Annotated in this window: 112 protein-coding genes, 1 tRNA gene and 1 pseudogene (2 of these 114 only partly in view); 56 read left to right on the forward strand and 58 right to left on the reverse strand. The window is 54.9% G+C overall.

What is annotated here, in order from left to right; translation table 11 throughout:
* On the reverse strand, positions 1-192 hold the 5' portion of the coding sequence (locus ABJL60_RS05665; RefSeq protein WP_348285984.1) for an ATP-binding protein. Its footprint begins 891 nt before the window's first position; the window shows 192 of its 1,083 coding nt (coding positions 1-192); it begins with the start codon at positions 190-192; its stop codon lies beyond the left edge, outside the window.
* A complete protein-coding gene (gene dusB / locus ABJL60_RS05670) occupies positions 189-1,160 on the reverse strand; it encodes a tRNA dihydrouridine synthase DusB (RefSeq protein WP_348375259.1) in 972 nt (323 codons plus the stop codon). The genes ABJL60_RS05665 and dusB overlap by 4 nt, the downstream gene beginning before the upstream one ends.
* Before the next feature lie 178 nt (positions 1,161-1,338).
* Here dusB and ispD point away from each other — a divergent pair, with 178 nt between their 5' ends.
* From ispD to ABJL60_RS05695, 5 genes are all read left to right on the forward strand, one after another.
* Complete coding sequence (gene ispD, locus ABJL60_RS05675) at positions 1,339-1,992, forward strand: 2-C-methyl-D-erythritol 4-phosphate cytidylyltransferase (protein WP_348375261.1); 654 nt, start codon at positions 1,339-1,341, stop codon at positions 1,990-1,992.
* The gene (gene ispF, locus ABJL60_RS05680; protein WP_348285981.1) at positions 1,982-2,473 is read left to right on the forward strand and encodes a 2-C-methyl-D-erythritol 2,4-cyclodiphosphate synthase; all 492 of its coding nucleotides are present in this window, start codon (positions 1,982-1,984) and stop codon (positions 2,471-2,473) included. The genes ispD and ispF overlap by 11 nt, the downstream gene beginning before the upstream one ends.
* Positions 2,470-2,967, forward strand: coding sequence for a phosphatidylglycerophosphatase A (locus ABJL60_RS05685; protein ID WP_348375382.1), 498 nt, complete (start codon positions 2,470-2,472; stop codon positions 2,965-2,967). Before ispF ends, ABJL60_RS05685 begins: the two co-directional genes overlap by 4 nt.
* Entirely contained in the window at positions 2,964-3,437 is a 474-nt protein-coding gene (locus ABJL60_RS05690) for a CinA family protein (RefSeq protein WP_348375263.1), read from the forward strand. The genes ABJL60_RS05685 and ABJL60_RS05690 overlap by 4 nt, the downstream gene beginning before the upstream one ends.
* A 177-nt stretch (positions 3,438-3,614) precedes the next feature.
* Positions 3,615-4,796 (forward strand): ammonium transporter, encoded by a 1,182-nt coding sequence (locus ABJL60_RS05695; protein ID WP_348285979.1) that lies wholly within the window; start codon positions 3,615-3,617, stop codon positions 4,794-4,796.
* Between the two features lie 60 nt (positions 4,797-4,856).
* On the opposite strand, the gene ABJL60_RS05700 is transcribed toward ABJL60_RS05695, so the two are convergent.
* Positions 4,857-6,155 (reverse strand): MmgE/PrpD family protein, encoded by a 1,299-nt coding sequence (locus ABJL60_RS05700; RefSeq protein ID WP_348375264.1) that lies wholly within the window; start codon positions 6,153-6,155, stop codon positions 4,857-4,859.
* 62 nt (positions 6,156-6,217) lie between these two features.
* Positions 6,218-6,667: a type II toxin-antitoxin system RatA family toxin gene (locus ABJL60_RS05705; RefSeq protein WP_348375266.1), complete on the reverse strand. Its 450-nt coding sequence runs from the start codon at positions 6,665-6,667 to the stop codon at positions 6,218-6,220.
* Positions 6,668-6,748: 81 nt separating this feature from the next.
* Between ABJL60_RS05705 and hpt the strand changes: the two genes are divergently transcribed.
* A complete protein-coding gene (gene hpt / locus ABJL60_RS05710; RefSeq protein WP_348375268.1) occupies positions 6,749-7,288 on the forward strand; it encodes a hypoxanthine phosphoribosyltransferase in 540 nt (179 codons plus the stop codon).
* A 299-nt stretch (positions 7,289-7,587) separates the two neighbouring features.
* On the opposite strand, the gene lipA is transcribed toward hpt, so the two are convergent.
* Both lipA and ABJL60_RS05720 read right to left on the reverse strand, forming a co-directional pair.
* Positions 7,588-8,535, reverse strand: a complete 948-nt coding sequence (gene lipA / locus ABJL60_RS05715; RefSeq protein WP_108830115.1) for a lipoyl synthase — start codon at positions 8,533-8,535, stop codon at positions 7,588-7,590.
* A gap of 174 nt (positions 8,536-8,709) precedes the next feature.
* On the reverse strand, positions 8,710-9,897 hold the full coding sequence (locus tag ABJL60_RS05720; protein WP_348285976.1) for a DUF6456 domain-containing protein: 1,188 nt from the start codon (positions 9,895-9,897) through the stop codon (positions 8,710-8,712).
* Positions 9,898-10,154: 257 nt separating this feature from the next.
* Between ABJL60_RS05720 and ABJL60_RS05725 the strand changes: the two genes are divergently transcribed.
* On the forward strand, positions 10,155-10,463 hold the full coding sequence (locus tag ABJL60_RS05725) for a DUF6477 family protein (protein WP_348285975.1): 309 nt from the start codon (positions 10,155-10,157) through the stop codon (positions 10,461-10,463).
* Between the two features lie 10 nt (positions 10,464-10,473).
* On the opposite strand, the gene ABJL60_RS05730 is transcribed toward ABJL60_RS05725, so the two are convergent.
* Entirely contained in the window at positions 10,474-12,021 is a 1,548-nt protein-coding gene (locus ABJL60_RS05730) for a trimethylamine methyltransferase family protein (protein WP_348285974.1), read from the reverse strand.
* A gap of 191 nt (positions 12,022-12,212) precedes the next feature.
* On the opposite strand from ABJL60_RS05730, the gene guaA reads away from it, so the two are divergent.
* From guaA to ABJL60_RS05775, 9 genes are all read left to right on the forward strand, one after another.
* Positions 12,213-13,784: a glutamine-hydrolyzing GMP synthase gene (gene guaA, locus ABJL60_RS05735; protein ID WP_348375270.1), complete on the forward strand. Its 1,572-nt coding sequence runs from the start codon at positions 12,213-12,215 to the stop codon at positions 13,782-13,784.
* 70 nt (positions 13,785-13,854) lie between these two features.
* On the forward strand, positions 13,855-14,721 hold the full coding sequence (locus ABJL60_RS05740; RefSeq protein ID WP_348375271.1) for a DMT family transporter: 867 nt from the start codon (positions 13,855-13,857) through the stop codon (positions 14,719-14,721).
* Positions 14,722-14,867: 146 nt separating this feature from the next.
* A complete protein-coding gene (locus ABJL60_RS05745; protein ID WP_348375273.1) occupies positions 14,868-16,010 on the forward strand; it encodes an outer membrane protein transport protein in 1,143 nt (380 codons plus the stop codon).
* A gap of 56 nt (positions 16,011-16,066) precedes the next feature.
* Positions 16,067-16,993, forward strand: coding sequence for a DMT family transporter (locus ABJL60_RS05750; RefSeq protein WP_348375275.1), 927 nt, complete (start codon positions 16,067-16,069; stop codon positions 16,991-16,993).
* Between the two features lie 56 nt (positions 16,994-17,049).
* The gene (locus tag ABJL60_RS05755; RefSeq protein ID WP_348375277.1) at positions 17,050-17,907 is read left to right on the forward strand and encodes an ATPase; all 858 of its coding nucleotides are present in this window, start codon (positions 17,050-17,052) and stop codon (positions 17,905-17,907) included.
* Positions 17,908-18,040: 133 nt separating this feature from the next.
* Positions 18,041-18,958, forward strand: coding sequence for a homoserine O-succinyltransferase (metA, locus tag ABJL60_RS05760; RefSeq protein WP_348285968.1), 918 nt, complete (start codon positions 18,041-18,043; stop codon positions 18,956-18,958).
* Positions 18,951-19,916, forward strand: a complete 966-nt coding sequence (locus ABJL60_RS05765) for an alpha/beta hydrolase (protein ID WP_348375279.1) — start codon at positions 18,951-18,953, stop codon at positions 19,914-19,916. The genes metA and ABJL60_RS05765 overlap by 8 nt, the downstream gene beginning before the upstream one ends.
* 59 nt (positions 19,917-19,975) lie before the next feature.
* Entirely contained in the window at positions 19,976-20,845 is an 870-nt protein-coding gene (gene ppk2, locus ABJL60_RS05770) for a polyphosphate kinase 2 (protein WP_348375281.1), read from the forward strand.
* Positions 20,838-21,455, forward strand: coding sequence for a TetR/AcrR family transcriptional regulator (locus tag ABJL60_RS05775; RefSeq protein WP_348375283.1), 618 nt, complete (start codon positions 20,838-20,840; stop codon positions 21,453-21,455). The genes ppk2 and ABJL60_RS05775 overlap by 8 nt, the downstream gene beginning before the upstream one ends.
* Positions 21,456-21,561: 106 nt before the next feature.
* On the opposite strand, the gene ABJL60_RS05780 is transcribed toward ABJL60_RS05775, so the two are convergent.
* The 3 genes from ABJL60_RS05780 to rplM form a co-directional block, all read right to left on the reverse strand.
* Positions 21,562-22,557 (reverse strand): LLM class flavin-dependent oxidoreductase, encoded by a 996-nt coding sequence (locus ABJL60_RS05780; protein ID WP_348375285.1) that lies wholly within the window; start codon positions 22,555-22,557, stop codon positions 21,562-21,564.
* A gap of 96 nt (positions 22,558-22,653) precedes the next feature.
* Entirely contained in the window at positions 22,654-23,142 is a 489-nt protein-coding gene (gene rpsI / locus ABJL60_RS05785) for a 30S ribosomal protein S9 (RefSeq protein WP_348285963.1), read from the reverse strand.
* A 2-nt stretch (positions 23,143-23,144) separates the two neighbouring features.
* A complete protein-coding gene (gene rplM, locus ABJL60_RS05790) occupies positions 23,145-23,606 on the reverse strand; it encodes a 50S ribosomal protein L13 (RefSeq protein ID WP_108828401.1) in 462 nt (153 codons plus the stop codon).
* Positions 23,607-23,872: 266 nt separating this feature from the next.
* Between rplM and ABJL60_RS05795 the strand changes: the two genes are divergently transcribed.
* Together ABJL60_RS05795 and ABJL60_RS05800 are read left to right on the forward strand one after the other, a co-directional pair.
* Positions 23,873-24,184, forward strand: a complete 312-nt coding sequence (locus ABJL60_RS05795; RefSeq protein ID WP_348285962.1) for a hypothetical protein — start codon at positions 23,873-23,875, stop codon at positions 24,182-24,184.
* Complete coding sequence (locus tag ABJL60_RS05800; protein ID WP_348375287.1) at positions 24,184-25,233, forward strand: hypothetical protein; 1,050 nt, start codon at positions 24,184-24,186, stop codon at positions 25,231-25,233. Before ABJL60_RS05795 ends, ABJL60_RS05800 begins: the two co-directional genes overlap by 1 nt.
* A 66-nt stretch (positions 25,234-25,299) precedes the next feature.
* On the opposite strand, the gene ABJL60_RS05805 is transcribed toward ABJL60_RS05800, so the two are convergent.
* The gene (locus tag ABJL60_RS05805) at positions 25,300-26,733 is read right to left on the reverse strand and encodes a PLP-dependent aminotransferase family protein (RefSeq protein WP_348375289.1); all 1,434 of its coding nucleotides are present in this window, start codon (positions 26,731-26,733) and stop codon (positions 25,300-25,302) included.
* Positions 26,734-26,824: 91 nt separating this feature from the next.
* Here ABJL60_RS05805 and ABJL60_RS05810 point away from each other — a divergent pair, with 91 nt between their 5' ends.
* Positions 26,825-27,058, forward strand: a complete 234-nt coding sequence (locus tag ABJL60_RS05810) for a DUF1127 domain-containing protein (protein WP_348285959.1) — start codon at positions 26,825-26,827, stop codon at positions 27,056-27,058.
* A 128-nt stretch (positions 27,059-27,186) separates the two neighbouring features.
* On the opposite strand, the gene ABJL60_RS05815 is transcribed toward ABJL60_RS05810, so the two are convergent.
* A complete protein-coding gene (locus tag ABJL60_RS05815; protein ID WP_348375291.1) occupies positions 27,187-27,609 on the reverse strand; it encodes a PaaI family thioesterase in 423 nt (140 codons plus the stop codon).
* A gap of 59 nt (positions 27,610-27,668) precedes the next feature.
* On the opposite strand from ABJL60_RS05815, the gene ABJL60_RS05820 reads away from it, so the two are divergent.
* The 4 genes from ABJL60_RS05820 to gluQRS all read left to right on the forward strand — a co-directional run bounded on the left by ABJL60_RS05820 (position 27,669) and on the right by gluQRS (position 31,702).
* Positions 27,669-28,454, forward strand: coding sequence for an enoyl-CoA hydratase (locus ABJL60_RS05820; RefSeq protein WP_348375293.1), 786 nt, complete (start codon positions 27,669-27,671; stop codon positions 28,452-28,454).
* Positions 28,455-28,785: 331 nt separating this feature from the next.
* On the forward strand, positions 28,786-30,141 hold the full coding sequence (trmFO, locus tag ABJL60_RS05825) for a methylenetetrahydrofolate--tRNA-(uracil(54)-C(5))-methyltransferase (FADH(2)-oxidizing) TrmFO (protein WP_348375294.1): 1,356 nt from the start codon (positions 28,786-28,788) through the stop codon (positions 30,139-30,141).
* A 23-nt stretch (positions 30,142-30,164) separates the two neighbouring features.
* Positions 30,165-30,779, forward strand: a complete 615-nt coding sequence (locus tag ABJL60_RS05830; RefSeq protein ID WP_348375296.1) for a methyltransferase domain-containing protein — start codon at positions 30,165-30,167, stop codon at positions 30,777-30,779.
* Positions 30,776-31,702, forward strand: coding sequence for a tRNA glutamyl-Q(34) synthetase GluQRS (gluQRS, locus tag ABJL60_RS05835; RefSeq protein WP_348375298.1), 927 nt, complete (start codon positions 30,776-30,778; stop codon positions 31,700-31,702). Before ABJL60_RS05830 ends, gluQRS begins: the two co-directional genes overlap by 4 nt.
* Here gluQRS and hisI read toward each other — a convergent pair.
* A complete protein-coding gene (hisI, locus tag ABJL60_RS05840) occupies positions 31,648-32,007 on the reverse strand; it encodes a phosphoribosyl-AMP cyclohydrolase (protein WP_348285953.1) in 360 nt (119 codons plus the stop codon). The two genes, gluQRS and hisI, sit on opposite strands and share 55 nt — an antisense overlap.
* A gap of 69 nt (positions 32,008-32,076) precedes the next feature.
* Between hisI and ABJL60_RS05845 the strand changes: the two genes are divergently transcribed.
* Positions 32,077-32,529 carry an iron-sulfur cluster assembly scaffold protein gene (locus ABJL60_RS05845; RefSeq protein WP_348375300.1) on the forward strand — a complete coding sequence of 151 codons (453 nt, stop codon included), beginning with the start codon at positions 32,077-32,079 and terminating at the stop codon, positions 32,527-32,529.
* Positions 32,530-32,611: 82 nt separating this feature from the next.
* Positions 32,612-34,006, forward strand: coding sequence for a methyl-accepting chemotaxis protein (locus ABJL60_RS05850; RefSeq protein ID WP_348375302.1), 1,395 nt, complete (start codon positions 32,612-32,614; stop codon positions 34,004-34,006).
* 171 nt (positions 34,007-34,177) lie between these two features.
* Here the strand turns inward: ABJL60_RS05850 and ABJL60_RS05855 are convergent, their stop codons facing one another.
* The 5 genes from ABJL60_RS05855 to ABJL60_RS05875 all read right to left on the reverse strand — a co-directional run bounded on the left by ABJL60_RS05855 (position 34,178) and on the right by ABJL60_RS05875 (position 39,889).
* Positions 34,178-34,306: a hypothetical protein gene (locus ABJL60_RS05855; protein ID WP_281261556.1), complete on the reverse strand. Its 129-nt coding sequence runs from the start codon at positions 34,304-34,306 to the stop codon at positions 34,178-34,180.
* A gap of 112 nt (positions 34,307-34,418) precedes the next feature.
* A complete protein-coding gene (gene recG, locus ABJL60_RS05860) occupies positions 34,419-36,509 on the reverse strand; it encodes an ATP-dependent DNA helicase RecG (protein ID WP_348375384.1) in 2,091 nt (696 codons plus the stop codon).
* Positions 36,506-38,626, reverse strand: coding sequence for an NAD-dependent DNA ligase LigA (gene ligA / locus ABJL60_RS05865; RefSeq protein WP_348375303.1), 2,121 nt, complete (start codon positions 38,624-38,626; stop codon positions 36,506-36,508). Before ligA ends, recG begins: the two co-directional genes overlap by 4 nt.
* 166 nt (positions 38,627-38,792) lie before the next feature.
* Entirely contained in the window at positions 38,793-39,512 is a 720-nt protein-coding gene (locus tag ABJL60_RS05870; RefSeq protein ID WP_108828388.1) for a response regulator transcription factor CtrA, read from the reverse strand.
* Positions 39,513-39,610: 98 nt separating this feature from the next.
* A complete protein-coding gene (locus tag ABJL60_RS05875) occupies positions 39,611-39,889 on the reverse strand; it encodes a DUF1153 domain-containing protein (RefSeq protein ID WP_348285949.1) in 279 nt (92 codons plus the stop codon).
* Between the two features lie 124 nt (positions 39,890-40,013).
* Here ABJL60_RS05875 and mnmA point away from each other — a divergent pair, with 124 nt between their 5' ends.
* Complete coding sequence (gene mnmA, locus ABJL60_RS05880; protein WP_348375305.1) at positions 40,014-41,156, forward strand: tRNA 2-thiouridine(34) synthase MnmA; 1,143 nt, start codon at positions 40,014-40,016, stop codon at positions 41,154-41,156.
* Positions 41,157-41,234: 78 nt separating this feature from the next.
* On the opposite strand, the gene lpxB is transcribed toward mnmA, so the two are convergent.
* The 13 genes from lpxB to pyrH all read right to left on the reverse strand — a co-directional run bounded on the left by lpxB (position 41,235) and on the right by pyrH (position 53,377).
* Complete coding sequence (lpxB, locus tag ABJL60_RS05885; RefSeq protein ID WP_348375307.1) at positions 41,235-42,431, reverse strand: lipid-A-disaccharide synthase; 1,197 nt, start codon at positions 42,429-42,431, stop codon at positions 41,235-41,237.
* Positions 42,394-43,185 carry a UDP-2,3-diacylglucosamine diphosphatase LpxI gene (gene lpxI, locus ABJL60_RS05890; protein WP_348375308.1) on the reverse strand — a complete coding sequence of 264 codons (792 nt, stop codon included), beginning with the start codon at positions 43,183-43,185 and terminating at the stop codon, positions 42,394-42,396. The genes lpxB and lpxI overlap by 38 nt, the downstream gene beginning before the upstream one ends.
* Positions 43,185-43,967 (reverse strand): acyl-ACP--UDP-N-acetylglucosamine O-acyltransferase, encoded by a 783-nt coding sequence (gene lpxA / locus ABJL60_RS05895; RefSeq protein ID WP_348375310.1) that lies wholly within the window; start codon positions 43,965-43,967, stop codon positions 43,185-43,187. The genes lpxI and lpxA overlap by 1 nt, the downstream gene beginning before the upstream one ends.
* 5 nt (positions 43,968-43,972) lie before the next feature.
* The gene (gene fabZ / locus ABJL60_RS05900; RefSeq protein WP_108828382.1) at positions 43,973-44,437 is read right to left on the reverse strand and encodes a 3-hydroxyacyl-ACP dehydratase FabZ; all 465 of its coding nucleotides are present in this window, start codon (positions 44,435-44,437) and stop codon (positions 43,973-43,975) included.
* Positions 44,438-44,512: 75 nt separating this feature from the next.
* Complete coding sequence (locus ABJL60_RS05905) at positions 44,513-45,067, reverse strand: OmpH family outer membrane protein (RefSeq protein WP_348375312.1); 555 nt, start codon at positions 45,065-45,067, stop codon at positions 44,513-44,515.
* A 6-nt stretch (positions 45,068-45,073) separates the two neighbouring features.
* Positions 45,074-47,377: an outer membrane protein assembly factor BamA gene (gene bamA / locus ABJL60_RS05910; protein WP_348375386.1), complete on the reverse strand. Its 2,304-nt coding sequence runs from the start codon at positions 47,375-47,377 to the stop codon at positions 45,074-45,076.
* A 178-nt stretch (positions 47,378-47,555) separates the two neighbouring features.
* Positions 47,556-47,681, reverse strand: coding sequence for a hypothetical protein (locus tag ABJL60_RS05915; protein ID WP_281261555.1), 126 nt, complete (start codon positions 47,679-47,681; stop codon positions 47,556-47,558).
* Between the two features lie 160 nt (positions 47,682-47,841).
* Positions 47,842-49,182 carry an RIP metalloprotease RseP gene (rseP, locus tag ABJL60_RS05920; protein ID WP_348375314.1) on the reverse strand — a complete coding sequence of 447 codons (1,341 nt, stop codon included), beginning with the start codon at positions 49,180-49,182 and terminating at the stop codon, positions 47,842-47,844.
* Between the two features lie 5 nt (positions 49,183-49,187).
* A complete protein-coding gene (gene dxr / locus ABJL60_RS05925) occupies positions 49,188-50,360 on the reverse strand; it encodes a 1-deoxy-D-xylulose-5-phosphate reductoisomerase (protein ID WP_348375315.1) in 1,173 nt (390 codons plus the stop codon).
* Positions 50,360-51,154 (reverse strand): phosphatidate cytidylyltransferase, encoded by a 795-nt coding sequence (locus tag ABJL60_RS05930; protein WP_348375317.1) that lies wholly within the window; start codon positions 51,152-51,154, stop codon positions 50,360-50,362. Before ABJL60_RS05930 ends, dxr begins: the two co-directional genes overlap by 1 nt.
* Positions 51,151-51,882 carry a polyprenyl diphosphate synthase gene (uppS, locus tag ABJL60_RS05935; RefSeq protein WP_348286001.1) on the reverse strand — a complete coding sequence of 244 codons (732 nt, stop codon included), beginning with the start codon at positions 51,880-51,882 and terminating at the stop codon, positions 51,151-51,153. The genes ABJL60_RS05930 and uppS overlap by 4 nt, the downstream gene beginning before the upstream one ends.
* A 60-nt stretch (positions 51,883-51,942) precedes the next feature.
* Positions 51,943-52,506, reverse strand: a complete 564-nt coding sequence (gene frr, locus ABJL60_RS05940; protein ID WP_348285940.1) for a ribosome recycling factor — start codon at positions 52,504-52,506, stop codon at positions 51,943-51,945.
* A gap of 145 nt (positions 52,507-52,651) precedes the next feature.
* The gene (pyrH, locus tag ABJL60_RS05945) at positions 52,652-53,377 is read right to left on the reverse strand and encodes a UMP kinase (RefSeq protein WP_348285939.1); all 726 of its coding nucleotides are present in this window, start codon (positions 53,375-53,377) and stop codon (positions 52,652-52,654) included.
* A gap of 100 nt (positions 53,378-53,477) precedes the next feature.
* Here pyrH and miaA point away from each other — a divergent pair, with 100 nt between their 5' ends.
* The 5 genes from miaA (at position 53,478) to ABJL60_RS05970 (ending at position 60,283) form a co-directional block, all read left to right on the forward strand.
* Complete coding sequence (miaA, locus tag ABJL60_RS05950) at positions 53,478-54,365, forward strand: tRNA (adenosine(37)-N6)-dimethylallyltransferase MiaA (protein ID WP_348375319.1); 888 nt, start codon at positions 53,478-53,480, stop codon at positions 54,363-54,365.
* A 75-nt stretch (positions 54,366-54,440) separates the two neighbouring features.
* Positions 54,441-55,214 carry an AraC family transcriptional regulator gene (locus ABJL60_RS05955; protein WP_348375321.1) on the forward strand — a complete coding sequence of 258 codons (774 nt, stop codon included), beginning with the start codon at positions 54,441-54,443 and terminating at the stop codon, positions 55,212-55,214.
* Between the two features lie 309 nt (positions 55,215-55,523).
* Complete coding sequence (locus ABJL60_RS05960; RefSeq protein WP_108828372.1) at positions 55,524-56,621, forward strand: ABC transporter permease; 1,098 nt, start codon at positions 55,524-55,526, stop codon at positions 56,619-56,621.
* A 13-nt stretch (positions 56,622-56,634) separates the two neighbouring features.
* Positions 56,635-58,101, forward strand: coding sequence for an ABC transporter permease (locus tag ABJL60_RS05965; protein ID WP_348375323.1), 1,467 nt, complete (start codon positions 56,635-56,637; stop codon positions 58,099-58,101).
* A 94-nt stretch (positions 58,102-58,195) separates the two neighbouring features.
* The gene (locus ABJL60_RS05970) at positions 58,196-60,283 is read left to right on the forward strand and encodes an ABC transporter ATP-binding protein (protein ID WP_348375325.1); all 2,088 of its coding nucleotides are present in this window, start codon (positions 58,196-58,198) and stop codon (positions 60,281-60,283) included.
* 63 nt (positions 60,284-60,346) lie between these two features.
* On the opposite strand, the gene ABJL60_RS05975 is transcribed toward ABJL60_RS05970, so the two are convergent.
* A complete protein-coding gene (locus ABJL60_RS05975) occupies positions 60,347-60,802 on the reverse strand; it encodes a hypothetical protein (protein ID WP_348285934.1) in 456 nt (151 codons plus the stop codon).
* A gap of 102 nt (positions 60,803-60,904) precedes the next feature.
* On the reverse strand, positions 60,905-61,489 hold the full coding sequence (locus ABJL60_RS05980) for a lytic transglycosylase domain-containing protein (RefSeq protein WP_348285933.1): 585 nt from the start codon (positions 61,487-61,489) through the stop codon (positions 60,905-60,907).
* A gap of 185 nt (positions 61,490-61,674) precedes the next feature.
* Here ABJL60_RS05980 and ssb point away from each other — a divergent pair, with 185 nt between their 5' ends.
* Positions 61,675-62,181, forward strand: coding sequence for a single-stranded DNA-binding protein (ssb, locus tag ABJL60_RS05985; RefSeq protein WP_348375327.1), 507 nt, complete (start codon positions 61,675-61,677; stop codon positions 62,179-62,181).
* A 92-nt stretch (positions 62,182-62,273) separates the two neighbouring features.
* Here ssb and aroB read toward each other — a convergent pair whose 3' ends face one another.
* Together aroB and ABJL60_RS05995 are read right to left on the reverse strand one after the other, a co-directional pair.
* The gene (aroB, locus tag ABJL60_RS05990; RefSeq protein ID WP_348375328.1) at positions 62,274-63,383 is read right to left on the reverse strand and encodes a 3-dehydroquinate synthase; all 1,110 of its coding nucleotides are present in this window, start codon (positions 63,381-63,383) and stop codon (positions 62,274-62,276) included.
* Positions 63,383-63,985: a shikimate kinase gene (locus ABJL60_RS05995; protein WP_348285930.1), complete on the reverse strand. Its 603-nt coding sequence runs from the start codon at positions 63,983-63,985 to the stop codon at positions 63,383-63,385. The genes aroB and ABJL60_RS05995 overlap by 1 nt, the downstream gene beginning before the upstream one ends.
* Before the next feature lie 82 nt (positions 63,986-64,067).
* On the opposite strand from ABJL60_RS05995, the gene ABJL60_RS06000 reads away from it, so the two are divergent.
* From ABJL60_RS06000 to ABJL60_RS06010, 3 genes are read left to right on the forward strand one after another with little or no spacing between them, the layout of a single operon-like run.
* Positions 64,068-64,217: a hypothetical protein gene (locus tag ABJL60_RS06000; protein WP_348285929.1), complete on the forward strand. Its 150-nt coding sequence runs from the start codon at positions 64,068-64,070 to the stop codon at positions 64,215-64,217.
* A complete protein-coding gene (locus ABJL60_RS06005) occupies positions 64,207-65,766 on the forward strand; it encodes a hypothetical protein (RefSeq protein ID WP_348375330.1) in 1,560 nt (519 codons plus the stop codon). Before ABJL60_RS06000 ends, ABJL60_RS06005 begins: the two co-directional genes overlap by 11 nt.
* The gene (locus tag ABJL60_RS06010) at positions 65,763-66,731 is read left to right on the forward strand and encodes a site-specific tyrosine recombinase XerD (protein WP_348375332.1); all 969 of its coding nucleotides are present in this window, start codon (positions 65,763-65,765) and stop codon (positions 66,729-66,731) included. Before ABJL60_RS06005 ends, ABJL60_RS06010 begins: the two co-directional genes overlap by 4 nt.
* On the opposite strand, the gene ABJL60_RS06015 is transcribed toward ABJL60_RS06010, so the two are convergent.
* Positions 66,683-67,486 (reverse strand): metallophosphoesterase family protein, encoded by an 804-nt coding sequence (locus ABJL60_RS06015; protein ID WP_348375334.1) that lies wholly within the window; start codon positions 67,484-67,486, stop codon positions 66,683-66,685. The genes ABJL60_RS06010 and ABJL60_RS06015 overlap by 49 nt on opposite strands.
* A 195-nt stretch (positions 67,487-67,681) precedes the next feature.
* On the opposite strand from ABJL60_RS06015, the gene ABJL60_RS06020 reads away from it, so the two are divergent.
* Both ABJL60_RS06020 and ABJL60_RS06025 read left to right on the forward strand, forming a co-directional pair.
* Entirely contained in the window at positions 67,682-68,935 is a 1,254-nt protein-coding gene (locus ABJL60_RS06020; RefSeq protein WP_348286000.1) for an HlyC/CorC family transporter, read from the forward strand.
* A gap of 80 nt (positions 68,936-69,015) precedes the next feature.
* Entirely contained in the window at positions 69,016-70,032 is a 1,017-nt protein-coding gene (locus tag ABJL60_RS06025; protein WP_348375336.1) for a hypothetical protein, read from the forward strand.
* Positions 70,033-70,072: 40 nt separating this feature from the next.
* On the opposite strand, the gene ABJL60_RS06030 is transcribed toward ABJL60_RS06025, so the two are convergent.
* From ABJL60_RS06030 to ABJL60_RS06040, 3 genes and pseudogenes are all read right to left on the reverse strand, one after another.
* Positions 70,073-72,508 carry an FAD-dependent oxidoreductase gene (locus tag ABJL60_RS06030; RefSeq protein WP_348375338.1) on the reverse strand — a complete coding sequence of 812 codons (2,436 nt, stop codon included), beginning with the start codon at positions 72,506-72,508 and terminating at the stop codon, positions 70,073-70,075.
* 233 nt (positions 72,509-72,741) lie between these two features.
* Positions 72,742-73,353: pseudogene (locus ABJL60_RS06035) on the reverse strand (DUF2254 family protein).
* Positions 73,314-73,733, reverse strand: coding sequence for a DUF2254 family protein (locus ABJL60_RS06040; RefSeq protein ID WP_348375339.1), 420 nt, complete (start codon positions 73,731-73,733; stop codon positions 73,314-73,316). The pseudogene ABJL60_RS06035 and the gene ABJL60_RS06040 overlap by 40 nt, the downstream one beginning before the upstream one ends.
* Positions 73,734-73,856: 123 nt before the next feature.
* On the opposite strand from ABJL60_RS06040, the gene ABJL60_RS06045 reads away from it, so the two are divergent.
* A complete protein-coding gene (locus ABJL60_RS06045) occupies positions 73,857-76,277 on the forward strand; it encodes an FAD-dependent oxidoreductase (RefSeq protein ID WP_348375341.1) in 2,421 nt (806 codons plus the stop codon).
* A gap of 3 nt (positions 76,278-76,280) precedes the next feature.
* A complete protein-coding gene (locus ABJL60_RS06050) occupies positions 76,281-76,880 on the forward strand; it encodes a nucleotidyltransferase family protein (protein ID WP_348375343.1) in 600 nt (199 codons plus the stop codon).
* 13 nt (positions 76,881-76,893) lie between these two features.
* Here the strand turns inward: ABJL60_RS06050 and ABJL60_RS06055 are convergent, their stop codons facing one another.
* The 4 genes from ABJL60_RS06055 to ABJL60_RS06070 form a co-directional block, all read right to left on the reverse strand.
* Positions 76,894-78,750 carry a Hint domain-containing protein gene (locus ABJL60_RS06055; RefSeq protein WP_348375344.1) on the reverse strand — a complete coding sequence of 619 codons (1,857 nt, stop codon included), beginning with the start codon at positions 78,748-78,750 and terminating at the stop codon, positions 76,894-76,896.
* 328 nt (positions 78,751-79,078) lie between these two features.
* Positions 79,079-86,236, reverse strand: a complete 7,158-nt coding sequence (locus tag ABJL60_RS06060; RefSeq protein ID WP_348502100.1) for a cadherin-like domain-containing protein — start codon at positions 86,234-86,236, stop codon at positions 79,079-79,081.
* An 882-nt stretch (positions 86,237-87,118) separates the two neighbouring features.
* Positions 87,119-88,285, reverse strand: coding sequence for an OmpA family protein (locus tag ABJL60_RS06065; protein WP_348373534.1), 1,167 nt, complete (start codon positions 88,283-88,285; stop codon positions 87,119-87,121).
* A 389-nt stretch (positions 88,286-88,674) separates the two neighbouring features.
* Positions 88,675-88,760, reverse strand: a tRNA-Leu gene (locus ABJL60_RS06070).
* 120 nt (positions 88,761-88,880) lie between these two features.
* On the opposite strand from ABJL60_RS06070, the gene ABJL60_RS06075 reads away from it, so the two are divergent.
* Positions 88,881-89,459, forward strand: a complete 579-nt coding sequence (locus ABJL60_RS06075) for a YqaA family protein (protein ID WP_348373535.1) — start codon at positions 88,881-88,883, stop codon at positions 89,457-89,459.
* Entirely contained in the window at positions 89,456-89,917 is a 462-nt protein-coding gene (locus tag ABJL60_RS06080) for a disulfide bond formation protein B (protein ID WP_348373536.1), read from the forward strand. Before ABJL60_RS06075 ends, ABJL60_RS06080 begins: the two co-directional genes overlap by 4 nt.
* Here the strand turns inward: ABJL60_RS06080 and ABJL60_RS06085 are convergent.
* Positions 89,914-90,339: an Lrp/AsnC family transcriptional regulator gene (locus ABJL60_RS06085; protein WP_348286428.1), complete on the reverse strand. Its 426-nt coding sequence runs from the start codon at positions 90,337-90,339 to the stop codon at positions 89,914-89,916. The two genes, ABJL60_RS06080 and ABJL60_RS06085, sit on opposite strands and share 4 nt — an antisense overlap.
* A gap of 108 nt (positions 90,340-90,447) precedes the next feature.
* On the opposite strand from ABJL60_RS06085, the gene rocF reads away from it, so the two are divergent.
* From rocF to ABJL60_RS06105, 4 genes are all read left to right on the forward strand, one after another.
* A complete protein-coding gene (gene rocF, locus ABJL60_RS06090; RefSeq protein WP_348286426.1) occupies positions 90,448-91,374 on the forward strand; it encodes an arginase in 927 nt (308 codons plus the stop codon).
* A 19-nt stretch (positions 91,375-91,393) separates the two neighbouring features.
* The gene (locus ABJL60_RS06095; protein WP_348373537.1) at positions 91,394-92,473 is read left to right on the forward strand and encodes an ornithine cyclodeaminase; all 1,080 of its coding nucleotides are present in this window, start codon (positions 91,394-91,396) and stop codon (positions 92,471-92,473) included.
* Positions 92,474-92,602: 129 nt separating this feature from the next.
* Positions 92,603-92,758, forward strand: a complete 156-nt coding sequence (locus ABJL60_RS06100; RefSeq protein ID WP_348286422.1) for a hypothetical protein — start codon at positions 92,603-92,605, stop codon at positions 92,756-92,758.
* A 127-nt stretch (positions 92,759-92,885) separates the two neighbouring features.
* Complete coding sequence (locus ABJL60_RS06105) at positions 92,886-94,061, forward strand: hypothetical protein (protein WP_348373538.1); 1,176 nt, start codon at positions 92,886-92,888, stop codon at positions 94,059-94,061.
* Positions 94,062-94,196: 135 nt separating this feature from the next.
* Here the strand turns inward: ABJL60_RS06105 and ABJL60_RS06110 are convergent, their stop codons facing one another.
* On the reverse strand, positions 94,197-95,351 hold the full coding sequence (locus tag ABJL60_RS06110) for a hypothetical protein (protein WP_348373539.1): 1,155 nt from the start codon (positions 95,349-95,351) through the stop codon (positions 94,197-94,199).
* Between the two features lie 205 nt (positions 95,352-95,556).
* Entirely contained in the window at positions 95,557-96,093 is a 537-nt protein-coding gene (locus ABJL60_RS06115) for a hypothetical protein (protein WP_348373540.1), read from the reverse strand.
* A 116-nt stretch (positions 96,094-96,209) separates the two neighbouring features.
* On the opposite strand from ABJL60_RS06115, the gene ABJL60_RS06120 reads away from it, so the two are divergent.
* Together ABJL60_RS06120 and ABJL60_RS06125 are read left to right on the forward strand one after the other, a co-directional pair.
* Positions 96,210-96,737, forward strand: a complete 528-nt coding sequence (locus ABJL60_RS06120; protein WP_348373541.1) for a TetR/AcrR family transcriptional regulator — start codon at positions 96,210-96,212, stop codon at positions 96,735-96,737.
* Entirely contained in the window at positions 96,698-97,417 is a 720-nt protein-coding gene (locus tag ABJL60_RS06125) for a hypothetical protein (RefSeq protein WP_348373542.1), read from the forward strand. Before ABJL60_RS06120 ends, ABJL60_RS06125 begins: the two co-directional genes overlap by 40 nt.
* Before the next feature lie 363 nt (positions 97,418-97,780).
* Here the strand turns inward: ABJL60_RS06125 and ABJL60_RS06130 are convergent, their stop codons facing one another.
* The 5 genes from ABJL60_RS06130 to ABJL60_RS06150 all read right to left on the reverse strand — a co-directional run bounded on the left by ABJL60_RS06130 (position 97,781) and on the right by ABJL60_RS06150 (position 101,275).
* Positions 97,781-98,365, reverse strand: a complete 585-nt coding sequence (locus ABJL60_RS06130; protein WP_108828353.1) for an HNH endonuclease — start codon at positions 98,363-98,365, stop codon at positions 97,781-97,783.
* A gap of 134 nt (positions 98,366-98,499) precedes the next feature.
* Positions 98,500-99,174: a hypothetical protein gene (locus tag ABJL60_RS06135; protein ID WP_348373543.1), complete on the reverse strand. Its 675-nt coding sequence runs from the start codon at positions 99,172-99,174 to the stop codon at positions 98,500-98,502.
* Positions 99,175-99,251: 77 nt separating this feature from the next.
* Complete coding sequence (locus ABJL60_RS06140) at positions 99,252-99,917, reverse strand: alpha/beta fold hydrolase (RefSeq protein WP_108830101.1); 666 nt, start codon at positions 99,915-99,917, stop codon at positions 99,252-99,254.
* Positions 99,918-99,936: 19 nt separating this feature from the next.
* Positions 99,937-100,563 carry a DNA-3-methyladenine glycosylase 2 family protein gene (locus ABJL60_RS06145; protein WP_348373544.1) on the reverse strand — a complete coding sequence of 209 codons (627 nt, stop codon included), beginning with the start codon at positions 100,561-100,563 and terminating at the stop codon, positions 99,937-99,939.
* Positions 100,550-101,275, reverse strand: a complete 726-nt coding sequence (locus ABJL60_RS06150; RefSeq protein WP_348286415.1) for a precorrin-6A/cobalt-precorrin-6A reductase — start codon at positions 101,273-101,275, stop codon at positions 100,550-100,552. Before ABJL60_RS06150 ends, ABJL60_RS06145 begins: the two co-directional genes overlap by 14 nt.
* 53 nt (positions 101,276-101,328) lie before the next feature.
* Between ABJL60_RS06150 and ABJL60_RS06155 the strand changes: the two genes are divergently transcribed.
* Complete coding sequence (locus tag ABJL60_RS06155) at positions 101,329-102,543, forward strand: MFS transporter (RefSeq protein ID WP_348373545.1); 1,215 nt, start codon at positions 101,329-101,331, stop codon at positions 102,541-102,543.
* A gap of 32 nt (positions 102,544-102,575) precedes the next feature.
* Here the strand turns inward: ABJL60_RS06155 and ABJL60_RS06160 are convergent, their stop codons facing one another.
* The 6 genes from ABJL60_RS06160 to cysS form a co-directional block, all read right to left on the reverse strand.
* A complete protein-coding gene (locus tag ABJL60_RS06160) occupies positions 102,576-103,355 on the reverse strand; it encodes a squalene/phytoene synthase family protein (RefSeq protein ID WP_348373546.1) in 780 nt (259 codons plus the stop codon).
* Positions 103,345-104,316 carry an alpha/beta hydrolase gene (locus ABJL60_RS06165; protein ID WP_348373547.1) on the reverse strand — a complete coding sequence of 324 codons (972 nt, stop codon included), beginning with the start codon at positions 104,314-104,316 and terminating at the stop codon, positions 103,345-103,347. The genes ABJL60_RS06160 and ABJL60_RS06165 overlap by 11 nt, the downstream gene beginning before the upstream one ends.
* Complete coding sequence (locus ABJL60_RS06170) at positions 104,317-104,520, reverse strand: helix-turn-helix transcriptional regulator (RefSeq protein ID WP_348373548.1); 204 nt, start codon at positions 104,518-104,520, stop codon at positions 104,317-104,319.
* A complete protein-coding gene (locus ABJL60_RS06175; RefSeq protein WP_348373549.1) occupies positions 104,517-104,924 on the reverse strand; it encodes a hypothetical protein in 408 nt (135 codons plus the stop codon). The genes ABJL60_RS06170 and ABJL60_RS06175 overlap by 4 nt, the downstream gene beginning before the upstream one ends.
* A gap of 61 nt (positions 104,925-104,985) precedes the next feature.
* On the reverse strand, positions 104,986-106,602 hold the full coding sequence (gene cimA, locus ABJL60_RS06180) for a citramalate synthase (RefSeq protein WP_348373550.1): 1,617 nt from the start codon (positions 106,600-106,602) through the stop codon (positions 104,986-104,988).
* A complete protein-coding gene (gene cysS / locus ABJL60_RS06185) occupies positions 106,599-107,960 on the reverse strand; it encodes a cysteine--tRNA ligase (protein WP_348373551.1) in 1,362 nt (453 codons plus the stop codon). Before cysS ends, cimA begins: the two co-directional genes overlap by 4 nt.
* Before the next feature lie 135 nt (positions 107,961-108,095).
* Here cysS and ABJL60_RS06190 point away from each other — a divergent pair, with 135 nt between their 5' ends.
* The 8 genes from ABJL60_RS06190 to ureG all read left to right on the forward strand — a co-directional run bounded on the left by ABJL60_RS06190 (position 108,096) and on the right by ureG (position 113,817).
* Positions 108,096-108,575, forward strand: a complete 480-nt coding sequence (locus ABJL60_RS06190; protein WP_348373552.1) for an MmcQ/YjbR family DNA-binding protein — start codon at positions 108,096-108,098, stop codon at positions 108,573-108,575.
* A gap of 276 nt (positions 108,576-108,851) precedes the next feature.
* Entirely contained in the window at positions 108,852-109,700 is an 849-nt protein-coding gene (locus ABJL60_RS06195; RefSeq protein WP_348373553.1) for an urease accessory protein UreD, read from the forward strand.
* Between the two features lie 3 nt (positions 109,701-109,703).
* Complete coding sequence (locus ABJL60_RS06200) at positions 109,704-110,006, forward strand: urease subunit gamma (RefSeq protein ID WP_348318599.1); 303 nt, start codon at positions 109,704-109,706, stop codon at positions 110,004-110,006.
* A 21-nt stretch (positions 110,007-110,027) separates the two neighbouring features.
* Entirely contained in the window at positions 110,028-110,333 is a 306-nt protein-coding gene (locus ABJL60_RS06205; protein WP_348373913.1) for an urease subunit beta, read from the forward strand.
* Positions 110,333-112,072: an urease subunit alpha gene (gene ureC, locus ABJL60_RS06210; protein ID WP_348373554.1), complete on the forward strand. Its 1,740-nt coding sequence runs from the start codon at positions 110,333-110,335 to the stop codon at positions 112,070-112,072. The genes ABJL60_RS06205 and ureC overlap by 1 nt, the downstream gene beginning before the upstream one ends.
* Positions 112,072-112,545 carry an urease accessory protein UreE gene (ureE, locus tag ABJL60_RS06215; RefSeq protein WP_348373555.1) on the forward strand — a complete coding sequence of 158 codons (474 nt, stop codon included), beginning with the start codon at positions 112,072-112,074 and terminating at the stop codon, positions 112,543-112,545. Before ureC ends, ureE begins: the two co-directional genes overlap by 1 nt.
* Positions 112,529-113,173, forward strand: coding sequence for an urease accessory protein UreF (locus ABJL60_RS06220; RefSeq protein ID WP_348431197.1), 645 nt, complete (start codon positions 112,529-112,531; stop codon positions 113,171-113,173). The genes ureE and ABJL60_RS06220 overlap by 17 nt, the downstream gene beginning before the upstream one ends.
* Positions 113,174-113,184: 11 nt before the next feature.
* Complete coding sequence (ureG, locus tag ABJL60_RS06225; protein WP_348373557.1) at positions 113,185-113,817, forward strand: urease accessory protein UreG; 633 nt, start codon at positions 113,185-113,187, stop codon at positions 113,815-113,817.
* A 2-nt stretch (positions 113,818-113,819) separates the two neighbouring features.
* Here the strand turns inward: ureG and urtE are convergent, their stop codons facing one another.
* Positions 113,820-114,461: the 3' portion of an urea ABC transporter ATP-binding subunit UrtE gene (urtE, locus tag ABJL60_RS06230; protein WP_348373558.1), read on the reverse strand. The gene runs 54 nt beyond the window's last position; 642 of the gene's 696 nt are visible here — the last part of the coding sequence; the start codon falls outside the window, past its right edge; its stop codon occupies positions 113,820-113,822.

Here is a 114,461-nt window from a genome sequence, read left to right on the forward strand (position 1 = left end):
GCGTGCACGGCCAAATGCTTCTTCAAGCGGGGCATCTATGGCAATCTGGTCCCACAACGGGGTCGCGATGACAATTTTGGCGGATGCGTTTAGAAATCCTTCTGCCGCCGCATTCACGTCCAAAATCATATCCTGACCGTCGATCAAAATGGCGGGTACGGGCAAAGACGCCCAAATAGACGGATCACTCATGCCACCACCTGCTGGGCTGTGATTGCATCTGGCAACAGGTGCAGCACCTCTTGCGAGGTTTTGGTGGTGAGTACCCTGCGCCGTAAATCTGCCGGTGTTTGGGCGGTGTCCATGAACCAGCCAAGGTGTTTACGCGCGACCCGCAGCCCAAGCGTTTCGCCATAAAATGCAATCATCGCTTCATAGTGTTCACACACCAGATCGGCCAGGACGGCGCCGGCTGGCACATCCGGTTTCGGACCGTCAAACAGATCATGTGCTATTTGCGCCAAGATCCAGGGACGTCCCTGCGCACCGCGTCCAATCATGACGCCATCTGCACCGGATGCTGTCATGGCCGCTTTTGCGGTGCTGCTACAGATGATGTCGCCGTTTGCAATCACAGGAATGGAGACAGCGTCCTTAACGGCACGAATGGCCGCCCAATCGGCAGACCCTTTGTAGAACTGACACCGTGTGCGGCCGTGAATGACAATGCGCTGGATGCCTGCGGCTTCTGCGCGGCGTGCAATGTCAGGCGCATTCATAAGGGTGTCGTCCCACCCCAAACGCGTCTTCAGGGTCACCGGAATGTCCACAGCCCGTACCACAGCGTCAATCAGTGTCAGCGCATGATCCGGCGTTTTCATCAAAGCAGAGCCGGAATAGCCGTTCACGACTTTCTTCGCAGGACACCCCATGTTGATGTCGATCACGGCGGCGCCCTGCCCTTCGACCATACGCGCGGCTTCGGCCATCGGGGCGGGTTCGCGCCCCGCCAGTTGTACGGCTGTGCCCACATGCCCCAACCCCAGCTCTGCCTTTTCACGCGCACCGGGACGTGCATTCAGCATGTCGTGGCTGGCCACCATTTCAGACACAACCATGCCCGCACCGAACCGCGCGACCAAATCGCGAAACGGTCGGTCGGTGATACCGGCCAAGGGGGCCAGCATCACGGGCGGCGAAAGTGTCAGAGCGTCAGGCAATCTGCTTAATCCTTGTGCAATTCAAATCAGATACCGTCTTTTGCCGTTTTGCTCAATACAGACGGGCCAAAACACCGCTTTCAAACCATGCATATGCACAAAATTTAGGCATCAAGTTCGGCTTTACCCGCAGGCGGTTCATCCCTAAAATTAGCGCAATGGATCAAGGACCCGATTTATGACGCTCGCAGTGCTGATTGTTGCCGCAGGCCGCGGCACCCGCGCGGGCGGCCCCGTGCCAAAACAATGGCAGCTTCTGGAAGGGCGCAGCGTGTTGTCCCACACCGTCGATGTGTTCAAGCGTCATGCCCTTATACACCGGATCGTGCTGGTTCTGCATGCCGATGACATGGACCGCGTGACAGGCGTTACAAAGGTGCAAGGCGGTGCGGATCGTGCCGCGTCTGTGCGCCAAGGGCTTGCAGCGCTTCAAGACAGCGGTGTGACCCGCGTTCTGATCCACGACGTCGCACGGCCCTGCGTGAGCCATAATACGATTGACGCTGTGATTACGGCCCTTGAGACCCACGCAGGGGCAGCACCCGCTATTCCTGTCACTGACGCGCTTTGGACCGGAGAGAACGGTTTGGTCACAGGGACACGGGATCGCACCGGATTGTTTCGTGCCCAAACGCCGCAAGGCTTCCATCTGGATGCAATCACCAAGGCCCACGCGGCCCACGCCGGAGGCGCTGCTGACGACGTCGAAGTGGCCCGCGCCGCCGGGATCGATGTGGCGATTGTGCCGGGCGACGAGGCCAATTTGAAAATCACCTACCCCGCCGATTTCAATCGCGCGGGCCGCATATTAAGGACAGGCCATGGACATTAGACCCGACATCAGGCTGGGCAACGGGTTCGACGTACATGCGTTCGGCCCCGGGGATCACGTCACCCTATGCGGCGTGGATGTGCCCCATACACATGGCCTTGTAGGCCATTCGGACGCCGATGTCGCGATGCATACGGTGACGGACGCGATTTATGGCGCTTTGGCTATGGGCGACATCGGCCAGCATTTCCCGCCCTCTGATCCGCAATGGAAAGGGGCCGAAAGCCATATCTTTTTGCGCCATGCCGTAGATCTTGCCACGCAACACGGCTTTGCCATTTCGAACGTGGATTGCACCTTGATTTGCGAATTTCCAAAGATTGGACCACACAGCGAGACGATGCGCAAAAAGATGTCTGACATCATGGACTTGGACATAAACCGCATATCTGTGAAAGCGACCACATCCGAAAAGCTGGGCTTTACAGGACGCGGCGAAGGCATCGCATGCATGGCCACCTGCGCCTTGGTGAAACCGTGATGCTGGCGCGTATGATCGGAACCGTTCTGGGGGTTGGCTACTTGCGCCCTGCGCCGGGCACTTGGGGGTCATTGGTGGCGCTGCCTTGGGCGCTGTTGCTGCATGTTCTTGGCGGGTTCTGGTTGCTTGCCATCGGCGTTCTGGCCGCCTTCCTAAAGGGGTGGTGGGCGACTGCGCAAATGACCACTGGGTCAGAGGATCACGACCCGTCCGAGATCGTGATCGACGAGGTTGTTGGCCAGTGGATCGCTCTGCTGCCTATATCTTACGGGGCTTGGGCCAACGGCGTTCCGATCACAGCGCTTTGGCCCGGCTGGGTTGCAGCCTTTGTTTTGTTTCGTCTGTTCGACATCTGGAAGCCGTGGCTTGTGGGATGGGCTGACCGGCGTGGCGACGCGCTGGGGGTTATGTTGGACGATGTGATCGCAGGTGTCTTTGCCGCGATCGGTGTGATGATTTTGGCCGGGATTGCCCATGGGATGCTGATGCAATGACCCTTGCCGAACAGATTGTCTCTGCAGCCAAAGCCCAAGGCATATCCATTGCCACGGCCGAAAGCTGCACCGGCGGTATGGTCGCTGCATCACTGACAGATGTGCCGGGATCATCAGCTGCTTTTGAATGTGGGTTTGTGACCTACAGCAATGCCGCAAAGCAAAAGATATTGGGCGTGTTGCCCGAGACCTTGGACGCACATGGCGCTGTGTCGGAACCGGTTGCTCTGGAAATGGCACAAGGCGCGATAGATGCGTCGCAGGCCACGTTAAGTGTGGCAATCACAGGCATTGCAGGCCCCGGGGGATCAGATCACAAGCCGGAAGGCCGGGTCTGTTTTGCAGTCGCGCAAAGCGGTCTGGACGCCACATCGCAGACCATTGAATTTGGGGCTTTGGGGCGGGCGCAAGTGCGTGCGGCGGCACGTGAGCATGCCAAGCACTTGCTGTTGGCGGCCATGACGCCATAGGACTGCGATTTTACCGCCGCCTATAAATTAGACATTTCCTGCGTTTAGCCGCCCAAAAATGCACCACTTGCACAATCGGGCATAAAATGAGCGCCCAAAAGGCACTTTGCTGCTTTTGTCGGCGCGCCGAGTGCCTATGCCCCTCCCAAAAGTCGAAAAACCACTTGGAGGAACACCATGAACGGAGCCGATACAGCTTGGATTATCGTCGCCACGGCGCTTGTGCTGCTGATGACATTACCGGGGCTTGCCCTGTTTTATGGCGGGCTTGTGCGCGCCCGCAACGTGCTGAGCGTATTTATGCACTGCTATGCCGTGGCCTGCCTGATGAGTGTGCTGTGGCTGGTGATTGGGTATTCCATCGCCTTTGGCGGTGGTGACAGCGGGCTTTGGGGTGGCTTGGACAAGCTTTTGTTGTTGGGTGTGACCGCCGACAGCCTGTCTGGCTCATTGCCGGAAATCCTGTTCTTTGCCTTCCAGATGACATTTGCCATCATCACCCCGGCTTTAATTGTGGGCGCATATGTGGAACGCATTGGCTTCGGGTTTGTGATGTTGTTTTCAGGTCTTTGGATGCTGCTGTGCTATGCGCCGGTTGTGCATTGGGTTTGGGGCGGCGGCATTCTTGCGGATGGCGGCATTTTTGGCGAGGTCGGCGTTAAAGACTTTGCAGGCGGCATCGTGGTGCATGAAACCGCCGGTTTGGCCGCGCTGGTTTTGGCTGTCTTCCTTGGGGCGCGCAAAAACCAGACAACACCGCCGCACAATCCCGGCATGGTCATGATGGGCGCTGCCTTTTTGTGGGTCGGATGGTTCGGTTTCAACGGCGGGTCGCAATTGGCTGCTGATGGTGGTGCTGCAATGGCGATCACGGTTACGCATATTTCGGCGGCCACAGCGTCCCTGTCGTGGGCGCTTTGGGAAAAGATCAAGTTCGGAAAAGCGTCTTTGGTCGGCATTGTCACAGGCACAATCGCAGGGCTTGCATCGATTACACCGGCTTCCGGGTTTGTTGGCCCCATCGAGGCACTGATCATCGGTGCCGTCGCAGGCATCCTGTGTCAAGAAGCGGTGACGCTGATCCGCAATGGCCTGAAAATCGACGACACATTGGACGTCTTTGCAGTTCACGGTGTTGGCGGCATCTTTGGCACAATCATGATCGCAGTGTTTGGCGCCGGCACATGGTTTGCACAGCTTGGATCGTTGCTGATTGTCGGTGTGTTTACTGTTGTTGTCACTGTGGTTCTGGTTTTGGTGGTCCGCATGATCACGCCGTTGCGTGTTGATGAAGAAACCGAAGTGAACGGTCTTGATCTGGCAGTGCACGGTGAACGTGCCTACGACATGTCAAGCTGATTACGCTTGGAAATATGACGATCAGCGGGCCCTGCGGGGCCCGTTTTTATGTGTAGAACTTCAATGTCGCAGCGCGGCGGTAAACGCCTTCAAATCAAAGCCACCTGCCCCGTTTGAAGCATCCCAAAGCATCTGTGTACGGTCGCGTCCGATCAAGGCACAAGCTTTGGAAAAAACCCGTTCTTTGCGGACTTCAAAGGGGGCCGCTTTGGCAAGATCATGGTGGTGTGTATGATCGATCCCGTCGGCCGTGATTGTCACATGCGCCTCGGTGTCGGACAGCTCTGCATCACCAACGACCGCGACCTTGTCACGCAAAACGACGACTTCAGGGGCCAGAATAACTGAAGGCTCAAACGACACCTGATCAACCATACCACGTCCCAATAGGGCCATGGCGGCAGTGGCGGAGAGGCTGAACTTTGCCTCTAGGCGCGTTTGTGGTTGCGGGATCGCACAGACATCCAACCAGCGCGGATGGACATTGATCTGGATGCGCGACACCTGCGCGGGATCCACTTGGTCTTTTAACGCCAATACCGCTTCAATACTGGCATGCGTGCCGTGGCAGCATGCGTGATATTTGTGGCTGATGGCGGAAAACAAAGTGCCGTCTTGCATCAATGCCTCTGCGTCCCCTGCCCCGTGATGGGTTGCGCCGAACCCGAAAGGACCATCCAGAACTTCTGGTGCCCCTTCCACGCCAATCATAGCCGCATGCACAGCTTCGACAGAAGAGGCTGCAGCCATGCCTGCGTGATAGGGTTTGCCCATTGTTCCAAATTGCACTTTCAACCCTGCGGCGCGCGTTGCGGCAAGGCCAATGGCGCTGTGTGTTTCATCCGTGGAAAGATTGAAAATCGCAGCACCTGCAACGGCGGCACCGATTGTGCCTGCAGTGGCTGTTTGGTGAAACCCGGTTTCATAATGCGCCCGCCCCAACCAAAGCCCAACACGAATAGAGGCTTCTGCACCGACAAGTGCGGCACGCAGGAAAAGGTTCCCGTCGTTGTCCCCTTGCCGCTGTGCCATTGCCAAGGCGGCAGACACGATCACGGCACTGGGATGCCCGATATGCGCAAAGTGGGTGTCATCAAAATCCAGAGCATGGGCTGTTGTCCCATTCACCATCGCAGCTGCGCGCATTGGCAACATGTGGTCTGCGCCAATGACAATCGCGTCCGGTGCCCCGCCATTTTCACTTTCAAGATGGCGCACGGCCTGTGCGACCGGTTCATGACGTCCTGCCAGCGCGCATGCGGCCCAGTCCAGCACGGACAACCGCATGATGGCTAAAGCGTCCTCGGGGACAGCGTGGACCGATGCAGACATGTCTGCCAAAAATCTTGTCACGCGCATGATCTGTGCCCCGATTGCCCCATCAGAGCAAGATTGGCACAGCTTGGTTGCGGAATAAACCGTCAGCCTGCGGAATAAAGTGTTTCAGCCCGACGCTCAAATGCCCGCACAATGCGCTGCATCGCTTCGTTGAACACAACACCGATGATGCCCTGCAAAATCGCGTTCTTGAATTCGAAATCGACAAAAAAGGTCACATTGCACCCGCCATCGGTGTCTTCAAACGCCCAGTTGGATTTCATGTATTTGAAGGGGCCATCCAGATATTCTGTGTCGATTTTCCGTGCCGCGGGCCAAAGAACCACACGACTGCCAAATCGTTCGCGAAAAACTTTGAAGGAAATAACCAAATCGGCGTCCATGACCACACTGTCGCCCTGAGGCACTTCGGACCGGATCCGGGCCGCTGCACACCACGGTAGGAATTCAGGGTATTGGCCGACGTCCGCCACCAGATCATACATCTGTTGTGCGGTATAAGGCAGGAAACGGGTTTCTGAGTGTGTTGGCATAGGCTCTGGAATACGACAATTGGCTGTGGTGCGTGTTACGGGCGATGTGTTACGAAACCCACGTAAGTGCAAGAGGGTTCCATGCCACAGCGTCCATATGTCATAGATCAGATGATCTCCGCCAAGTCGATCGCGGCCCGCATCGAAACCTTAAGCCACGATATTCACGACGCTTTTGAAGGCACCGACAAGCTGGTTGTTGTAGGGCTTTTGCGGGGGTCATTCGTGTTTATTGCCGATCTGGTGCGAGAGCTGGATTTGCCACTTGAAGTCGATTTCCTTGAGGCATCAAGTTACGGTGACGGCATGGAAAGCAGCCGAGAAGTACGTATTCTCAAAGACTTACGCGGCGCAATTGAAGGGCGCGATGTGCTGGTGGTCGAAGACATCATCGACACGGGATACACCATGCACCACGTTCAAAGGTTGTTGGCCAGTCGCAAGCCGTCCCGTTTAAAAACCATCGCATTGCTGGACAAGCCGACGCGGCGTGAAGTCGATGTAAAGGCCGATTGGACGGGGTTTGAAATACCCGATGAATTTGTCGTGGGGTACGGGATTGATTTCGCCCAACGCAATCGCAACCTGCCCTATATTGGCAAGGTCCGCTTCACAGAGTAGCGATGTTTCGCCTAAAACGGGAAGATGCAAAAATTTCTTTACGTATTTGAAATGAATTCTGCTGATACTGGTGATGTGGCGGCTATGCGCCGCGTTTGATTATTGCCAAGTTCTACCTGTTTTCGCTTTCACTTACGGGGGAAATCCAATGCCATCAGATATTCGCACACCCGGTTTTTGGGGCCTTGTGATCGCTTGCATGCTTGTCGCACTGATTGTGCCGATCATGTTCGGATGAAACGGGTCTAAGGGGTTTAGGGCGCGATACCAAAAATCGCATCGCGCCAGACTGTTTTATTCTAAGCCATCTTTGCTTGTCGCGCGGAACGCATACGCGCAAAATCATCACCCGCATGATAGCTGGACCGCGTCAAAGGTGTGGCGGACACCATCAAAAAGCCTTTGCCGTAAGCGGCCTTTTCATAGGCTGCAAATTCATCAGGATGCACAAAGCGGTCCACCGCATGGTGTTTCGGCGTGGGCTGCAAGTATTGCCCGATGGTCAGAAAGTCGATGTCTGCTGCGCGCATGTCTTCCATCACTTGCATGACAGATTGCCGATCTTCACCAAGACCCACCATGATACCGGACTTGGTAAACATCATCGGATCAAGTTCCTTCACGCGCTGCAACAAACGCAGGGAATGGAAATAACGGGCACCCGGGCGCACCTCTGGGTAAAGGCCCGGCACGGTCTCAAGGTTGTGGTTGAACACATCGGGACGCGCCTCAACCACGGTTTCCAGAACCGAAGGGTCACATTTGATGAAATCCGGCGTCAGGATTTCGATGGTGGTGTCGGGGGAACGGTGTCGCACGGCACGAATCGTTTGGGCGAAATGATCTGCCCCCCCATCCGTAATATCATCGCGATCCACAGACGTGATGACGACGTGGTTCAGCCCCAGCTTTTCAACGGCATGGGCCACGCGCCCAGGTTCAAACGCATCCAGATCTTCCGGGGGTTTGCCCGTGGCAATGTTGCAAAAGGTGCAGGCCCGCGTGCAAACTTCGCCCATGATCATCATCGTGGCATGACCTTGCGACCAGCATTCCCCGACGTTGGGGCATCCTGCCTCTTCGCAAACGGTCACCAAACCATTGTCACGCATGATATCGCGTGTGGTTTCATACCCTTTGCCACTGGGCGCTTTGACTCTGATCCAGTCGGGTTTTTTGGGTTGCGGATTGTCTTGGCGACGCGCTTTTTCGGGATGGCGCTGCGCCGGGATTTTCAGATCTCGCATCATTTGGCTTTCAAGCTACTGCGTTGGTCTTGTTGAGCCTACCATAGCAGTTTGAAAATGTAACGGCAGGTGACGCATTGCCGCTTTGCGCGTCACGCAATGACACCGATCAAGACGTAAAAATGGCGTCCGGTGGAGGGAACCGAACGCCATTCTTAATGAACCGTGGCAAGATCAGCCGATAAGGCCGCCCCCCGGTCCGGTTGTTTCTTCGTAGTGGCGTTGCAAACGCATCAAAGCGATCCGCAAGACAATCTTGCCAGACCGGGCAGACCACCCCAGCTTCTTTTCGGCGGTCTCCAACCCTTCCAGATAGCAGCAACAGCGCAAAACCACATCCGACAGGCCCGGTCCAAGATCGGTTAGGGCCGCAGCCACACGGTTGCGTGCGCCGGCGGGCCCGTTGCCCACGCCGCTGTCCGCAGCAAAGCCCCCGCGCCCGCCACCCGTTAGGAAACGGTCCCAGTTTTGCGCAACACGGGGTCCCATTTGCGCCAGTTCAAAATCTTCGCGCAAACGTTCGCCTGCCGTGACCAAGGCGTCACTTAGAAAACGTTCACCTTGTTTGTCACGACGTCGGGCCAATGCCGTCAAAGGCGATTCTGATAGATTGTATCGCATTTTGCGGCTGCGGCCTGTGTCCGCATCAGGCAGTGTTTTTTCACCCCACGTCCGGTGTTGTTCCCCGAAATCCGCTTGTGCTTCGGCAAAGCCATTTGGCGCCGTATCACCGGCAACTTTCAACATTTCAGTCAGCGCATTTCGCCCTGCCGCAGTAATCTGGTAGCGCGTGATGCGTCCTGTTGTGTCTGCGCTGATCCATTCCTTCAGGGCCATGGCCTGCGCGACATCACGGTCGACCACAGCGGTCCGTGTGCTTGCACCGTCTTCTGTGTCGCGTACCACAACCGCTTTTTCCATATCCGCAGCAACAGCCAGCACAGCCCCCTTTTCACACATTCTGCGCAAAATGCGGGTCGCGTCTTGCGCCCAAAGGCTATCGTCGGTGGACTTGTGCGGCACAACGGATTGGAAACTCATGTTGCTGTCTTTCTGTGTCAAAGTCGCGGCTTGTCGGGCCGTTTTAGAACGCCCGCGCAAGGACGCGGCGCCGGTTATTTCATCTTGGGTAAAGTGTGACGCGCCAAGTTTGCGCAGCGCTGCATCCACCAAAGGGTCGTCGCGTTGGGTTTCAACACGCCGGATCTGGCGCAAAATGGTAGATGCATGGCACCCTGAACGCCGCGCCAGCTCCCGAATGGGCAGCCCGGCCTCAGTATGTGCAAGATAGCGTTGGGCCCCTTTTGGAACCCATTCAGGCAGGCACGGAATTCCATCCCTGCCAGTCATGATGTTCGTCATTTTCCGTTCCCTCAGTCTACCAAACGGCCGAATTTAGTTTCGGCTTATCCCCAAACTTATCCACACATCCTAAAGTTGCATTAGTTACCCGTTCGTTAACATTAAGCTGTGAGGCCATCATTGTTTCCAAAAGATAAACAGTTGTAAAAGCTGCGAACGGCGTGTTTTTCGCAAACGCAACACCCCTATAGGTTGTGACAGTGTGAGGGCAAGCGCAGGTCAAAACCCTGCTTTCCACACTGCAAAAGGACCTTAAAATGCAAGATATTCTGTCAATGTTGAACCAACTGCAACGTCCACGCCTTTTGATGAAGGCCGCGCGAATCGGCGCAGAAGATTACCGCCGCACGGTCCATTTGCCGCGTCTTTTAGGATATGGTCAGATGCCACGGCACGGTGCAGCACTGATTAAGTTAATGGAAGTTGAAGACACATTGAACGTGCAACGCAAGGACGACGAATCGGCTTATAATCTGCTGCGCCATATCGATGTGTTGATCGCCATTGTCGGCGAGGCCCGCGAACTACAGGCCGCTCAGGGGCCGTCCAAACCGACGGCCGCCTGAGGGAATACCATTACATGAAGGAATCGGGCTCTGCCGCTTTCTTCCGCGCCACAAAATCGGTTAACGCCTCAAGCGTTGCCGGATCCATCGCAGGTTGCTGATAATCGTTAAGCATTTTCTCGACGCGCAGGGTTGCCAAGGTTTGCGTGTCACGCGCACCTTCGTCTTCCCACGTCTCGAATGGTTTATAGTCCAGCAAGTCAGACTTCCAGAACGCTGACTTGAAGTTGGCCTGCGTGTGGGCACAACCCAGATAATGCCCCCCCGGCCCGACTTCGCGGATCGCATCCATGGCTTGTGCATTCTCGTCGATTTGAACACCGGCCGCCAAATGGTGCAATGTCCCCAGCTGGTCCGCGTCCATTACAAATTTCTCGAAAGAGCTGACCAGCCCGCCTTCAAGCCAACCGCATGAGTGCAACATAAAGTTAACACCGGACAAAAGCCCCATGTTCAGGCTGTTGGCTGTTTCATAAGCCGCTTGCGCATCCGGCAGCTTTGATCCGCAGAAGGAACCCGCAGACCGGAACGGCAATCCAAGGCGACGCGCCAATTGGCCTGCGCCATATGTAATATGCGACGCTTCGGGCGTGCCAAATGTCGGCGCACCAGAGTTCATATCAATCGACGTCACAAACGCCCCCATAATCACAGGCGCCCCCGGACGGATCAGCTGACTATATGCGATACCCGCCAAAACCTCGGCAAAAACTTGCGTCAACGTACCGGCAACAGACACCGGGGCCATAGCGCCACCCACGATAAAGGGTGAAATGATGCAAGCTTGGTTGTTTTTGGCATACACTTCCAACGCGCCCATCATGACGTCATCGAACGTCATCGGAGAGTTGATGTTGATCAGCGACGTCATAACCGTGTTTTCCTGTACGAAATCCTTACCGAACAGGATTTCGCACATCTCAACACTGTCCTGCGCCCGGCTTGGTTCGGTCACAGAGCCCATAAAGGGTTTGTCGCTAAGCGTCATGTGGGCCAGCAGCATATCGAGGTGACGTTTGTTAACGGGCACATCCGTGGGTTCACACACGGTGCCCCCCGAATGGTGCAGCCACTTGGACATATAGCCCAATTTCACGAACTTCTGGAAATCCGCCATGGTCGCATAGCGGCGGCCCCCTGCGACATCACGCACAAATGGTGGGCCATAGACAGGGGCCAGAACCAGGTTCTTTCCACCAATAACCACGTTGCGGTCCGGATTGCGGGCATGCTGGGTGAACTGCGCGGGCGCTGTCGCACAAAGCTTACGGGCCAGACCTTTGGGAATGCGCACACGTTCACCTTCAACAGATGCGCCCGCTTCGCGCCAACGCTCCAGTGCAGGTGGGTTGTCTGGGAAGTTGACACCGACTTCTTCCAGGATCTGTTCGGCATTGGCCTCGATGATATCCAACGCTTCTTCGGTCAAAACCTCAAAGTTTGGAATATTGCGTTCAATATACTTTGCGGTTTCAAAAGAGACCGCGGACCGTTCAGCGCGGCGCGCGGCCCCTCCGCCACCACGACCCCGACGACTACGTGTTGCTGCTTCGGTCATGATGCATCCCCTACCGTTTGAAAAGTTCACCGCACCGATAGCCCACAGCTTGGCGTGCACGCGTGGAATTAGCGGCGCAAGAGGGAAAAAAGCGACATCCTTGTGTCTTCTTTCAAGAAATTTCCCAAGGTCTGCGGTCGCAGTCTCGTCCGACACTTGCCACCGCGCACGGGGCGGCATATTGCACATCCATGACACAGCATCACGACCGCCTCCTCATCATCGATTTCGGCAGCCAAGTCACGCAACTGATTGCGCGGCGTTTACGCGAGCTGAACGTATATTGTGAAATCCACCCATATCAGAACGTCACTGACGCGTTTCTGGCCGATTTCGCGCCCAAAGCCGTTATTTTTTCGGGCGGACCTGCATCGGTGATTGACGATGCTTCGCCGCGCCCGCCAGCGTCGGTCTTCGATCTGGATGTGCCGATCCTTGGCATTTGTTACGGCCAACAGGTCATGATGCAAATGTTGGGCGGACAAGTAGAACGCGGACATGGCACAGCGGAATTCGGACGGGCCTATGTCACGCCAAACGCAGATAAATTAGCGCTTTTGGACGGTTGGTTCGAAGATACGGCACAGGACGGGCGCGAACAGGTCTGGATGAGCCACGGCGACCACGTGTCCAAGATCGCGCCCGGGTTTGCCGTCTACGGCACCTCGCCCAATGCGCCATTTGCCATTACGGCTGACACGGCCCGCAACTTTTTTGCCGTGCAATTCCATCCCGAGGTACACCACACCCCGCGCGGTGCAAAACTGTACGAAAACTTTGTGAAAATGGCCGGGTTCAAAGGCGATTGGACCATGGGCGCATACCGCGAAGAAGCAATTGCCAAAATTCGCGCACAAGTGGGGGATGCCAAAGTCATTTGCGGGTTGTCCGGCGGAGTCGATTCTTCGGTCGCGGCCGTTTTGATCCATGAAGCAATCGGCGATCAACTGACATGCGTTTTTGTGGATCACGGCTTACTGCGCAAGGGCGAAGCGGAAGAAGTCGTGAAAATGTTCCGCGACAACTATAACATGCCGCTGATCCACGCGGACGAGCAAGACTTGTTCTTGGGTGAACTGGATGGCCAAAGCGATCCTGAAACCAAGCGCAAAATTATCGGCAAGCTGTTTATCGATGTGTTCCAGAAACATGCAGGCGAAGTGGGTGGGGCAAAGTTTTTGGCCCAAGGCACACTGTATCCCGATGTGATCGAAAGCGTATCCTTCTCGGGCGGTCCATCCGTTACCATCAAATCGCATCACAATGTGGGTGGGTTGCCAGAAAAAATGGGCCTGAAACTGGTCGAGCCGCTGCGCGAGTTGTTCAAAGACGAAGTGCGCGCTTTGGGGCGAGAGCTTGGGCTGCCTGTCAGCTTTATTGGGCGCCATCCCTTCCCTGGCCCTGGCCTTGCCATCCGGTGCCCCGGTGAAATCACGCGACCCAAGCTAGAGATTTTGCGCGAAGCGGATGCCGTCTATATTGACCAAATCCGCAAACACGGGCTGTACGACGAGATCTGGCAAGCCTTTGTGGCCATTTTGCCGGTACGCACGGTGGGCGTGATGGGCGACGGGCGCACCTACGACTTTGCATGCGCCTTGCGTGCGGTCACATCTGTGGACGGGATGACGGCGGATTATTACCCGTTCAGCCACGAGTTTCTGGGCGAAACCGCGACGCGGATCATCAATGAAGTGCCGGGGATCAACCGGGTGACCTACGATATCACCTCCAAACCACCGGGAACCATCGAATGGGAGTGACACCTGACGCGCGACCCATGTTTTCTTGCAAAGAAAACACCACAGAATTTTTGAAAAATTCTGCACGCCGATGAACCCGATCTTCAAAGCGGCATTGTTTATGACAGGCGCCATCGCATCCTTTTCGGCGATGGCAGTGGCCGGTCGCGAGGTCAGCTTCGCCTTGGACACTTTCGAGATAATGTTGTTTCGCAGCGTTGTTGGCGTCTTAATCGTCTGCAGCGTCGCCGCCTTCACAGGGACCTGGCGCCAGATCCGTACCGATGCATTGCACATCCACGGCATACGCAATCTTGCTCATTTCACGGGCCAGAACCTTTGGTTTTACGCGGTAACGGTCATTCCCTTGGCGCAGGTGTTTGCATTGGAATTCACCTCTCCGATCTGGGTGATCTTGCTCAGCCCTCTTTTGTTGGGTGAAAAGATCACGGCGGCGCGTGCTGGTGCAGCGATCCTTGGCTTTGTCGGTATCTTAATCGTGGCACGGCCGGGTATGGCGGGGTTGAATCCGGGCATTGTGATGGCTGGCGTATCTGCCATTTTTTTCGCCTTGACCAACATCTTCACCAAACGTCTGACACGTACGCAGTCGATCACTTGTATTCTGTTCTATTTGACAGTGATGCAATTGGTGTTTGGTGTAGTAATGGCAGGCTACGATGGCGACATTGCAATGCCAGACAGCCAAACCCTTCCATGGTTGGTGCTGATTGGTTGCGCGGGTCTGTTGGCGCATTTTTGTATCACAAGTGCATTGTCCATCGCGCCTGCGACTGTTGTGGTGCCGATTGATTTCATCCGTTTGCCCGTGATCGCTGTGATCGGAATGCTGACCTATAACGAGGCTGTCGATATCTGGGTGTTTGTAGGTGCGGCCATTATCTTTGCCGGCAATTACTTCAATATCTATACGGAAACGCGCAAAAAAGTGAACTGACAGTCACGGCGCCTCACGAAAAGCGAAGCTTGCCTCACGCTGACGAGAGCTTCCCTGTGGTCATGCTTGTCGCATCCTTAGGTGTCATTGCACGAAGATATGACACCGGGGTGAGGAGACCCCGACTTTCGGGAAAGGGAGACCCTATGAAAACGCAATTTCTTGCGGCGATGACGTTTGGCCTGACGGCATCGGTGGCACATGCTGGCGGCTTGGACAGATCAGGGCAAGCGATCGACATTCTGTTTGAAGACGGCAATGTCTTGCAACTGACGTCCAGCTTTACGCGCCCCTCAATCACTGGTGTGCAAAACTCAGCCAATCCCGCGCTGTCTTTCGGCAACGGCGTGGGCATTGGTAACGTCGGCCAGTCTTTTCAGACCTTCGGAGTGGCCTTGAAGTATCAATTCACCGATGCACTTAGTTTTGCTGTGATTCTTGATGAGCCCTTTGGCGCGGATACGGCTATCCCCGTAGTCCCAAATTCGTTTCTGGGCGGCACAGGAGCGACCGTAAACAGCACTGCCTTCACTGCAGTGGCCCGATATAAATTCAACGACCGTTTTTCTGTCCATGGCGGGCTGCGGTACCAGCAAATTTCTGCTTCCGTCAATTTGGGCGGCTTGGCGTTTGGCGGGTTAAACGGCTTTTCGGGCACTTTCGGCAATGACGGCGGACTGGGGTATGTTGTTGGCGCAGCGTATGAAATTCCAAAAATCGCTTTGCGTGTGTCCTTGACCTACAATTCAGAAATTGATCACGATCTGCAAACGGTTGAAAGCATCAATGGTACTGTCATCAACCCGGGCAGCATCACACCGGTGACAACACCCGAAAGCCTAAACCTTGCGTTTCAAACCGGTGTGGCCCCCAACACATTGGTGTTTGGATCGGTGCGCTACGCCCGCAATTCCACGACACAAGTGGCATCCGCAGGCTTTAACGGGGCCTTGGGCACGACAAACAGCAGCCTGACGGATTTAGAGGATTCGCTGGATTACGAAATCGGCATCGGGCGTCGCTTCAATGACAAGTGGTCCGGGTCGTTGGCCATCGGGTATTCCACAAGCGGCGACGACAGTCTTGTGTCCCCTTTGGCGCCCACAAACGGATCGCGGTATGTCTCGGTTGGCGCAAAATATGATTTCAGTGAAAAAGTATCGCTAAGCGGCGGCATCCGCTACACTGATCTTGGCAATGCAACGGCAGCCCCGGGCGGTGTGGGGGCTGCAACCTTTGACGGCAATTCGGCCCTGTCCGCAGGGTTTCGGGTATCCTACAAGTTCTGAGTTTTTTGAACAAGAAACGGGTCGTCATGGTGCTGCCCCTCCCATAGGGTCGCGCCATGATAGATCAAAAAACCATCTCTGGCCGCGCGTGGGCTGAGCTGTTGCTTTTGGGACTGATTTGGGGTGCGTCCTTTCTGTCCATTCGCATCGCTTTGGATGAAGTCGGGCCATTGACGTCCGTGGCACACCGCACACTCTGGGCCATGCTTGTGTTGTGGGCTGTGGTCGCTGTGATGCGCCTGCCCCTGCCCCGCAACCCTATGACTTGGTTTGCTTTTCTGGTGATGGGGCTTTTGAACAATGCCCTGCCCTTTACCCTGATGGCCTGGGGGCAATTGCACATCGAAAGCGGGCTGACTTCTATTCTGAACGCCTCTACCGCGATCTTTGGCGTGATCGCAGCTGCCATTTTCTTTGCCGACGAACGGATTACGCCGCGCAAAGGCATCGGGGTCGGATTGGGGTTTCTGGGTGTGACCATGGCAATCGGGTTCGAGAATATGCGCAATCTGGATTTACGCAGTGTCGCCCAACTTGCTGTTATCGCGGGCACAATTTGCTACGCTTTGGCGGGCGTTTGGGCCCGCAAGATGCTGGGCAATCAACCACCCCAAGTGGCCGCTGCAGGCATGTTGACCGGTTCCGCCCTGATCATAGTGCCTGTGGCATGGGTTATGGAAGGTCCCATGTCGCTGGACCTTGCGCCGCGCACGATGCTTGCCATTGGTTACTACGCGATTGTGGCCACGGCTGGGGCGTATCTGCTTTACTACCGTGTGCTAGGCATGGCCGGCAGCGGCAACCTGATGCTTGTGACTTTGTTGGTGGCCCCTGTCGCCATCATTTTTGGTGCGACTGTTCTGGATGAAAAACTTGGCGCAAATGCCTATGCGGGTTTCGCATTTTTAGCGTTGGGTATGCTTATTCTGGATGGGCGTGTGCTGCGGGCCTTACGAATTGACCGATCCTCCCAGCCCCGTTAGGACACTCCCAATACAGCGGACCTGCTACAGCGGGTCCAACACAGCGGGACACAACGATGCTTTATCCAAACGCAAAAGCGTGGCGCGACGCCAAAAATAAACGGGTGATGGTTTACGGCATGTCCGGCCTTGGCAAAACGCATATGTCATCGATCTTGCGCGACACAGGTCAGTGGTTTCATTATTCGATCGATTACCGCATAGGCACCCGGTACATGGGTGAATACATCGCGGACAACGCCAAAGCAGAGGCGATGAAGGTTCCATTTTTGCGTGATCTGTTGATGTCGGACAGCATCTACATCGGATCCAACATCACATTCGAGAACCTTAGCCCCGTGGCCACCTATTTGGGCAAGCCCGGCGACACGCAGCGCGGTGGCTTGGCCATTGAGGAATACAAACGCCGGCAGGACCAATTCCGCACTGCCGAAATTCACGCGCTGAATGACACAGGCTATTTTGCGGACCGTGGTGCGCGACTGTATGGCTACCCCCACTTTATCTGCGACACAGGCGGATCAATTTGTGAATGGGTCGAAGCAGACGATGACAGCGACGCCTTGATGCAAGAGCTAAGCGCAACCTGCCTGCCGATCTGGCTCAAAGGATCAGACGCGCACACTGCAGAACTTGTGCGCAGGTTCGACAAAGCCCCCAAGCCAATGGCGTATCAACCGGCATTTTTAACGCGGTGCTGGGACGAATACTTAAACGAAAACAATGCCTCAGCGGACGACGTTGATCCTGACACATTCATTCGATGGACCTATGCGCGTGCTTTGGCACATCGTCAGCCACGCTATGAAGCTATGGCGCGTTGGGGCGTGACAGTCACCGCCGATGACGTTTACGCCCTGAAGTCCGCAGAAGATTTTGACGCGATGATAGAAGCTGCACTCGACGCGATGTGATGTGATGGTGGCCCGGATTTCGGTGCACCGCGTCATGTTAGACGGGGCTGCACACACCACTGTGTAGGCATCACACTGGAAATCCCCCGCTGCACTGGTTATCTGATGCCTTCAACTCCAAAGGACCCGACCTATGCCGATCAAACTGCCGTCTGACCTACCTGCCTATGCTGTGCTAAAACGCGAAGGTGTGTCGGTTATGGATGAAGATGCAGCATCGCGTCAGGACATACGGCCTTTGCGGATTGCTTTGCTCAATCTGATGCCGAAAAAAATTCAGACGGAAAACCAGTTTGCACGGTTGATTGGGGCCACGCCATTGCAGATCGAACTTAGCCTGATCCGCATGACCAACCACTATTCACGCAACACCACCGAAGAACATATGGAAAGCTTTTACCGCCCGTTTTCCGACGTCAAAGGTGAAAAGTTTGACGGGCTGATCATAACTGGCGCCCCCATCGAACATCTGGCGTTTGACAACGTGGACTACTGGGACGAGTTGCGCGAAGTGATGGATTGGACGCAAACCAATGTCCATTCCACATTTGGCGTGTGCTGGGGTGGAATGGCCCTGATCAATCACTTCCACGGTGTAGAGAAACATATGCTTGAGGCCAAGGCGTTCGGGTGTTTCAGACACAAGAACCTCAATGCAGCATCGCCGTTTCTGCGTGGGTTTTCAGATGATTGCGTCATACCTGTCAGCCGTTGGACAGAGATGCGCCAATCCGAAATCGAGGCCGCCGAAGGCCTTCACACCTTGTTAGGGAGTGACGAGGTAGGCCCTTGCCTTGTCGAAGATCCAGCACATCGTGCACTGTATATCTTCAACCACTTTGAATACGACAGCGACACGCTGAAGCAGGAATATGACCGCGATGTCGCGGAAGGCACGCCCATCAACATACCCCAAAACTACTATCCAAACGATGATCCTACGCAGCCCCCTATGAACAGATGGCGCAGCCACGCACATCTTTTGTACTGCAATTGGGTGAATGAGATTTATCAATCCACGCCCTTCGAAATGGACAAAATCGGTGGTTAAGATTCTTGGATTTGGTGTCGCGGTCATATTGATCGGGTTTACGGTTTTGACGCTTTGGCGTGTTCAGCAGAATGCGCGCACGGCCGCCCGTGAATTTCCAGCACCTGGCGCCTTTGTAGATGTGGACGGCCATCCGGTGCATTATGTCGAAATGGGCCAAAAAGCGGGAACAGCGCCGGATCTGGTATTGATCCACGGCGCTTCCGGCAACACACGCGACATGACCTTTTCTTTGGCAACGCAACTGGCGCCAGACTACCGTTTGGTCATATTTGATCGTCCGGGATTGGGCCATACGCCTGCGCTGGGTCCAAAGGGTGTGTCGATTTCTGATCAGGCACGGCTTTTGTCTGCCGCCGCCACAGCCATCGGGGTGGAAACACCCATTGTTGCGGGCCAAAGCTTTGGTGGGGCTGTCACGATGGCTTGGGCTGTCAATCATCCAGATACGATATCGGCTGCCATGTTGATGGCCGGTGCAACCCATCCTTGGGAAGGTCCACGCGACGCATTTTCGGCGCGGCTGGCGCATCCCGTATTCGGGCCCATCGTGGCACGGCTGATTTCGGCCTGGGCGCCGCAAGACTATGTAAAAGCCAGCATCGAAAGCATTTTCGAGCCGCAAAATGCACCCGAAGGCTACGGCGAAGCTGTCGGGGTGCCGTTGGTTTTGCGCCCTGCCACATTGATCGCAAATGCGCAGCAACGCGACGACCTGCGCGAAGAAGTCCGCGCTTTGCACACAAAATATCCAGACCTGACACTTCCCATCGAAATTGTGCACGGCGACGCCGACACAATCGTGGGGCTTTCGGTGCATTCTGAACGGATGGTGGCCGAAGTGGCATCCGCGCGTTTGACCGTGTTGCCCGGTATCGGTCACATGCCACAACATGTCAGTCACCCAGAGGTGATCGCAGCAATTGAACGTGCGGCGGTACGCGCAGGTTTGCGTTAACCGACGCGCTGCCGCATAGTGATGTAAAGCGCACTCACATCCCCCAAAAGGAGCCAACCATGACACGTCCATTTGACGGGGCCATCACCAAATTTTTCGAAGACACCGTGCCTGAAAATGTGCGTGATGCGATTGAAAATGCACATAAAGACGACATCCTGAACCCGAACTATCCCCACCAGAAACGGATGAAACGGAAGCACTACGAAGAGGATCTGGAAAAGCTGCAGATTGAATTGGTCAAGATGCAAGCTTGGGCGCATGAAACCGGACAACGGATCGCTGTCGTATTCGAAGGGCGTGATGCCGCGGGCAAAGGCGGAACCATCAGCCGTTTCCGGACGAACTTAAACCCACGCGTTGCCAATGTTGTGGCGTTGTCCAAACCCACAGACACAGAATCCAGCCAATGGTATTTCCAGCGCTACATTCAACATCTTCCGTCCGGGGGGCGCATCACGTTTTTTGATCGCAGCTGGTACAACCGCGCTGTGGTGGAACATGTGTTTGGATTTTGTGAGGTCCGGCAACGAACAGCTTTTTTCAAACAGGTCAATGATTTTGAAAAGTTGATCACCGGAGACGGTGTCAAACTGTTCAAATTCTGGCTGAACGTGGGGCGCGCAGAGCAATTACGGCGTATGTTGAAACGTGAAAGCGACCCTTTAAAGCAATGGAAGCTCAGCTGGATCGATGTGGAAGGGCTTGGTAAATGGGAAGAGTACACCAAAGCCATCGCAGAGACTTTCCAAAAAACCCACACACACCACGCGCCGTGGACTGTTGTGCGCAGCGACGACAAAAAGCGGGCGCGCCTGAACGCCATAAGATCGGTACTGAACGAATTGAGCTACACAGGCAAAGACGTCCACAATATCGGCAAGATTGACCGACAAGTGCTTGACGGACCGGACATCTGGAATGCCTAAACGCGGCTATCACCACGGTAACTTGCGGCAGGCCCTGATCAATGCCTCACTTGAATTGATTGAGGTCAAAGGCCCGCAAGGTTTCACTTTGTCAGAAGCAGCAAAGCAAGCTGGGGTAACGCCAGCGGCCGTGTACCGCCACTTTGAAGGGCGCGAAGACCTGATCGCCGAAGCTGCGCGCCAAGGGTATGAGATCTTTGCCGATTTGATGGAATTTGCATACCAGTCCGGCCAACCGTCGGATCTGGCAGCCTTTGAGGCAACAGGACGTGCTTATCTGGCTTTTGCACGTAAGTACCCCGGCCACTACATCGCAATGTTCGAAAGTGGAATTTCAGTAAATCGCACGCCAGATTTGGCGGCTGTAGCAAGCCGCGCAAACGGTGTGTTGGAAAAAGCGGCCACCGACCTTAGCAAACACATCCCCGAAGACAAACGCCCACCTGCGTCGATGTTCAGCGCCCACATCTGGGCCATGAGCCACGGTGTAGTGGAACTCTTTGCACGGAACTCACCCGGGCGCGCCAGCCCCTTCCCGCCCGAGGACTTGCTCGAGACCGGTATCGGTATTTATCTGCGCGGATTGGGGTTAATTCAGCCTGACGAATAAAGACACTGCGTATTCTTTTCGCCAGAAATATCCCGGGGGGACGCCGATAGGCGTGGGGGCTGGCCCCCTATTTGAAAAGTCATGAATTTTGCGAACGTCTATGCGGCTAAGCTGCAAATTTTGCGCCAATAGCCTGCAAAGCGTCTGCGGCAATCTCAAATGACCGAACCCGCGCGCTATGGTCATGGATTTGCCCAGTCAAAATCATCTCGTCTGGTTGGTACTGTGAAATCAGCGCCGATAACTCTGTTTTCACTGTCGACAGGCTGCCGGTTGCAGAAATCGTAAGCATCTGGTCAACGCCCCGCCGCATTGCAGGCCCGATCTCTGCATCAATATCTTCTACGGGTCGCGGCAGTTTCCCACGGGTCCCTGTGTGCATGCGCGCAAAAGCTTGTTGCATAGAGGTGCGCAAATATGCGCCTTCAGCATCAGTATCTGCCGCAAAAACATTGGCCGCCAACATAAAGTAAGGTGCATCTTGATGCACCGATGGCTTGAAATCGCGGCGATAGATATCGGCGGCCTCTTCCAAAGCGGCTGGGGCAAAGTGGGATGCAAAGGCATACGGTAATCCCATGTGTGCCGCCAATTGCGCCCCATACAACGATGATCCCAATATCCACAACGGGACATGGGTCCCTTCGCCGGGCAAAGCACGCACAGCGACCCCTTCAACCGGATCGCCCAAATAGCGCAGTAACTCGGTCACATCTGCTGGAAAATTGTCCCCTCCTGCCCGGCGCAGCGCCATGTAGACGGCTTGATCCCCACCCGGAGCGCGGCCCAAACCCAGATCAATTCGGTCACCATAAAGCGTCGCCAAAGTGCCAAACTGTTCCGCAATCGCCAATGGGGCATGGTTGGGCAGCATAATGCCACCTGCCCCAATGCGCATGGTTTTTGTGTGCGCGGCCACGTGCCCTATCAAAACAGACGTTGCCGCAGATGCGATGCCCGGCATGTTGTGGTGTTCGGCCATCCAATACCGGTGATACCCCAAGGCCTCGGCGCGTTGCGCAAGGTCCGTCGTATTGCGCATCGCTTGCACCGCATCGAAACCTTCGGGCACAGGGGCAAGATCAAGAACAGAATACTTCACAGACAAGGCTCCTTTAGGGCCAACCTAAGCATCAAACGGCAAAAGAAAAAGGGCGCAGCAAATGCCACGCCCTTTTCCAAAATATGTAGGTAAAACTTAACGCTTCGAGAACTGGAAGCTCTTACGCGCTTTGGCTTTACCGTATTTCTTACGCTCAACAACGCGGCTGTCGCGTGTCAGGAAGCCTGCCGCTTTCAATGCGCCGCGCAACGACGGATCATACAGCTGCAATGCTTTGGAAATGCCGTGCTTTACCGCACCGGCTTGACCGGACAAGCCGCCGCCTTTGACCGTTGCAACAACGTCAAATTCGCCAACGACACCTGCGATGGAAAATGGCTGCGCCAGGATCATCTGCAAAACAGGACGGGCAAAATAAGCGTTTTGCTCTTTGCCGTTCACGGTCACTTTGCCGGACCCTGGTTTGATCCAGACACGGGCAACAGCATCTTTACGCTTGCCTGTGGCATAGGAACGGCCCAGTTCGTCACGCACGGGTTCACGCGGTGTCAGCTCAACTGCAGGCATTGCGGCTTCGCCAGCAACAGCTTGCAAGTCTTCGAGTGTGTTGATTTCGTCAGACATGCTCATGCGCTCCGTGTGTTTTTCTTGTTCATGGATGCAACATCCAGAACTTCAGGGTTTTGAGCTTCATGCGGGTGATCGCCACCAGCATAAACGCGCAGGTTTGTCATTTGTACGCGGGCCAGACGGTTGCCAGGCAACATGCGTTTGACCGCTTGGGTGACGACGCGCTCTGGGTGTGCACCTTCAAGGATTTGCGCCTTCGTGCGGGACTTGATGCCGCCCGGGTGGCCAGTGTGCCAGTAAAAGTGCTCTTCGCGCTTTTTGCCGGTCATCTGGATTTTTTCAGCGTTGATGATGATCACATTGTCGCCCATATCCATGTGCGGTGTGAAAGATGGCTTGTGCTTGCCGCGCAGGCGCATCGCAACGATCGACGCCAAACGGCCCAGCACGATGCCTTCAGCATCAATGATGATCCACTTTTTGTCGATGTCTGCTGGTGTTGCAGAAAAAGTTTTCATGTGAGTTAGCCCTATGGGTTGGGTTTTGAATTCGATTGGTGGGTTATAGAAGGGGCAAACAATCGTTTCAAGCGCAATGTTCTGGCTTTTTTACTGCAAAAACAGTTACTTAAAATTAAGGTATTATTATACCCCATTCAATCACGCCCATTTCAGGTCGTTTTTTCATTCCCCTTCGTGACGCAATTTCCGCTTGCAATCAATCCGGTGCCTCGCATCATAGCCCAAGTTTGCTGTCGGTCTTTCTTAGCGGTGCCCCCTTTCCTATGACATCCTTTTTCGCTCCAGTCTTGTCCGGCCTTGTCTTGCTGGCAGTGTCCACTTTTGTCGGGATGTGGCCTGTCGTCAAACTGATCAAAGTGCGCGAAGCAAAACACGAGCTGAAACAAGGATCTGCCGGGTTTCTGCGCACCCTCAGCGGCTGGTCAGTCATTGCCTTTTGGCTCATGACCACGTGGTTCTTTGCAACAATCATCGGCGATTGGGGGGCCACGGGCGATCTGGACGGCGCGATTGAACGGTCCTGGCTTAGGTTGCGAATTTTGTTGGAAATCGCTGCAGCTTTGGCGGACGACTGATGGAGACCCTGCAAGCCGACCAAACATCCCTGCAATGTCCCAACTGTGCCGGGCAGTGCCTGTTTTCACCGACCGAGCAGGCGTTGACCTGTCTGAGCTGTGGCACGCCTCATCCCGTTCTGGACCCTGAAAATGACACAGACGCATCCGGAGAGTTCCCCTTCGACCCCAACGCACCCGAAAGCGACAAGCCGCAAGTCACCAAGGAACGCGCCCATCAATGTCAAACCTGTGGTGGCACTGTCATTTTCACGGCTGAGAACCTGTCGGAACGCTGCCCCTATTGTGACGGGGCCGTGGTTTTGGGTCGACAGGACATTGGATATCGCACCAAGGCGCTGATCCCGTTTCAGGCGGACGCAGATTTTGCACAACGTCAGGCTTTGGCCTGGGTGGCAGGTCGCAAAGCCGCTCCGAGTGATCTGTCAGGCACCGTCAGCAAAGGCCGCGTTGCGGGCCTTTACGTGCCATTCTGGACCTTCGACAGCGAAGAGGCCGTGAACTATTGGGCCAAGCAAACCACAGGCAGCGGCGACAACCGGCGCACACGCAAAATCAAAGGGGCAATGCATATCCGTTTCAACGATTTGCTCATGCCTGCGTCACCACATGTGACCCCGTTGATCCGCGACGGAATTTTGCACGACTTTACACCATCGGATTTGCGCCCCTACGACGCCGGTTTTCTGGCGGGGTTTGCCGCCGAACGGCATCACCAGTCGGTGCAAGAAGGGTTGGACAGCAACGCAGATGACAAACGCTGGCTGATCCGCAATCGCATTCGCGGCCATATCAACAAGTCGGGCGTGCACAACATCATCTATCAAACAGACTCGTCGGGCATCCATTACCGGCGTATTTTGCTGCCGGTCTGGATCTTGCACTATAACTACAGGTCTAAACCGTACAAAGTTGTGGTGTCCGGCATTGACGGGCGCACTTTTGGGGAACGCCCTTTTTCCAAGTTAAAAGTCGCCGCCTACTCTGCCGCCATTTCGGCGGGCACAATTGCGTTCGGTTTGGCATGGGGTGTCGCAGGCATCCTTTAGTGTCAGTCCGGTGCCGCAGGCATCCTTTAGTGCTAGTCGGGTGCCGCAGGCATCCTTTAGAGCGTTTCAGACCCCGATTTGATCTTGGGGATTGTCCAGAAGATCACGCAAACGGCCAATTGCGGCCTCGAAGCTTTCCAGCGTCACACCGGCATTGATCGCAAACCGAATGGCATGCGGCGCTCGCGCGTCGCGGCACGCATATTCTTCGGCAATGCGAATACGCACACCCTGTGCCTCGGCCGCTTGGGCAAAGGCCCCGGCCCGCCACCCTTCAGGCAGATACAGCCATAAAAACGGCACATCCTGTTGCCATTTCAAGTCAAATCCGCCCAGAATATTCACAGCCGCTTGCACGTAACTGTTGTTGGTTTTGCGCACCTGAGTGACCAAAGCATCCAGCGATTTGTGGGTCAGCAATTTGGCACATAAATCCATCATCGGGGTGGCAAGCCCAAAGAACGAATGTTCAGAGGCACGGCGCAGTCTGGCAGATTGTCCTTCGGGGGCCACAGCCAAGCCGATGCGCAAGGCAGGCGTCAGGGTTTTAGAGATAGAGGTGACATACCAACTGCGCTCGGGCGCCAGAACGCGGTAAGAGGGTGCGCGCGCAGTGCCCATGCGGTAACAATCGTCTTCCATAATCTGCAGATCGTGTTTGCGTGCCACATCCACAAGCGCACGGCGGCGGTCTTCGGGGCAAAACCCGCAAGTGGGATTGTGCACCTCGGGAGAGGTACACACAATTTGCGCCCCATGTGCTTTTGCCGCCGCGTCCAAAGCGTCAGGGATCAACCCGTATTCGTCCATCGCAACGGGCACCACATGGGCCCGCAGCAATTCAGCAGCGCGGCGAAAGCCCGGATAGGACAGTTCTTCTACCAAAATGACCGGCTTGCGCCCTGATAAAAGAGTTTGAAACACCAGTAAAATCGCATTCTGGCCGCCATGTGCCAGAACCACATCCTCTGCAGTTACAGCCCCCAAGGGAGGGGATGCAATCCATTGCGCCGCAGCTTTGCGGGCCGGTAAACTGCTGTGCCGTGTGGGATAATGCATGACACCGGATGGTGGATCATAGGCGATGTCGGCCAGAAGATTGCGGATCAGGGGCGCTTGTCCGACACTTGGAAGATGCGGCGAAATCAGATTGACCTGCCATGTCTGCGCTTCGGAATTATGAAGGGCGCTGTCAACTTCGAGGGGCATGTCCAGTCCCCCATCTTGTCCGCACGGGTGCATCGGGTCGCGGCGGGCTTTGGCCACAAATGTACCACGGCCCACTTCGGCCGTTAGCATCCCTTCGTCGGTCAAAATGGTATAGGCACGCGCAACAGTGCCCGGAGTGATGCCCAACTTCCATGCAAGGTCCCGTACCGGAGGCAGTTTGGTCCCTTCGTTCAGATCACCTGTGGCAACACCATCACGGATGGCCTTGGCCACAGCTTTGTACTTGGGACCTGCCCCGATTTCGAGCTCTGGCTGCCAAATTGTATCCATTACAATGTTTCCATAGATTCTTTGTATCACCTTGCGTATCAATAATCATGACAGAGATGTCAAATTGTGTCAATACAATTAGGAGATTCCCATGACACTGACGATCAAAACCGACCTCGACGCACTGAATTACCTGCGCGAAAGCAAAGCCTTGCCGATTGTATCGGTTTGGGCGGTCGAGTTTGCGGTCATTGTGTCAAAGTGGACAACACGTCGTCGCACACGATTGGCTTTGTGCCAACTGACCCGCCATCAATTGCGCGACGTGGGACTGACACCGGATCAGGCCTTGGATGAGTCTGCAAAGGTGTTCTGGCAAGCTTGACATCCCCGTGGCAATTGCCAGACCTCTTCCCTTGCCGCCGAACATGTTTCGGCGGCCTTTTTGGTTCAGATCGTTGGCACCTTGGGGACCCTCCGGGGGAAGTTTATCTGGCGAGATGAAGCCGGACCTTATGTGCTGGGTGGAATGGCGTATGTGAGGCTGGCGCGGGCCACCGGTTTGTCCGACCCTTCCGAATAAAGCATCACATCACTGACGGACAGTTGTTTGCCAAGTTTTAACAATCGCGCCTTGGCAATCAAATCGACATTTGCCGCGGGTTTACGCATAAAATCGATAGAACAGCTTGTGGTAACGGCCAAAGCTTTGGGTCCGATCATGGCAAGCGTGACCAGATAGGCCGCCACATCGGCCAGTGCGAACATGGAAGGCCCCGATACCGTACCACCGGGACGCAAATGTTTGTCATCATTGAACAACCGCATCGTAATCTCGTTCTCGGCCACATGGTCGACGTCAAAGTCCTCTGCACGCTGGTGAAACACCTCGCGCATGAAGATCATCAAAGCGTCTTCATTCATTTTTACAGACATTTGCTTTCCCTTCCAAAATTCTTGCCCTAACGTTTCAACCAAATTGCGGGGAGGGCAAGATGGGAATTTTGGAACGTAAGGACACAAACGGTGTCGCAGCATTGGTCATGAACGCACCAGATCGGCTGAACGCGTTGTCTGACGAGATGCTGGACGCTTTGCACACAAGTCTGGACGATATTGCCGATGACGCGTCAGTGCGGGCTGTTGTTTTGTCCGGTACCGGCAAGGCATTCTGCGCAGGCCATGACCTGAAGCAAATGACACAAGGGCGCCAGAATGCAGATGGTGGCAAAGCCTATTTCAAAGACCTGTTTGACCGGTGCGCCGCAATGATGGCGCGTGTGCAATCCCTGCCCCAACCGGTTATTGCGCAGGTGCATGGCATCGCAACCGCTGCGGGATGCCAGTTGGTTGCAACGTGCGACATGGCAGTTGCGGCACAAGGCACGCGCTTTGGCGTTAATGGTGTGAACATCGGTCTGTTTTGCTCGACCCCCATGGTTGCCTTGTCACGTAACATTCCGCGCAAACAAGCGTTCGAGATGCTTACCACAGGGACATTTATCGAAGCAGAGCGCGCGGAAACCTTGGGTTTGATCAATCGGGTCGTTCCAGCCGACAGGCTAGAGGCCGAAACAACCGCATTGGCAGAACTTGTCGCGTCGAAACTGGGCGTGGCTGTCAAAATCGGAAAGCAGGCCTTTTACGAACAATTGCAATTGCCCGTTGCCGAGGCTTACGCCCACACAGGCAATGTCATGGTCGAAAATATGCTGCACCGGGACACCGAAGAAGGAATTGCGGCATTTTTGGACAAGCGTGATCCAACCTGGACGCAATAAACGCATTCTGTAAGTTGCTGATTTTTAGTGGAAAAATGTGAAGTTAATCATTGTTTCCGAAATTGGCACCGATTGTTTGCAAAAATATGGTAGCAAATCGGGCGCGAATAAGGCACAAATAAGACAGCAGCAGACATGCTGCGCCTGAAAGGCACATCTTTTTGGGTCGCCGTGGGCGGAAGGTCCCTCCAAGTTCGCTCTCACGAACTGACCAATCCCCGCAGCGGCGACCCCAAAAATACCCCCAGCAGACAATCCGCCGCAACTGAATTGTAAGCACTCTGCGCGTGTTTCAGTTGCGCTATCCCCACCCCTGCCCTACATCACCGCCATGACACAGGTTCTTCATATTATCGGCGGCGGAATGGCCGGATCAGAAGCAGCATGGCAAGCCGCCAATATGGGCGTGCAAGTTGTGATTCACGAAATGCGGCCAAAGGTTGAAACCTTTGCGCACCAAACCGGTTTGCTTGGGGAAATGGTTTGTTCGAACTCTTTCCGGTCTGACGACGATGAACAAAACGCTGTTGGCTTGCTGCATTGGGAAATGCGCCAGGCTGGCGGGTTGATTATGCAAACAGCCGATGCGCACAAACTGCCTGCAGGTGGTGCTTTGGCCGTCGATCGCGACAACTTTGCCCAATCGGTTACCGATGCCTTAACGGCACACCCCAACATTTCGGTGGACTACGACGAAATCAAAGACTTGCCGTCCGAGGGACATTGGATCGTGGCCACTGGCCCGCTGACGTCTTCTGATTTGGCAAAATCCATTGCAAAAGCCACTGACGTCGATGCGTTGGCCTTTTTCGACGCCATCGCCCCCATCGTGTACTTCGACAGCATCGACATGTCCAAAGCGTGGATGCAATCGCGCTATGATAAAGGTGAAACCGAAGAAGAACGCACGGCCTACCTGAATTGTCCGATGACCAAAGACCAATACGAAGGGTTCATCGATGCCTTGATGGAGGCCGACAAGACCGAATTCAAAGAAGGTGAAACTGCTGGATACTTTGACGGCTGCTTGCCGATTGAAGTCATGGCAGAACGTGGCCGTGAAACCCTGCGGTTCGGGCCGATGAAGCCAGTTGGCCTGACCAATATCCATGATCCCGAAAACAAACCTTATGCCGTGGTTCAACTGCGTCGCGACAACAAGCTTGGCACATTGTACAACATCGTAGGCTTCCAAACCAAGATGAAGTACGGCGCCCAAACCGATGTTTTTAAACGTATTCCCGGACTTGAAAATGCAAGCTTTGCCCGATTGGGTGGCATTCACCGAAACACCTTTATGAATTCGCCAACACTGCTCGATGACCAAATGCGACTGCGGTCTACCCCGCATTTGCGGTTTGCGGGGCAAATCACCGGTGTGGAAGGTTATGTCGAAAGCGCCGCTATGGGTTTGCTCGCCGGTCGCATGGCTGCCACTGAAATCCTTGGGGGATCAATTTCGGCCCCACCGAACACCACGGCCATGGGGGCCTTGATCACACATATCACTGGCGGAGCAGAAGCGAAGACCTTTCAGCCTATGAACGTCAATTTCGGACTGTTCCCTTTGGTAGAGGGTCTGAAAAGCGGGCGACGGGGCCGGAAAGACCGGTACAAAGCCTACACCGACCGTGCAAAAGCAGATTGGACCACATGGTTGGGCACATCCACACTGGACGCTGCGTAATCTGATCCGCTAGTCTGTGCCACATGGGACAGGGATTTCTGGACAAGGTGTATACAGCCGCCGAAACGCGGACTGGTGCAGAACTATATGACGCGTGGGCGTCCACCTATAACGCTGAAATAACGCAAAATGGGTATGTGACCCCAACACGCTGTGCGCAGGCGCTGGCGCAGTGCAACGCAGCTTTGGACAGCCCGGTGCTTGACTTCGGATGTGGGACCGGATTGTCCGGTTTGGCTATGTCAGCGGCGGGATTTTCATACATTGATGGCATGGATGTCTCTACCGACATGTTAAAGCAGGCCGCACAGACGGGCGTTTACAGAAACTTGCACCAAACGGATCCAAACACAGAAGCGCAGATCACGAACGGGGCGTATTCTGCTGTTGCAGCGGTCGGGGTGATTGGGGCCGGTGCTGCACCCGTTTCTGTTTTCCACGCGATCATGAAGGCATTGCCGAAAAGTGGTAAACTTGTGTTTTCATTTAATGATCACGCTCTTTCGGACCCCGTTCACGAAGCTGCGTTATCTGAATGGGTCGACGTCGGTGCCGCGCATCTTCTGTTTAAAGAATATGGCCCTCATCTGCCTGGCATTAACTTGAAATCTAACGTGTATGTTGTTGAAAAAGCGTGACCTTTAGAACACGATTTGCACCATCCCCAACCGGCCCTTTACATTTGGGCCATGCCTATTCCGCCCTTTTGGCACATGATATGGCCGTTGCACAAAACGGTGAGTTCCTGCTGCGCATCGAGGACATTGATCAAAGCCGCGCCCGTCCCGAATGGGAAACCCAGATTTATGAGGATCTTGAGTGGCTTGGCTTAAGTTGGTCACCAAACGTAATGCGCCAATCGGATCGTTTTGCTGCATATGACGAAGCCTTGGATGCGCTTTGGGCGCAAGGTTTGCTGTATCCCTGTACCTGTTCGCGCCGCGACATTGCAAACGCCTTGTCGGCACCGCAAGAAGGCTATCCAACTCATGGGCCTGATGGCGTTATTTACCCGGGAACATGCCGCTTGGATGATCATCAGATCAGCGGACCCAGACCTAAAGGGGCTGTCATGCGGTTGAATATGACTTTAGCCACATCTCGCACACAACAGGACAACGCATTGTCCTCCTATAGGTTCAAAGACATGAATAAAGACCCACAAGACGTTGTATTCACATCACAAGATGTAACAACTAACGTTGGAGATATAGTGCTTTCGCGCAAAGACATGGGGACGTCTTATCACTTGTCTGTGGTGTTGGATGACGTATCCCAAGGTATTACGGATGTCATACGTGGTGCCGACTTGTTTGAAGCGACACAAATTCATGTGGTTCTTCAACGGCTCCTCAGTAGTCCCACACCTACATATCACCATCACAAACTGATCCGCGACAACACCGGAAAACGGTTGGCCAAACGCGATGATGCGCGTGCAATCTCAAAATTCAGGCGTGAAGGCTACACGCCTGAAGATATTCGTAAAATGGTGGGATTGTCGGGTCAGGCTTCCGGGGCCATCAGCTCTGTTTCTGTACCATCAACCACGGATGTATAAAAACACGTGCGGCGCCCTGTATGGCACGCAGGCCCTGTTTGGTTGACCAAAGCCACCACGCAGTCACGGTCACAATCGACGCGAAAATCCACCAATTCCTGCACGTTGCCAGAGGTTTCGCCTTTCACCCAAAACGCTTGGCGCGAACGGCTCCAATAGGTCACGCGCTTGGACGACAATGTGCGCGCCACCGCCTCTTGGTTCATCCACGCCATCATCAAAACTTCGTGGCTTCGGGCATCCTGTGCGATCACCGGAACAAGGCCCGCTTCATTGTATGTTAATGTGGCAGGATCGAAAGACATAGTCAGAAACCTTTTTGCATCTTCAGCTGACACGCTTATGTATGAGGGTAAGCAGGATGGGAAGTCGTGATGACCGCTGATACAGATCTAATCAAACTCTATTCGGGGCGCATCCTTGCCCTGGCAACAGACATTCCGCACCACACCCGTCTCGAAGGCCCGCAGGCAACTGTGAAAAAGCGTGCACCGTTATGTGGGTCAACCGTCACCGTTGATCTCGACATCCAAGACGGGCGCATCGTGGCTTTTGGTCAGGACGTAAAAGCATGTGCCCTTGGACAGGCAGCGGCAGCTGTGACAGGGGCCGCTGTGATTGGCCGGACTTTGCCCGAAATGCAAACCGCACGCGACCAAATGCGCACAATGCTAAAAAGCAACGGCCCTGTGCCCGCGGCACCCTTTGAGGGCTTCGAGGTCTTGGAGCCGGCACGCGATTACAAAAACCGGCATGCGTCCATCTTGCTAAGCTTGGATGCAACGGTCGAAGCGTTTGAACAGGTTATGCAATCCGATTGCGCCTGACGCGGTTTAACAGGGCGCCGTTAACCGTAATTGAGTAAATGCAGACTATGGCTGAGTGGAACCATCCCTTTGCCGAGGTCGCATGTCACATCAAAATCATTTCCCGAACCCGGAACACATGACCCGGCTTGGGCGCGCTGCATCCACACTGGGGTTCGAGATTGTCGATATCGCGGGGTTTCTTGATCTGGTCGAAACCAAGGCCCAGCAACAACGCGCCGACCTTGGTGCGCTCAGTTCCAGTGCGCAATCCGTTGTGTCTGCGAATTCCGAAGCAAAAACCGCAATTGCAGCATTGGCTGACAACAGCGGCAAAACCTACAAAGACGTCCAGGATTCTGCAGAAACCATGCGCGAAGCCGGCGAAAAAACCCGTGATGTCGCGCAGTGGGTCCAAAAGTTGGAACAGCGCACAGGCGCCGTCAGCGACACTTTGCAGGCCGTCAAAAAGAATAATGCGCAAATCGCATCCATTTCCACCCAAGTGAACACATTGGCCATCAATGCCAAAATTGAAGCTGCCCGTGCAGGCGACAGCGGCCGTGGGTTTGCAGTGGTTGCCAATGCCATCAATGAACTAAGCCGCGACACCAAGCACGCAGCGGCACAGATTTCCACGAACATCGAAGAGCTAACCAAATGGATCGCGTCCCTGGGCCTCGAAGCCAAAGACATATCCACCAAGGCGAGTGACGTTTTGGAACAATCAACAAAAACCGACAGCGCATTGGGCCGCATGGAATTATCCGTAAGAGACGCCAATATGCAGGCGTCGCAAATTGCCTCTCATGCTTCAGCTGTGGAAAGCTCTTTGACGGACTTTGGGCCGCGTCTTGATCGCATTCAAAGCACTGTGGATTTCACGGTCAGCGGGATCGAAGAAACACACACACGAATCCAGAATTTAATCGACACATCAGAATCAATGGTGCAATCAAGTGCCGCTTTGGGTGGTGTGACCGAAGACCAGCAATTCATCGACTACGTGCAATCATTGGCCGCAGATATTTCGCAAGCTCTGGTACGCAGCATAGATGAGGGCGCGATTACATCTGCAGAGTTGTTTGATCGCAGCTATATCCCGATCGTCAACAGCGATCCCGTTCAGGTGATGACAAAATCCACGCATGTTATGGATAAGGTTCTTCCCCGTTTCCAAGAAGCTGCACTGGACTTTGACCAAAAAGTCGTCTTTTGCGCAGCAATTGATGTGAACGGTTATCTGCCGACCCACAATCGAAAGTTTTCGCATCCCCAAGGCGATGATCCGGTTTGGAACATGGCCCATTGTCGAAATCGGCGCATTTTTGACGATCGCGTGGGACTGAAGGCTGGACGCAACACTGCACCGTTTTTGCTGCAAGTGTACCGGCGCGACATGGGCGGCGGAAACTTCATGATGATGAAAGACCTGTCCGCGCCAATCAGCATTCTGGGCAAACATTGGGGCGGTCTACGCCTTGCGTACACGTTTTAAAAAAAAGCGCCGCACATCCGGGACGGGATGGCGGCGCAAAGTAAAGCGGGTCTTACGGGGACCTGAACGTTCCAAACCACGAAGGGCTTAACTTGGGACAGGCAGTGTCAGTTAACGCATCAATTTGGGACGGATGCGAAGAACGGTCAGCATAAGATCGCAGGCAGAAAATCAGACAAAGGATGGAAGGTGCAGACCGACAACAAGCATCACCATTAAAGCAGCAGCCCCAATTGCGTCTGTCAGAAGCGTGTCCTGAGCGCGGGTTGCGATACTTTTGATCTGGCGAAGAGTGGTCATGTCGTGGCCTCCTGTGCTTTGTTGCACCTTTGTTCTCATATTACTAACTCTTCGTAAAGAACTTTTTACGAACTTTTTAAGAACATTTGTAAACTTATTTGAACAAAAGTGATTAACCCACTGAAATCAAACGAATAGCTTCATCCTGACGCATCAACCAAAGTAGAACACGGGCCGCCTGCCCCCTTGGGCTTTCCAAATCAGGATCTTCCGCCAGCAAACGTCGCGCATCACTTTGGGCCACGGCCATCAGATCGGACTGCCGTTCCAGATCAGCGACTTTAAAGCGCGGAACACCCGATTGTGCGACCCCGATCAAATCCCCCGATCCACGCATTTGCAAATCTGTCTCGGCAATAACAAAACCGTCTTCCGTTTCACGCAGAACTTCCAGCCGCTTTTGTCCGGTTTCAGACAAAGGCGCTTGATACATCAACAAACACGTTGATGCGGCATCCCCCCGTCCCACACGCCCACGCAGTTGGTGCAATTGGGCCAAACCAAAGGTTTCGGCACGCTCGATCACCATGATCGTAGCATTTGGCACGTTTACACCGACTTCGATAACGGTCGTTGCAACCAGAACCTTGGTTTCTCCGGCTTGAAAGCGGGCCATGGCGGCATCTTTATCCGCAGGTGGCATTTGTCCATGCACCAGCCCAACAACCCCTTCGCCAAGCGCAGCACGCAAGCGTTTGAAACGCTCTTCTGCCGCGGTTAGATCAACAACTTCGCTTTCTTCCACCAACGGGCAGACCCAATAACACTGGCGCCCTTCTTTCATAACAGCGCGAAGACGATCCACAACCTCGTCGATGCGGCCCGTGCTGACCAAGGCTGTGCGGATCGGTTTGCGGCCCGGGGGTTTTTCATCCAGAACCGACACATCCATGTCGCCATATTGGGCCAAGGCCAGCGACCTCGGAATAGGCGTCGCTGTCATAACCAACACATCCGCGTGGCGTCCCTTTTTGCCCAACTCGAGGCGCTGCCGAACCCCGAACCTGTGTTGTTCATCGACGATCGCCAAACGCAAATCACGAAACACAACATCGTTTTGGAACACGGCATGTGTACCGACAAGAATTTGAATATCGCCCCGTGCCAGTGCCGCCAGCTTTGCGGCGCGTTCACGGCCTTTGTCGCGTCCTGTTAGGATGTCCAGAACGACGCCGGCGTCTTCAGCCATCGGCTGCAGCCCCTCCAGATGCTGACGGGCTAAAATTTCTGTCGGGGCCATCATCACACCCTGCCCTTGGGCTTCAACAGCCACCAAAAGGGCCATAAACGCGACCAGTGTTTTGCCAGCGCCAACATCGCCCTGCAGCAATCGGTTCATACGGTCAGGGGATGCCATATCGTCGGAAATCTCGGAAATGGCACGGGATTGCGCCCCTGTCGGACGATAGGGCAACGCGGACAATACTTTCGATTGTAAAGTCCCTGTGGCGCGACTGATTTGGCCAGTCACTTTGCGTTCGTGTTGCCGCGCCAATGCCAACGTCAGCTGATGCGCCATCAATTCATCGTAAGCCAAGCGTTCCTTGGCCGGTGCAGTTGCTGCCATGTCCTTTAGGCTTTGGGGTTGATGTGCGGCCTCAATAGCGTCTCGAAATTCTGGCCACTTGGCCTGCATCTTTTGCGGGCCGTCAATCCATTCAGCCAAATCCGGCATCCTGCTTAACGCGCCTCTGGTTGCCTTGAACATTAGCTTTTGCGTGATGCCAGCGGTTAATGGATAGACCGGTTCAAAATCAGGAATATCACCTGCATCGTTTTCAGCCACCGCATGGTCGGGATGCACCATCTGGGCCATACTGTCGAACAATTCGACCCGCCCCGATACAACACGCCGCGACCCAGTCGGAAGGCTGCGCTCCAGATAATCGCCACGCGCGTGAAAATACACCAACTGAAACGTCGTTTCCGCATCTTCCACCGTGATCCGATATGCCCCCCCTTTGTTTCGGGCGGGGCGATGTTGGCCGATTGTCACTGCAACAGTCACAACACCCGGCAGATCAGCGCCCTGAATCGTGTCGCGCAACCTTCGGTCGATGCCGGTATGTGGCAGCGTGAACAACAAATCGCGCGGCGCCTCGACACCCAGTTGGGTAAAATGCTTCGCCGTTTTGGGGCCGACCCCCTCCAGCGTTTCAAGCCCGGCGAAAAGCGGGAACAAAGACGCTGGCCGACCCGTCATGCCGGTGCAATCAGGGCGATCCATTCCGCCTCAGTCAGGGTTTCAATGCCAAGGTCCGCGGCTTTTTTGGCCTTGGACCCTGCGCCTGGGCCCGCCACAAGAATATCCGTTTTTGCACTAACCGAACCGGACACCTTCGCGCCCAGTCGTTCCGCTTGTGCCTTTGCTTCAGCACGGGTCAATTGTTCAAGTGTTCCAGTAAAAACCACAGTTTTTCCGGAAACAGGGCTGGCGGATGTATCGGGGCGCTTCGCGTCTTGCACCGATAACTGCGCAATCAATCGGTCAATAGCTGCGCGTTCATGGTCGTTTGCAAAGGCCGCAACCAACGATCCCGCCATCACAGCCCCCACCCCATCGACATCGATCAAATCGTCCCATGCAGGCCCGGCTTTATCCACAGCGTCATCTACAGCTGTCATCAACGCCTTCAAGGTCCCGTAATGCAGCGCCAACAAATTGGACGCGGCATCACCAACATGCCTTATGCCCAATGCAAAAAGGAATTTGGGCAATGGAATGGTGAGTTTTTCGTCGATGGCATCAAAAAGATTCGACGCAGATTTGTCGCCCCAGCCCTCGCGGTTTTTCAACTGTTGCAACCCTGTCTCGAACCGGGCCCGCAAGGTAAAGATATCCGAAGGTTCATTGATCCAACCATCAGTATGAAACTGTTCCACCTGTTTTGCACCCAAACCGTCAATATCAAAAGCCCCCCGACTGACGAAGTGTTTAAGTTTTTCAACGCGTTGCGCTGGACAAATCAAGCCGCCGGTGCACCGTCGCACGGCATCACCTGGTTCGCGCGGGGCGGCACTGTCGCACTCGGGACATGTCATTGGAAAGACAAAAGGAACTGAAAAGTCTGGCCGTTTTTTGATATCAACATCCGCAATTTTGGGGATCACATCGCCAGCGCGGTATACTTGAACCCAATCGCCTGCGCGGATGTCTTTACCGCCCCGGATGTCGCCGCCTTTGGCATCTTTGCCCGCAATGTAATCTTCATTGTGCAACGTGGCATTGGACACAACAACACCCCCAACCGTCACAGGCGCCAAACGGGCCACGGGGCTTAGGGCGCCGGTCCGTCCGACTTGAATGTCGATGCCTTCCAATCGGGTCCATGCCAATTCAGCCGGAAATTTATGCGCGATCGCCCACCTTGGTGTGGTAGACCGGAACCCCAAACGGTCCTGCAACGCCAGATCATCCACCTTGTAGACCACGCCATCAATATCGTAGCCCAGCGACGCGCGCTGCTGTTCTATCAATGAATAATGCGCAATCAATTCGGACGGACCCGCACATAGTTTCGTCAGCGGATTGGTCGAAAATCCGAAAGCTTCAAGACGCGCCACGGCCTGCCGTTGTGTCGTGGCCAATGGCGCAGAAAGGGCCCCCCAGGCATAGGCAAAAAACTTCAAAGGACGATCGCGGGTGATTTCTGCATTCAATTGACGCAACGATCCCGCTGCTGCATTGCGTGGATTTGCAAACATCTTGTCGCCGTTTGCTGCTTGGCGTGTATTCAAAGTCTCAAAATCGGAATGCGCCATATAGACTTCGCCGCGCACTTCCAAAATATCTGGCGCGTCCTTAATCCGTTCCGGCACATCAGATATCGTACGGGCGTTGGCCGTGACATTTTCCCCTACGGATCCATCACCCCGTGTCACCGCATGGATAAGTTCGCCCTTCTCATACCGCAAAGACAAAGACAGCCCATCAATTTTGGGCTCCGCCGTATACCCGCCTAAAGCGGAATTTTGAATCCCCAAGTATTTGCATATCCGGGCATCGAAATCAGCAACGTCTTCGTCTGAAAACGCATTGCCCAGCGACAGCATTGCAACTTCATGGGTGATCTTGGAAAACCCGTCAGCGGGCGCAGCCCCCACCTGATCTGTTGCGCTGTCGATGCGTTTTAGGTCAGGAAACCTTGCCTCTATCGCAAGGTTGCGACTTTTCAAATTATCGTATTCAGCGTCCGAGATCACCGGAGCATCGTCCGTGTGGTAGGCCGAATTCGCGTCGGACAAAACCTGAGCAAGACGCCGAAGTTCCGTTTCGGCGTCCAAGGCAGTTAAGAATTCAATATCTATTTCGGCAGTCACTGATGCTTTCCCGGTCTTTTTAATACCAATATGCGGCAGGCGGGATGGCGTCCAGCGGGTTTCATAGACGATCTATGCCAGGTATTCCAAATTGGTCAAACGTCAGACGTAGAACGCAAAACGCAGCCCATCAGGCTGCGTTTTTACTTGATAGAGGGGTGCGAAGTTAGGCGCCGACCGCAATACGGTGGTCATCCGTAGCGCTTGCAGGTTCCGGATCACGCAAAACATACCCACGCCCCCAAACCGTTTCGATGTAATTGTCACCGTCGGTGGCCGTGCTTAGTTTTTTGCGTAATTTACAGATGAAAACGTCAATAATTTTCAATTCCGGTTCGTCCATGCCGCCATACAGATGGTTTAGGAACATTTCCTTGGTCAAAGTTGTGCCTTTGCGTAGGCTCAAGAGTTCGAGCATCTGGTATTCTTTGCCCGTCAGATGCACTGTCTTGTTGTCGACGCTGACCGTTTTGGCATCCAGATTGACCGAAATTTGACCGGTGTTGATCACAGATTGGGAATGCCCCTTTGACCGGCGGATAATGGCGTGAATACGCGCCACCAATTCTTCACGGTGGAACGGCTTTGTCAGATAATCATCTGCACCAAAACCGAAACCTTTTATTTTGTTTTCCGTGTCATCAGCGCCGGACAAAATCAGGATAGGCGTTTCAATGCGGGCCAATCGCAACTGGCGTAGAACATCGTGACCATTCATATCAGGCAAATCAAGATCAAGCAGGATCAAATCATAATCATATAATTTGGCCAGATCGATCCCCTCCTCGCCAAGATCCGTTGCATAGACGTTTAGATTGGCATGAGTAAGCATCAGTTCGATGCTTTTTGATGTTGTGGGGTCGTCTTCAACCAGCAGTACACGCATGTATTTGTCTCCGCTTCACATGGGGTTCGCGTTGATCTCAATCGTGACTAATAAAGGTTAATCACACGTTACCGTGATTAGATTAATAGCATAACAACTTAAAGTTGTCTATACTTCTGTAACGCAGTCGCCTTCAACGCCGCCTCGCCGTGCACACTGACCGCACGCACCCATTCTTTGAATTCATCTTCGCTAAGCTGGTATTTCTGCAAAGCAATTTCTTCAGAAATCAAACCATATAGAACGCCGCGCACAACAGCTGCTTTGCGCGAAGCCACCCAACGCCTTGTTTTCGCATCAGGCAAATCAGCCTGCGTCATCACTGATCCATCAGGCAAATTTATCGCCCGGGGCCCTTCTACCTTTTTCAGATACATTTTTTATCTCGATCCATTGCACTTAAGGCTACAATGGCCCAAATGCGCTTAATGACCTGTGAAGCTTGACGATGAGAGTAATTAGGATTTTCATCGATTGCGAACGACCTACCTGGAGACCACAATGCCCTTGGACCAAGATAAACCACTGAATTCTTTGGGTTTTGCGAAACACCCGTCCGAGACCCGCGTGGTTGTGGCAATGTCTGGCGGCGTCGACAGTTCGGTTGTTGCAGCAATGTTGGCCGAAGAAGGTTACGATGTGGTCGGTGTTACGTTGCAACTTTACGATCATGGCGCGGCTCTGGCCAAACAAGGTGCGTGCTGCGCAGGCCTTGATATACACGACGCGCGGCGCGTGGCGGAAACCATGGGGTTTCCGCACTACGTGTTAGATTATGAGAACGTCTTCAAAGACGCGGTCATCGACGAATTCGCCGACAGCTATCTTGGCGGTGCGACACCTGTCCCTTGCATTCGGTGTAATGAACGCGTGAAATTCAAAGACCTGCTTGAGACCGCAAAAGATCTGGAAGCTGACTGTATGGCGACCGGTCACTACATCCAAAGGTTGAGTGGATCTGAGGGGCCAGAACTACATTCAGCCGCAGATGCAGCCCGAGATCAAAGTTACTTTTTGTTTTCTACCACCCGCGAACAGCTGTCTTATCTACGATTCCCCTTGGGCCATTTACCAACAAAAGACGAAACACGGGCGCTGGCCGCGAAATATGGCCTCAGCGTTGCTGACAAACCGGATAGTCAGGATATCTGTTTTGTCCCTAACGGTGACTATGCGTCGGTCATTCGCAAACTGCGGCCCGAAGCGGCGGCCCCGGGCGATATCGTGGACACGGCGGGCACTGTTCTGGCGCAACACGACGGTGTCATCAACTACACCATTGGCCAGCGCCGTGGCTTGGGGATCGGTGGATTGTCCGATCCGCTGTATGTTGTGAAACTGGATGCAGACAGCCGTCAGGTTGTGGTTGGTCCTAAATCGATGCTGGCGACCCGCAGTGTGCCGGTGCGTGAAATCAATTGGCTGGGAGACACGTCATTTGACAGCCAACCCGAATGGCATCTGGCTGTTAAGGTCCGGTCAACCCGTCCGCCCACTGACGCAATCCTGCGACCATTGTCGGCAACGACTGCAACCGTTGAACTGGTCGCCGCAGAGGAAGGCGTGTCCCCCGGTCAGGCATGTGTGTTCTACGACCGCGACAGTTCTCGCATCTTTGGTGGCGGTTGGATTCACAAGGGATAGGTCGTTTGGGGGATAGGTCGTTTGGGGCGCTGCCCCCGGCCTGCGGCCTCCCCCGGGATATTTTTAGCGAAAAGAAACTTAAAGCCGTTTCAGAACTGCTTTTGCAGCACGCAGACCGGGGTCTTCACCACCTTCACCCAACTTTTGCATCGTATCAGCCATCGCTTTCAACTGAAGCGTGGGGTCTTGCATCAAGCCCCTTAACCCATCCGCGATGAGGTCTGCACGGCAGTTTTCAGCGACAAATTCCGGAACATGCCGCGTGTCGCTGACCAGATTGATAAGGTTGCCAGTATCCGTGATCACCATCCGTTTGATAATCTGGCGGCTGATCCACCCCATATCAAACACACTGACCATCGGGGTACGTGCTGCGGACAATTCCAAAGCGACCGTGCCGGACACGGCCAAAGCAAAGTCAGCGGCCGCAAAAGCGTCCCGCTTTTCGGCCTGGGCCTGTCCCAACGGTTTTTCCCGCGGGTCTAAAAGAACCGAAGGCACAGCCCAGGACCGCGCCATGTCTTCCACCAGTCCCGCCACGGGACCTGCCGCAGGCACAAGCACCTTCATGTTAGGATGTTGTGGCGCAAGGTGCGCCAAAGTTTCGCCCAAAACAGGCCCCAACCGTGTAACTTCGCTGCGCCGTGATCCGGGCAACAGCAACAAAAGCGGTGCGGCATCATCCAGATTGTGCCGTACTTTGAAAGATGCAGCGTCTTGCGCGGACACCTTGGGTTCGCTGACCACAGGATGGCCGACAAAATCGCATTCCATGCCTGCGGCTTCCATGTAGGGTGGCTCAAAGGGAAACAGCGCCAGAACGTGGTCGATCACTTTTGCCATTTTTGCAGCACGCCCCGGGCGCCACGCCCAAACCGTCGGGGCCACATAATGGACGCAGCGGATATCTGACGCGGCCTTGACCTGACTGGCGACCCGCAAACAAAAATCCGGACTGTCGATGGTGATCAGAACGTCAGGCGCCATGGCGACAACGGCTTGAGCTGTATCGCGGATGCGCCGTTTCAATTGGCGGTACTTAGGCAAAATTTCGGCGATGCCCATGAGACTGAGTTCGTTCATATCAAAACGACTGCTCAGCCCTTGGGCTTGCATGTGTTCGCCCCCAACACCGTCGAATGCCACATCGGGCCTGAGCTGCTTCAACCCAGTCATCAAAGCCCCGCCCAGCTTGTCGCCGGATGGTTCGCCTGCGATCACAAAGACACGCAACGGATCACTCACCGCTGCGCGCCCAAAGAACGATGTCCGCATTATTTGCGAGTTCCACACAGCGATCCTGTTCCAGAACAATCACGTCGCCTGCGTCAATAACAATGCCTGCAAGCTCTGCTTTTATGACTGCCAAAATAGTATCAGGGCCGATCGTCGGCATATCGGCGCGCGTGTCTTGTCCCAATTTTGGCCCCTTGATCAGGACGCCGTGTTTGCGCAGCGGGGTTTGCGGCAGATGTGCCAACAAGAAGTCTGTGCCGCCGATGGTTTCCATGCCCAAAAGCTGGCCTCCCCCTGTCACGCAAGCTTGCCCAACGTCCATAGGTGCCAATGCCGCCAAAACATCCGCGCCAAGCTTGGCATCTTTGCGCATTTGCGCATCGGGCCATTTTTCAGACAGGACACCGGGCTGTGCAACAAGATCAGGTGCCAATTCATGCGCGGCGCGGACCGTGAACCCGGTTTGCTCAAAAAGCCCCATGATCGCACGAAGCGCCCCATCATCCCCCGCACCTAGAGCACCCGCAATCAAAGGGACCAAGGGTTTAGTATGTTCGTCCAACGCGTTCGGGTCCAGCACGGGGCGATCAATTGCACCGCAAAGACACACGTCCGTGACACCGTGGTGGCCAAGTTCAATCAAAAGCGTTCCAAGTGTTTCAAGCCGAAACGTCAGATCAACATCCAAGCCGTCGGGAACCGATCCCGCCATAGCGCAGACAAGCGGGAATTCGGGCTGCGCCTGCGCAACCTTTGCAGGCAGTGCGCCAGAACCACAAATCAGCGCAAGCATCAGCGCGGCGTCAGGAACGACCGGTCACTGTCGCCCATCACAAAGTCTACGATTTCTTTTACAAAACTGCTGTCCGTCTCAGCCCCAAGACGTGCAGCACGGTCGTGAAACGTACCCTCGCCCTGCGCCAACATCTGGAAAGCCGCCCGCAATGCCGTGATGTCGGACCGTACAACCCCACGCCGTTTCAGCCCGACAAGGTTCAGACCGTCCAATTCGCCGCGTGGCGCCTGCACAAGGCCGTAAGGAATGACGTCGTTTGTCACCATGGTCACCGCGCCAATAATGGCACCCTTTCCGATGCGCACAAACTGATGAATGCCGGCAAGCCCGCCCACAATCACATCGTCTTCCAAGACACAGTGTCCCGCGATCGCGGCAGAATTCACAACAATGACACGGTTGCCTACAATCGCATCATGGGCGATGTGACACCCCGCCATAAACAGGCCGTCGTCGCCGATCTTGGTGACGCCGCCGCCCCCTTCGGTGCCCGCGTTCATGGTGACATGTTCCCGAATACGGTTCCGCGCACCGATCTGCAAAGCAGAGCTTTCGCCTTTGAACTTCAGATCCTGTGGAATTTCCCCGATGACCGCAAAAGAAAAAATCATCGTGCCTTCGCCGACCGTCGTTTTGCCAGTCACCACCACATGGCTTTTCAGTTCCACATCGGGGCCCAGAACAACGTCAGGACCAACCACGCAAAATGGGCCGACTTTGGCTGTGGGATCAATGACAGCGCCGATTTCTATTACAGCTGAAGGGTGAACATTGTGCATGGCACTCATTCCTTGGGCAAATCCATCATGGCGGTAAATTGCGCTTCGGCGGCCATTTCACCATCGACTTCAGCCACACCGGAGAATTTCCAAACTTTTCCACCCGGTTTGCCGCGCACTGTTGTCAGCTTCAATTCAAGGACGTCGCCGGGGATGACCTTGCGGCGGAACTTACAGGCGTCGATGGCCATAAAATAGACCAGCATTTCCTTGTCGGCCATTTCCAGCGCAGTGCCAACCATCACAGCGGCCGTTTGCGCCATGGCCTCGACGATGGTGACGCCGGGCATGATCGGGTTTCCCGGAAAGTGGCCTTGGAAGTGCGGTTCGTTCATTGTGACGTTTTTGATGCCACGTGCCGATTGGGTGCCATCGATATCGACAACCTTATCCACCAACAAAAACGGGTAGCGGTGAGGCAAAATGCGTTGGATCAGTTGGATGTCGGCGCTCAGTAGCTCGGTACTCATAGCTGCTCATTTCTTGGTGTTGAATAAAGTTACCCCCTGCCTAGCAAGCCACGCTTGGCGGAGCAAGAGAGAGGCTTAGTCGTCCGACGGTAGCGGTGCCTCACCTGCGCCCAGGGTTTGATTGATACGCGCAATGGCCGCAGCCGTAATATCGATGGCACCGGCACTTAAAAAGACGTCGCGGCGTTCGATGATAATGGCGGCCCCGGCTTCTCGCATCAGATCTTCAAGAATGGGGGCCGCGGCGAGAAGGAATGTGCGTTGCTGGTCGTCAAGACGCGCATTGAGTGACTGGGTCTTTTTCTGTTGTTGCTGGCGAATATCACGAACTTTTTCGTCAAACGCATCGGCAAGAATGCGAAATGCCTCTGGCGTCATGGTTTTACGCTTGTCTGTCAGATTAAGCTCTTCCGCTTCCAGGTCCGCTTCAATGCGCCGGTTCTCTGATGAAAGCTCTGCCCCCAAAGCGTCCAGTTCGGCCACAACACGGCGGCCAAAATCACTGTTTTGATACAAACGGTCGCTGTCGATTGTAAGAACCGGACTGCGCACCGGCGGTGTTCCCTGTGCTGTGGCCGGGGCAACCGACATCGCCACCAACGCACAACACAGGATTAAAACACGCAGCATCAAAGCTTAGAACGTTGTGGACAGGGTCAGATCGAACTTCTGCTCGCGGTCGAATTCTTCCTTGCGGATCGCGTCGGTAAAGTTGAACCGCAATGGTCCCACTGGCGTATCCCACAAGATTGAAAAGCCAATCACGTGACGGAACGAACCCGTTTCACCCACCAGCGTAGAACCCGAGGCATTGACCGAATTGAGGTTCCACAGGTTGGCCACATCATAGAAAACAGCGCCGCGGATGCCGTATTCTTCAGGCAGACCCAATGGGAATTCCGCCTCGATGCGTGCAGCAACGTAGTAGTTACCACCAAGTGAATCACGGCCAGGCGATCCGATGTCGCGTGGACCAATACCACCGCTTTCAAAGCCGCGAATGTTGGTTTGGCTTAGAATGAAACGGTCGTCGGTGCGGTTTGTGCCACCACGCCAAGCCAACGCACCACCCTCGATGGACGTGCTAAGCTTGATGTCGTTGTTGAAGATCAGACGCTGCGACGCAATGCGGAAGGTGGATTTGATGTATTCGTTGTCACCCCCGAAACCCGCGATGTCTGAACCAACCTGAATGAACACACCGCCATCCGCTACGCCGCTCGCGGTGCGCGTGTCGTAGGTGTATTCGAAACCGACGGCAGATGTGAATTGATCACCGCTGGCAATTTCGCGATTGATGACAGGGCTGGCTGTCACACCGCTTTGGGCCACCATGGACGATTGGGAGGCAGTATAACGCAACTGCAAACGGCCGTATTCGCTGATCGGGAACGTCAGGCTGGGGCGGAACAAGATACGTTCAGTCCCAAATGTCAGGTTGTCGCTGTCTGTTTCGCGGTAGTCCAAGCGCAAGCCAAACGCCACATCGCGCCCCAAGAAAGCAGGTTCAACAAAGTTGAATCCGTATTGCTCAGATTCTTCAGCAGTCGAGAATGACAAGGTCAGTTGCTGACCCCGGCCCACAAAGTTGCGTTCCTGAAAGCTGATCGCCAGACCAAAGCCGCTGGATGCCGAAAAAGACCCGCCAAAGTTCAAAGACCCTGTTGGTTTTTCTTCGACGTCAACGTCCACGATGATCTGGTCGGGGCTTGACCCTTCACGTGCATTCACTTGCGCCGTTTCAAAGAAGTCCAGCGCACGAATACGTTCCGCACTTTCGCGGATTTCACGTGGGTTGAAGGGATCGCCTTCCGCCACACGGAATTGACGGCGGATCACTTGGTCCAAGGTGGTTGTGTTGCCTTCGATGTCAATGCGTTCCACGAACACGCGTGGGCCACGGGTCAACACGAATTCAATATCAAGCGTCAGATCACGGTCATTGCGCGAGATGCGCGGCTCAACCCGAAGGAAGTTCACACCCTGACGAATGGCCAATCGTTCCATCCGCGAGATTTCGTTTTCCACCAAAGTCGGGGAATAGGTCACGCCGGGGCGTACTTTTATAACCGACTGGTAGTCGTCGCTGTCGACTTCGCTAAGTTCACTGACCGTGGTGATTTCACCAAACGAAAATTGCTGACCTTCTTGCACATTGAAGACGATGAAATAGCCATCGCGTTCTTCAGCCAGTTCCGCATTTACCGAATTTGTGCGGAAATCAACGTAACCGCGTGAGAAATAGAAATCCTGCAACACTTGTTTGTCGAATTCGATACGGTCAGCCACGAATGTGTCTTTGCGGATCAGGGTACGGAAAATACCGGCCTGCTTAGTGTCTAGCACGCGGCGCAAACGGCGATCGGAATAGACGCGGTTGCCGACAAAGCTGAGACGTTCGATTTCAACGACGTCGCCTTCGAAGATTTCAAACACCAGATCAACGCGGTTGTCGCTGCGGCGAATGATGCGGGGCGACACGCGGGCGGCCAAACGGCCATCGCTGGAATAGGCTTCGGCGATGGCAGCCGCGTCTTTTTCCGCGGTTGTCGGGTTGAACGCACGGCGCACGGCGGATGTGACCAACGCAGACAAGGCTTCATCTTTGATGCGGCGATTGCCCTCAAAGCTGATGCGGTTGATTGTGGGATATTCCACAACAACGATGCGCAAGGTGTTCCCTGCCGGCACAATTTCAACGCTTTCGAACAATCCGCTGTTTTGCAGCTTCTGGAATGCGTCGTTCAATTGGCCCGCAGAAACTGTTTTGCCACGGGCGATTCCTGCCTGGCTGAGGATCGCAGCATCACCGATACGCTCATTGCCATCGATAACAATGTTGCCAAAGCGATAGTTTTGCGCCTCGGCTTGCGCCGCTTGCAGTACCCAAGTCACTGAAAAGAAAGATAAAATAAGACAAGCGCGCAGAACACGGCCCATCACGTTATGTTTTTTGTGCATTTGAAAGCGCCCGCTCGAAGACCCCAGTCTCATGGTTGTAACCCACTCTTCAGACATTGATGTCCTTGTGAGTACCCAGATTACGCAGGCTTGTCAAAACGCCAAAGGCCCCGATTAGGTATCGGAGCCCATAAATATTTCAATATGTAGCGGTTGACTACAATCCGCTCAGCCAAACGCCCGCGACAAGACCAATGAAAAGTGAACCAACAAACAGCACACGATCAAGGTTGAGTTCCATCAACAGGCCAAGCCCACGATATCCGCTTTGAATGGTTTGCATGTGTTTACGTCCTTCTCGTTGTGATCAGGGAGTAACTGTCAAATTTGTCTGCATTAGGGCCAAATGTGGCGAAACTAGGGCATTTGCCGCGTTACAAAACGGCAGCGCAATGGCTTGAACACCATCCAGACGCTGCCATTTGCGTTAGATCTCAACCGCTTTATGGGCAGAATAAATCATTGCCCAACGCAAAGACCATCAAGGTCAGCACCAAAGCCAGACCAATGGTCATCAACACACGCATCCACGTGTCGCTGGGCGGTTTGCCTGTGACAGCTTCATAGGCGTAAAACACCAAATGGCCGCCGTCCAATGCGGGGATCGGGAAAAGATTCAGGAACCCGACCGCTGTGCTGAGAACCGCGATGAAATTCAGAAACGGCAAGAACCCGGCAGAGGCCATAGCACCAGATGTTTGTGCGATACCGACGGGGCCAGACAGGTTACAAGTGCTGATGTCGCCCGAAATCATGTATTTAAGCCCGGTCAGGGATCCCGAGATAATCTCGCCGACGCGGGAGATACCGGCAGAGATCACAGTGGTCATGCCAAGGCTTTCTGTCGCGATTTCAAACGGAGCGCTGCTGAAGACGCCAATACGGTAATGCGTCTCGAACCCACCATCTGCGCTTGGCTCGTCTGTGCGTTTGGGGGTCATTTCGGCGTCAAATACTGTACCATCACGCCAAACCGACAAAACGATAGGTTTGCCTTCAACGGCTTTTACAGCACGCACCAAATCGCCGAACGTGGCGATCGGCGCACCATCGGCTTGTACAATCACGTCCCCTTCCATCAGTCCGGCACGTTGTCCGGCACCGCGCGGCGTCACACCACCGACACGCGCCGAAAACGGGTGTGGGCCTGTGACATCAAGCTCTGCTCCATCGCGCAGCACGGCATAGGTCACGTTGGTTTCATTGGGAAGCGTGTCTTGGGCAGGAAAGCTGACACTTCCGTCTTCAAGGCGCTGTCCGGCAACCGCCAGAACAACATCATCGGCCCGCAATTCGGACGTAACGGGCGTTGGGTGAATTTCACCTAAGGTCAAAGGATCACGCGGGGCCCCTGTCATGGAAAACACAAAGGCAAACACGATGGCCGAGAATACAAAGTTGAACAAAGGGCCTGCAAAGACCGTCGCGGCGCGCGCCCACAAAGGCGCCCCGTGCATGGTCCGACGCAACGCGACAGGGTCGTCTTGCGCCTCGGCCATAGTGTCTTCATCTTTGCCCGAGGCCGCGTTCGCGTCGCCCGCAAATTTGACATAGCCCCCAAACGGTAACGCCGCGATTTGCCACTGGGTGCCGCGCTTGTCCACGCCGCTCCAGATGACGGGACCAAACCCGATGCTGAAAATATCCGCATGAATGCCCGACCAACGCCCTACAATGTAGTGGCCGTATTCATGGACGGCCACGATGACGGATAACGCCAATACAAATGCCAGAATGGTCCAGCCAAAGCCGCCAAACTGCGAAATCAGTGATGCAATATCCAATGCGCCTACCCTGCTCTTTTTTTAATTTCGGCCCGTGCCGCTATCCGTGCCAAATGGTCCACATGGGCCACGTTATCAAGGGTCATCTTGTCATCAATATGGCCCCCGTGTCCGTCCATCCGGGTCAAAACCGCATCTACGACATCTGCCATTGCCGTAAATTTCAGGTGACCGTCGATAAATCCGTCCAGTGCCGTTTCTTTGGCCGCATTGAAAACGGCCCCCGACAAAGCGCCCCGTTCCATCACTTCGCGGGCCAAACGCAACGCGGGCCAGCGCACAGTATCGGGGGCGCGAAACGTCAAAGCGCCAATTTGTGCAAGATCAAGACGTTCAACAGGTAAGGGTTTGCGCTCAGGCCAGTGCAGCGCATACCCGATGGCGTGGCGCATATCGGGGGGGCCGACGTGCGCCATCAACGCGCCATCGTGAAAACCGACAAGGGCGTGGATCATTGATTCAGGATGCACCAGCACTTCGATCCGGGACGGGGCGACACCAAAATATTCTTTGGTTTCGATCAACTCCATCGCCTTGTTGAACATGGACGCGGAATCAATGGTGATCCGCTGCCCCATGTCCCAATTGGGGTGCGATGAGGCCTGCGCCAGCGTCGCGTCCTTCAACTTTTCTATGGGCCAATCCCGAAACGCACCACCGCTGGCGGTGATGATCACACGTTCCACCGCGTCCATATCCTCGCCCACAAGCCCCTGAAACACGGCCGAATGTTCGCTGTCTACAGGCAGGATACGGGCGTTGTGGCTTTGGGCTGTGGCCAGCATCAAAGACCCCGCACAGACCAGCGATTCCTTATTGGCCAAGGCCAAAGTCGCGCCCTGTTGCAAAGCGTTCAGGCTTGGGGCCAAGCCCGCGGCGCCCACGATGGCCGACATGAACCAGTCCACAGGGCGTTGTGCCGCCTCATGCAAAGCCGCCTGCCCGGCTGCGGCGTCGACACCTGATCCCGCAAGCAAATCGCGCAAGTGGTCCAGCTGTGTGTCATCCGCTGTCACCGCCACATCTGCATTCAGGCGGCGGGCATCTTTGGCAAGTTGTTCAATGTTGCGCGCGCCCGTTAAGGCCACGACATCATAAGCGTCAGGGTCGCGGGCGATCAAATCAATGGTGTTTTGCCCGATTGATCCGGTGGCCCCGAAGATGCTGACGCGGCGCATCAGGCCAACCCGGGCGGAAAGCCCACAATCTGGCTTATGATCAGCAAAAACACAGATGCGCCCAACATCCCGTCAAACCGGTCCAACACGCCGCCATGGCCAGGGATCAGATTGGAGCTGTCTTTGACATCCATTGCACGTTTAATGGCGCTTTCAGCGATGTCGCCCATCTGTGAGGCCATGGAAATAGCGATCGAGATGCCGATCAATTCCAGATTCGCACCTGTTTGTAACGCGAACACCCAGCCCACGACAGCAGCCGCGACCCAGCCAAAGCCGGTGCCGGACCACGTCTTTTTCGGGCTGACCTTGGGCCAGAATTTCGGGCCGCCAATCATACGTCCCGCAAAATAACCCACAACGTCTGTGGCCACGACAACGCAAACCAGCCATAGCAACCACGTAAGGTCCAGATCATCGCGCACCGACATCATGCCAAAACCCGCCAGCAGCACCATGACTGCAAAGCTCATGTAGATTGTGCGGTTCTTGTCCAACTGCCCAAACCCCACCAAAGCTGGGGCAAGCAACAGCGGCAAGGCAAAGCCAGTCGGCAGATAAATCGCCAATATCAACGCCAGCGCACTGATGCCGCCAAGCTGAATTGCCAATGAACCGGACGCTGGCGCGATCATCCGAACCAGTTCCCAGATCATCAATCCGCAAATCAGCGACACCATCACATGAAAGACGTGACCGCCAACCCACATGCCCCAAACACCCACAACCACCATTGCCGCCGCAGAGCCGGCACGCGCAGCCAGGTCAGACCATTTGTCAGATTTTTCAGTCATGTTTTCACCGCCCCAAAACGCCTGTCACGCCCGCCGTAGGATGCACAGAGCGACGCAAATTCCTCAGCTGTGAAATCCGGCCACAGCGTGTCGATAAATTCATATTCCGCATAAGCCGATTGCCAAAGCAAAAAGTTCGAAATGCGCGCTTCGCCACTGGTGCGAATGACCAGATCAGGATCGGGTAAAACGTAAGTATCCAAGTACCTTGGCAGCGTTTCTTCATCCACATCGTCCGGACTTAACCGCCCTTGCGCTACATCGCGGGCCAGACGCTTTGTGGCGCGGGCCACTTCATCGCGGCCACCATAGTTCAAAGCGATGGTCAGGTTCACTGCCGTGTTTGAGGACGTCATTTCCTCGAGGTCGTCCATCAATTTGATCAACTTGGCATCCAGACGCATTCGGTCACCGATGAACCGTACACGTGCGCCGAACTGGTCCAATGCGCGGGCCTCTTTGGTGATGTAGCGGCGAAACAGGCTCATCAGTCCGGCCACTTCGACTTGCGTGCGTTTCCAGTTTTCGGTGGAAAACGCAAAGATGGTCAAATAGTCGACCCCGACATCAGGGCAACTTTGCACAACTTCGCGCACGCGTTTGGCACCTGCGTGGTGCCCGAACAGCCGTGGCCGCCCGCGCTGAGTGGCCCACCGCCCATTGCCGTCCATGATGATGGCGACATGACGTGGACCAGATTTTTGCGTGTCCTGGGTGATGCGAGAAATCCTGTAGCTAACCTGCGAAGCGGCCCGTTGTCTGGCCACGCAATATTATGTGGCGGCGCGTTAGACCTGCATGATCTCAGCTTGTTTGGTTTCCAGCGTGTCATCGATCAGTTTGATGAACTTATCCGTCATGTCCTGAACCTCGCCTTCCCACAGCTTCTGGTCATCTTCCGACATCCCGTCTGCTTTGGCTTTCTTGATCTGGTCCATACCATCACGACGCAAGTTGCGGATCGAAACCCGCGCACCTTCGGCATATTGTCCGGCCACCTTCGTCAGTTGGGTGCGGCGCTCTTCGTTCAGCTCGGGGATGGGCAACATGATGATTGTGCCGTTAAGTTGCGGGTTGATGCCCAATCCGCTTTCACGAATGGCCTTTTCCACGGCGTTGACCATGGATTTGTCCCAAACATTGATTGTCACCATCCGCGGTTCCGGCACGTTGACGGTGCCAACCTGATTGATCGGGGTGCGTTGCCCGTAAGCTTCCACCATCACCGGTTCCAGCATCGACGCCGACGCGCGGCCCGTGCGCAATGACGCGAATTCCGTTTTCAAAGCCGCAATCGCCCCGTCCATCCGACGCGTCAGATCGTCGGTGTCCAGCATAAAGTCTTCAGACATCAGGAATTCCCCGTATTTAATCAGTGCCCCATTCGGGCTTTTTTCAAAGTATAGATCAAGCAGATAGCAAAATGCCAGTGGGCTTTCGCGCAGTTTATGTGCAGAGGCTGCACAGCTGTCAGCGCAACCCGAAAGCGACGCCCTGTTAGCCGTGCACTTTGGTATATGTGCCTTCGCCTGCCAGAATACCTTTGAACCCGCCCGGCTCATCCAGTGAAAAGACGATGATTGGCAGGTTGTTGTCGCGTGCCAAGGCAATCGCCGACGCGTCCATAACCGCCAGACGTTTGGCCAACACATCATCATAGCTGACGCTGTCGTATCGCACGGCATCATCGTGTTTTGCGGGGTCTTTGTCGTAGACGCCGTCCACTTTGGTGCCTTTGAAGATCGCCTCGCAAGACATTTCATTGGCCCGAAGCGTCGCGGCTGTATCGGTTGTGAAATACGGGTTGCCCGTACCGGCCGCAAAAATGCACACACGTTTCTTTTCAAGGTGGCGCACCGCACGACGGCGAATATAGGGTTCCGCCACTTCGTTCATTGTGATCGCTGAAATAACCCGCGTGTGGATGCCCAAACCTTCCAAGGCGGATTGCATCGCCAGCGCGTTCATCACAGTGGCCAACATGCCCATATAGTCAGCCGTTGTGCGTTCCATCCCCTGCGCAGACCCTTGAAGCCCGCGAAAGATATTGCCGCCGCCGATAACCATGCAAATCTCGACGCCCATGTCGTGAACAGTCTTTACCTCGGCCGCAATCCGTTCAACAGTGGGTGGGTTAAGGCCAAAATTGCCGCCCCCCATCAATGCCTCCCCCGAAATCTTCAACATGACCCTGTTAAATGACGTTTTGGGTTCATCAGACATTATGCGCTCCGTGGGCTATTTTGTTTGGGCGTAAAATGTCGGAAAAGAACGGCAAGTTCAATGCATGCCACACAAGGATAGGCAAAGAAATGACAGCGGCATGACCATCGCGGGCAAATTCACCCTCAACGACCTGCCACCTGAGCAACCGGTTTTGATTGCCGGACCAACAGCGTCGGGTAAATCAGCTTTGGCTTTGGCAATTGCCGAAACCGGGGGCGGTGTGGTTGTGAATGCCGACGCAAGTCAGGTTTATGATTGTTGGCGCGTCATAACCGCCTGCCCGTCCCCCGCTGAAGTCGACCAAGCCCCACACGCTCTGTATCAATACGTGCCCTATGATGCGCCCTATTCGGTCGGGCATTGGCTGCGCGATGTCGCACCCTATCTTGGCGCGGCGGTGCGCCCTATCATCGTGGGTGGCACGGGATTGAACTTTAAGGCTTTGACGCAAGGCTTGGCAAACATCCCCCAAACACCACCAGAGATACGCCATGAAGCGGATGACCTTGCGTTGGATGTGCTATTGACGCAAATTGATAATGCCACAAAGGCCAAGCTGGATCAGCACAACCGCATGCGGGTGCAGCGCGCATGGGAGGTGCAACGCAGCACCGGACGGTCACTATCGGAATGGCACAAAGCGACGCCACCGCCCCTTCTGGACGAAGCCAAAGCTGCGTGCATTGTGATGGATGCCCAAAAGGACTGGTTGAACGACCGCATCGCCCGACGCTTCGATATGATGGTCGACGACGGCGCCCTGACCGAGATTGCAGCGATGCAAGACCGCTTTGATCCTGCGCTTCCCGCCTGTCGTGCGATCGGTGTGCCAGAACTTATGGCCCACCATCAGGGCGAGATCACGTTGAAAGAGGCGAAGGCCCGCGCCATCGTCTCGACCCGCCAATATGCGAAACGCCAACGCACGTGGTTCAGATCAAAGATGCGAAACTGGATCCATGTAGATCCATCCACGCTTTCATAAAAGGGACTATTATTCCGATTTTGTGTTTCCGTTTCCGCGATTGCATTCATTTTTCGGACATGTCATGATTTTAGCATGACCAACACAGTCCAAATCACAACATTAGGCGCTTTGACATCGGGACAAGACTGGCGTGTGACCCTGCCACATGCGCAGCCCTACCCGCAGCTCTTTTGGATCACACGGGGACAGGGGGTTTTGATGCTTGGGGGGACGCGGCGCGGTGTCGGAGCCCATAATCTGATTTACGTCCCTGCCTTTTCCTTGGTGTCGTTGGAAATGGGGCGTCAATCCATTGGATTGGTCGCGACCTGTCCACTATCACTGGCCGATGGGCTTCCCGAAACACCCCGTCAGCTGCGCATCCGGGACGTGTCAGCGATTTCGGAATTGACCGGCTTGTTTGAAGCGGCACAACGCGAAGCAACGTCGCAAAAGCCTTTCTTTGAGGATGCCTTGGCGGCCCATATGGGGCTGATTTCGGTGTGGTTGTGCCGCCAGCTGGCGTTGCCTGAAAACGACGTGCCAAAAGAAAAAGCAGCAGCGCGGCTGGCGGCACGGTTTTGCACTTTGGTGTCTGCGCCAGATGCCAGCTTGCACACGATGGCCGAGCATGCCGAGACCCTTGGCGTGACGCCGACGCATCTGACACGCGCCTGCAAGGCCGCAACAGGGCGCACGGCCGCCGACATCCTAACGCAATCCATTTTGCATAAGGCGCTCTGCGCTTTGCATGACACGGACGCAACCGCCAAAACCATTTCGCAACAGCTACATTTTGGCAGCCCAGCTTACTTCACACGGTTCATTCAGCACCACACAGGAAGCCCCCCTTCCAGTTTGCGTTAACTGAAGGCTTTGACATAACCTGCGGTGGATGCGTCGTTTTTGAAATAGTTAAATATCGCAAAATATCGACCAAATGACTTTTCCCAGCGTTGACCTTGGCACAGTTCTGTTGCCTGATAGGGAAAATTACTAACTCGTTTGGCTGCAGTGCCTGAAAAATAGGCTGTAAATCGCAGATACCGAACGGCCGGGGGGCAACAGACAGACGCACGATCCACACTATTTCAGAGTCATCCGAGCAGAACCAAACAGGTCGCCGGTCATAAAAGCAGTAAAAACTGCGCAAACAGCCTACCAACAGGGGCACACATGGGACTATTCATCCTCAGACGTCTGGGCGTGATGATTTTGACGGCACTTTGCCTGACATTCATCGTGTTCTTTCTGACAAATCTTTATCCAAACCTTGAAAAACTGGCCAAAACCCAAGGCAACTTCCGCATGTCAGAGGAAGAAGTCGCATCCTATCTGGAGCCACGCGGTTACCTGGACCCTATGCCAGTCAAATTCGGAAGATGGCTGGGCGTTGTGCCGGGCTGGGTGTCTGAAAAGACAGAAAGCGACGGGACAGTTACGGTGACGGGGCGCTGCTTTATCAGCACCACACCGGAAGACGAACGCCCGACGTTTTGCGGCGTTCTGCAAGGCGATTGGGGGTTTTCCACGGTCTTTAAAGACGATGTCGCGGGCATCGTGGGTGTCAGATTGGCGGCCACTGGCAAGCTGATGGGGGTTGTTTTTCTGGTTATGGTGCCAATGGCGTTGATTGTGGGGGTTCTGGCCGGCATGCGTGAAGGGTCCAAACTGGACCGGTCACTGTCGACTTTTTCGATCGCAACCACCGCGACGCCCGAATATGTGTCCGGGGTGATCTTTATCGCCCTTTTGGCGTCTTCCAAAAACGGTATATCGCCACTGCTTGTGGAATGGGGCTGGATAGACGGCAAAACCCTGTTTTTGGGATCGGCCACAAAGGCTGTGACAGACGCAACATTCTGGAACTTCTTCCTGCCTGTTATGACCATCGCACTGTACGGCATGGGATATATCGCCCGAATGACGCGCGCATCCATGACAGAAGTCATGACCGCGCAATACATACGCACCGCGCGTCTGAAAGGTGTGAGCTTTCCCAAGATCGTTATGAAACACGCCCTGCGCAACGCCCTGATCGCGCCCTTTACTGTGATCATGTTGCAGGTGCCGTGGCTTTTGAACGGTGTTGTCATCGTCGAAACCTTGTTCAACTACAAGGGATTTGGCTGGCTGCTGGTGCAGGCCGCTGCCAACAATGACATTGAACTTCTTCTGGCGGTTTCCGTCGTCTCCGTGATCGTGGTTTTGATCACACAGCTGATTTCCGACATCGGCTATGTGTTCTTGAACCCACGTATCCGCATTTCATAAGGGGAACCTGATTATGGACCCATTAACGTGGACCGGAGGCCTGAGCCTTCTGAACTATCCATTGGTGCTGGTGGCCGCTTTGCTGCTGGTCGGCATCCTTATTCAAATCGTAATGTCGTTCTTTGTGGCTGCAAGCACCCCGACTGTGAATGCAGACGGCACATTGACCCAGAACGCAGGTCTTATGGGGACGATTGGCACCGGGGTGCGGATGCTGCTGCTGGCTGTCATCGTGCTGGTGGTGCTTTATATCATTGGCGGGGCTTTGATGGGCCCCGATGCGGGCATCGTCGGCGGCATGTCGCGGCAATTGTTGCCGGTTTGGATCGCTTTGATCGTGCTTTTTGCCGTATCCATCAAATTCAAACGCAAGCTGGGACTTTACGGCAAACTGTTTGACAGCACCGTTGGCATGATCGGCTTTGGCCTTGTCATGTTCTGGGTGATCGCGGGTGTAATGGCCGGTGTCTTTGACATGCTGGTCACCCATGACACGCTGTCGCAGTCTTCGGGCATGAAGAACAAGTTGCCCGGGACACCGCTGCGGGGCGCAGAGGACGCCGACTACCAGTGGTTTTTGCTGGGCGGGGACAATCTGGCCCGCGACGTGTTCAGCCGCTTGTTTGAAGGCGCTTGGATCGTGGTCTACATCGCGCCCATCGCCACATTGTTTGCCTTTATGGTGGGTATCACCCTTGGATTGCCTGCAGGCTATTACGGTGGTCGTCTGGATACGGTCTTGTCCTTTTTGGCCAACCTGATCCTCGCCTTTCCGGTCATCTTGCTGTTCTATCTGCTTGTCACTCCGGAAATTCGTGCCACAGGCATTCCAAGTTATATGGCCGGCGTGTTGTTCATCTTCCCGTTGATCTTCTTCGGTGTTTTGTTGAACTCACGCTATTACACCCAACCGAAAATCCGCACACCGTTGTTGATTGTGGTTCTGGGCATCATGGCATGGGCCTATCTGTCGCTGATCTCGAACGAGGGCACTTTTGTGACCAACGAACGCTACACAATCCCAGGGTTGCCAGCTGCACTGGACTGGATCCCGATGCCCCCCGAAATTCTGGTGGTGTTTGTATCTGTTGTCTTTGTGAACTCTATCACCGTGTTCCGGATCGTGCGCGGCTTGGCGCTGGATATCAAAACACGCGATTACGTGGCCGCGGCCCAGACCCGCGGTGAAGGCCCGTGGTACATTATGCTTTGGGAAATCCTGCCCAATGCCCGTGGTCCTCTGATCGTCGATTTTTGCCTGCGCATCGGCTACACCACCATCCTGTTGGGCACCCTTGGTTTCTTTGGCCTTGGTCTGGAATCGGAAAGCCCTGACTGGGGCACAACCATCAACTCGGGTCGTCGCCTTCTGGCGCTTTATCCCCATGTTGCCATGGCCCCTGCCCTTGCTTTGTTGTCGTTGGTTCTGGGGCTGAACTTGTTGGCAGATGGTTTGCGTGAAGAAAGCCTGAAGGACTGATTGAGAGGACGGACCGGGGGCCAGCCCCCGGACCCCCGAGGTTTATTTGGCGAGATGAAACAGGATCAAAGTTTCATCCAGCTTGGAGAAGATGATGACAAAACTAGATTATGACGGTCCAATTCTTGAAATTGACCAGCTGTCGATATCGTTTTTTACGCGCTTGCGTGAAATTCCTGCCGTGATGGATTTTTCCGTGACTGTCCAGCCCGGTGAGGCCGTAGGTCTTGTCGGAGAATCCGGATGCGGCAAGTCCACAGTCGCCTTGGGTGTCATGCAGGATTTGGGTAAAAACGGCCGCGTTGTTGGCGGGTCCATCAAATTCAAAGGTCAGGATCTGGGTCAAATGACCATGGAGGAGCTGCGTGACATTCGCGGCTCTGAGATTGCGATGATCTATCAGGAACCTATGGCCTCTTTGAACCCCGCCATGCGGATCGGCAAACAGTTGATGGAAGTTCCCATGATCCATCAGGGCATGTCTGAAAAGGATGCTTATGAGCGTGCATTACAGGTCGTCACAGATGTGAAACTGCCTGACCCTGCCCGCATCCTGAACAGCTTTCCGCATCAATTGTCCGGCGGTCAACAACAACGCATCGTGATTGCGATGGCCTTGATGTCAGAGCCTTCGTTGCTGATCCTAGATGAACCGACAACGGCCCTTGATGTGACCGTCGAAGCCGCCGTTGTTGAATTGGTCAAAGACCTTGGCAAGAAATACGGCACATCCATGCTGTTCATCAGCCACAACCTTGGTCTGGTTCTGGAAACCTGTGACCGCATCTGCGTGATGTATTCAGGCGAAGCCGTCGAGACCGGCAGCATCGAAGACGTCTTTGACAAGATGCAGCACCCCTACACCCAAGCCTTGTTCCGGTCGATCCCCCTGCCTGGCGCTGACAAAAACGCGCGGCCTTTGGTGGCAATTCCGGGCAACTTTCCCCTGCCCCACGAACGCCCTCCGGGCTGCAACTTTGGCCCGCGCTGTGACTATTTCGAAGACGGGCGCTGCAACGAGGATACCCGTGTCCGGATGGCTGAGGTGGCGGGCGACGACCGTCACGCATCACGATGCCTGAAATTCAAGGAAATCGATTGGGACGCGCCGCTGACATTGGCTGAGACCAAAACAAAAGGCGAAGTTGGCGAAGTCGTTTTGTCGATGGACAAGCTGAAGAAGTATTACGAAGTTGCTGCCAATGCCATGTTCGGCGGTGGCGAAACCAAAGTGGTCAAGGCGAATGAGAGCCTCAGCTTTGAAGCGAGAGAATCCGAAACGCTTGCCATCGTTGGCGAATCCGGTTGTGGGAAATCGACATTTGCGAAGGTGCTGATGGGGTTGGAAACAGCCACTGAAGGCACCATCACAATGAATGGCACCCAAATTCAGGACACCCCGATCGAGGCCCGCAACACAAAAACTGTGGCGGATGTTCAGATGGTGTTCCAAAACCCGTTTGATACGTTGAACCCGTCGATGACCGTGGGACGCCAGATTATTCGCGCTTTGGAAATTTTCAAAATCGGCAACAGCGAAGCGGACCGCCGCTCGCGGATGTTGGAACTGCTGGATCTGGTAAAACTGCCCCGCGAATTTGCCGACCGCATGCCACGCCAGTTGTCGGGGGGCCAAAAGCAACGCGTGGGCATCGCACGTGCCTTTGCCGGTGATGCGCGCATCGTTGTGGCAGACGAACCTGTGTCCGCATTGGATGTGTCGGTGCAGGCGGCGGTTACCGATCTGTTGATGGAAATCCAGCGCGAACAGAAAACCACCCTTTTGTTTATCAGCCACGACTTGTCTATCGTGCGCTATTTGAGCGACCGCGTGATGGTGATGTATTTGGGGCATGTTGTTGAACTGGGGTCTACGGATCAGGTCTTTGCACCGCCCTATCACCCCTATACCGAAGCTTTGCTTTCCGCGGTTCCAATCGCGGACACCTCGGTGGAAAAACAACACATCGTATTGGAAGGCGACATTCCCTCTGCCATGAACCCGCCCCCCGGTTGCCCCTTCCAAACACGGTGCCGCTGGAAATCGGAAGTTCCTGGCGGGCTGTGTGAAAAAGACATCCCCCCCGTGCGTCATTTGGCAGACGGGCATCAGGTGAAGTGTCACCTAAGCGATGAAAAGCTGGCGCAAATGGAACCTGTTATCAAAATCGCGGCACAGTAGCGACTAAATGCACAAACATGGGGTGGGCCAGTCTTTGGCCCGCCTGCCGCCCTTAGGTCTGTGTCATGCGGTGGCCGCGAAATACGTCAGGTACACGAAGTAGAACGCTTGCAGGTTGATCAAGACCATACCCAGCATGTAGCCGGTCCAAAACTGCAAGGCGCGGGCTTTGGTATTGCCAAAAATCTGGCACAACAGCGTTATCACCGCCCCGCCGACCACAGCCAATGTCAGCCCCAGCATTTGAGGATCTGCTTTGACGATGGCCAATATCAGCAACGGCGGCTGTGTTACGAAGATGTCAAAGCCCACAACTGTACGAAATGCGTACCCGACGCCTGCCCCGACAATTAATCCGAACAAAATCACCGCATAGTAGAAGGCGCCCTTTTTGGCTGTGTTGCACACCAGATTGTCGGGCTTGAAGGATTGCGGCGCATCATCGCCTGCATAAAGCTGCGGAGTGCTGCGTTCGATCCGTCCAAGGCGGTCCGAGAATGAAGTGGTGCTGACGGCCATGCGTACATCCTTTTGTGACTTTGGATGAAGGCTACGGCACAATCATGGCAGCAATTGGATTGAGGACGGACAAAAGCATGACAATGATTTGCCCCGCAATCATCAACTGCCCCAGATGATCTTGACGTAGTTCCGTGTCTCGCGGAACGGTGGCACGCCACCATATTTTTTCACCGCCCCCGGGCCTGCGTTATAGGCGGCCAATGCCAAGCGCCAAGAACCGAATTCACGGTATTGCTGTTGCAGGTAACGCGCCCCACCATCCAGATTCTCGTATGGGTCGCGGGGGTTTACACGTAACACGCGGGCTGTGCCGGGCATCAGTTGTGCCAGCCCATACGCCCCGGCGTGTGACTTTGCATTCGGGTTCCAATTGCTTTCTTGTTGTACCAGTCGCAAGAACAAGTCTTCGGGCACACCGTTGCGTCGCGCGGCGTCACGCGCCATCGCCAGATACACGCCTTTGTATTTGCCTTTGAACTTTTGGCCCTTGTTCCATTTGGTGGGGGTGTTCACCTTCGGGGGCTGCAAACGGATCGAATTCGAATACTGTTTGGAGGCGCGGCTATCGAGCACTTTTGTCTGAGACGAAAACAGCTTTTTGCGGTTTTTGGATGAGAATGTCTCGGCAACAGCCATGTCGCCAATGAAGGCCGCCGCCACAATAACCACTACACCTATGCGCATACCGTTTCGTCTCCACGACACCTGCCTTCGCGGCAATATAGGGATTTTTAACCATGAGACCAGTATTACCTGCCAGATTTCCCATCACGATCTGCGTTAGCAATTTAACAAGAGGGGCAAGGGCGATATAAGCCTGTCAAACAATGGTCCGGGATTCGGACAAAACAGCTTTCAAGGGGGATGCCATGGCTGGCTCTGTGAACAAAGTGATCCTAATTGGCAACTTGGGTGCGGACCCTGAAGTGCGCAGTTTCCAAAATGGCGGCAAAGTGTGCAATCTGCGCATTGCCACATCCGAGACGTGGAAAGACAAGAACACAGGCGAACGTCGCGAAAAAACTGAATGGACGTCTGTTGCGATCTTTCAGGAAGGGCTTGTACGCGTCGCAGAACAATATCTGCGCAAAGGGTCCAAAGTATACATCGAAGGCAAATTGCAAACCCGTAAGTGGCAAGACCAATCCGGTCAGGACCGGTACACCACAGAAGTTGTGTTGCAGGGGCTTGGCGGCAACCTGACAATGCTTGACGGGCGCAACGACAACAGTGGCGGCGGCGGCGGCAACTATGGTGGTGGCGGCGGTGGTTCTATGGGCTACGATTCCGGCCAATCCAACAACAACGGCGGATATGGCGGCGGCCAATCGTCCCCTGCCCCGTCCCGTGATCTGGACGACGAAATTCCGTTCTAAATCTATAAGGATTAAATGTGGGGTGCACCAAGGTGCACCTTACGACCTCTGCCTTAGACTGAGGCACGTATCAAAAGCAGGTTTAGGCCGCGCTATCCTTTCAGCGCGGCGCCCAGAACATCCAGCACAACGCCTTCCGGCACATCAGACGTGACAAACGCCTCACCGATGCCGCGCGCCATAATAAAGCGCAATTGGCCGTCCACGACTTTTTTATCCTGCCCCATCAAGGCCAAAAGTGCAGTTGCGTCTGGCAGATCCCCTTCAATGTCCTTGAGATCTGTTTTCATGCCCATAGCTTTTAGGTGGGCCCGCAAGCGGCTTGGATCTTCCTGGGCACACAGCCCCATCCGCGACGATGTTTCAAACGCAAGCGCACACCCAATCGCCACCCCTTCGCCGTGCAGCAGCCGATCCGAATAGCCGGTGGCCGCTTCGAGCGCATGACAAAACGTGTGTCCAAGGTTCAAAAGGGCCCGGTCCCCTTGTTCGGTCTCATCGCGCATCACGATTTCGGCTTTCATCTGCACCGAGCGCTTCACAGCATAGGCACGCGCCGCAACATCTCCGGCCGCCATGTCCGGTCCGTGGCTTTCAAGCCAGTCAAAGAACGCAGCGTCCCCCAAAAGCCCGTATTTCACGACCTCACCACACCCCGCAAGAAAATCGCGTGGCTGCAAAGTGCCCAATACCTCAATGTCTGCAAGAACCAGACTGGGTTGATGGAAGGCCCCGACCAAGTTCTTTCCGTGACGGGTGTTGATGCCGGTTTTGCCCCCGACAGAGCTGTCGACTTGAGCCAACAAGGACGTGGGAATTTGTACAAACCGCACCCCACGTCGCAAAATTGCGGCCGCGAACCCCACAAGGTCCCCAATAACACCACCGCCCAACGCCACCACCACGTCGCGCCGTTCGACTTTTTCGTCCAGCATCCATTCCACAGTTTTGATGACATTGGTCCAGTTTTTGGTCGCTTCCCCCGGTGGCAAAGACAGCGCCGCCATAGCTATGCCCTCTGCGGCCAGTCCTTGGCGCAACGTGTCCAGATGCAACGCCCCAACCGTATCATCGGTCACGACCACAACACGCGGCCTGTGCAAAAGCGGCGCGATCAGTGTGCCTGCCTCTTGCAGCAGTCCGGTTCCGATTAGAATGTCGTAGGCCCGCCCGGGCAGATCAACATGAACGGTTTCGCGCATTAGGTTTTCTCCAGAACATCGCTGCGGGCCAATATGGCCTCTATGACACGATCGGCCATAGCATCAATCGCCACACCGTGGTCTGATGGCACCATGACATCCGCCATCCGGTACACTGGCACACGCGCCTGAAACAGCGCCGCCAATGTGGCTTTGGGATCATCGGTTTGCAGTAAGGGGCGCGTGTCTTTGTGGCGCACCCTGTTCCACAGCAAATCCAGATCGGCCTTGAGCCACACCGACACACCGCGTGCACTGATGGCTTCACGGTTTTGCGCCCCCAAAAACGCCCCCCCGCCGGTCGACAGAATACATGGCGTCGCGTCCAGAAGGCGCGTAATCACCTGGGTTTCCTTTGTCCGAAAGAACGGCTCACCATCGCGGCTGAAGATCTCGGGCACAGTCATATTGGCCGCAGCTTCGATTTCCGCATCGCTGTCCAGAAACGCAACATCCAGCTTTTGGGCAACAGCCCGCCCGACAGCCGTTTTGCCAGCCCCCATCATTCCCACCATCACCACAGTCTTTTTTAATCGAAATGTGGCCTGTGGGCCGGCTTGGGTGGGTGCCTTATCGGCCATGGATTGCTCAATTTTACTCATGTTGACGTGAATGACGTGATATTGTGAAAAAGGCCATATATAAGTTGATCAAAAGACGACATCAAAAAAGGCAGGCACCCCCATGTTCAAATTAATCAAGCTTCTGATTTACCTGTGCTTTTTCGGGTTTATCGGCTTGGTAGGCTATGCATATGTCGGCCCCTTCTTCGGTGCCGATTTTTCTGCTCCGCAAGAAGAAGTGCGTGCACCTGTGGTGTTGAATGCAGACTAAAGCAGTCATTTTATCAGCATCGTTTGCGGTTTTGGCGACTGTTCTGGCGCAAAGCCTCGCCTTTGCCCAAGACACACCGCAAGGCCAACCGCTGTCTGTGATTGATTGGCTTGATACGCAGCCCACGTCCCAACCGCTGCCCCAACCTGCAGCGTTGCTGCCGGATGAGCCCGATGTTGCGACAAGCGGATCGGTGGCGCAGGTCACGGTGGCCCCCTTGGACGGACAAGGGCCGCGTATCATCGGATTGGTTCCGTCTGACGTGACTGGACTGCCCGACAGTTTGTGGACCCATTCGGACGCGCAAAGCCTGACCCGTAAATTGGGCACGTTAACCGCGCAACACCTACCAAGCGCGCAATCCTTGTTCTATACAGTTTTGTTGGCTGAAACCGCGCCACCCAAAGGCAAATCAGAAGCGTTCCAATTGGCCAGAATTGACGCGCTGATCGCTTTGGGTGCAGTTGACCCTGCATTTGCCCTGATCCAACAGGTTGGACCCGAACAAGACGCGCAGTTGTTTTCGCGCTTCATTGATCTGAGCCTTTTGAATGATACGGAAGAAACGGCCTGTGCTGCATTGCTAAAAGCGCCACAACTGGCCCCCGGCTATGCGGCACGGATTTTTTGCACTGCGCGCGCTGGCGATTGGTCAACGGCCGCGTTGTTGCTTGGCACCTCACGGGCTTTGGGTGTTTTGCCTGAACCCCAGTCCAATGCATTAGAGCGTTTTCTGGACCCAGACCTTTTCGAGGGTGCCGCACCTTTGCCCCGTTTGGCCGATCCGAATGCATTGATGTTTCGGGTCTACGAGGCACTTGGCCAGCCAATCAGCACAAAAACATGGCCACGCGCCTATGCCCATGCTGACTTGCGTGACGTGACAGGATGGAAAGCCCAACTGGACGCCGCAGAGCGTTTGGCCACCGTCGGGGCCTTACCTGCCAATCGTTTGCTTGGCGTCTATTCCACACGCAGGCCCGCAGCCTCTGGCGGCATTTGGGACAGGGTCGCTGCCGTCCAACGTCTGGAAACCGCAATTCGCACCAAAAGCCCCCAAGCCATTGGCAAAACGCTGCCATTGGCGTGGCAAAAAATGAAATCCGCGGGCCTTGCTGCGCCGTTTTCCACACTTTTTGCACCTCAGGTTGTGGGCTTTGGCCTGGAAGGTCCTGCCAAAGACATAGCGTTTAAAATGGCTATGATGTCTCCCGACTATGAGGCCGCAGCAGTCGCAGGCGATCCCGCTTTTGCGTTTTTGGCCGGCCTTGCAAAAGGCACACCGCCCAAAGGCAATACCGACTTGGAACTTGCGATTGAACACGCATTTTCCACTGGGGAATTGGCAGATAAATTTCAAATTGCACTGAACACTCGGACCCGGTCATTGGGGGCTGTGCTGATAGATATTCTGGAACAGGTCCAAGCAGGCGCGGAAGGCGATCTGACCCAACTGACCGAAGGCTTGCGCAATCTACGTGCGCTAGGTCTGGAAGACACCAGTCGCCGCGTGGCCTTGGAGTTGCTTATTCTGGGGCCTGCGTCATGAACGATACAGATCGCTGGATTTCCACCTTTCTTGACGCACAGGCCGCAGAACTGGGGGCCGCAAACAACACTTTGTTGGCATATGGCCGCGACCTGAAGGACTTTGCCGAATGGCTGACGGCACGCAAGACCAGCTTTGACACCGCCACTCAGGATCACGTTGAACAATACCTGGTGCACTGCGACGCCCAAGGGCTTGCCAAAGCCACCCGCGCACGGCGTTTGTCGTCCATCAAGCAAATCTACCGCTTTGCGTTTGAAGAAAGCTGGCGGACAACCAACCCCGCCATTCAGGTGTCCGGTCCCGGTCTGGACAAGCGTTTGCCCAAAACCCTCGATGAGGCAGAAGTCGACAGGTTGCTGGCTGCCGCCCGGTCAATGGGTCGCGACACATTGCGCAACACCTGCTTGATGGAACTGCTTTATGCCACGGGCATGCGGGTGACTGAACTGGTCAGCCTACCTGTGACCGCAGCGCGCGGTGATCCCCGCGTTTTGCTGATTTTGGGCAAAGGCGGAAAAGAGCGCATTGTGCCCTTATCACCCCCTGCCCGCGCGGCCTTGGCAGAGTGGTTGCCATTTCGGGATGCGGCTGATGACGCGGCAAAAGCCAAAGGTGCTGCGCCGTCAAAATTCCTGTTCCCTTCGCGTGGCAAAGACGGGCATCTGACGCGCCACCGGTTCTACCTTTTGATCAAGGAATTGGCCGTGGCTGGCGGTGTGACACCCTCCAAAGTTACGCCACATACGTTGCGCCATGCTTTTGCGACACATCTGTTGGCGGGAGGGGCCGATTTACGGTCGATCCAGGCGATGTTGGGGCATGCCGATGTGGCAACGACAGAAATTTACACCCATGTTCTGGATGCGCGTCTGACCGAATTGGTGTTGGATCATCACCCGCTTGCCACAGCGGTTCAGCGGCGGCGCAAAGCAGGTGGCAAAACGTCTTCCGATGGCCAATAGCCCGTTTCCAAGGCAATATCATACCCCTGCCTAAGACCTGCGTTTTCCATATCCCCTTGTGCGCCCTTGACGTCATAGGGCAGACGGCGCATTTGCACCGCGCCTTTTTCCAGCACCATAAAGTGCGTATATGACCGCCCGTCATGGGCTGGCATGCCGATCACACCGGCGTTGATCCAGCGTCCAAACGGCGTCTCTTTGATGAACTGCAGCCCCGAATGCCCCGCAATCACATGGTTTACGCGCCCTATCTTAGCGGTCAAAGCTGCCCATTCCTGTTCAAATTCTTCCATGGGCGACACACGCCAGATGAAGCGTGCCACGTCCGTGGCGGCGCCATGCAGCACCGCATAGCGTTCCCCCTGATGATCAAAGGTGATGACATCAGGAAGGCCTGCCATCCAATCAATGTCTTTTTGGCTCAGTTGTTCTTTTGCAAAAGAAAACCATGACAAAGATGCAATATCGCAGGCCGTGCCTTCTTCAAAGCCGCATCCGCAATCGGCTTCGCCTTTGGCCAACTGGATTTCACAATTTCCAGCCACCACAGAACATCCCGCCTGACGCACCATGTCCACGGTCGAAGCAGGGTCACCGCAATACGCCACAGTATCGCCTGTGCAAATCAGATGGGTCGGTTTGATTTTGCGCTTTGCAGCTTCTTCAAACAAAGCAAGCGTCGCGTGGGCATTTGAATACGGGCCACCAAAAACCAAAACAGAACCGTCAAGTGTGCCGAGGTGATGATGTCGCATGCCGCAATCCTTTGTCGTGCGGGCCTTGATTGCGCCGCTTTGCCACCCCATAACCAAATCAACTATAGGATACACGTTAAAATGGACGAACCTTCTACCACAATCCAAGTCGCAAATTCGCTTGAAGCCGCCCAAACGTTGGGGGCGGCATCAGCATTGGATGCGGCCTTTTGGGTGACATGCGCGGTGATTTTGATGCTGCTGGTGATGTCAGGGTTCTTTTCCGGATCTGAAACGGCCTTGACTGCGGCGTCACGCGGGAAGTTGCGATCGCAGGCAGACAAAGGATCGCGGGGGGCCGCAAGGGCTTTGCGGATCACCGAAGACAATGAACGCTTGATCGGCTCCGTTTTATTAGGCAACAACATCGTCAACATTCTGGCGACTTCGCTGGCCACGGCCATCTTCACACGCGCCTTTGGCGAAAGTGGCGTCGCTTTGGCGACATTGGTTATGACAGCGTTGGTTTTGGTTTTTGCCGAAGTTTTGCCAAAGACATACGCCATCACGAATTCCGAAAAAGCCGCGTCTTTCGTTTCGGCGCCCATCGCGCTGATCGTGTTCATCTTTTCGCCTATCGTGGCGGCCGTGCGGTTTTTTGTGCGTGGCGTGTTGGGCGTATTTGGTGTGAAAATTGACCCCGACAGCAACATTCTGGCAGTGCGCGAAGAAATCGCCGGCGCCTTGCAATTGGGCCATTCCGAAGGCGTTGTGGAAAAAGAGGACCGGGACCGCATCTTGGGTGCCTTGGATTTGGGCGACCGGGTGGTGGAGGAAATCATGTTGCACCGCTCTGACATCGAGATGGTCAATATCGACGACGGCCCCGAAGCCATTCTGGAACAGTGTTTACAATCCAATCACACGCGCTTGCCCGTGTTCAAAGATGATTCAGAAAACATCATTGGCGTGATCCACGCCAAAGACCTGCTGCGCGCGATGTACAAGATTATTGGTGGCCCCGATGGCGACGCCACTGCCCTGAAAAGCTTCGATGTGGTGGACGTCGCGATGGAGCCATACTTTGTCCCCGAAACCACCACGCTGGACGATCAGATGCGTCAGTTTTTGCGCAAACACACCCATTTTGCGTTGGTTGTCGATGAATATGGCAGTTTGCAGGGGCTCATCACGCTGGAAGACATTCTGGAAGAAATCGTGGGCGAAATTACCGATGAATTCGACCCCGACGGCGACCATCCGGTTGTGACGGGCGAAGATGGCCAGTTCATGGTGGATGGGGCAATGACAATCCGCGATTTGAACCGGGCAACGGAATGGAACCTGCCCGATGACGAAGCCAACACCGTCGCAGGGCTGGTGATCCACGAGGCACAAATGATCCCCACCGCCGGTCAGGTGTTTTCATTCCACGGATTCCGTTTCGAAGTCATAGCCCGCGAGGGCAACAGGATCACGGGCTTGCGAATTCGTCCGTTGGTGCATTGATGCTGCAAGCGACCATTTGACGAATTAGGGTGATATTTACGCATCCGCGCTAACAAACCCTATTCGATAACGGGATTTGAATGCGCAGCTTGATCCGTAAAACACTTGCGACCGCAGCGTCACTGCTGCCGATACTGGCACTGGTGCTAAGCTGGCCCAGTGCGCTGCGCGCCCATTGTGATGTCATCCCTGAATTTGGAACACTTTTGCAATTGTCGCTACAAATGGCAGACACCGACGGTGATCCGGCAGAGGTTTTTACGCAATCCAACGCAGTGCTTGGGGCATTGGCACTGGATGTAACAACAGCGCGACTTGATGATGCAGACCATAGCAATGCGCGGACTGCGGTCACTGTCTTTTTGCAAAACATGCAATTTATCAATCAGTTGGCGGCTTCAAGAGGTCCCGCGAAAGCACAAGCCTATGTACAGTCCGAAGCATTCATAACAACCCGCAGCGCCGCTTTTCGCACCTATCAGACCTTGTGCCATGACGCCGATGCGGAAACATTGGAAGACCTGTTTCCAGACGACATGCCGACCATTGCGTCAGACAGCGATCACGCGACGCTAGGTGTTGGTCTTGGCACGACAAACCTACCCTCTCAGTCAGACCAAAGCTGGGGTCAGCTTTTGATTGGGTTGTGGGGGTTGTGCGTCTTTTGTGTCACCGGTTTGCATTATGCACTGATTTTGAAAACATCCGGACGCTTGATGCGGCATTATTGTAAAATCCCCGCAAAGCTGAGTGTAGCTGCACAAGACGTTTCGGGACACGTATTGCTTATCGGGATCAATGGGGCGCAATTTGAACCGGACAATGACGAAGACGCAGCAGCAATCGAGGGTCTTGAAGCAGGGATGTTTTGCGACATAACAATTGCGGGCCAAGAGATGGCCGCGAAAACGATTGATCAGGCGGTGTCTCGCGTCGCTCTGTTGTTTAAGGAACCGTTGGAAAAAATCCAGGTCAAAGCCGCTTTAGACGCCTCTTTGACCCCACCAAAACCCGACAGAACCGGTAGAAACGCTGATCCGGCGAGACGGTACCGCTTTGGCAAAGGATATATTTCCGATCCGGTTTCTGATGCGTAGACGTACGATGCATACGACGACGCATACGACCCAAAAGACGTTAGGCGCGCAGTTTTTGACCTTTGGGATCAAACGGCGGTTCCGCTAGAACGCGTGCTTTGTGTGGCAGTCCAAGCACCATAACATCGACCATGTCGCCGTTTTCCACGCCTTTGACGTAGCCCAAGGCCAAGCTCATCCCGACAGAATACCCATATGCACCAGACGTCACACGCCCGACCCCTTGCCCGTCTTTGAAAATCGGCTCTCCACCAGAGGCATCGGCGTTTGATGCGTCGGTCATAGCCCCATCCAGATGCAACAAGACCAGCCGTTCGCGCATCTCGTTTTTCAACACATCAGAGACGGCTGCTTTGTTTAGAAATTCCTTGTTCATCTTGCACAACCGGTCCAAACCGACCTCTTGTGGCCAATATTCTGGCGAATACTCGCGTCCCCATGATCCGTACCCTTTTTCAACGCGCAAAGACATCAATGCCCGCCCGCCCACAGGTCCCGCGTCAAAGGCTTTACCCGCATCTAGCAGCGCCGTGTAAAGGCGCAGTTGGTCAGCCTCGGCGCAGTGCAATTCCCATCCCAGATCACCAGTAAAAGAGACACGCAGCGCCAAGACATCAACACCGGCAAGTTCAATGCGTTGCGAACGCATGAATGGAAAATCTTCTGTCTTTAGCGATGCATTGGTCAACCTTTGCAACAGTTTACGACTGTCTGGTCCGGCCACATTGAACCCGCAAACACTGTCCGTGAGGCTTTCAAACACCGTGCCTTCCGGGCACGGCACTGCATTGAAGAAACGTGCGTGATAGCGTTCCGCCATACCCGATCCGATGATCCAGAATTCGTCTTCGGCCAGTCGCGTGACGGTGAAATCGCCCGCAATTCCACCCCGCACCCCGATCAACGGTGTCAGACAAGACCGTCCAACCGCTTTCGGCATCACATTGGCAAAAACCGCGTTCAACCACGTTTCCGCGTCCGGCCCCTTGCACCGGTATTTGGCGAAGTTCGAGATGTCGATGATGCCAGCACGCTCTCGCAACATTTTGCATTCCGCGCCAACTGGGTCCCACCAGTTTTGGCGCGTGAACCCGTCAGTGTCCGAAGCCCCCGGCGTGTCGGCATACCATAACGGGTGTTCCCACCCATAGTTCAGCCCCATAACCGCGCCCATTTCCAGCTGCAAATCATGAACAGGACGCGTGCGCACAGCGCGGCCTGCACTACGTTCTTCATTGGGGAAGTGGATTTTGAAACGGTTGGCGTACTGGTCGCGCACACGTTCTTTGGTAAAGGTCTTGCCTGCCGCCCCTTGCGTGGCCCACGCCCCGAAACGCGCCATATCCCATGGAAACATATCGTATTGCATTTCGCCTTCGATGATCCATTGGGCCACCATCAACCCCATGCCCCCCGACTGCGAAAAGCCCGGAATGATGCCGTTGCAGCAGAAGTACCCTTTTTTCTCGGGCACTGGCCCCAGCAAGACATTGGAATCCGGCGACCAGATCATCGGACCGTTGATAACGCGCTTGATTCCAGCGGTTCCAACGACCGGAACACGTTCGATGGCGCGCATCATGTTGTCTTCGATACGTTCCAGATCATCATCGAAAAGGTCGTGGGCAAAATCCAGCGGCGTCCCGCCTTCCGCCCAAAAACGCATGTCCTTTTCATAGGCGCCCACCAACAATCCTTGCCCCTCTTGGCGCAGATAGTATTCACCGTCTCGGTCCGCAACCGAAGGCAACCGCCGATCCATCGCGTCGATTTCGGGAATGGTTTCAGTGACAAAGTACTGGTGTTCTGTGGGTTGCAGCGGCAATTCTATACCCGCCAGCGCCGCGACTTCACGCCCCCATAGCCCTGCGGCGTTGATCACCCAAGGGGTCCGGATATCGCCCTTTTCGGTTTCGACAATCCATGTGCCATCGGGCTGTGCTTCGGTGGCGAGGACCGGGTTAAAGCGCATAATCTCGGCCCCGTTCTGACGCGCCCCTGTTGCATAGGCCTGCGTCACCCCTGATGGATCCACATTGCCGCCATCAGGTTCCCACATAATGCAACGGATGCCATCATAGTCGACCAAAGGATGCAGGCGTTCGGCCTCTGCGCGGTCAACTTCATGAAAGTTCATGCCATACAATTTGGCCTTGGCTGCTTGCAAACGCAGCTGATGCTCACGCGCCTCGGTTTGTGCCAGATAAAGCGATCCGGGCTGGAAGACACCGCATCCCTGCCCTGTTTCCTGTTCCAGTTCTTTGTAAAGCCCCATGGTGTAGTGCTGAATACGGCTGATGTTTGTGCTGTCATGCAGACCGTGAATATTGGCGGCTGCGTGCCACGTTGATCCTGACGTAAGTTCGTCGCGCTCGATAAGAACGACATCTGTCCACCCAAGTTTTGTGAGGTGGTACAAGATAGAACAGCCAATCACGCCGCCCCCGATAACAACTGCCTGTGCATGAGTGCGCATGAAACGAGCCTTAGGTTTGCTTAACTTTCGCCCAACTTGCGCCGGGTGGCATTGGCACAGTAGCGCAGTTGCGACATGTCACGTCGCTGGCAAGCAAATTGCACGAAAAAGAAGTTGGCCTACAGCACGCCCCTGTGCGCCGCCTGTTTCAACCAGTCCAGGTCCGGGGGATGCGTCATCTGCGTCTCGGCCCGTTCAAACAACTCTTTTGCGACGCGTCTTGTAACAACAAATCAGGATCCATCGGAGGCACATGAAGGCGGTCGAATTCCGGCGATTGCGGCTCCCGGATCGTTGTTGCCTGGCGACAAGGCCTTGGTGCCTATTTCGCTCATCGCGACCATGCCCAGTCTGGGGGCTTGGTCAAAACTTCGCACATCCCCCACCTTGATGTAGGCCCGCAAATCTTGAGCCAAGTCGGCGTTCATTTCGCCGGCCATTTCGCCGGCCATTTCGCCGACCACTTCGTCGTCAACCCATGCCAGTGGGGCGTTCAAGAACACGAAGTCACCCAAACGGGCCGTCACTTACACCAGAACATCGTGATCTTGCGACCGGTTTTGCATGATTTCGGGCACAATGCCGCGCAGAAACCCGCTTTGGTCCGCAGTAAGTGCAACGGCCACTTGCGGCACGTCCTGCGTCAAAGGATTGGCCCCTAGACAGGGGCGGTCCAGACCTTCGAGGAACCGTGTACGGGTCACGTCTTCGACGTGGCGTGTGGTGTCCAGCAAACTGCCAAACGTCTGCACATGCAGAACCCAATGCACCAGTGACCATACGACAAAACACAGCACCAAAGCCGTCATCCAGAACAGCACCATTGCCTTTTCATCGCCAAACACGCCGGTTTCACGCAGAAAAATTGTGACAAGCGCGTAACATAGGTGCCGATAAACGCCGCAAGCGTGTTTGGTGTCACGGAACCTTCCATGATCAGCAAATGCGCACCCGGCGTGAATTGGGACGACGTATTGCGATGCACTGTCACCATAACGGTCAGTGAAAACACGGTGACAGCAAGCATGGCGTTGGCAATGATCTGCAACAGCCTGTCAACGACAGCCCCTTGCAAACGGCCATTGCCCCCTTCCGGCAAAATGCTTTCAGTCAATGTGGCGATGCCCAAGGCGACCAGTGACAAAAGACCAACGATCAAGACCCGGGTCCATAGCTTGCGCAGGTATTCTTTCAGGACGTGTGTGATGGAATTCAGCCTGTTCATGTCTCTTAACACCTGTATGCCCTTTTGGTTCCACACAACAAATACGACACTTTTTGTCGCCACTACGCTATGCAGCTGTTGCGCGGTGGCTATTCTGTACCCAGACCACAAAGGAGCCTACCCATGCAAACCACAACCCGTGTTGCCATTATCGGAGGCGGCGTCGTTGGCGCGTCTGTGTTGTATCACCTGACCAAATTGGGATGGTCGGATGTGATGCTTTTGGAACGGTCCGAATTGACGTCTGGATCCACATGGCATGCGGCGGGCGGGTTTCACACTTTGAACGGCGACACCAATATGGCGGCCCTTCAGGGGTATACCATCAAACTTTACAAAGAGCTGGAAGAGATAACCGGCATGTCCTGCGGTCTGCACCACGTCGGCGGCGTCACCTTGGCCGACAATCAAGATCGCTTCGACATGCTGTTGGCGGAACGTGCCAAACACCGCTTTATGGGTCTTGAGACTGAGATCGTCACGCCGGACGAGATCGCCAAAATCGCCCCTGTGACCAATCTGGATGGCATAATCGGCGCGCTTTACGACCCTTTGGATGGCCACCTTGACCCATCCGGCACAACCCACGCCTATGCAAAGGCCGCGCGCATGGGCGGGGCCACGATCCATACGCACACAATGGTGCAAGAAACCAACCAGCGCCCTGATGGCACATGGGATGTGGTCACGGACAAAGGCACAATCCACGCCGAACATGTGGTCAACGCCGGCGGTTTGTGGGCGCGTGAAGTGGGCGCTATGGCAGGCATCTATTTCCCTCTGCACCCGATGGAACACCAATATCTTGTGACCGAAGATGTGCCGATGATTGTCGATATGATGAAAGACGGGCATGAGCACCCCCATGTCATGGACCCCGCCGGCGAAAGCTATCTGCGTCAAGAAGGCAAAGGGCTATGCATCGGTTTTTACGAACAAAAATGCCGTCCATGGGCCGTTGACGGCACGTCGTGGTCCTTTGGGCAGGACCTTTTGGACAACGACTTTGACAAGATCGAAGACAGCATTGATTTTGCCTACAAACGCTTTCCCGATCTGGAACGCGCAGGTGTGAAAAACGTGATCCACGGGCCGTTCACCTTTGCCCCTGACGGTAATCCTTTGGTCGGCCCTGTCCCCGGCGTGCGCAACTATTGGTCCGCGTGCGGCGTCATGGCGGGCTTTTCGCAAGGTGGTGGCGTGGGATTGATGTTGGCACAATGGATGATCGAAGGCGAACCGGAACGCGATGTCACGGCCATGGATGTGGCACGGTTCGGAGATTGGATTTCGCCGGGCTATACCTTGCCAAAGGTCATCGAAAACTACCAAAAACGCTTCAGTGTATCTTATCCCAATGAAGAACTGCCCGCCGCACGGCCCAATCGCACCACACCCATGTACGATATTTTCACAAAAATGGGCGCAGTTTGGGGACAGCAATACGGGCTGGAAGTTGTCAATTACTTTGCGCAAGGCGACGAGCCTGCCTATGAAACCCCGTCCTTTCGCCGCTCGGACGCATTTGATGCAACCGCCCGCGAGGTTCGTGGCGTTCGACAAAATGTAGGCATCAACGAGGTGCACAATTTTGGCAAATACAGCGTCAAAGGCCCAAATGCGCGGGCATGGCTGGACAAGATTATGGCCGGCCGTATGCCAAAGCCCGGACGCCTCAGCCTGACGCCTATGCTGTCTTACAAAGGCAAGCTGATTGGCGATTTTACGGTGTCCTGCCTGTCCGAAGACAGCTTCCAGCTGACGGCATCCTACGGGGCGCAAGCCAACCATTGGCGCTGGTTCAAACAACATGAGGAAAGCGGCGTAAGCATCGAAAATATAAGCGATAAACGAAACGGATTCCAGATCGCAGGCCCAAAGGCGCGTGACGTTTTGCAGGCCTGCACCCGCACAGATGTGTCCGCGATGAAGTTCATGGATGTGGCGCATATGACCGTCGGCATGACAGACTGCATTGTGCAGCGCGTCAGCTACACCGGTGATTTGGGCTTTGAAATTTATTGCGATCCTATGGGCCAACGCAACCTGTGGAACACCCTATGGGCCGCAGGACAAAACCACGCGATGGTGCCCTTCGGGATGCGCGCCATGATGTCGTTGCGGCTGGATAAATTCTTTGGGTCTTGGTTGTCTGAATTTTCGCCGGATTATACCGCGTTGGAGACGGGTATGGACCGCTTTATCAGCTATAAAAAGAACACCGACTTCATTGGCCGCGCCGCCTGTGAAGCGGAAAAGGCACAAGGTGCGGTGCGCCAGTTGGTGGCCTTTGAAGTCGACGCTGTTGATGCAGATGTTCAAGGCTATGAACCGGTTTGGTTGAATGGCAAAGTCGTTGGCTTTTGCACATCTGGCGGCTATTCGCATCATGCGCAGAAATCCATCGCGTTGGGCTTTTTGCCGACTGCCGATGTCGCGGACGGGCTTGCTGTTCAGATTGAAATACTCGGCCAGATGCGCGACGCACATGTTGTGACGCAACCGCTGTTTGATGCGGATGGTGCGCGCATGCGCGGATCATAGTGGATGCCTGACGCAACCCGCCCCCTTCCGATTTTACTGCTTGCGGCTGGTGCGTCGTCAAGGATGCGGGGCGGTGACAAATTGATGGAAATGGTGATGGGCGCCCCGTGTGTCCACACGATGGCTGCGCGGGCCAGTGCAACGGGGCATGCGGTGTATGTGACGCTGCCAAATGCCGATCATCCACGCAGTCACGCGTTGCAAGGTTTGGAGGTGCACAGAGTTTTTGTACCTGATGCCTCTGCCGGCATGTCGCGCAGCTTGCAAAAGGGCATCGCCGCCCTGCCCGCGGACCATATGGGGGCTATGATCCTGCCCGCAGATATGCCCGACATCACAACAGAAGATATGGCAGAGATGTTGACGGCGTTTCAGACACACCCCTGTGATGCACTGCAGGCATCGACGCAGGACGGACAAGCGGGGCATCCGACAATATTGGGGCCCGCCTTGACCCGTCAGGTTGGGACTTTGGCCGGAGACAAAGGGGCTGCGTCCTTGATCAAAGCCGCGCCAGACGTCAGATTGCATCCCCTTAACGGAAAACGGGCGCGTCTGGATTTAGACACGCCCGAAGACTGGGCCGCTTGGCGCGGCGATTGATCATACAATAGCTTTATTGCATCACTTTGGTCAGCAACTGTGCTTCGTGTTTTTTCAAAGACATACGTGCGGACCCGAATGCGTCCATGCCAGCGATTGTACTTAGATCAGGGAACAACGTCAGAATTTCAACGCGTTGTGCTTCGCCTATGCCACGCATCGAATGGTCGCCCGGTTGGAAGCTTTCTGTCCAACCGCCATCCGCCAGAATGATTTCATGCTGATCAAACATCAGGTGCAAATAGCTGATGGAATGGGTTGTGATCTGATCGATCCCCTCAAGCCCTGTCAGGTACTTGGCCGCGATCAACACTTCGCGTTCCTCGAACATCACCTCGGCCAGATCCGAATTCAGCAACATGCGGTGGTTTGGGCTGACCAACATGTCCCGCTCGGGCAGGCCTTTGCCCAAAGCGCCTTGACGGATGAACACAGGTTGAAATTCGGGGTGAGCGTCCAGATCTTGCGCGGTCAAATCACGACGCCCGACCCAACGCAGAGGTTGGATGCCGTTGTCGCGGGTGAACACCATATCGCCGACTTTCAGGGCCTCGACTGCGACTTCGCCACGACGTGTGGCAATGCGGGTTCCTGGGGTGAAGCAGATGATGATCTGTTCAATTTCTGTGTAGTCGGTGCGGCCCGTGATGTTGCCGTTTTCGTCCAAAAACTCGATCTGACCAGATTCAGGACCGGTCTGGATGACATTCGTGCGCACACCCGACAAATCAAGGATGTCGATATCCGACCCGTCTGCGTCTTCGCCGCCCACAATAACGTGGTTGCCACCTGCATCGAAGTTGAAGATGTCACTATTGTTGCCACCCTCCAAACGGTCATTGCCCGGGCCCGCTGTCAGCGTATCGGTGCCGTCGCCGCCAAACAAACGGTCGTCGCCTTCGCCGCCGTTCAGGCTGTCCGCGCCAGCCCCACCATCCAGCAAGTCCTGCCCTTGGCCGCCCTCCAGCGTGTCGTTGCCTTCGCCGCCGTCCAACTGGTCATCGCCATCCCCGCCAATCAGGGAATCCTCGCCGCCCTGCCCAAAGATCGTGTCCTGACCCGAGCCGCCGTCAATCGTGTCATCGCCCGCTTCGATCGGCGTGACCACCGCATCGTCGATCAGGTCCCCAGAGAAGGTGAAACCGGAATTGGTGTTGCGTGCCTCAAGCGAAAATTCGATGAATTCGCGGTTTTCAAATTCCGCCGAAAACCATGCGTCTTGATCCGAGGGGTTGTTCTGTTCACCCCCGACCGCCGTGACAGTACCGGGACCATTTTCAAGGTTCAGCGATGTGTCGGAAGACGTGCCAAAAGCCGAAAAACTGCTGGCCTGCAAGGTCACGGCTTCGCGGTCGGTGGGGCTGTTGCGGTCAAGATCGTTGAAGGTCGCAACCGAATTCAGCGCCACAGGATCACCTGTTGCCGGATCAAAGAATTCGAACCGGAACTCGGCTGTGTCGCCGGTGCCGTTGCCGTTCATCAAGATTTCAAAGCCACGACCACCGGTCAGATCGACCGTCATATTCGGGTCGGACTTCGATACCAGAATCAAACGGCCCCAGACCGGCGTGCCATCTTCAAGCTGGGCGACATTGCTGTAGACCGCTGAATCGCCCGCGCTGGCGTTGTTGCCTGTGTAGGTTTGTGACTGCACATTGTTGATGTTCAACGTCAGCGGGGATGCGTCAGCGCCCGGTGCCGTGCCTTCGCCCACATCGCCAAACAGCAGGTCGTTTCCGCCGCCGCCATCAATCTGGTCGTCGCCGCCTTCCCCAGACACAACGTCCTGACCGTTCATCGCATTGATGACGTCATCCTCATTTGTGCCCTGCAAAGTGTCGTTGTTGGACGTTCCGTCGATATTGGCCATGGCAGTCGCCTTCCTTGTCGGAATTCAAAAAACAATTAAAAAACAAATGCAGCCCTCACCGCATGTCGTTGGATTTAGTACAATTTGACACAGTTTCCATGGGAAAGAACCGGACGATGCATCACAATCCGTCGATCTTGGCGTTTTCCTGAACATATGCTTAACGCGGACGTAGGGATTGGAAACAATTTGCCTGTTTTTGCGCTATTGTTAACCGAAAAAACGGCACAGTTGCCTGCGCCGTTTCCCCGTCGATACGAATCGCTTCGCATCTTGTCGCTGCATATGCGTTACGTCTCCGCCCCCGGAGACGCTGCCCAAGGCGGGCTTACTTCGTCAGAAGCGCCGCCTCGTGCTTTTTCAATGCCCGGCGTGCGGATGTGTAGCCGTCGATCCCTTCGCGTGTTTCCAATTCAGGGAACAGTTCGAAGATTTCGTTGCGCTGCGCATTGCCCACGCCAGCCAGCGTTTGGTCGCCCGGCTGGAAGCTTTCCGTCCAAGCGCCGTCCGATAGAACCACCTCGTGCTGTTCGAACATGATGTGGATGTATGTAGTCCATGCTACGTCCACCACATCTACGCCATCCAGACCCGTCAGGAACTTGGCTGCAACAAGAACTTCGCGCTCTTCAAAGTAAAGCGCTGTCTTGTCGTTGGCCACCAGAACCCGGTGGTTCGGAGACACCATCATGTCACGCTCAGGCAGACCGCCACCCAAGGCACCTTGGCTGATCATGATGGGACGCAAGTGCTGTGCTTTCGCAAAGTCTGCGGCCTTCATGTCCTTGGCGCCCATCCAGCGGATCTCTTGAATGCCGTTGTCGCGGGTGATGATCCGGTCGCCGACCGCAAGGTCCTCGACGCGGCGTTCGCCTTTCGGTGTGGCAATCAACGTCCCCGGTGTGAAGCAAGGGATGACATTCTCGATGTTTGTGAATGTCAGCTGGCCTGCATCGTTGCCGTCGCTGTCGAAATAGTTGACCACACCGTTTTCAGGGTTGGCATCTTCAAAGACAACTTGCAAGGAACCGCCGCTTGGCGCTGACCCCGACAGATCAAGCGTATCGAAGTCGTCACCGCCTTCGTTGCCATCGACCACGTCACCAGCATTGACGTTGATGAACGTGTCACGGTCATCGCCACCCGACAGATCATCGTCGCCGCCGTTGCCAGCATCAATGGTATCGTTGCCGGTTCCGCCGTCGATAACGTCGTCACCCGTTGCACCTGTGATGCTGTCGTTGCCAGCACCACCGTTCAGGGTATCGTCGCCTGTGCCGCCGTCGATCTGATCATCGCCATCGCCGCCGTCGATCACATCCGCGCCGTTGCCGCCGATGATGGTGTCATTGCCAGCACCGCCGTTGATGATGTCGGCATTCAGCCCACCGTCGATCAGGTCGTTGCCTTCACCACCTTCGATCACATCCGCGCCTGTGCCACCGTCAATGGTGTCGTCGCCATCGCCACCATCAATAAGGTCCTTACCGGAGCCCCCATCGATGCTGTCGTTGCCGATCCCACCGCTGATGTCGTCACGGCCTTGGCCACCCAGCAGTGTATCGTTGCCGATACCGCCGTCGATGGTGTCGTCGTCGATCTCACCGTCGATAAAGTCGTTGCCTTCGTCACCCATAAGGATATCGGCATCGTCTGCACCAAAGATCACATCGTCGCCTTCACCACCAGACACGGTGTCGATGCCGTTGTCTGGACGCAAATCCGGACCAAACGGGTTCGACCCATCATCTTCGATGTTCAGGTTATCAAGGCCCAGATCAGGGTCATTGCCAGCGTAGATGGTGTCGTTGCCGATCCCACCCTGGATGTCATCGCTGCCTTCGCCGCCCACGATACGATCATCGCCTTCGTCGCCGGTGATCACATCGTCGTCGATGCCGCCATCAATGACGTCGTCACCTGTGCCGCCCACGATCGTATCGCGGTCGTCGCCGGTGCTGATGGTGTCGTTGCCGGCACCGCCATCCACGAAGTCGCGGTCGTTTTCAGCTTCAGGTGTACCATCTTCGCCAGAGAACAAGCCGGGATAGCCTGCATCGATGGCGAGATCGCCGTTGCCGGTGAGAATGACGTCATCGCCATCCCCGCCTTCAACCGTATCAGACCCGTCACCGGTAGAGATGTCATCGTCGTCGGCACCGCCGTCAACCACATCATCCCCGTCACCCGCTGCGATAACGTCTTCACCTGTTCCACCTGCGATCGTGTCGTCGCCATCACCGGCATGCAGACGGTCATCGCCCTCACCCCCGTCAATGTCGTCGTCACCATCACCTGCGATCACAGTGTCATTGCCGCCACCGGCCACAATGATGTCGTCATCTTCGTCTTCCGGATCGTCAGAGAACACGTTGTCGCCGCTGTCGACCAGATCATTGCCCGGATCACCAGTGTAGTCCTCGTCGATCAGCTCACCAGCATCCGTACCCGTCACAATACCGTCACGCACAAAGACCGTGATTTCAGCGGTATCAGAACCACCATCCGGGTCTTCGATCGTGTAAGTGATCGTCGCTTCGCCTTCAAAGTCAGGCGCTGGCGTGAATTCGATCTGATTGCCAGCAATCTCTACGGTGCCCTGATCTGCAGGAACAGTCGCATCCGTAATCGTCAGCGGATCGCCTTCAGGGTCGGTGTCATTGACGAGTGGATCAAACACGAGGGTTTCACCCACGACAACTTCACCGGCATCGTCATTCACAGCATCAGGACCATCGTTCATGGGGATCACGTCAACCACAGCTTCACCGGTGTCGGTGCCGCCATTGCTATCCGAGATCTCGTAGGTGATCGTCGCTTCGCCGTTGAAGTCTGGCGCCGGTGTGAACGTCACTGTGCCGTCGCCGTTGTCCTCGACCGTGCCTTGATCGGCAGGGACCGAGACCGAGATCAACGTCAGATCGTCGCCATCTTCATCCGTGTCGTTGCCAACCAGATCGATGGTGACTGGCGTGTCCTCGTCGGTGCTTGCTGCGTCATCCACAGCAACCGGACCGTCGTTGACTGCGCCCACGGACACAACCGCGGTCCCTTCGTCTTCACCGCCCTGACCGTCGACAACCGTGTAGGTGATCGTGGCTGGGCCGTTGAAGTTTGGCGCTGGTGTGAACGTTACCGTGCCGTCGCCATTGTCCTCGACCGTGCCTTGATCGGCCGGGACCGAGACTTCGCCGATGGTCAAAGGATCGCCGTCGACATCCGTGTCGTTGCCGATCAGATCAATCGTCACCGGCTCGTCTTCGTTTGTCGTCGCCAGATCATCCACTGCAATCGGATCGTCGTTGATGGCTGCCACTTCGATCTCGTGGATCGCCGTGTCCGTGCCGCCATTGCCGTCTGTGATCGCATAGCTGATCGTCGCAGTGCCGTTGAAGTTTGGCGCTGGTGTAAACGTCACCGTGCCATCGCCATTGTCGACCAACGTGCCTTGATCCGCAGGCACAGTCGCCCCCGTCACTTCCAGATCGTCGCCTTCAACATCCGTGTCATTGGCCAGCAAATCAACCGTAACAGACGTGTCTTCATCCGTCACATCACTGTCATTCACAGCATCAGGACCATCGTTTACAGGCGTCACACTGACATTGACTGTTGAGGTGCTGGTTTCACCGCTTGGGTCTGTCACTGTCACAGTGAAGCTATCCGGACCGTTGTAATCTGGGTCAGGTGTGTACGTCAGAGTTCCATCAGGGTTTTCTGTCACGGTGCCGTTGTCTGGCTGTGTGAAGCTGTCGACGGAGATTGGATCGCCGTTTGGATCCGTATCATTGGCTGTTGGATCGAAGGTGACGCTGTCATCTTCATCCACAGTGATGTCGTCGTCGTTCGCCGTCGGGCCTTCGTTCTGTGGATCGCTCAGGATCGTTTCGATGCCTTCAAAGTCCAAAGTCGAGCCGTCTGCGAATGTCACAGTACCTGTTGTGGCACCATCATCGTTTGCATCGGCCTGTTGGTCGATGGTAACGACACCAGCACCGCGCAAATCAAGCACATCGTTGTCGGTGGTTTCATCGGGGCCATTGCCACCGTCAATAACGTCGCCGTCACCATCCGCGCCGCTGGTCACGATGAATGTATCATCGCCGCCTTCGCCAAACACGACGTCAGACCCTGCGCCACCGGTGATGACGTCATCACCGGCCTCACCGCTGGTGTCCGCTGTGCCAGGTACGTCGTAGGCGATATCTGTAAAGTTGATACCGGTGTTCAGGGTGCCGTCTTGCTCGTGCAGGACTTCCCAGCGCGCGACCGGACCAGGAATTGTGACAAGCACAGAGTGCGCCGGATCATCATCATCAGCGTAATCGTCATCAATGCTTGACGCCGTATCGTTGCCCGGAACACCATCCGAATTGGACAAGGCCAAATCGGAACCCGCGTCGGACAACACCACTTCGATCGGGTTGCCGTCTTCGTCGTAAGCGCGAACAACCACACGACCATCGCCATCGATGTCATTGATACGGAATTCTACGTTTTCTACTGGCGTGTCAGAACTCCAGCCATACGTGGCTGAATTCACGTCACCGTTCAGGACGGAGTTGAACGACCCGTTTTCGTTTACGCCAGAATCAAGGTCTGATGTGTACTGCGTCTCTGTATCATACTTGTTTATGACGCCGTTGGACGCGTTCAGGATTGAGAATGTGACATTTGCATTCCCCGTGTCCTGAGTGAAGTCAGACGCAGTATTATTATTGCCGAAGCCTGGTGCGTCATCCCACTGGAATATTTCGCGCGCGGCAGGCAAACCGGACGTATCTTCGCCATTGTCGCCGTAGATCAGGTCATCACCAGCGCCGCCGTCGATTGTATCATCGCCTTCGTTGCCAAAGATCGTATCGTTACCAGTGCCGCCCGCAATCACGTCGTCATTGGTATCGTCTTCGTCGTTGACTTGAACACGCAAATCTTCACGCTGCGGTTCGCTCAGGTTGTCGCCATCACGCACCACAACAAGTTCATAGATGTTGTCGCCATCTTGGTCGGACGGGTTATCAAAATTTGGAACAAACCCATTTGCGTATGTGACTTCGCCGGTATCTTCATCAATCTGGAAGAACCCCGCATCTGGGCCTTCGAGGCTATAGGTAACAGTTCCAAGTGCTTCCGCATCCAATTTGGTCTCAGAGACCATACGGCCTTCGCTATCGACAGTATGTGCGGTCGAAATCTCGTTAATACCCAATTCGTCAAGGGTTTTCAGTTCGCCTGTTTCCAGAACACCGTCGCCGTCATCAACCCAAACGGCCAAACCATCCAGCTCGCTACCAGAAACGACGCCATCGTTGTTGGTGTCTTTCAGGTCGGACAGTTTTTCATAACCGTTGGCCCATTCGCCGCCTTCGTCGCCAAACAGGGCTGAACCGTCAACATTGCCGCCTTCAGCCGCAACCACGTCCAAGTCGATCAGCAAACCGTCACCGGAGCCGTCTAACCATTCGATTTCATCCAGAGTGCCATCATCATCAAGGTCGAAATTAACGGTGTCACCGCCGTTGTAATCGTGCCCGATCTCTGTTGAATCACCCGTCGTGTCGATTTCACCGTTGTCGTTCAGGTCAAACGCGATCGGAGAAATCCAGCGCACTGCCTCTGAATCAGCGGTTACGCTTTCGTTCGACAACTCTTGGTCGACTTCAACAATCACGGTTTGAGTGTCGAACTCTGTGCCATTTGCGTAATCATAGGCACCAGCACCACGTATCCCGTAATAGACGAGTTCAACGGATTCACCTGGCTCTAACGGCTCGCCAAGTTCCCAACGTACTTGTCCTTCTGGCAACCCATAGCTGCTGCCTGCGCCAAGAATTTGCCCGGACGGCGCCAAACCAGGTTCGGTGATCTGAACTGTGCCGTTTGATGTGTCGCCAACTTCAAGTAACGCAGGATTGAAATTGTTGCCCCAGAATGTGTTGTTCCAAGCGTCTCCAGTTTCAGAGGTAACAGTGTCTTGTCCAGGCTGCCAAATATCGATGTTCTCGGGAATTGAATCTTCAAGAACCACACCCGTCGCCGTCACATCAGAGGTGTTGCTGACTTTTACCGTGAATTTTACAACTGTGCCGCGGAATGCGTATAGGTTGTCACCCTCGCCGGCTTCGTCGTCACTTTCTGTGTCATATCCGTTGAACCCTGTACTGTTATAGCTTTCGATGGATTTGTTCACCTTAAGCGTTGTCGGTTCTCCGGCCTCGGTTGCAAACCAGACATCTTCGGTATGTACGCAGTCATCCGTGTCAAAATCTACAGAGAAGCTGCTGTCGCCTTCGGTGACTTGGACGGAATTAGGGTTCCCTCCACCATTGCCGCCATTGTCGCCATTGTCGCCGTAGATCAGGTCATCATCAGCGCCGCCGTCGATGCTGTCATCGCCGGAGCCGCCCAGAAGAACGTCATTTCCGCCTTCACCAAAGATCGTGTCCTGACCTTCGCCACCTAACAATGTGTCGTCACCGTCCGGACCGTTGTCTGGGCCACCGGCTCCACCATCACCGTACAATACATCGTCACCTGTGCCACCTTCGGCGTAATCTGAGCCGCTTCCGGCAAACACTTCATCATTGCCTTCCCCGGAGTTGATTGTGTCATCGCCACCTAACGCATCAACGATATCGTCCTGAGGGCCTTCGCCCGCGAGGATTTCGTCGTTATTGTCGATGCGGTCGCCTTCTGGATCGCCATTGTAGTTAACGTCAATCAGGTCTGCATTGTTTGTACCATCAACAATACCGTCCGCAGGCAATGCTGGTGGGTTGTTGATGATGTCGACGTCATAGATGGCAAGATAATCAACGGTGCCATTGAAATACTGCGAATGCACACCGTCATCTGATTCACGTGCGCCGACTGTCCAGCTTTCGTCGTCTTGATCCCCAATATCCATTGTCAGACCAGTCACGTTGTTATCAACGCTGTGTGTTTCACCTGTCGTCAGGTTTTCAACACGGAATGTACCGCCGCTGTTGATGTCCCAAGTGTAGGTTACTTTGACGTCGTCGCCTTGGTCCAAAAAGTTTGCGTCTGTCCATTGGATCAGATCGTCACCCGGCACGCAGTGCATGACGCCAACGCGACCGTCTTCGGACACACGAATTTCAAAGGCACCTTCGGTAGCGATATCAGCCGTTTCACCGCGTGACACGACAACGTCATCGCTCGAACCAACATGCGCAGTTTGATTGAACTGTATTGAGAGCGTGCCTTCGTCCAACTGGAACGGGTCGTCGTCACCAGCGTTCGGGCTGTCGCCGGCAGAACTACCTACAATTTCGCCGTCAACTTCAAAACGGTCACCATTTCCATCAAGGTGCAGCTGGTCACCGGCGATGTTTGCGTTGCCGTGCAACCAACCGTCCTGGCTAACGCCGTCTGCAACACCCGTGTCATCGAGTTCGCTCCCGTTCAAGAAATCCCAAAGGCCTACAAGGTTTCCCGCAAAGGGGTCATTGAAGTTGTCAGCCATATCTTATCGCTCCTCGTTATTGCGTACAACACGCTTGTCGCACGCATGCGAACTCTGAATTTTTAACCCGTCGGAGACGATGCACTTGGTCAATGGGCGACCCGCACAACGTTCATCAACATAAATAGGAGGAATGCCCTGAAAACAGGCCATCAGAAGGGCGTAATTTAGGCCTTTGTAAGACCTAAAACACTCCTTCACACAAACGTCACAAATGTTGTGCATAACAACACTGCGAACGCACGTCCTCCGCATCTGATTTGATGCGTCATTGTGCGGTCGCCCCCGTGACCTACAGACATCGCCCCCCAGTTAGGCAGGTTCACTCATACTCAAAGCAGGACCTTTAGCAAAAGGGAAAAATACGATTAAAATCCCACATTTGATGCGTTCCAACCGGAGCGTGTGTAGAGTAATTTTCCACGATTCAATCATCAATTGAATCTGCGTTCTCGATATGAAAACAAAGGAATTTCCAATAAATCCGTTACAAACCTTGGGTTTAGCGGATTGAGCCACATAAGTCGGACATACCCTGCAATAGAATTGTTTCCAAAACCACCCACAATGCCAAATACTATGCCTTGGCAAAGCCCCCACGAACCGTCGCTGTTTTTTGTTCACAAGCTGTTCATGAAAAAGAACCAATCGTTGAAAATAGCCAAAACTGGTTCGCCATAACCGCGAAGATCGCCACAATCTGAGACGAATCAAATCAATAAAGCGCCCCTTCTGTGCCCGCGAGACAATGCTCGGTTTCAGACGATCCGGACCCCGGATCAATGAGGACCCAGATTTGAAAAACAGGGCGTCAAAAAAGAAAAGCACCCGGCAAGGTGCCAGGTGCTTTAACGCGCAAAGTAGATCGAATTTTAGCCGTGTTCAGCCTTCGTCGACAATCACATCAAAGTCGATGCGGCTGCTGCTGAGGCCTGGCTGATCCGGGTCTGTTTGCGACCATGACGGCGCAGCGATGATGACTTGTGTCGACTCGATGCCTTGACCGACCAACGCGCTCATCAAAGCGGCTGCACGCAACCGGCCCGTTGCAGGTGTCTCGCCCACACCTTCCTGATCTGTGTGTTGACCCACAACACGCAAACGCGCCTGCGGGCACGCCGATGCTTTGATCGCAAGGTTCAAAGCAGCTTGCATGTCAGATGCAGACGACGTGATCGAGCGCGGCGCGTAAAACACTTTAACCTGCGACACGGCATCCTTCAGCTGTGCAACACAGGGCGCAAGCGGACGTGGTGCAGCGCTGTTCAAAGTCGCAGAGACGCGTGTTTGCACAACGTCAAATTCGACACGGCGGTCATAAAAGCTGGCAGGCTTCGGACCGCGTACCGTCGATGGAACCGATTGCCCCATACCTTTGACGATAAAATTGGACGTGTTGATGCCAGACGCCGCAACACGCGCCACGATGGCTTCCGCGCGCTGGCGGCTGAGACGCAGGTTCACCTCCGGATCGCCAGACGGGTCGGAATGGCCTTCGACGATGATTTGAACGCCGGGACATTCTTGCGCCACCAAGCCGATCAATCGCGCCTGCCCCATGCCACGTTCACCGCCCGTCAGACCGCCGCTTGGGAAATATACCCGCGCTTGTTCGGTCAGATTGCGCAAATCTTCGTAGCATGATGTCTTGGCCGCCAGCTTTGCCTGTGCAGCAGCAAAGAAACCGGCCGGATCATCGTCAAGCGACGGTTGGCGCGGCGCGGCAGGTGCAGGTTCAACAGCAGCGACTTGTGTAGGCTGCGCAGGCTCGGCCACAACCGATTGATCCAACACACCTGCAGCCGTCAAGCTATTGAAGGACGTCGCAAGGTTTGACGTCTGGCTGACCTCGTTTTCGTCGGTCACAACTGAAGTCGTGGCAGCGACTTGTGCAGGTTGTGGTTGTACGACTGCCGCAGCAGGTGCGGCTACATTTGCAGTTGATTGAACCTGTTGTGGTTCGGCGTTTTCGCCGCGATCAAAAACGCCAGATGCAGCAAGCCCGATCGCCACTACCGGCGCGGCCCACGGCAAATTCTTTGTTAACATATCTTTTATCATTGCCCGACTGTCCCCCAAGTCTTGTCTTATAGTGCCGCATCGCTGCGACATCTTTGCCCATATGCGCTCTATAGTGGCATGTGGCCCCCTATCGTCAACATCTATGTGGATAAGTTGACGCCAAGACCCAATTTATCGAGTTAAACCAAAGAAAATCGGAAAAATCGCACGGGTTGCGCCTGCAAATGGTCCACGGATGCCCGAACCGGTGGCGGATTTCACCGAATCGTAATGCGGCTCAGAAAGCCGCCAAAACTTCTATTTGTTCGATAGAAAACTGGCAGAAACCAGCCAGCCCGGTGTGCACCAATACAGTGTCTAAGGTCGTGTCCGGATTTGGTGGATTTAGCGTTTCGAGGTCAGGTGCTAAAACCTGTTGGTACCCAAGGCCGGACTCGAACCGGCACTCCTGTTACAGAAGTGGATTTTGAATCCACCGCGTCTACCATTCCGCCACTTGGGCCTCATGGGACGTCGTTTAACCCGACGCTTCGGGCGCGTCCAGCGCATTTTGCACCCCTGCGCCTTGACTGTGAATAAATTGCGTGGTCTGGCCTATTTTCAACAGGAAACAGGGGTAAAAATGTTCAAAAATTTGAACGCTAAGATGCTGGAATGGGCGCAGCACCCCAAAGCGATGTGGATTTTGGCCATCGTCGCTTTCGCGGAAAGTTCGTTTTTTCCGATTCCCCCGGACCTCTTGATGATTCCCATGATTCTGGCAGCCCCTCATCGCGCGTTCAAAATTGCCGGCGTTGGTTTGGTGGCATCCGTTTTGGGCGGATTGCTTGGATATGCGATTGGGGCAATGGCCTATGAAACCATCGGCCAACCAATGCTGGCTGCATTGGGCAAAGCCGACGCGATGCAGGAATTCAGCACCAAATTCAACGATTTCGGCTTTTGGGCCGTGTTGACCGCAGGCATCACGCCTTTCCCTTACAAAGTCATCACGGTCATGTCCGGTTGGACCGGCATGCCCCTTATGACCTTCATCGCAACATCAATTCTGGCGCGGGGCTTGCGTTTCTTTCTGGTGGCATGGCTGCTTCATACCTTCGGCCCAAGGGTTCGTGATTTCATAGAACGCTATCTTGGCCTTATCCTGATGCTGGCGATCGTGGTGCTGATCACGACCTTTTATGCATTGGGCAAAATATGACGCGGTCTTATTGGATTGTAATCGCCGCAGGTGGATCGCTTGCGCTGTTGCTGGCGGCCTTTGCCTTTCAGCATTTGGGTGGTTTGGCCCCGTGCAAGCTGTGCATAACGCAACGCTATCCCCATGTTGCTGCCATCGCCTTTGGGGTGCTGGCACTGGCCCTGCCCCACATTCTTTGGATCATTTGTGGCGCAATTGCCGCAGCCATCACGGCGGGGTACGGGTTTTATCACGCAGGTGTGGAACAAGGTTGGTTCGAAGGCCCAACGTCCTGCACATCCGGCGACATTGGCACGCTGAGCGCCGATCAATTGCTTGAACAGATTTTGACAGCCCCATTGGTGCGCTGCGATGACATTCCATGGGATTTATTCGGGATCAGCATGGCAGGTTGGAACGGGTTGGTGTCATCCGGTTTGTGTCTGGCATGGTTGATAGCGCTAAAGCTGCGCGCCTAAGTCACTTTTTTCGCCGAGAGCAGTAAATTCGTTTCGCTGGCGACAATACCATCCAGGCGTCTGATCTGGTTTAGACATTGGTCAAAACTCTCCAATGTGTCGGTTCCGATTTCAGCCACGATGTCCCAACGGCCATTTGTGCTGTAAATCTCGCGTACCGCACTTAATCCGTTCAAATGCCGGATGATACGGTCCGTGCCGCGGCCTTCGATGCCGATCATCATCAAACCGCGCACAGGATCTTTTAGGCTGTCTTCGCGCAAAACGACCGAAAAGCCCAAAATGTCACCCCGTGCCTTCAGCCGTTCCATACGGCCGCGCACTGTGGTGCGCGACATCCCAAGAGCGGCCGATAAGTCCGACAACGATGCCCGCGCGTCCTGGCGCAAAGCCGCAATCAACTTTAAGTCCGTATCGTCCATGTGTACCTCCATTTTGGCGCATATACATCCAAATTGATCAATTTGGGTAGTTATTACTGAACATTTTCGCGGATATCTCCTGTTTTGACAATAAAATGAGAAATCTCAATGACCGTAACACACGCAATCAAACTGATCGGCGCCCCTATGGATTGTGGCAAAACCAGACAGGGGTGCTTGATGGGCCCAGATGCGTTTCGCACTGCTGGCCTCGCATCCGCCCTTCAATCGTTGGGTCACACAGTCGATGATCTGGGCAATGTCGCCCCCGATGCCAACGCAATTGCCGAACAAAGTGGCCTGGTTGCATTGCCTGAAACCGTCGGGTGGACAACAGCCCTTGCGCGGGTGGCCGAAACAGCAATGCAAGACAGCCTACCCGTCTTTATGGGGGGCGATCACGCTTTGTCACTGGGCACGGTTCTGGGTGTGGCACGCCACGCCGCAGCACAAGACCGCCCGTTGTTTGTGTTATGGCTGGATGCCCACACCGACTTCCATACCCCGCAAAGCACCAGTTCTGGCAACCTGCACGGCACGCCCGTCGGCTATCTGACAGGGCGCACAGGATTTCACGATTTTCCGATGTTTGAACATCCGGTGCCCTATGAAAATGTCACAATGTTGGGTTTGCGGTCGGTCGACGGACCAGAGCGGGCGGCCCTTCAGGACACACAGATCACCGGCATCGATATGCGCACCATTGACGAACACGGGATCGCGGCACCATTGGCCCAGTTTTTGAACAAGGTCCGCCACGCAAACGGCTTGCTGCATGTGTCATTGGATGTCGATTTCCTTGACCCTTCAGTGGCCCCCGCCGTTGGCACCACTGTACCCGGAGGTGCGACAGTGCGCGAAGCCCATCTTGTGATGGAAATGTTGCACGACAGCGCCCTGATGACCTCGCTTGATCTGGTTGAATTGAACCCGTTTCTCGATGAGCGCGGCCGGACTGCACAATTGATGGTCGACCTGACGGCTTCCGCTTTTGGCCGCACTGTCTTTGACCGCCCGACACGCGCATTTGCCTAAACACCACAGGAGACTTCCCATGAACGCTTTGCCGGAACACAAAACATCTGCGCATTTGACCCCCTCGAAGGCCGCTATGGTCCCGTTTGTCTCTGTCGAGAACATGATGCGTTTGGTGCACCACATCGGCATGCAAGACACGCTAAAAGGCATCGCAGCCTATATCGAGGATGATTTCAAACGCTGGGAAAGCTTTGACAAAACGCCCCGGTTGGGCAGCCACACCGAAGACGGGGTGATGGAATTGATGCCGACCTCTGATGGTTTAGACTATGGGTTTAAATACGTAAACTGCCACCCAAAGAACATCAAAAGCGGGCTGCAAACCGTTGTGGGGTTTGGACTTTTGGCAAATGTAGATACAGGGTATCCTGTCCTTTTGACCGAAATGACCCTTCTGACAGCGCTGCGCACAGCGGCCACATCAGCCGTGATGGCCAAGATGTTGGCGCCCAAAGGCGCCCGTGTGATGGCCATGATCGGCAACGGGGCCCAGTCTGAATTTCAGGCAGTCGCTTTGCAAGCTATCGTGGGCATCGAAGAAGTGCGATTGTTCGACATTGATCCCACTGCTACGGAAAAAGCGGCGCGCAATCTGGCCGGAACCGGTTTGAAAGTCACCTGCTGCACATCGGCACAGGACGCCATTCAGGGCGCGCACATCATCACCACTTGCACAGCAGACAAGCAAAACGCGACCGTATTGTCCGACAACATGGTCGGCGCAGGTGTCCACATCAACGCCATCGGGGGGGACTGTCCGGGCAAAACGGAACTGGCGGAAGCCATCCTGCACCGCGCAAACATCTTTGTAGAATATCCGCCCCAGACCCGCATCGAAGGCGAAATCCAGCAATTGGCAGAAGACCACCCCGTGACAGAGCTTTGGCAGGTCATGACCGGACAAGCGCAGGGGCGCACATCGCAAGACCAGATCACATTGTTTGACAGCGTCGGGTTTGCCATCGAAGATTTCAGTGCCTTGCGGTTCATTCGCGACCAGATTGTGGGCAGCGATTTTTTTGAGGCATTGGATTTGCTGGCCGATCCCGATGATCCACGGGATTTGTTTGGCATGGTAAAGCGCTGTCATCCCTAGGATCACGGTTGCGGTGCGTCGCTGTCGTTGCAGTCAAACACACCCCACGCGACACACCAAAAACCCGTCGCTCTTGACTTTGCATGGCCAGCCATTGTTTGTGTTGTGGGGTAACGGGTGGGGTGTCCTTTGACCAAAAAACTATCGGTGCCAGTCGATCTGTCTGATGCAAAACGCAAAAATGCGTCTTCATTGTCCATCGGTCAGGCAGTCTTTTTTTCGATCTGGGTTGTTGCCTTGGTCCTTGCGGGAAGCATGGCGATCGCTGTGGGCATCAAGGGCTAAATTTCCAATGACTGTGTGTTACTTTTGGGACTGGTGTCCGGTCAGCGCTGTGCCTTGGCTAAGCTTTACGTGCAAAAGCAGAGAGCTAACGACATCGGAGAACAGGTTTTTCCGCTACGGGAACAGCTTGCCGGACACTGTCAGCTATTGGATTAGAACCGACGGGATTTTTGTCTTCAAGTTGGAAATATCAGACAAGCTGAATGATGTTTTCGACAAGAACCTTCCCCAGAACCCATCCGACAAAGAAAAATCCAAAGAGGTCGTGAAAGTCGCAAAGCTGATCAGCGACCAGATCAAAGGCAAAGAAAAAGTGCGGTCGCAGTCGCATGGAATGCTGTTGCCCGACAACATGAACGACTGCAGCAAATATGGCGCGATTTCCGTCACTCCGCGCAAATTGCATGATGCTGTGTTTCCCAAAGACGGTTCGGACGTGGAAATTCGGGATTTTTTGTCATTCAAACCGAATTTGGCTTTTCTGAAGGGAAAGCAAATCGGCGACGAGCTGGACATTCAGGCCCCTGTCGCATTGCTGTTGCGTCAGCAATTCAACACCTGTTTTGAATCCGCTTTTCTGGCTGTTGAAAACATCAAATATTCCAAACGTCTGTATCTTCCGTCTTACCGGATCACAGAAGGCAAACGTCAGTTTCTGAGCCGCAATGGAAAAGGGCTGGATGTCAAAAGCGTCAAATTCTTCGTGTTCGCCTATTTGAGTGTATTCTTACCGCTGTTCACCACCATATTCCTAAGCAATTTCGAAGTGCGCGGCGGATCGGAGCTTGTATTGTTTTTTCAAAGCGCGATTGACGCTTCCTACATTTCAATGTCGTTCATCACCACCTTGTTTTTGTTGCTTTTCATGGCAGTCGATGTGTTTTCTAAACGCAATCCCGCCATCAAGGCCTACAGCCGTGCGCAAGAAATTTTGCGCAGCGGAAATCTGTATTGCACCGTGGTCGAAAACATCGTGGCACCTGTCATCGAATACTATGGAAAGCCCGACTACGCGGCAGGTCAAATCCTTGATGTTGCAGGCGTGTCCAACAGCCCGAGCGCATTGAAACGCGACCTTATCGACCGCATCCATCTCAATGGTGATTTTGCCAACGCTGTTGAGGTTCTGGAAGTTTGGAAAGATCGCGAGAAAGAAAAACGACGCCTGACGGTCGCCGTGGTTGGACCGCTGTGCCTGCTTGGTGCAATTCCACTCTTTACCCTGATTTCAGAAAACATGCCTTTGCTGGCAGAGGTTCTGACCTACGGGCTGTCGTTGATCGGAATAGATACGCCCCCGTAGGGTCAGGACCCTAGACCACGGTTCACAGCACGTGGTTTTGGTGTAGAGTGAACCATAAATTTCACAATTTTTGATCCAAAGCCCTTATTTCTATGAGGGTTGAGTTTAACCGTTGCAATACTGGAAGCATCGGATTCACAGGATGGAAGCATCAGATTCACCAATTTTGTTGTCTTCATCAAAAGTTCGTCCCGCGTCCAGTGTTGGGCACGTTTCATTCGGATCTTTTGCAGGCAGTGTTTGAGCTGCAAAAACGGACGCCACTGATAGTACATCCTCGCGCAAGTAGACGAATGTCTTAAGCAACGCTGGATCGACCACTGGTAAGATGCCCGCTTGTTTCAGAATGCGACGGGCTGATGCAGAATTGATACCGAACTCTCGCCCCACGAGGCCGGAGGTCAGATACTTGGCCTTGAACCGCTCTATCTGCGCAGCCGAAACATAGGCTGACCCGGGAAGATTTTTGCACTTTTCAGGGTCAACCAGTGCCAATAAGGGAGCTCCATTTTCGCGCGAAGTAAGACGCTTGATAGCGGTTAAGGACGCCCCCAACATCAAGGAAACCGAAAACAGTCTATGGTAGTCATGATCTTGCGCTTCATCTATTTGACCAGTCACCTCTGCGTGGCAAAATCTAAGGTGATCGAGACGTTGGACGCCACGCAACAGATATGTTTTTGAGAGTTTTCCATCAAGAAACCAGCCCATAACCTGCCCTGTATCCGTCCGCATACGTGAGGCGCCGGAAAGGCTGATATACCCATCAGTTTCGGTCGAAACCACAGACAAATTCCGGCAGATACACTCCAAAAAACCATTCAAGTCGTCGCGGTTGAAATTACCCCGCATCTGGCCCACCTGCCCTTCAGAAATCGGTGTGATCGACCGGATGAAGTCATTGCGAACCAAGTGCTCAACTTGGGTGATAGTACACCCGAGAAACTTTATGACCAGATTTTGCGGAATGGAGTTTTCAATCTTTTCGATCAGGCGTTCAGCCTCCTCAGCGGGAAAAACCCACTGATTAAATGCCGCCTGATCCGCAGTCTCTGGGATCATACCCATTGTACGTGCGAGACGATAAAGCCGATATTTGTGCGTTTTTGTGGCCCTTGTCAGAGAGTTCACTGAATGCACTTTTCTTTCAGGCACAACCTTTCCGAGCACAGTTTCACCAGCGCCGATGGCAAAGTTCTCAACGATTGCGTCGCGGACAACATCAACGATCGGTCCCAGCCCCCCTTCCCGCTCGCTCTTCTTGATGGAATTGTAAAGATGGCCAAACACCGCCTGAGGCCCCGTCCTTCCACTTGTCCTCCCTGAATTAATCCGGACTGTCCGAAGGGCACTTCGTATCGCTTCAGCCCCCTTTGAGCAGACCTCAAAACCGGCATCCCCGACTGCTGCCCAATCAGTAGCAGTGTAATCTTTGATAGCCGCTTGAGGTCCATCTACAAGCAGGCTCCCAATCATTTCACAAGCTCGCACGCCATCAGCGATACCTTGGCCATACCGCAAACACAACATCAACGATTGTGATGATCTGTGGCGTTGCAGCCATCGGATCGCCCAGCCCGCCGTAAAGCGTACCAATGCCCCAAAAGGCACCAACGCCAACGAAAATGTGCCCGGCAATCAAGATCAAGATTGGAATGACGGTAACAGATGCACCGACAGCGCCGCCGATTTTCAATTGCCCGTCGCGATGAAGGAACGCCACCGACCACAGCAGTAATGCCAAAAGCAAAGCAAATGCGTAGAGAAGGCTACTACCGGAAATCTCAGAGTTCCCTAGATTTAGGAGCTCCAGTGTCTTTGCCACGGCTGCAAACCCTAGGGCTACTAGTCCGGCTCGGTTAAGTGGTTTGCGCATACCCATCTCGTCTGCGAACCCCCAAGCACCCAAAATTGAAATCCCGAGTGCTAGAAACCTCAGCGGCACCAGTTCGGGGGCAAAGCCTAGCGCAACAGTCGCGACGCTGCCCACAATTAAACTTACCGCGCTAACGCGCGCATTCAGAGACGCCATGACCAAATCCTTCTTATTTTCCGTGGGAATAGTTAGCGCACAGGCATAGAAGACACATTGGACACAATGCCATATATGTCCAATATAAGACGTACTCTTACGATTGGCCGAACTCTATGACTGCACATAATCGACAAACTGAGAAAACACGCGCAGCGATTAAGTCAGCGTTTGCTGAACTTGTATTCAAAGGCAGATACGATGACATCCGAATGATAGATGTAGCTCGCACTGCAAACGTGGGCCGTTCAACGCTCTATATGCATTATCCCGACAAAGACGCGATCTTGCTCGAGAACATGGCACCGATGGTGGAAGATCTTGCAACGGCTACTCAGGGCGGGGATGCATATCCGAAAATTGAAGCCGTCCTGCATCATATTTGGTCTCACAGAGATCGTGGGCGGATGGTTTTGTTTGGCACAACTGGTCAGAAACTGGAAAATGCACTGGCAGCGAGAGTAACAGAAAACCTTAAGGGCCATTCGGGCCCGCTGGGCTTACCCTTTCTTGCCAATCCAATTGCCGCAGTTACGTTTACCGTTATAAGAACTTGGCTGAAAGGCGAAGCATCAGGAGCGATCCCAGATATTGCACGCCGCATTTGCTTGTCATCGCAAGCGCTCTTAACTGCGTCACGTTAAACGAAAAATACTCTCAAGTGGGCATTCAGTTAGGCGGTACAAAGGTCGAAAGGCTACCGCTCACTGACCGCATCGCCTCGCAGCGAACGGCCCTGATTTTGGAACCGGCCTGTCTTGGTTTTTGCGGCGAATACTACCGAAGAGCCCAAAGTTCCGGATGCTGCAAGTCTTACGATTGTCTGCTATTTGAGCTGAACAAAAAGCATGCTGAGGTGCAAATTATGTCTGACAACTGGATTTTGATCGTTCCAAAAAGCCCGAAACATATCCCTTTGCCAGATAACGCTCAGGCGTCACTCGAACACTTGGAAAGATTGATGCCCGATGCAGACGAAATCGAAATTGTTCAGAATGAACATGTTCAACTTTTTGACTGCGGTTCAAACCTTGAAACGATAACATGCCCGCGGTGCAGCGCCAATATCGGCTTTGATTGGTGGGGCGAAGCCATGTCTTCGGACCATGATGAAAAGGTCGGGTTCCAGTTAAAAAAATACCGATTGCCTTGCTGTTCCACGGCAGCTTCACTCGATGAGCTAACCTATGCGTTTCATCAGGCGTTCGGATGTTTTGCATTGAGTGCGATGAACCCAAACATAGGAGAAATATCGAATGATGCGGTGTGCAAAATAGCAGCAATATTGGAATGCGAAGTATCAGTTGTCTATCAGCACATTTGAACATCACGCTCGATAGCTGACATTGGCGCAGCCGAAGCGAAATGGCGCTAAGTCCCGCAATGCCGCCCTTGGTGCATAGCGCAGCGAATGTCTCCTTTCCGCCACTTGGTTTCGGATAAGGGCAGCTTCACATGCGACACCAAAGCGTTCCTCCAAACTCGGCGTGTACTTCAAATCTTAGAAGAAACGGCATTTTAGCGTGCTTACGCTTATTCCTCAGCATGAAGACAAGAGCCAGCCCCAAGACCGCCAAAACCCCATCAAATTATGACTTGGTGAAACCGATGCTTCCACTTCGGAAGCAAAACCACCATTTTTGGGAGATTTATGCTTCCCTCTACAATTGGGTGGTTTACGTTCGAACTACGCCTCAAGTTCCGCGTCCCAATACAGAAAATCCATCCAGCTTTCATGCAGGTGGTTTGGCGGGAACTTGCGTCCCATATTCATCAATTCACCCGCTTGTGGTTGGCGCGGTGGTTTGCGCAACGACATGCCCGTGCGGTGCAGATGTTTTGAGCCCTTTTTCAGATTGCATGGGCTACATGCCGCCACCACGTTTTGCCAGCTCGTCACTCCGCCACTGGCACGCGGCACCACGTGATCAAAGGTCAAATCCCCTTTCGTGCCACAGTACTGACATCGGAATTCGTCCCTTAAAAACAAATTAAAGCGCGTGAAGGCCACGCGCTTTTGGGGTTTGACATAGTCTTTCAGAACAACAACCGACGGGATCCTAAGGGTCGTGGAGGGGCTGCTGACCGTGGTTTCATATTCCGCCACGATGTCCACCCTGTCCAGCCAAGCGGCCTTTACCGCGTCCTGCCAAGGCCAAAGGGACAAGGGATAATAGCTGAGCGGGCGGTAATCCGCATTCAACACCAACGCAGGATGATGTTTTAATGCGCCCGGATTGCGCGTGAAATCAGTTCTAAAGTCGCCGTCCATTCGTGTTCAAGTCCTCGCCCTGCACGGAGCCCGTGCGATCCTTCGGGGGCGGGATCCCCCGATCCAACTTGGCTTGACTATATATCGTGGTTTGTAACAGGCAAGTGATACATGGGATACTAGATGTATAGTGCCTAAGCGCCCTCCGAGACCCATTCCGGATGGCCGATTTGGTCCAATGTTCGCAGTAAACGTCGGTGTTCCGATTTTTCAAATCGCCCAAGAATATCGTTAGAGTTTCGCTTTTCACTTGGTGTTTTGAAGATGTGCGGCAGCGTTAGGTTCAAAAAAGCAGCTGCGCGTTGCAGCCCTTCACCGGTCAACCCCTCGTAAGGAAGGGTCAACACATCGCCTTTTGCAAGATTTTGGCTGGCGTCACGCCACGCCCGCCTGCGTTCCAAAAAGGTGACAAACAGTTTTTTGCGGAATGTAATTTTGGGTTTTTTCAATCCCGGCTTAAACAAATGAGGTTGCGCGTTCTTTTCACGCACAAGTTGCCACGATGAAAATGCAGCCAATTCATTTTCACGAAACAGACGGATCTTCTTGATCGTCTCGTCAGCACCAAGCATTTTTATGGCGTCCATACAGGCTGTGTCGCCTTCGATGGGCCAAATCTTCAAACCGACGGCCAACTTGTTTCGCCTATGAGACATCAAGTCGGTAATGTATTCCAAAGGACGATCATACCGCGATGCCACATCCACTTTGTTTGGGTCCAATTTTGAAAACCGCGGAGTTTTCAAGATATCGGGAAAAAAGGGATGCGCATAGCACAGCACATCAGGGTGCGTGTCTATGGCACGCACAAATGCCGTGCTTCCAGATCGAGAAGCCGTGAAGATCACAAATTTTGTCCGCGTTGGTTGCATACTTTATGTTTCAGTCACAACCGCAGTTTGTCACGCATAAACGCCAAAGCCACGCTAAGCCCGTCCGGTGCGATACCATGGCCGGTGCCCTTCATCACATGCGCAAACACCTCTTTCCAGCCTGCTTCTTGCAAGGTTTCGGCAGCTTCTTGCAGCGATTGGGGCGGCACCACATCGTCAATGTCACCGTGTACCAACAAAACAGGTGGGCGATTGACCACTTCGTCTGCCAACAATTCAGGGCGCAACAGCCTGCCTGAAAATGCAACGATGCCCGCAACTTCGTCTTCGCGACGCGGCGCCACATGCAACGACATCATCGTGCCTTGCGAGAACCCGAACAACACCACCTGCTCCGGCATCACGTCTTCATCGACCATCAACGCGTCAAGGAAGGCGTTGAAATCGTCAGCCGCCGCCAACAGCCCCCGTTCGGCTTCTTCTTCGGATGATCCGTCAATCCATGGGATCGGGAACCACTGATACCCGTTTGGCATGCCGGGGATTTGCTCTGGCGCGTCAGGTGCGATGAACAAAGTATCGGGCAGATGTTCGCCCAAGGGATCGGCCAGCCCCAACAGGTCCGCGCCGTTTGCGCCGTAACCGTGCACAAAAACAACAACCGACCGCACATCGCCAGATACTGGTTCGCGCCGCTCTGATTTCAATACCCGTGTCATAGACATCCCCTTAAATCCATTATGTCGCGAACCCCTCGCGTCCTTTTACAATGCGGTAGTACGCAAACAACAGCCGCGCTGCAACAGACCGCCATGGAGACCACTGCTGCGCCAGTGCGCGCAGCTCTTTTTCGGTGGGCCGCGCGGGCAAACCACACATATCTTTTGCGGCCACCTGCAATGCCAGATCCCCCGGCGCAAACACGTCGGTACGCCCCAACGAAAACATCGCGTAAATCTCGGCAGTCCAGACGCCGATGCCTTTCACAGCCGTCAGCGTTTCGATCACCTCTGCGTCCGGCACATCACGCAGCGCATCATAGTCTATGCCCGCCCCTGCCAAAGCCTGCGCATAGGCGATTTTTTGGCGGCTTAGCCCTGCGCCGCGCAATCCGTCATCGCCCGCAGCCAGCACAGCCGCTTCACTGACCAAGCCCGAGGCTTCCATACGCCCCCAAATGGCAGCTGCAGAGGCCACGCTGACTTGCTGGCTGATAATGGCGCTAAGCAGTTGGGAAAACCCGTCAGGTCTGCGCCGCAGCGGCAAGGGGCCGGTTTCGGCCAAAGCGCGGGCACACCGCGGGTCATTGGCGGCAAGCCACGCGGCCCCTTCGGCCACGTCCGCATCTGTTTCAATGAGACGCATAGGATTTGACCTGTTTCAGGATATCCGCAAAAGACATCTGCGCGTCCGCTGGAATGTTCCAACGCGGTGCCGTGATCATGGCAACCTGCACCCCGACACGCGCCGCTGCGGCCAATTTGCTGTGCCCCATGACGCTGCCCCCGTTTCGCAACACCAGATGGGTGACGCCCAACGCCTGAAACGTCGCAACTTCATCTTCGACGGAAAACGGGCCGGCACCGAACACAAAACCACCCAAAGGCAAAGGAAACGGATCATCGTGGCGGGTCAGTTGGCGGCAATGCACTGTCACATCGGGGCGGTTTTCAAACGCGGCCAAACTGCCCCGTCCGGTCACTGCAAAGACATGGGCGTCTTGGGGCAAACACGCCACCACATCGGCCAATGTCGGGCGCAAGATGTAACCGGGATTTTCAGGCCATAGATCGCGGGACGCACGCAGATACCCCTGCCCTGTCGCCCGTGCAACGCGCCCCAGCGAAAATTGGAAGGGATGGGCGGCGTCAATGACCAGATCAAATGCTTCTTGTCGCAGAAAATCGGCAAAGGCCCGATCATCACTGAAGCCGCCCTCATACACACGCACAGGCGGTTTCGCCCGCGCCACTGCGCGGCCTTCCGTCACGGCCACGACCTCTATCCCCGGCAATGTGGACAAAGATTGCGCCAAGTCCACGCTTTCGCCCATTCCGGCGATCAGTAACAGTTTCATTGCAATGTGCATGGCCCCTTGTTCGCAGCAAAGCTAACGTCTATCGCTGCTGCATGACAGCAATAATCGACGACACCCGCGCCAAACGTAACGTGGCCGTTCTGGTCCTTGCGCAGGCTTTCCTTGGCGCACAAATGCCACTTGTTTTCACGTTTGGCGGGCTTGCAGGGCTGTCATTGGCATCAAACGCATGCCTGGCCACACTGCCCATTTCCTTGATCGTTCTGGGGTCCATGATTTCGGCCACGCCGATTTCATCCATCATGCAACGCTTCGGTCGGCGGGCAGGATTTCTGGTGGGCACCGCAGGGGGGGCCGTCGCCGGTCTGATTTGCGCATATGGTCTGTATTTGGGCAGTTTTCCGGTGTTCTTGATCGGCAGCTTCTTCACCGGCATCTACATGAGCGCGCAAGGCTTCTACCGCTTTGCCGCAGCCGACACCGCGTCCGACGAATTCCGCCCCAAGGCGATTTCGTACGTGATGGCGGGTGGCCTTTTGTCCGCAATCGTCGGCACCCAGATGGGAACGATCACGTCGAACGCGTTTGTGGTGCCGTTCATGGGGGCCTATCTGTTTGTCGTTGCCCTAAACGTGGTGGGCTCCGCCCTGTTCTTCTTTATCGACATCCCTGCGCCGCCCAAACCCACAGCTGACAGCCCCAAAGGCCGCACGCGTTGGGAACTGATCACCACACCACGCATTGCTGTGTCCGTGATTTGCGCGATGGTATCCTACGCGCTGATGAACCTTGTTATGACGTCGACGCCTTTGGCGGTTGTGGGCTGTGGATTTGCGCAAAGCGACGCATCCAACGTCGTCATGAGCCACGTTCTAGCCATGTTCGCACCGTCGTTTTTCACCGGCCATCTGATTGCACGGTTTGGCGTCGAAAAAATCGTCGGCACGGGTTTGGTGATTTTGGCGCTAGCAGGCGTTGTGGCCCTGACCGGGGTTGAGCTGCTTAATTTCTACGGCGCCCTGATCCTTTTGGGACTGGGGTGGAACTTTGGCTTTATCGGCGCGACAGCGATGTTGGCCGCATCCCACGCCCCCGAGGAACGGGGACGCATGCAAGGCCTAAACGATTTGCTGGTGTTTGGTGGCGTGACGTTTGCGTCATTGGCATCGGGCGGGTTGATGAACTGCTCTGGCGGCAATCCCGTCGAAGGTTGGGCGGCCGTGAACTTTGCCATGGCACCGTTCTTGGTGTTGGCAGGTGGTGCATTGATCTGGCTGGCCATGCGCCCCGCAGAGCACACAGCCTGACACTGACTTTCACGTGGGGCTTGAAGCAAGGCTTACCAGCGCGACCGTAAAGCGGCCCACCATAGCCCGTCGCGCGGCGCATCCGGTAGCCCGTCAGCCACAAGATCAGGACGTTTGATCACGGCCCTGAGTGTTGGTGCAGCCTGCAAAGTGGGCCAAAGCGCCGGTGCAGCGGCTTTGGAGATGCTACGGTGGTGCGCACGCGCCTTGCGCAAACGGTCCAATGCAGACCGTGCCAGCGACTTGATCCCAGCATCACGCCCATCCAGCAAAGGAATGCGTTTTGCAGCCACAAGGGCCGGGATCGCACGCAACCATGACGCAACTCCGCTGGCATAGGCTGCATCGCGCAACACGGTTTCGCAATCGCGTGCGACTTGCGGATCCAACGCCCGAACCGCCGCCACCAAAAGATGGCCCGAGGTCTCGTCGATGTAGCGTTCAAAATGGCCTTCGTCTTCAAAGGCGTCTTTGTAGATGTCCCACCGCCGCGCAGCCACCAATGCATCAAGCTGGGTGGCGCTGGTTGTGTCGATCACCCGTGCCAGCGGCGTCACCACCTGATGGCGGCGGATTTTGCCTGCGTTTTGCGCGATTTCGTCCAAGGCATCGCGCCACCATTGCAAACGCATTTCGGCGATCATCGGCTCTTGTGTCACCCAAGGTGCACGCGCGACTTCAACATTGAACGCATACAGCGCAAACAGCTTTTCGCGTGCAGCCAAAGGGGCGGCCATAACTGTGCGAAACCGCAGTGGATCGCCTTTTTCAACTAAAGCGGCGCAGGCGTTAAGATCGTCGTTAAAGGTCACTGAGGCTCTCTTGTATGGCGGTCAGGGTTTCGGGCGCATCAACCACCCCCAAATGTCCCACGTCAGGTAGCACCCGATACCGCCCTTTGCCAGTCATGCCCGCCATCAAAGGTTCATAAGCGTCGGCAACCATGGCTTCATCGTCCGCCCCCACAATCAAATCGAAGGCGGGCAAGGCTGCAATGTCATCTGCATAGGCCCCACGCGGTGCAAAACCGGTGTTCAGACGGTAGGAATAGGATGTTGTGGCCGTGCGCCCCAGTGGCCCGTCCAACACCACGCGCGGCATATTGAACTGGATGATCGTCAAATGGTTCAGCGCAGTGATCCCAAAGGTGTTCAACATGCTGAGCCCGATGATCCGGCGCATCAGAACATGGCTCCAGCCGCCTGCGTTTTTACGGGTTGTGGGCGCGTTGTGCTTCAGGAACGGGGCCAACAGCACCGCATGGTCGATCATCGTCCCATGTGCGCCACCTGCAAAGCGGACCACAAGCCCCCCGCCCGATGAATGCCCAAGCAGCACAACCTTTTGATCTTGTGCCTTTGTCGCTGCAATCAAATCTGCCAAGTCATCTTCAAACTGACCGATATAATCCACATCACCGCGGCGTTCCGGATTGGCACCATGCCCGCGCAAATCAGGGACCAGCACCTGCGCCTGCGCCCCAAGTGCCTTGGCCAGACTGTGAAATTGCATCCCGTTCCACCCCGACCCGTGCACCATCACCACCAGTGGCCCCGCGTCACCGTAGCGCCTGACGGCCAAATCCGTCCCGTCGCGCATCGGGACCATGGACGGGTCAGGAAGCGCACTAAGATCCTGTAGAATGGCATCTGTGAAATCCAGCCCCTCACTGCCGGTGATTTCAACTGATTTTTGCGACGCAATCAAACCCAGCGCAATCAACGCAGTGATGCACAGTGAAACAGCAACAAACTTGGCAACGGTAAAAAGCATCTAGTTTTCCAATTCAAAAATATCGTGAACGCTGACGTGGAGCACATCAGCAAGACGCAGCGCCAACACGGTCGAAGGTACAAATACGCGGTTTTCAATGGTGTTTATGGTTTTACGCGACACAGAAACGGCGGTTGCCAAATCGGCTTGGGTCATGCCCCGTCCTGCGCGTAACGCTTTCAGGTTATTGCGTAATTCGCTCATGACAGGCGCCATTCATACAGTGTCACCAACAGCAAATAACTGGCGCCTGTCAGCGTTCCCATCGCGGCCAAACTGGTGTTGACCGACACCACATCAAAGCCGCGCAACACAGCAAACAGCGGATAAAGCGCCAAGGCCACCCAGTAGGAATGGCGCTGGGCGCGGTGATTGACCATGCGGTACAACTCATCCGTGGCTTGCAAGATTTCCTGCCGTCCCGCCAAAGCAAAGGATGCGAAAATCCCGATACTGGCCAGAATGCCCCCAGCGCCCGGCACATACCAAAGGAGCGGGTCGGGCCGGTCCTGTGCCATGGCCAGAACGGCATATGTCAGGCAACACAAGCCGACCATAGCCAAGGATACGCTGCGGACTGTCGTGATTTGGAATGAGGATAGTGCCATGTGAATCGTCCCTTTATGTAACCTACAGGTAACATGGCGACTCAAACATGTAACGTCAAGGTTACTTTTTCACATCCCGAATAAGCTTCCACCGAATAGCGTCCAACAATGCCTCAAACGAGGCGTCGATTATGTTGGCGGACACGCCCACCGTAGACCAGCGACGCCCCTGCCCGTCTTCGCTGTCGATGATGACACGCGTGACCGCTTCGGTGCCGCCTTGTGTGATACGCACTTTGAAATCCACAAGATGCATATCGTTGATGATTTCGGTGTAAATGCCCAAATCCTTGGCAAGCGCTTTGGCCAAAGCATTCACAGGCCCACGGTCACAGCCGGTCGCATCCATGCTTTCACTGACCGACAGTTTCTTTTCGCCATCCACCTTTACGACAACCACAGCCTCGGACAGGCTTACCATCTGGTCGCGTTTGTTTTTGCGCCGTTCAACCGTGACGCGGTAGCGTTTGACTTCGAAAAAGTCGGGCATCTGCATCAACTCGTCCCGCGCCAACAGCTCGAAACTGGCCTGCGCCGTGTCATAGGAATAGCCCTGCGCCTCGCGGTCTTTGATCCGTTCCAAAATGCGCACCAAAGCGGGGTCTTTGGCCGCAACGTCAAGCCCCGCCTCTGCCAGACGCCGTCGCAAGTTTGACTGCCCCGCTTGATTGGACATCGGAATGATACGCGCATTGCCCACTGTTGCGGGATCGACATGTTCGTAGGTGGTCGGGTCTTTCAGAATCGCGCTGGCATGCAAGCCCGCCTTATGCGCAAACGCCGACGATCCAACGAAGGCGGCCTGCTTTTGTGGCACACGGTTCAGGATTTCATCCAGCATACGCGACACACGCGTCAGCGACAGCAACGCGTCACGGTCCACTCCGGTATCAAAACGGCTGGCATAGGGTTCTTTTAGCAACAAAATCGGGATCAGCGCGGTCAAATTGGCATTGCCACAGCGTTCCCCCAACCCATTCAGCGTCCCTTGTATTTGGCGCGCACCTGCGTCCACTGCCGCCAAACTGCAAGCGACTGCGTTTTCGGTGTCATTGTGCGTGTGGATGCCCAGATGGTCCCCGGGAATGCCCGCGGCAATCACATCCCCGACAATCCGCCCCACATCCGCGGGCAGCGTCCCCCCGTTGGTGTCACACAACGCGATCCAGCGCGCACCCGCATCATAGGCCGCTTTGATGGCCTCCAACGCATAAGCCGGGTTGGATTTGTAACCATCAAAGAAGTGTTCTGCGTCAAAAATCGCCTCGCGGCCCTGTGCGGTGACATGGGCAAAACTGCGGGTGATGTTTTCGATGTTCTCGGCCAAAGTTATGCCAAGTGCGGTTTCCACATGGAAATCATGGGTTTTTCCCACCAGACACACAGCAGGCGTGTTTGCATTCATCACAGCCGCCAGCACATCGTCATTTTCGGCAGATATTCCGTTGCGCTTTGTCATGCCGAACGCCGTCATGGTGGCGCGGGTCTTTGGGGCTTCGTCGAAAAACGCGCTGTCGGTGGGGTTTGCCCCCGGCCAACCGCCTTCGATATGGTCAATACCCAAAGCGTCCAACGCTTGCGCGATCTGGATTTTCTCGGGCGTTGAAAATTGCACCCCTTGCGTTTGTTGCCCGTCACGCAATGTGGTGTCGAAAAGATAAAGGCGTTCGCGGGTCATGTGAGCCCCTCTAGTTTTGAGGCGTCAAAATCAGGGCCAGCCACAAGTTCAACGCCGTCTTTGGACATGCGCACTTCGACGCCTGCATTTGCGAACATGGCTTTCAACGCGTCCACTGGCCCAAAGTCTTTTGCTGCCATAGCCGCGCCACGCACCGCTTGGAAATGCGCTTCCCATTGCGTGAAATCAAATTCGGATGCATTGGCCCAAGCCGGTGCCGCATCGCCCATCAACCCCAGAAATTGCAACGTCCCGCGCAGCATTGCCGTCTCACCGGTGTTGGCAAGAGTGTGCAACGCCGCAAGCGCACCTGCGGTGTTCAAATCATCCGTCAATGCCCCGATGGCGTCTTGGGACACAACCGAATTGGGTTCGCCATCAATCAGCGCGTACCATTTGCGCAATGTCTTACTAGCGTCCGCCGCCTTCTGCCCGGTCCAGTCCATTGGCTTGCGGTAATGCGTGGACAGAAACACAAAGCGGATCACCTCGCCTGGCACCCCCTTATCCAACAAGTCACGTACCGTGAAAAAGTTACCAAGCGACTTGGACATCTTCTTGCCCTCGACCTGCAGCATCTCGTTGTGCATCCAGATATTGGCAAAGCCGTGACCCGCGCATTTGCTTTGTGCGATCTCGTTTTCGTGGTGCGGAAAGGTCAGATCGTTGCCGCCGCCGTGAATGTCAAATTCGGACCCCAAAAGGTCTTCAGCCATGGCAGAGCATTCGATATGCCAGCCCGGACGCCCCCGCCCCCACGGGCTGTCCCAGCCCGGAGTGGCCGCGTCAGATGGCTTCCACATGACAAAGTCCATCGGGTCTTCCTTGTAGGGTGCGACTTCTACCCGTGCGCCGGCAATCATATCATCAACAGAGCGGCCCGACAGCTTGCCATAGTCCTCGTATTTGCGCACGCGAAACAACACATGGCCTTCTTTTTCATAGGCGAAGCCGTCCGCGACCAGCGTCTCGATCATCGCAACCATTTGCGGGATATACGCCGTGGCGCGCGGCATCTGAGTTGGCTCCAGTGCGCCCACGGCCCCCATATCGTCCAAAAACCACTGTGTGGTTTCCGCCGTTATGTCCCCGATAGACCGGCCACTTTCAGCGGCGCGTGCGTTGATCTTGTCATCCACATCCGTGAAATTTCGCACATAAGTTACTGCATTTTCACCGTAAACATGGCGCAGCAAGCGAAACAACACGTCAAAGATGATCACAGGCCGCGCATTGCCGATATGGGCGCGGTCGTAGACGGTTGGGCCACACACATACATGCGCACGTTGGTGGCATCCAAAGGCTTCAACACCTCTTTGGCGCGGATTGCGGTGTTGTAAAGTGTGATCTCGGTCATAGCGGCGTCCTTCAAGGCATGTCCAAACGGTCCTCGGGCGCGGGCTTAACAATTCTGGTCTATATTTGGAATGACAGAAACGGCCCGCTTGAAAAGTTCAGCAGGGAATGCAGCAGTTAATAATGAGTGCAAAGCGTGTCATGCGCTACCGTTAGCGCCTGTGCGGGGGCCGGGTCAAGCTGCAAAGCACAAGATCCGGACAACGTGGTCGGCGTTCGGTTGGAGCATTTTGTTCACATTCAACGCAAAACGCGGCACATTGGCGCCATGACACGCGACGACATCAATGCCATTTGCGCCACCTTCCCCGGCGCTGAACTTTCCGATCCGTGGGGCGGTGGCCATGATGCGTGGAAAATTGGTGGCAAAATGTTTGCCAGCATCGGCGTCAAAGGCGACGGCGTGTCCGTCAAAACGCCAGACGTTGAAACGGCCGCACTGCTTATCGAGGTCGGCGCGGCAGAAAAGGCCCCCTATTTCCACCGATCTTGGGTGCGCGTGCAATGGGAAGGTGCTGACCCTGCCGAAATGGCGGACCGTTTGGCGCAGTCTTATGACATCGTGCGCAGCGGACTGACAAAGAAATTTCAAGCGACATTGGCCCCGCGGGCTTAGGGTCAGGACCACAAGAATTGGACCGACGGCAGGCTCTGTTCCTCAATCCGAAGTGGTCGTTATTGCCCACTACAATCTGCAGCAGCGTCGACCACACGTAGGCCGGTTCAGCGCGACGCGCCTGTTGGTCTTTTTTCCGCGCATTTTTTAAACATCAGCGACCATATTTTCATCACCGGGCCGTTATGCGGCGCAATTGTAGCACCTGTGCCCGCTACGCTTGCGCAGCTTGCGAAACGCGTTCACGCTTTTGGTCTGGACCACTATGAGAAACACGTGACACAGCAGCTTCCCATCGCACTGACGCCAGCGTTCCAACGGGCGCGAGGTCGCATCGTGATAAGTGCCACCTGTGCGCGTGACGGTGCCGATCTTTTGAAGGTCAGTCGCCTAAAGGATTTGCGCCAAGAAGGGTCTTACAGATCGATCTTTCCCCGCCCACAAAATGGCACCCTTGAAGCGGTCATTATCAACACAGCCGGTGGCGTTACGGGCGGAGATAGGTTTGCAACAACGATATCAGCCCGGCAAAACGCACGCATTAGCGTCACAACCCAAGCTGCCGAACGCATCTACCGCGCCACTGGATCGGAGCCGGGTCACATGAAGACCAATCTGTCGGTCGCGCAAGACGCCCAACTTTTTTGGTTGCCCCAAGAGACGATCCTGTTTGAGGGATGCAATCTGGAGCGCAGCCTGGACGTGGACGTGCATCCAAGCGCCAAATTCCTGATGCTGGAACCGCTGGTTTTTGGCCGCGAGGCATCTGGCGAGGCCCTCAGGTCCGGTGCCATCCGCGACCGTGTTTCAATCACCTCAGACGGCTGCCCTATCTATCTTGATCGCGTCCAGATGGACGGTGATCTTGCCACGCGGCTCACCCACAGTGCGATTGCTGGCGGCGCACGGGCGATGGCAAGTCTTGTGCTAGTCGATCCCGCCGCAAAGAATTTGCTGTCTGGATGCCGCGCACGTCTGCCGCAGCTTGGCGGCGCAAGTATGTTGGCCGACAATGTCCTTGTCATACGTTTGATTGCCCAGGACAGCTTTGCATTGCGCAAGGTTCTTACGCCCCTTCTGACCCTCATGACCAACAACGCTGTGCCCAAGAACTGGAGACTTTGACCCATGCAACTGACCCCGCGTGAAAAAGACAAACTGCTGGTTGCCATGGCCGCAGAGGTGGCCCGCAAGCGCTTGGCCCGTGGGGTAAAGTTGAACTACCCCGAGGTCATTGCGCTTATCACCGATGCCGTAGTGGAAGGCGCCCGCGACGGACGGTCAGTGGCCGATATGATGGAATCCGGTGCGCATGTGATCACCCGCGACCAATGCATGGATGGCATCGCCGAGATGATCCACGACGTGCAGGTCGAAGCAACTTTTCCAGACGGCACTAAGCTTGTCACTGTTCACAATCCAATCCGTTAGGAGACGCTGATGTCCCCCAAAATCATTCCAGGTGAACTTTTCCCCGCCGATGGCGACCTGATCCTGAACGAAGGCCGCGAGGCAATTACTTTGATGGTTGCCAACACCGGTGATCGTCCGGTTCAGATCGGAAGCCACTATCATTTTGCCGAAAGCAATGCCGCCTTGGATTTTGATCGTGATGCCGCCTATGGCCGCCGCCTTGATATTGCGCCCGGAACAGCTGTGCGTTTTGAGCCGGGACAGCGGCGCGAAGTGAACCTGATCGAAATATCAGGCGCACGCCGGATCTTTGGCTTCAACACCAAAGTCATGGGAGACCTCTGATGGCGACAACGATCAGCCGCGCCGATTATGCTGCAATGTTTGGACCTACCGTCGGCGACAAACTGCGCCTTGCTGACACCGATTTGATTGTCGAAGTTGAACGCGATTTGACCTCAGAGCGTGCCAATGGCGTGAACGGTCGCACCTACGGCGAAGAGGTCAAGTTCGGTGGTGGGAAAGTGATCCGTGACGGGATGGGACAATCCCAAGCCACGCGTGCACAAGGCGCAGTTGATACTGTCATCACCAATGCGCTGATCGTGGACCATTCCGGCATCTACAAGGCAGACGTGGGGCTGAAAGACGGGCGCATCCACAAGATTGGCAAGGCGGGGAACCCCGATACGCAGCCGGGCGTCGACATCATCATCGGACCGGGAACCGAAGCCATCGCTGGTGAAGGGCGCATTCTGACAGCAGGCGGATTTGACAGCCATATCCACTTTATTTGCCCGCAACAGATCGAAGACGCGCTGCACTCTGGCCTGACCACGATGCTGGGCGGTGGCACGGGGCCCGCGCATGGCACTTTGGCCACCACATGCACCCCCGGCCCATGGCACATCGGACGCATGTTGCAGGCTGCCGATGCCTTTCCGATGAACCTTGCGTTTGCGGGCAAAGGCAACGCCAGCCAGCCGGACGCTTTGGTGGAAATGGTGAACGGCGGGGCCTGTGCGCTGAAACTTCACGAAGATTGGGGCACGACACCTGCGGCGATCGACTGCTGCCTATCGGTGGCCGACGACATGGATGTGCAGGTGATGATCCACACCGACACCCTCAATGAATCGGGCTTTGTGGAAACCACAGTGGCGGCCATGAAAGGCCGCACGATCCATGCCTTTCACACTGAAGGCGCTGGCGGCGGACATGCCCCGGACATCATCAAAATTTGTGGCGAACAACACGTTTTACCGTCCTCTACCAACCCGACCCGGCCTTACACGGTCAACACCCTCGAAGAACATCTCGATATGCTGATGGTCTGCCATCACCTTGATAAATCCATCCCCGAAGATGTGGCTTTTGCGGAATCCCGCATCAGGCGTGAAACCATTGCCGCCGAAGACATCCTACACGACATGGGCGCTTTTTCGATTATTGCATCCGACAGTCAGGCCATGGGCCGCGTGGGCGAGGTCTTGATCCGCACATGGCAGACCGCTGATAAGATGAAGAAACAACGCGGACGGCTGTCTGAGGAAACCGGCGAAAACGACAATTTCCGCGTGCGGCGCTATATTGCCAAATACACAATCAATCCGGCCATTGCCCACGGCATCAGCCACGAGATTGGCAGCATCGCCGAAGGGAAACGCGCCGATCTTGTCTTGTGGAACCCTGCGTTTTTCGGGGTCAAACCCGAGATGGTCTTGATGGCGGGTACGATTGTATCCGCGCAAATGGGGGACCCGAATGCGTCGATCCCGACACCGCAACCTGTCTACTCGCGGCCCATGTTCGGTGCGTTTGGGCGGTCCGTTGAACACTCCGCCGTTTGCTTTGTCTCTGAGACGGCGCAGGCCAATGACATCGGGAAAACGCTTGGCCTTAACAAGCAAACCGTTGCGGTGCAAAACACCCGCAACATAGGAAAATCGGATTTGATCTTGAACAACGCGACACCCCATATGGAAATAAACCCCGAAACCTACGAGGTCCGCGCGGACGGCGAATTGCTGACCTGTGAACCTGCATCAGAATTGCCAATGGCCCAGCGGTATTTCTTGTTCTGATGGCTGATTATATCTCTCAGGTTATCCGCAAAGCGGGCACATGGTCTGGCGCGTTCAATCAATGTGTTCTGGCTTATGACGACCGTTTTTTACGGCGCAAAGTCATCACGACCGATCATGGTGAAACGCTTTTGGTTGATTTGGCGCACACCACGTCGCTGGATCACGGCGATGCCTTCGAACTTGACGACGGCCGCCTGATTGAGGTGGTCGCAGCACAAGAGCCTTTGTTGCAGGTGACGGGCGATATGGTGCAACTGGCGTGGCACATTGGCAACCGCCATACCCCGTGCCAGATCGAAGCGCACCGTCTGCTGATCCAGAACGATCCGGTCATTGGGCATATGTTGGAACACCTTGGTGCTGTTGTCACCCCTGTTCAAGAACCGTTCACCCCAGAAGGTGGCGCCTACGGTCATGGCCGAACCCATTCCCATGAACACGGTGCAACCGCCCATGACCACCAACACTGACGTTTTGACCCTCTCGCAGCTGTTATCTCCTGCCTTTCCGGTCGGCAGTTTTGCCTATTCACACGGGTTGGAAACAGCAATCAATGACGGGGTTATTACATCAGCAGCCACACTGGAAGCATGGGTGTTTGACCTGCTTCAATTCGGTGCTGCGCGCTCTGACGCTGTCTTGCTGAACGTCGCATACGCGGGCAACGATGGCGCGATCCCAATGATTGACGCCCAGGCCCGCGCCTTTGCCGGAACCGCCGAGCGCTTGCGCGAGACCGATTTGCAGGGGGCGGCATTTTGCGAAACGGTTCAGGCCGTTTGGAACATCGACCTTGGCCAGCTTTGCTATCCTGTCGCCGTAGGTCGGGCGGCGGTTACGCTGCGGCTTGATCCGGAACTTGCCACAGCGATGTACCTTCAGGCCTTCACAGGAAACCTTATAGCTGCGGCAATGCGGCTGGTTCCGCTGGGCCAGATCGATGGGCAAAAAGTCCAAACCACCTTTAAGCCCCATTGCGTGGCAACAGCAAAACACTGCGTTGGCGCGACACTGGACGACCTGCACAGCTGCGCATGGCTGTCCGACATCGTGTCCATGCGCCATGAAACCCAATATTCACGCATTTTTCGCTCTTAAAAGGACATCCCATGGCATCTTCAAACGGACCCTTACGGATCGGCATCGGCGGCCCTGTTGGTGCAGGCAAAACGACGTTGACAGCGTCCCTGGCAAAGCTGCTGCATCCCGACCTTTCTATCGGGGTCATCACCAACGACATCTACACTCAAGAAGACGCAGAAGCGTTGATGCGCATGCAAATTCTGCCCCAAGATCGCGTGATCGGCGTGGAAACCGGCGGGTGTCCCCACACGGCAATCCGCGAAGACGCCTCTATCAATTTGGCGGCAATTGCAGAAATGCGCAGACGCCATCCGGACGTTGAAATCGTGTTGATCGAAAGCGGTGGCGACAACCTTTCAGCGACCTTCAGCCCCGAATTGGCCGATGTGACGGTCTACGTCATCGACGTCGCCGCTGGCGAGGAAATCCCCCGTAAAGGTGGTCCTGCCATCACCAAATCAGACATCCTTGTCATCAATAAAACCGATCTGGCCCCGCATGTGGGCGCGTCGCTTAACGTGATGGAACGGGACGCTGCGCGCATGCGCGGTGAAAAGCCGTTTGTGTTCACCAGCTTGCGCAACGGCAACGGTGCGGGCCACGTCGTCAGCCTGCTGTCAAAGATCGGCGGTTTTGACGTCCCAGCGCCCCAGAAATAAACCTAAACTGCGACCTGCGCATACAGTGTCTCGCGATCAAGGGCGTCGCTGCGCCGGTTGAATGCAACTTCGCCGCGCTTCATCACCGTGAAATCATCGCCCAGATCAAACGCGAAATCAAAGAACTGTTCGACCAGAACAATCGCCATATCACCCTGTTCGCACAAGATACGGATCACATTGCCAATCTGCTGGATGATATTGGGCTGGATGCCTTCCGTCGGCTCGTCCAACAACAACACCTTTGGCCGCGTGATTAACGCGCGCGCAATCGCAAGCTGTTGCTGCTGACCGCCAGACAAATCACCGCCCCGCCGGTCGGCCATCTCGTGTAACACCGGAAACAGGTCATAGATGTCGTCGGGCACCACGTGGTCTGCTTTATCCAGACAGGCAAACCCCGTCTGGAGGTTTTCGACCACGGTCATCATCGGAAAGACTTCACGCCCCTGTGGCACATAAGCGATGCCCGCTTTGGCTGCATCAAACGCGTTCAAATGACTTATGGGTTTGCCATCCAGCACCATTGTGCCCGAGGCATAAGGATGACGGCCTGCAATTGCTTTCAATAGGCTCGTTTTCCCAACACCGTTTGTGCCCATCACAGCCGTGACTTCACCCGCTTTCGCGCTGAGGCCAACCCC

The sequence above is a fragment of the Ascidiaceihabitans sp. genome, assembly GCF_039986515.1.
Classification (GTDB): domain Bacteria; phylum Pseudomonadota; class Alphaproteobacteria; order Rhodobacterales; family Rhodobacteraceae; genus Ascidiaceihabitans.

What these genes read in the sequence shown, in the direction of transcription:
- ABJL60_RS05720 (WP_348285976.1), bottom strand. Translation starts at nt 9,897, where the DNA reads ATGACGAACATCATGACTGGCAGGGATGGAATTCCGTGCCTGCCTGAA.
- ABJL60_RS05955 (WP_348375321.1), top strand. Translation starts at nt 54,441, where the DNA reads ATGACCAACACAGTCCAAATCACAACATTAGGCGCTTTGACATCGGGA.
- ABJL60_RS06055 (WP_348375344.1), bottom strand. Translation starts at nt 78,750, where the DNA reads ATGGCCAATATCGACGGAACGTCCAACAACGACACTTTGCAGGGCACA.
- ABJL60_RS05845 (WP_348375300.1), top strand. Translation starts at nt 32,077, where the DNA reads ATGACCGCTGATACAGATCTAATCAAACTCTATTCGGGGCGCATCCTT.
- ABJL60_RS06145 (WP_348373544.1), bottom strand. Translation starts at nt 100,563, where the DNA reads ATGCGTCTCATTGAAACAGATGCGGACGTGGCCGAAGGGGCCGCGTGG.
- ABJL60_RS06000 (WP_348285929.1), top strand. Translation starts at nt 64,068, where the DNA reads ATGTTCAAATTAATCAAGCTTCTGATTTACCTGTGCTTTTTCGGGTTT.
- ABJL60_RS05810 (WP_348285959.1), top strand. Translation starts at nt 26,825, where the DNA reads ATGACACTGACGATCAAAACCGACCTCGACGCACTGAATTACCTGCGC.
- mnmA (WP_348375305.1), top strand. Translation starts at nt 40,014, where the DNA reads ATGCCCTTGGACCAAGATAAACCACTGAATTCTTTGGGTTTTGCGAAA.
- ABJL60_RS05695 (WP_348285979.1), top strand. Translation starts at nt 3,615, where the DNA reads ATGAACGGAGCCGATACAGCTTGGATTATCGTCGCCACGGCGCTTGTG.
- aroB (WP_348375328.1), bottom strand. Translation starts at nt 63,383, where the DNA reads ATGCGCGAAACCGTTCATGTTGATCTGCCCGGGCGGGCCTACGACATT.
- hisI (WP_348285953.1), bottom strand. Translation starts at nt 32,007, where the DNA reads ATGTCTTTCGATCCTGCCACATTAACATACAATGAAGCGGGCCTTGTT.
- ABJL60_RS06150 (WP_348286415.1), bottom strand. Translation starts at nt 101,275, where the DNA reads ATGAAACTGTTACTGATCGCCGGAATGGGCGAAAGCGTGGACTTGGCG.
- ABJL60_RS06005 (WP_348375330.1), top strand. Translation starts at nt 64,207, where the DNA reads ATGCAGACTAAAGCAGTCATTTTATCAGCATCGTTTGCGGTTTTGGCG.
- ABJL60_RS06065 (WP_348373534.1), bottom strand. Translation starts at nt 88,285, where the DNA reads ATGTTAACAAAGAATTTGCCGTGGGCCGCGCCGGTAGTGGCGATCGGG.
- ABJL60_RS05965 (WP_348375323.1), top strand. Translation starts at nt 56,635, where the DNA reads ATGGACCCATTAACGTGGACCGGAGGCCTGAGCCTTCTGAACTATCCA.
- ABJL60_RS06115 (WP_348373540.1), bottom strand. Translation starts at nt 96,093, where the DNA reads ATGGCGTCTCTGAATGCGCGCGTTAGCGCGGTAAGTTTAATTGTGGGC.
- ABJL60_RS05855 (WP_281261556.1), bottom strand. Translation starts at nt 34,306, where the DNA reads ATGACCACTCTTCGCCAGATCAAAAGTATCGCAACCCGCGCTCAGGAC.
- ispD (WP_348375261.1), top strand. Translation starts at nt 1,339, where the DNA reads ATGACGCTCGCAGTGCTGATTGTTGCCGCAGGCCGCGGCACCCGCGCG.
- ABJL60_RS05750 (WP_348375275.1), top strand. Translation starts at nt 16,067, where the DNA reads ATGATAGATCAAAAAACCATCTCTGGCCGCGCGTGGGCTGAGCTGTTG.
- ABJL60_RS06095 (WP_348373537.1), top strand. Translation starts at nt 91,394, where the DNA reads ATGAACGCTTTGCCGGAACACAAAACATCTGCGCATTTGACCCCCTCG.
- ABJL60_RS05755 (WP_348375277.1), top strand. Translation starts at nt 17,050, where the DNA reads ATGCTTTATCCAAACGCAAAAGCGTGGCGCGACGCCAAAAATAAACGG.
- ABJL60_RS06175 (WP_348373549.1), bottom strand. Translation starts at nt 104,924, where the DNA reads ATGGCACTATCCTCATTCCAAATCACGACAGTCCGCAGCGTATCCTTG.
- recG (WP_348375384.1), bottom strand. Translation starts at nt 36,509, where the DNA reads ATGACGGGTCGGCCAGCGTCTTTGTTCCCGCTTTTCGCCGGGCTTGAA.
- ABJL60_RS06085 (WP_348286428.1), bottom strand. Translation starts at nt 90,339, where the DNA reads ATGGACGATACGGACTTAAAGTTGATTGCGGCTTTGCGCCAGGACGCG.
- ABJL60_RS05740 (WP_348375271.1), top strand. Translation starts at nt 13,855, where the DNA reads ATGAACCCGATCTTCAAAGCGGCATTGTTTATGACAGGCGCCATCGCA.
- ABJL60_RS05975 (WP_348285934.1), bottom strand. Translation starts at nt 60,802, where the DNA reads ATGGCCGTCAGCACCACTTCATTCTCGGACCGCCTTGGACGGATCGAA.
- hpt (WP_348375268.1), top strand. Translation starts at nt 6,749, where the DNA reads ATGCCACAGCGTCCATATGTCATAGATCAGATGATCTCCGCCAAGTCG.
- ABJL60_RS05850 (WP_348375302.1), top strand. Translation starts at nt 32,612, where the DNA reads ATGTCACATCAAAATCATTTCCCGAACCCGGAACACATGACCCGGCTT.
- ABJL60_RS06045 (WP_348375341.1), top strand. Translation starts at nt 73,857, where the DNA reads ATGCAAACCACAACCCGTGTTGCCATTATCGGAGGCGGCGTCGTTGGC.
- ABJL60_RS05690 (WP_348375263.1), top strand. Translation starts at nt 2,964, where the DNA reads ATGACCCTTGCCGAACAGATTGTCTCTGCAGCCAAAGCCCAAGGCATA.
- ABJL60_RS06075 (WP_348373535.1), top strand. Translation starts at nt 88,881, where the DNA reads ATGTTCAAAAATTTGAACGCTAAGATGCTGGAATGGGCGCAGCACCCC.
- frr (WP_348285940.1), bottom strand. Translation starts at nt 52,506, where the DNA reads ATGTCTGAAGACTTTATGCTGGACACCGACGATCTGACGCGTCGGATG.
- ABJL60_RS06025 (WP_348375336.1), top strand. Translation starts at nt 69,016, where the DNA reads ATGCGCAGCTTGATCCGTAAAACACTTGCGACCGCAGCGTCACTGCTG.
- ABJL60_RS05980 (WP_348285933.1), bottom strand. Translation starts at nt 61,489, where the DNA reads ATGCGCATAGGTGTAGTGGTTATTGTGGCGGCGGCCTTCATTGGCGAC.
- ABJL60_RS05725 (WP_348285975.1), top strand. Translation starts at nt 10,155, where the DNA reads ATGCAAGATATTCTGTCAATGTTGAACCAACTGCAACGTCCACGCCTT.
- cysS (WP_348373551.1), bottom strand. Translation starts at nt 107,960, where the DNA reads ATGACCGAGATCACACTTTACAACACCGCAATCCGCGCCAAAGAGGTG.
- ppk2 (WP_348375281.1), top strand. Translation starts at nt 19,976, where the DNA reads ATGACACGTCCATTTGACGGGGCCATCACCAAATTTTTCGAAGACACC.
- ABJL60_RS06130 (WP_108828353.1), bottom strand. Translation starts at nt 98,365, where the DNA reads ATGGACGGCGACTTTAGAACTGATTTCACGCGCAATCCGGGCGCATTA.
- ABJL60_RS05705 (WP_348375266.1), bottom strand. Translation starts at nt 6,667, where the DNA reads ATGCCAACACACTCAGAAACCCGTTTCCTGCCTTATACCGCACAACAG.
- ssb (WP_348375327.1), top strand. Translation starts at nt 61,675, where the DNA reads ATGGCTGGCTCTGTGAACAAAGTGATCCTAATTGGCAACTTGGGTGCG.
- ABJL60_RS05960 (WP_108828372.1), top strand. Translation starts at nt 55,524, where the DNA reads ATGGGACTATTCATCCTCAGACGTCTGGGCGTGATGATTTTGACGGCA.
- miaA (WP_348375319.1), top strand. Translation starts at nt 53,478, where the DNA reads ATGACCATCGCGGGCAAATTCACCCTCAACGACCTGCCACCTGAGCAA.
- lpxB (WP_348375307.1), bottom strand. Translation starts at nt 42,431, where the DNA reads ATGCGGACATCGTTCTTTGGGCGCGCAGCGGTGAGTGATCCGTTGCGT.
- ABJL60_RS05870 (WP_108828388.1), bottom strand. Translation starts at nt 39,512, where the DNA reads ATGCGTGTACTGCTGGTTGAAGACGACCCCACAACATCAAAAAGCATC.
- cimA (WP_348373550.1), bottom strand. Translation starts at nt 106,602, where the DNA reads ATGACCCGCGAACGCCTTTATCTTTTCGACACCACATTGCGTGACGGG.
- ispF (WP_348285981.1), top strand. Translation starts at nt 1,982, where the DNA reads ATGGACATTAGACCCGACATCAGGCTGGGCAACGGGTTCGACGTACAT.
- ABJL60_RS05820 (WP_348375293.1), top strand. Translation starts at nt 27,669, where the DNA reads ATGGGAATTTTGGAACGTAAGGACACAAACGGTGTCGCAGCATTGGTC.
- ABJL60_RS05905 (WP_348375312.1), bottom strand. Translation starts at nt 45,067, where the DNA reads ATGCTGCGTGTTTTAATCCTGTGTTGTGCGTTGGTGGCGATGTCGGTT.
- ABJL60_RS05700 (WP_348375264.1), bottom strand. Translation starts at nt 6,155, where the DNA reads ATGCGCGTGACAAGATTTTTGGCAGACATGTCTGCATCGGTCCACGCT.
- ABJL60_RS06165 (WP_348373547.1), bottom strand. Translation starts at nt 104,316, where the DNA reads ATGCTTTTTACCGTTGCCAAGTTTGTTGCTGTTTCACTGTGCATCACT.
- ureE (WP_348373555.1), top strand. Translation starts at nt 112,072, where the DNA reads ATGGCTGATTATATCTCTCAGGTTATCCGCAAAGCGGGCACATGGTCT.
- ABJL60_RS06140 (WP_108830101.1), bottom strand. Translation starts at nt 99,917, where the DNA reads ATGACACGGGTATTGAAATCAGAGCGGCGCGAACCAGTATCTGGCGAT.
- ABJL60_RS06030 (WP_348375338.1), bottom strand. Translation starts at nt 72,508, where the DNA reads ATGCGCACTCATGCACAGGCAGTTGTTATCGGGGGCGGCGTGATTGGC.
- metA (WP_348285968.1), top strand. Translation starts at nt 18,041, where the DNA reads ATGCCGATCAAACTGCCGTCTGACCTACCTGCCTATGCTGTGCTAAAA.
- ureG (WP_348373557.1), top strand. Translation starts at nt 113,185, where the DNA reads ATGGCATCTTCAAACGGACCCTTACGGATCGGCATCGGCGGCCCTGTT.
- ABJL60_RS05730 (WP_348285974.1), bottom strand. Translation starts at nt 12,021, where the DNA reads ATGACCGAAGCAGCAACACGTAGTCGTCGGGGTCGTGGTGGCGGAGGG.
- lpxI (WP_348375308.1), bottom strand. Translation starts at nt 43,185, where the DNA reads ATGCTTGCGCTGATTTGTGGTTCTGGCGCACTGCCTGCAAAGGTTGCG.
- rpsI (WP_348285963.1), bottom strand. Translation starts at nt 23,142, where the DNA reads ATGTCTGACGAAATCAACACACTCGAAGACTTGCAAGCTGTTGCTGGC.
- ABJL60_RS06020 (WP_348286000.1), top strand. Translation starts at nt 67,682, where the DNA reads ATGCTGCTGGTGATGTCAGGGTTCTTTTCCGGATCTGAAACGGCCTTG.
- trmFO (WP_348375294.1), top strand. Translation starts at nt 28,786, where the DNA reads ATGACACAGGTTCTTCATATTATCGGCGGCGGAATGGCCGGATCAGAA.
- ABJL60_RS06080 (WP_348373536.1), top strand. Translation starts at nt 89,456, where the DNA reads ATGACGCGGTCTTATTGGATTGTAATCGCCGCAGGTGGATCGCTTGCG.
- ABJL60_RS05745 (WP_348375273.1), top strand. Translation starts at nt 14,868, where the DNA reads ATGAAAACGCAATTTCTTGCGGCGATGACGTTTGGCCTGACGGCATCG.
- ABJL60_RS06220 (WP_348431197.1), top strand. Translation starts at nt 112,529, where the DNA reads ATGACCACCAACACTGACGTTTTGACCCTCTCGCAGCTGTTATCTCCT.
- ABJL60_RS05795 (WP_348285962.1), top strand. Translation starts at nt 23,873, where the DNA reads ATGACATCCTTTTTCGCTCCAGTCTTGTCCGGCCTTGTCTTGCTGGCA.
- ABJL60_RS06120 (WP_348373541.1), top strand. Translation starts at nt 96,210, where the DNA reads ATGACTGCACATAATCGACAAACTGAGAAAACACGCGCAGCGATTAAG.
- guaA (WP_348375270.1), top strand. Translation starts at nt 12,213, where the DNA reads ATGACACAGCATCACGACCGCCTCCTCATCATCGATTTCGGCAGCCAA.
- bamA (WP_348375386.1), bottom strand. Translation starts at nt 47,377, where the DNA reads ATGGGCCGTGTTCTGCGCGCTTGTCTTATTTTATCTTTCTTTTCAGTG.
- ABJL60_RS06060 (WP_348502100.1), bottom strand. Translation starts at nt 86,236, where the DNA reads ATGGCTGACAACTTCAATGACCCCTTTGCGGGAAACCTTGTAGGCCTT.
- rplM (WP_108828401.1), bottom strand. Translation starts at nt 23,606, where the DNA reads ATGAAAACTTTTTCTGCAACACCAGCAGACATCGACAAAAAGTGGATC.
- pyrH (WP_348285939.1), bottom strand. Translation starts at nt 53,377, where the DNA reads ATGTCTGATGAACCCAAAACGTCATTTAACAGGGTCATGTTGAAGATT.
- fabZ (WP_108828382.1), bottom strand. Translation starts at nt 44,437, where the DNA reads ATGAGTACCGAGCTACTGAGCGCCGACATCCAACTGATCCAACGCATT.
- ABJL60_RS05930 (WP_348375317.1), bottom strand. Translation starts at nt 51,154, where the DNA reads ATGACTGAAAAATCTGACAAATGGTCTGACCTGGCTGCGCGTGCCGGC.
- dxr (WP_348375315.1), bottom strand. Translation starts at nt 50,360, where the DNA reads ATGCGCCGCGTCAGCATCTTCGGGGCCACCGGATCAATCGGGCAAAAC.
- ABJL60_RS05775 (WP_348375283.1), top strand. Translation starts at nt 20,838, where the DNA reads ATGCCTAAACGCGGCTATCACCACGGTAACTTGCGGCAGGCCCTGATC.
- ABJL60_RS06155 (WP_348373545.1), top strand. Translation starts at nt 101,329, where the DNA reads ATGACAGCAATAATCGACGACACCCGCGCCAAACGTAACGTGGCCGTT.
- ureC (WP_348373554.1), top strand. Translation starts at nt 110,333, where the DNA reads ATGGCGACAACGATCAGCCGCGCCGATTATGCTGCAATGTTTGGACCT.
- lipA (WP_108830115.1), bottom strand. Translation starts at nt 8,535, where the DNA reads ATGCGAGATCTGAAAATCCCGGCGCAGCGCCATCCCGAAAAAGCGCGT.
- ABJL60_RS05995 (WP_348285930.1), bottom strand. Translation starts at nt 63,985, where the DNA reads ATGAGTAAAATTGAGCAATCCATGGCCGATAAGGCACCCACCCAAGCC.
- ABJL60_RS05830 (WP_348375296.1), top strand. Translation starts at nt 30,165, where the DNA reads ATGGGACAGGGATTTCTGGACAAGGTGTATACAGCCGCCGAAACGCGG.
- ABJL60_RS06050 (WP_348375343.1), top strand. Translation starts at nt 76,281, where the DNA reads ATGCCTGACGCAACCCGCCCCCTTCCGATTTTACTGCTTGCGGCTGGT.
- ABJL60_RS05800 (WP_348375287.1), top strand. Translation starts at nt 24,184, where the DNA reads ATGGAGACCCTGCAAGCCGACCAAACATCCCTGCAATGTCCCAACTGT.
- ABJL60_RS06200 (WP_348318599.1), top strand. Translation starts at nt 109,704, where the DNA reads ATGCAACTGACCCCGCGTGAAAAAGACAAACTGCTGGTTGCCATGGCC.
- ABJL60_RS06015 (WP_348375334.1), bottom strand. Translation starts at nt 67,486, where the DNA reads ATGCGACATCATCACCTCGGCACACTTGACGGTTCTGTTTTGGTTTTT.
- ABJL60_RS05970 (WP_348375325.1), top strand. Translation starts at nt 58,196, where the DNA reads ATGACAAAACTAGATTATGACGGTCCAATTCTTGAAATTGACCAGCTG.
- ABJL60_RS05915 (WP_281261555.1), bottom strand. Translation starts at nt 47,681, where the DNA reads ATGCAAACCATTCAAAGCGGATATCGTGGGCTTGGCCTGTTGATGGAA.
- lpxA (WP_348375310.1), bottom strand. Translation starts at nt 43,967, where the DNA reads ATGCACAATGTTCACCCTTCAGCTGTAATAGAAATCGGCGCTGTCATT.
- ABJL60_RS06040 (WP_348375339.1), bottom strand. Translation starts at nt 73,733, where the DNA reads ATGAACAGGCTGAATTCCATCACACACGTCCTGAAAGAATACCTGCGC.
- ABJL60_RS06170 (WP_348373548.1), bottom strand. Translation starts at nt 104,520, where the DNA reads ATGAGCGAATTACGCAATAACCTGAAAGCGTTACGCGCAGGACGGGGC.
- ABJL60_RS06010 (WP_348375332.1), top strand. Translation starts at nt 65,763, where the DNA reads ATGAACGATACAGATCGCTGGATTTCCACCTTTCTTGACGCACAGGCC.
- rocF (WP_348286426.1), top strand. Translation starts at nt 90,448, where the DNA reads ATGACCGTAACACACGCAATCAAACTGATCGGCGCCCCTATGGATTGT.
- ABJL60_RS05805 (WP_348375289.1), bottom strand. Translation starts at nt 26,733, where the DNA reads ATGGATACAATTTGGCAGCCAGAGCTCGAAATCGGGGCAGGTCCCAAG.
- ABJL60_RS05815 (WP_348375291.1), bottom strand. Translation starts at nt 27,609, where the DNA reads ATGTCTGTAAAAATGAATGAAGACGCTTTGATGATCTTCATGCGCGAG.
- ABJL60_RS05875 (WP_348285949.1), bottom strand. Translation starts at nt 39,889, where the DNA reads ATGTATCTGAAAAAGGTAGAAGGGCCCCGGGCGATAAATTTGCCTGAT.